Here is a 112,649-nt window from a genome sequence, read left to right on the forward strand (position 1 = left end):
TGGCAGCTGCATGAGCGGGCGCGGAGTTTCTCCTCGTCCTTCACAACGAGATGGCCCCGGCGCACGGCGAGGGTGCCGTCCAGCTTGAACGTGCCGATCACCCGGCTGATGTAGCTGCGCCCCACGCCCAGCATCGCGGCGAGGCGTTCCTGCGTCAGGGGCACTTCCCGCGATCCCGAGCGCTCGATGGCGGCGCCGATCCACTTCGCGGTGCGCTGCTCGATGCTGTGCGCGGCATTGCAGGCCGCGGTCTGGAACATCTGCGCGACGAGGCAATCGGCATAGCGGGCGAACAGGTTCTCCACCGCCCGCGACCTCTCCTTGCAGTCGTCGAGGACGCTCACGGGAATGCAAAGAAGATCGCCCCCGGTCTGGATTGCGATCTTCGCGAAGGCCGGAAGATTGCCCTGGCTCACAATGCCGCCGACGGCTCCTTCCCTCCCCACCAGCAGGGCCTCGATGGCACTTCCGTCGTCGGTGGAAACAAGGAACGAGACGAGCGTGCGGTGGCAGGGGAAATAGACCGTCTGCACGTTCTCGCCCGGATCGTAGAGAACCGTGTTCGAGGCCGACTGCAGGGCGCGGAAATGCGGCCGCATGAGGTCGAGATCCGGCCCTCTCAAAGCGGAGAGGAGGTTGTTGCCGGAGAGGAGCGTGTCGATGAGGGTGGAACTTTCGTAATGCGCAACCATGAAAGCTCACTAATGGACAGACAATCCGTCCGGGATGAGGTATCACTCAATACCCGGACCGGATGGCGGAAGCGCTTCGGCGATTTGCCTCTCCTGCGGGCCGTTTCGCGGCCGCAGAACCCCGGATATCGGTCATGGAACGCTCACACCGGGCGATTGTTCCAGAGAGCTCCCTGCCCGGCCCCAGCGCCAATTGTGGATTGACCGATGGAAGATCTCCTGCGTTCGGCTCCTGCCGACAGTCTCGATTGCTGCCTGGTGGTGGAAGACGATTCGATCATCCGCCTGGACCTCGAGGAGATGCTGCGAAGCTTCGGCCTGCGGCAGGTGCTGGGCGCCTCGAGCGTGGCAGCAGCCCGCCTGATCGCGGAGACGGCCGGCATCCGCTTCGCGGTCCTCGACTACGAGGTGGGACGCTGCAACACGCTGGAAATCGCGGAGACGCTCGCCAGCCGCGGCATTCCGGCAATGTTCCTCACGGGCTACGGGGCCGGGCTCGAACTTCCGGACTCGCTTGCCCATCTGCCGGTTCTGTCGAAGCCCTTCACCGCCGAATTGCTGGCGGAGGCCCTGCTCAGAACACTTCAGCCGGCGAAGCGCGGGCCCAAGACGGAAGGCGCACCCGACCAGGCATGAGCCGGTTCCGGCCACCGTGCGCTTGCTGTAGTGTTCGGGGCCGATGCTTTCGAATCGCGTGGGAGCCACATGCCGGTCTTCGCCGCCAACCTGTCGATGATGTTCAACGAGTGGGAATTCCTCGACCGCTTCAAGGCAGCGGCCGATTCGGGCTTTACCGCCGTCGAGTTCCTGTTCCCCTACGCCTACGCGCCGGATGAAATCGCAAAGAGGCTGGCGGCTGCGGGCCTCACGCAGGCGCTGTTCAACCTGCCGCCGGGCGACTGGGACAAGGGCGAGCGCGGCCTCGCCTGCCTTCAGGGGCGCGAGGAAGAATTCAAGGCATCGGTCCAGAAGGCCCTGCCCTATGCGCGCGCCACCGGAGTCAAGCGACTGCACCTGATGAGCGGCCATGGCGACCGCAGCGATGCCGCCACGCGCGAGAGGTTCGTCTCTGCGCTGCGCCATGCCTGTGCCGCGGCGGCGCCGCTCGGCATCGACATCCTCGTGGAGCCGATCAATGGCCGCGACATGCCTGGCTACTTCATGAACGACTTCGGTTTCGCCGCCTCGCTCGTCCAATCGCTGGCGCTGCCGAACCTCAAGCTCCAGTACGACATCTACCATCGCCAGATCCTGCACGGCGACGTGATGAAGAGCCTCGAGGCGCTGATGCCGATGATCGGCCATGTGCAGACCGCCTCGGTGCCGAAGCGGAACGAGCCGGGCACGGGCGAGCTCGACGACATGCGCATCTTCCGCCACCTCGACGCGCTCGGCTATGCGGGCTTCGTCGGCTGCGAATACCGCCCTGCCGGCCACACGCGCGACGGCCTCTCCTGGATGCAGAACCTCTGAGCGGAGGCGGCGCGCCTCAGGACATGCGGGTGTGAACGGCGGCTGTGGCCACCAGCTCGTCGAGCAGCGACATGGTGGCCACGCCGGAACAGGCGAATGGGTTCAGCGCCGGCTTTTCGTGGTATTTCAGCAAGAGGCCCGGATTGACCTTCGACAGATCGACGTGGCCCATGGTCCAGTTGCAGAACTTGCGCTCGCGGATCTCCTCGAAGACGAGAAGGCGGACATGGGTGTGGCGCCCGTCCCGCACGATGGCGTTGTAGAGCTCGCAGACCTCGTCGCGGCCGCCTTCCAGCACCTGGATGAAGACGTCGCCGCCATAGCAGAGAATTCCGGTGATGCCGTTCGCGGTGTTGTGGGAACGCGACGTCTCGAGGATGTCCTCGACCATCGCGGTGCTCAAGGGACCGGCGGCGCGGCTGGCATAAACGCAGCGGACCATCATCTGTGGTTCAGTCCTTCAGGTTCACGAGAGAGAGGAATTCGCGCCGCAGCGAGGCGTTCTTGAGGAAGGCGCCGCGCATCACGCTGTTCACCATCTTGGTGGCGCTGTCCTTCACGCCGCGCCAGTGCATGCAGAAATGATCGGCCTCCATGACGACAGCCAATCCGTCGGGTGCGACCTTGTTCATCAGAAGATCCGCCACCTGGGCGATCGCCTCTTCCTGGATCTGCGGCCGCGACATGATCCACTCGGCGAGGCGGGAATATTTGGAAAGCCCGATCAGGTTCGAGTGCTCGTTGGGCAGGAGGCCAATCCACAGCCTGCCCATGATGGGGCAAAGGTGATGGCTGCAGGCGCTCCGGACGGTGATAGGGCCCACGATCATCAGCTCGTTCAGATACTCGGCATTGGGAAATTCGGTGACCGGCGGCTCGCCCACATAGCGGCCGCGGAACACCTCGTTCAGATACATCTTGGCGACCCGGCGCGCCGTGTCGCGGGTGTTGTGATCATGGCGGACATCGATGACAAGGCTCTCGAGCACGCCATGCATCTTGGAGGCGACCTCCTCGAGCAGCGCCTCCATCTCGCCCGGCTCGATGAAGGCCGAGATGTTGTCGTTGGCGTGATAGCGCTTGTTCGCCCTCTCGATGCGGGAGCGGATGCGGGCCGAAACCGGGGCGGCCTTGCCGTCTTGCTCGCCTGCAGGGGGTTTGTCCATCGCCATCCGGTCCATCTTTCCGCTCCCTCGACACTAGCAGCGCGATCCCGCGCCGACAACGGGACGGGGTGCATCATTGCAGGGATACGGGAAGCTTGCCAAATCGGACCAGATGGAGGCGTTCCGCCCCGGGAAGGGCGGAACGCCGGTCCTCGTCAGCGTCCTCCTCAGCGGCGGTTGCGGCCGCCGCTGCGCGAGGCGAAGCCGCCCCTCATGTAAAGGGGGCTCGGCAGCATCAGGCCGATCATCGCGCCGATGCCGAGGCCGAGGGCGCCCAGCATGTAGGGGCGTTCGTCGGCGAGGCGCTGGACCATGCGCTGGTCCGGCATGCCGCGGCTGGCGAGCGGGATGGCGCGGCTCGCGCCTTCGGCCGCCCATTCATAGGCGGTGCCGGCGGCCTTGCGGCTGGTCGACAGCAGACGGGACGCGATGCCGCCGCGGGAGCTGCTAGAGCTGCTGCCCGACTTTCCGCTCCTGCTGCGGCGCGAGCTGCTGGCGCTGCTGGCGCTGCTGCTGCGGCGGCTGCCGCTCCGCGCCGAAGCGCTGCTGCTCTTCGAGCGGCCCGCGCCCCTTGCCGACGCGCCGCTGCTCTTCGACTGGCTGCGGCTGGCGCCCGAGCGGCGCGATGCGGCCGTCTTGTTGCGCTTTGCGGACGCGCCGCCGCGCGACTTCCTGCGCGCCGGCTTGCGACCGGCGGTCTTCGCCATGCCCTGGTCCTGGGCCTGGCCGTTGGTCTCCATGGATTTTTCCGCTGTCATTCTTCTTCTCCTTTGCATTTGCTCTGGGTGGTGAGGTCGTTACCGGCCGGCGCCCTGGTCCGCCCAGGAGCCAGCCCATTCCCGCCAGTATGGCAAGACTGAGAAGCTTGTGGCCCGCGACGCGTTCTTTCAGCCGGACGAGCAGCGAGAGGTGCGGATCGACAAGGTTCAGCGCATCCTCGGCGAGGCGAGGCGGGGCGGTTCTTGCGCGCAGGTCCTCCAGCGTGGCGCGGAGCGCAGCCCGGCGGGCGCGGGCTTCCGCGGCAGCTTTCTCGAACGCTGCGTTCATGGCCCTGCATCGCTCGAGCGCCGTGCGAACCAGCGGAAGAAGATGCTCTCGGTGCGCCAGGCGATGGCACTCCGGAGAACCATGAAGCATGCGCCGACGAGCGCGAGCAGCACCGCGCTCACGATGAGCGCAGCAACGCCGGTGTTGCCGACGAGCGGCGCAAGGAAGGCGATGCCGGCCTGGGACAGAACAACGAGAAAGCAGAAGCCGGCGGCGAAGCCGAGCATTGCGAACGCGACGGCGCGGATCGCCTGCGCCTTCAACTCTCCCAGTTCGGTGCGCGCCAGCGTCACCTCAGCCTCGGCCCAGTTCCGGCCGTCGGCCGCGAGCCGCTGCAGCAAAGCCCCGATGTCGGCGCGGTCCACCTCTCGCGTCTCTTCTCGCTGCTTGAGCATTCCGTGGCTCTCCCACTCCTCGTCTTTCGCCACAGGCACGAAGCGGGGTTGTGATCGTCGTGGTTTGCAACGCATGAGGCTGCGCTTGGTTCCGGAGCGCGTGCTGCACCACAAGACGTTGAAAAAAGAAACCCCGCAGAGCGGGGTCAAGGTGCAGGCAGCCTATTGGGGGAGGGAGACACTGCCCGGGGAAAACATCTCTCCGTCACTCGGTGATCTCGATATCGTCCTCTTCGGATGCGGATGGCGCCGCGCGGCCGCGGCGGGCGGCCTGGCGGTTGCGGCGCGAGGACGTGGACGTTCGCATCTGCTGGGCGCGGGACTGCACGATCTGCGTGATGATGAGACCGGCGGCGATGCTGCCTCCGAACGTGACGAGTGGATGACGCCTGGTGAACTCGCGGGCATCGGCGACCATATCCACCAGCTCGCTCTCGACGACGTAATTGGCGAGTTCCTCGAGGCTGTCCGCCGCCGTCTCCGCATATGTACGCATCGTGGGCACGGCGGGCAAAGCATCGCCGAACTGGCGCACCGAGTCGGCCAGGCTCTCGAGCTGGGCGGCGGCATATTCCTTGCGGCTGTTGGCGAGACTCCCTGCCATGGTGAGGAGGTCGTCCATGAAGGCCGGGCTCTCGCGCTCCGATGCCGGCCTGCTGCGCGCGCGGCCGCGCAAGTGAGACACTGTCGCCATCGATATCCTCCCGAAAAACTGCCTGGTGCCGCCGTCCGTCAATAACTGCACGCTGGCGGTTTGGTTCCGGCGAGCGGACGGCCCGGATGCGCCACTTGAGGAACCCCTCAGCCCCGTTCCCGTTCTGCGCGTTGCAGTGGGCGCGGCGGGGCAGCAAGGGGAAGACAATGACGGCGGAAATCATGACCTGCCTCGCCATTCTCGGTGCGGCGGTCGTCCTGTTCTCTTGGGATCGCGTACCCGCCGACGTCGTGGGGCTGGGCGTGCTGCTGGCGGTGATCGCCACCGGCCTCGTGCCGGCCGAGAAGGCGCTCGCGGGCTTCGGCAGCGGCACCGTGGTGATGATCCTGGGCTTCTTCATCATGACCGCCGCTCTCTCCCACACCGGCATCGTCGACACGGTGGGCCAGTGGATCCTCGGCCGTGTGGGCGACAGGCCCTTCCTGATGCTCGGGATCGTCATGGTCGCGGTGTCCTCCCTCTCCGCCTTCATCAGCAACACGGCGGCCACCGCCTTCTTCGTGCCGGTGGTTCTCGGCATGGCGGCGAGGAGCGGCACGAGCCCATCCCGGCTGCTGCTGCCGCTGGCCTTCGCCTCCATCCTGTCAAGCTCCGTTTCCCTCATCAGCACGTCGACGAACATCGTCATCAGCGAGTTGATGGTGCGTGCAGGCGAGCCGCGCATGGGCATGTTCGAGCTCGCACCCGTCGGCATTCCGATCGCGGTGCTGGGCATCGCCTACATGCTGACGCTCGGCCTGAGGCTGATGCCGGACCGGGCGCGCGATGCCGCAGCCCCCGAGGAAGTGGGAAACCGAGACTACGCGGCAGATCTCGTGGTGACGGAGGATTCGCCTCTCGTCGGCACGGCACTGGAGGACTCGCCGGTGGGCAAGGATACAGGCTTCCGGATCATGCGCCTGTTGCGCAACGGCAAGCCCGTGACGGGCAAGGCGACCGCACTCCTCGAGGCGGGAGACGTCATCGTGGTGGAAGGCCGCCGGCGCGATCTCCTGCGGGTGAAGGACATCAGCGGGCTCGACCTCAAGGCCGACCTGCACCTGGCCGACGATGCGGAGGAGGAGAACCCCATCGTCGAAGGCGTGCTCATGCCGGATTCGCCCTTGATCGGCCACACGCTCAAGAGCGCGGAGTTCTACGAGCGCTACGGGCTGAAGGTGCTGGGACTCAACCGGGCCGGCTTCCGCATGCCGCGGCGGCTGAGCCGCACCCGAATGCGGCTGGGCGACGTGCTGCTGCTGCAGGGCCCCCCGGAAGCGGTGAAGGAACTCGAGCGCGGCAACATGTTCAACATCTTCGGCGGCGTCGACACCGAGCGGCTGCGCACCTCGCATGCGGCGCTCGCCATCACCATCTTCGCGGTGGTTCTCCTGGCGATCAGCTTCAATCTCGTGGCGATGCCGGTGGCGGCGCTGGGCGGCGCCTTCCTGATGCTGCTCACGGGATGCATCTCGCCCGAGGAGGCCTACCGCCGCGTCGAGTGGAAGGTGCTCATCCTCATCGGCGCGCTGCTCTCGCTCGGCGTGGCCATGGACCAGACGGGAACGGGCCGCTGGCTCGCCACGCAGCTGATCGCGGTGCTGGGGGGCGAGAGCCCGCTCCTCCTCCTTAGCTGCTTCTTCGTGCTCACCGTGGCGCTGACGCAGCCGATGTCGAACCAGGCCGCGGCGATCGTGGTCGTGCCGATCGCGTTCGAGACGGCGCGGCAGCTCGGCCTCGATCCCAGGAGCTTCGCGATGATGATCGCGATTGCCGCGAGCTGCTCCTATCTCACGCCGCTCGAACCTTCGAGCCTGATGGTTTATGGGCCCGGCAAGTACCGCTTCATGGATTTCGTGAAGGTGGGCTTCCCGCTCACCTTCCTGATCTTCGGCATCGCGCTGCTGCTGGTGCCGGTGTTCTGGCCGCTCGGCGGATGAGCGCAAGAAAAAGGCTCCGCGATGCGATCGCGGAGCCCTGGATTGCAACGATGCTGCCGCGGCTCAGCGCCAGGCGGTGTAGCGGCTGTGGTCGACCGCGTCGTCGCGGTGGGAGCCACCCTTCGTCGCGGCCCACCAGGCAGCGACGGCGCTGATCAGCAGCGAGGCCGCCGTGATGAAGGCCATGAGCACGCCGAGACGCCTCGCCTGGTCCGCCCGGGCCTTCATGGCGGCGAGCGTCGAGTCGAGCCTTTCGGTTGCCTGCTGCTCGGAGAGCCCGGTCGCGGCGGAGATGCGCTGAACGAGATAGGCGCGGTCCTCGCTTTCTGCCGAGGTCACCCGGTTCGAGCTCAGCAGCCGGCCGAGCTCGGCGCGGCTTTCGGCACTCACGGGCCCGGATGCAGGGGCTGGCGCAGCACCCGGGGCGGGTGCCGCCTCGCCGGCAGGAGCTGCCTCGCCGGCAGGTGGTGCCTCGGCAGCGGGCGCGCCGGCGCGGAGGAGACGGTCGACGTAATAGTCGCTCGTCGCCGCGCTCGTGGCCTGCGGGTTCGATGCCGCTCCGGCGGCCACCGTGGCCGCCCCGGTGGTGGCAAGCGAGGCGAGCCATGCCGCCACCAGCGAGCCGATGAGCACGCCCAGCGCCCACACCACGAGGCCGTGCAACCCGTCGCGCATCTCGACCTCGTGACGCTCCGCATCGCCGATCCTGCGGCGCAGGCGGCCGGTCACGTAGCCCCCGCCGAGGGAAGCCGTCACCTGAAGCCACACAAGCCAGAGCCCGATGCCGATGATCACGCCGAGGCCCGGCATGGCCTGGCGATCGGTGAAGGACGTGAGCGACAAGCCGACGGCCGAACCGAAGGCCACGAACATCATCGAGATGGCGGTGGCCACCACTGCGCCGGCGAAGATGGCGCTCCAGTCGGCGTAGCCCGTACCCGCTTCACTCCGCCGAACGATTTCCGTTTCGGCAGTCTTGGCAATGATTGCCATTGGCGCCTCCCCGCCTCAGCTCAGGCCGAGGAGCGAGAGGACGGCCAGGACGACGACCACCAGCCCAACCAGATAGATCACGGAATTCATGGTGTTTCTCCCTTGCAGATACGTGCCGAAGCAACCGGCGGGAGGGGGAAAAGTTCCTGCAGGGAAGGAAGCCGGAGGGCGGATCGGCGTCAACGCCCCTCGCCCTGCGCCTGATCCGGGCCGCCCGCGTCGTCGTCAGGGCAGTGACGCAGCTGCGCAAGAGCCTGCTGGGGGAAGCTCCGCATCAGGCTTCCCATCAGCATCTGCAACTGAAAGGCGCGGGCGGGCACCTCAAGCTCGGTGCCATTGGCGAAGCGCAGCCTCAGCACGGCGGTGACCTCGCCTGCGAGTTCGCGCGCAAGATCAGGGCCGCTGAAATCCGCCGCGGTGAGCAACGGCGAGCGGTAGCTGACGCCGACCAGAAGCGGCGGCAATTTCCTGGCGGTCATGGCCCGCCCTCCTCGTTTTCATCAACGATATGAAGGCGAACGCGGGATTTCCGGCGAATGTTCCCGAAGCGCAAAGGCAATGTCGCGGCAAGCGTGAGGAACTGCGCGCGCATTTCGGCGTTGGCTCCCGCTGAACTGCCACGACCGAACAGAAGAAGGACAGCATCATGAAAATTCGACATATTCTTGCCGGAACGGCCATCGCGTCACTGGCGCTCGTGGGCGGAAGCATCGCTCCGCCAGGGCTTTCATTCGTGCCACAGGCCGAGGCGGCGGTGAGCATCAGCTTCTCAGTCTTCTACGATGAACTCTCCGCCCATGGCAGCTGGGTGAACTACAACGATGCCTACGTGTTCATTCCGGCCAACGTCGGCAGCGACTGGCGTCCCTACACCCTCGGGCACTGGGTCTACACGGACCGCTATGGCTGGACCTGGGTTTCCGACGAGGCCTTCGGCTGGGCCACCTATCATTACGGCCGCTGGGGTTATGCAGAGGACATCGGCTGGTACTGGGTGCCGGGCAAGCGCTGGGCTCCGGCCTGGGTGAGCTGGCGGCGCAGTGCCGACTACGTGGTCTGGGCGCCGCTGCCGCCGGATCGCGACGGGGACGTCGACGTTTCGATTTCGATCTCCGTCGGCGACATTCCGGAATTCTACTGGGTGGCCGTGCCGACCCGGCGCTTCCTCGAACCCGACATCCATGTCGTCGTCATCCGTGACGACCGCGAGATCCGGCAGGTGGTGGAGCGCACGGAGTTCATCGGCGTTCCGAAGATCACCAACAACATCGTGGTGAACAACGTCATCGACGTCGACATCATCGAAAAGGAAACCGGCAAGGATGTGAAGACCGTCGAGGTGCGCGAGACGGATGATCCGCGCCAGGCCCGCGCCAGCGAGGACCAGGTGACGGTGTTCCAGGGCGAGATCGCCGCCGACGAGAAGGCCAAGCCGCCGAAGGTGAGCGAGGTGAGCGAGGTCAAGAAGGTGAAGCGCGGCGGCGCCTCCGAGGATGCGGCTGGAACCAGCACGGAGGAACCGGCTTCGGAAGCGGCGGAGGGCGGCACGACCGAAGCGCCGGCCGATGCAGCCCAGACCGAGGAGCCCGGTGCCCCCGCCGCCGAGGGTCAGACGGACAAGGCTGACAAGGCCGACAAGGCGAAGAAGGCCAAGAACGCTGACGAGGATGCTGCGGACACCGCCACCTCCGACCAGCCGGCCGGCGCGGCTCAGCCCGAAACGGCCGAGCAACCCGCGCCGTCCGAGGATCAGCCCGCTGCGGCCGAGAACCAGGACGATGGCAACCAGGGCCAGGCCAAGAAGAAGGCCGAGGATGCTGCGGAAGAGCCAGAGGATGCGACCGGCTCCACCGCCGCTCCGGAACAGCCCGCTGCCGAGGCCGGAGAGGACTCCGGCAACGCGCAGGGCAAGGCCAAGGGCAAGGCCAAGAAGGATGAGCAGCAGGCCTGCGATCCGGCCACCGACGCCAACTGCGCGCCCGCGCAGTAAACCCCGACACCGCGTGAAACGAGGACCGGCGCCCCAGGGCGCCGGTTCTTCCTTGCTCAGAGCTTCAGTTTCTGGCGTAGGCGAGCCATGTCCTTCCAGGGATCGGGCGTGCTGCCGGAGAGGCGCTCCAGCGCGCGCTTCAGCGTGTAGTGAGAGGCGGAAGGCAGGGCATCGAGCTCGCTCCAGTCGATCGGCATGGCGACCGGCGCTCCCGCGCGGGCGCGGGTCGAATAGGGAGCGACCGCCGTGGCGCCCCGGCCGTTGCGGAGATAGTCGATGAAGATGCGACCTTGCCGGCGGTTCTTCGCCATGGTCGCCACGTAGCGGCCCGGCGCATCGGCCGCCATCTGCTGGGCCACGGCCTTGGTGAAGGCCTTGGCGTTCTCCCAGTCCAGCGCCGGTTCGACCGGCACCGTCACGTGCAGGCCCTTGCCGCCGGACGTCTTGAGGAAAGACCGAAGCCCCAGCCTCTGCAGCCGCTCGCGCATTTCCACGGCGGCGGACTTTATGTCTTCCCAGCCAATTCCCTCTCCCGGGTCGAGGTCGAAGATCAGCCGGTCCGGACGCTCGAGATCGCCGATGCGCGAACCCCACACATGGATCTCGAGCACGTTCGCCTGCACCAGCGCGAGGAGCCCTGAAAGATCCGCCACCGACATCATCGGCTTTTCGTCCCCGGTGTCGGCGAGGCTGATCGACTTGTCGAGGCCCATCCAGGCGTGCTTGGCGAAGAAGCACTTTTCCGAAGCGCCGCCCGGACAGCGCAGCAGGCTCAACACCCTGTTCGCCACGTGGGGCAGGACCCAGCCGGCGATGGCGCTGTAATAATCGCCCAGGTCCTGCTTGGTGACGCCCGCATCCGGCCACAGCACGCGCTCGGGGTGGGTGAAGGCGAATGCCGGTTCGGCCCGGGCCGACGGCGCACGGCGCGCCCGGCTTTCGCGATGCGGGATGTGCCCGGGATCAGGCTCCAGGACCACTTCTGCGGCGGGCTTGTCCTCGCGCAGGCCCACATAGGCGGCCTGGCGCACCAGCCCATCGGCGGTGCGCCCGCGGTACTCGATCTCGGCCACGACCTTCGGGGCGATCCACACCACGTCACGCGCGGCGGGCCGCGAGACGCTGTTGGCGAATTTCGGCTTCTCCGCCGCAAGCGGCTTCAGCAGCTTGAACAGCGAGGCGGATTCTTCCACCGAGTATCCGGTGCCGGCGCGGCCGGCATGCATCAGGCGGCCCTCCTCATAGTAGCCCAGCACGAGAGAGCCCACGGCGTTCTTCCTGTCGCTCGCCGGAAGGAAGCCGACGACGACGAATTCCTGGCGCAGCATGCATTTCGATTTCACCCAGTGCTCGCCGCGGCCGGAGACATAGGGCATGTCGCACTTCTTCGACACGATGCCTTCGAGACCCAAGCGGCAGGCCTGGGCCAGGATGTCCTCGCCGGGCTGGTCGAGGTGATCGTTGTAGCGCAGCGCGAAGTGCTGCGGCGACTGGCTCAGGACCTCGGACAGAAGGCGCTTGCGCTCGGTCAGCGGCGCGCCGCGGATGTCCGCGCCGTCGAGATAGAGAAGGTCGAAGACGTAGAACACGATGCGGTCCTGCCGGCCCGACTTGAGATCCGTTTGGAGGCCGCTGAAGGTGGAATGCCCCTGCTCGTCCTGGACGATGATCTCGCCGTCGATGAGCGCTGCCTTGGCGGCGAGCGTCTTCACCGCGTCAGCGACGGCGGGAAAGCGCTTCGTCCAGTCGAGGCCCTTGCGGGTGAGGAGCTTCACCTTGCCGCCATCGAGCCGCGCCTGGATGCGGTAGCCGTCGTGCTTGATCTCGTGCAGCCAGCCCGAAGCCGTGGGCGGCTCCGCCACGCTCATCGCGAGGCTGGGCTCGACGAAGGCCGGGAGCATGGCCTTGCGCGCGCCCGGGACCTTGGCGACGGCGGAGGGCTTCACCGCGGAGGACCGGGACGCTCTCGCCTTGTGGTCTGCCCTCAGCGTGTTGCTGGTCTCGAGGTCTTCGTTGCTCTTGCCGGAGAGGATTGATGTCATGTGGCGCTCCGTCGGCTCCGTCTCGCCGGCGGCGAGCGCATGCTCGTCGCTGCGCTTGATCAGCAGCCAGTTCTGGCGCGCGGCCTCGTCCTTCAGGCGGACGAGCGACCACGAACCCTTCAGCCGCTCGCCCTCGAGCCGGAAGGTGAGCTTGCCGGCCTTGAGGCCCTCGTGCGGATCACCTTCCGGAATCCAATGGCCCCGGTCCCACACGATCATGGTGCCGCCGCCGTATTCGCCCTTCGGGATCACGCCTTCCCACTCCTTGTAGGCCATGGGGTGATCTTCCGTCTGAACCGCAAGGCGGCGCACGCCGGGGCGGAGGCTCGGGCCGCGCGTGACGGCCCAGCTCTTCAGGACGCCGTCAAGTTCCAGCCGCAGGTCGAAGTGGAGCCGTCGCGCCGCATGTTTCTGGACGACGAAGGAAAGGCGCGAGCGGCGGCGTGCAGCAGGCCCCGGCGCGGGTGCGGGTGCGGGTGCGGGCTCCGCCGTCTTCGAGAAGTCTCGCTTGGCGGAGTAATCGCGCAGCGGCGAGGCGCGCCTGGCGGAACCCTTGCGCAAGGGTTTCTTCGCTGCCCCAGCGGACGTTCCTGCCGGTTTTCTTCCCATGTCTTTGCCTTCACTTGCCCTTGGCGCGCTTGGCGGGTTTGCGCGGCGCCGGCTTGCGCTTGGCGGCGGCCTTGCGGGGCTTGGACCTTTGCGGTTCGGCCTCGGACCGCGCGCCCCTCTTCAAGCTGTCGCGCAGGGCGTCCATGAGGTTGATGACGTTGCCACGCGGCGGCTCCGGCTCAGGCTCGACCGTGATCTTCTCGCCCTTGGCCTTGCGGGCGATCAGCTTGCGCAGCTCGGTTTCGTAGCGGTCCTCGAACTGCTCGGGCCGGAAACGGCCGACCTTGCGCTCGATCAGCTCGGTGGCGAGATCCACCATTTCGTGATCGAGCCGCATGCTTGGCAGGTCCGAGTAGAACTGCGAGCAGGGCTTCACCTCGTTGGCATAACGCAGGCGGATCAGCATCAGCCCCGATTCCAGCGGCATCACGCCGATCAGGTATTCATGGCCCGACGCGGTGAGCTGGCCCAAGCCCATGGTGCCCGTCTTGCGCAGGGCCTCGCGGATGACGAGATAGCCCTCGGCCGCATATTTGTCCGCGGGCGTCACGTAATAGGGTTGCTCGAAGTAGCGCGGATCGACTTCCTCCAGCGGCACGAAACGGGCGAGCTCGATCGTCTTCTTGCTCTCGAGTTTCACCGCGTCGATCTCCTCGGGCTCCATGAGGACGTTCACATCCTTCTCGATCTCGTAGCCGCTGACAATGTCGGCCGGATCGATCTCGCCGACGCCCTCGACGATCTTGGCATAGTGCACGCGCTTGCCGGTCGGCTTGTGGATCTGGTGAAAACTCACGTCCCCCTTCCGGTCCTCGGCATTGAACACCTCGACCGCGATCGATACCAGAGACAGCCTTAGAAATCCCTTCCAGTAAGCTCTCGCGGCCATGCGCTGCTCCCTACACCGGCAGAATGCGGCGCCCGGCAGCCGGTTCCTTTCCTCGCCGATCCGATGGAACCATCGGGTATGGTGGCGGATTTCCCTCCGGACAGGTTCAAATTCAACCGGTACAAAGGAGTATTGCATGGCAACGACCCCCTCCCCGGGGCGGCATGACCCCAGCCGCAACCCTCTTGCGGGCGAGCCGTCCGCCGATCCGACCCCCATGGGTTCAATGCAGGATCCCCTGCCGCCGGTGGACCGCGCCGGCTACCGCACGAGCGACGACAACGACGTGAATCTCCGGGATGACCGGGTGAGCAGCCGGACCACGGCAGGCGCCGGGCGCGGCTTCGCCACGACCTTCATCATCGCCGCAGCCGTTCTGGTGGTGGCCTTCCTGGTTGCCCTCTATTTCGGCTCGAGCGGCACCAACGTGGCCACGAACCCCGCGGATGTCGACGTGCCGGTGGCCGGCAGCACGCCGGACGCCACGGAGAGCACCGGAACCACGGCGAGCGGAAGCGGAACCGCGGGCAGTACCGATCCGAACGCCGTCGACACCACCGGCAGCACCACCACGCCGCCGGCGAGCGGCACGGAGACGGGCACGGGTACGGGCACCACCGCCCCGGCCAATCCCTGACAGCCGCACGATTCCTGACAGCCTTCGGCCTCTCTCCCCCCGCGAGAGAGGCCGAAACGCATCAGGAACCATCGCCACGGCCTTCCGTTGTCCCCGCAAGATACGAGGACACGAGCCATGTGCGACTACAGTCTTGAACAGCAGCAGAACAGGCCCGCAGCGGCGGGCGACCGGCTGGTGACGGCCGCTTTCTCAAGCTCCACCACGCGTGGCTTCTGCGCCGACGGCGAGCCCGACCTGGCCGTCTGCCTCCTGCCGGGCACGGAGATCGCGTTCGACGAACCGGTGCGGTTTTCCGGCCTCTTCAGTTTCCTGCTCCAGGCGCACCAGCATGATTGCCTCCTTGCCCGCTTCCGCCACGTGAACGAGGACAATCCGCTGCTTCATCACGACGCGCTCGAGTTCGCCAATGGCGAGATCGTGCTCCTCACCCATCTGCGCGACGGGCAGCGCGCCACGGTGATCCAGCTTCCCGCCACCGGCGAGGCGCGGAGCGAGCATACCGCGCCTGCCCCGCAGGCCGTCCTCTGAGCGCGGGCGGAACGATGAGCGAAAAGAAGAAGACCCTTCCTCCCCAGGAACAGGAACGCCAGCCAGGGCTCGAATCCGAGATGCGGCCGGCGCCCGACTACCGCCCCCGCTTCAAGGGAGCCGACAAGCTCAAGGGCAAGGTCGCCGTGATCTCGGGCGGCGACAGTGGGATAGGCCGCGCCGTCGCCGTGGGCATGGCGCGCGAGGGCGCAAAGATCTTGATCCTTTATCTGGACGAGCACGAGGACGCGCGCGAGACCCGGCGCCTCGTCGAGGATGAGGGAAGCGAGGCCGAGATCTTCGCGGGCGACATCGGCTCGGAGCAGCTCTGCCGGGAGGCGATCGACCTGGCCATCCGGAAATTCGGCCGCCTCGACATCCTCGTCAACAATGCGGGCGAGCAGCATACGGTGAGCGCGCTGGAGGAGCTGAGCGAAGAGCAGCTTGTACGAACCTTCCGCACCAACGTGTTCAGCATGTTCTTCCTGACCAAGGCGGCGCTGCCCCACATGGAGTGCGGTGCGGCCATCATCAACTGCACATCGATCACGGCCTACAAGGGCCACACGCAGCTCATCGACTATTCGGCCACGAAGGGTGCGATCGTGACGCTGACGCGCACCCTCTCAGAGCTTCTCGCGCCCCGCGGCATCAGGGTGAACGCGGTGGCGCCCGGCCCGATCTGGACACCGCTCATCCCGGCGTCCTTCGATGCCGAAAAGGTTTCGACCCATGGCGGCGACACGCCGCTCGGCAGGCCCGGCCAGCCCAACGAGGTGGCGAGCTGCTTCGTGTTCCTCGCCAGCGAGGAAGCCTCCTACATGAGCGGCCAGGTGCTCCACCCCAACGGCGGCAAGATCGTCGGATCCTGAACGCCGCTCACGAGGAACTTCGCGCGCTGCCCGAGGGTTTTGCCAAGGCAAGACAATGCGCGCCGAGAGGGTTCGAGCCATCATGAACGACGATACGCTGAATGACCGGGGGCCCCCGCGGAACCCGGCCGCCCACCGGAAGGCCGCCAAGGCGGACCCCGCCTCGGGGCGCGCCGGCGGCGACTTCGCCCGCTGGCGGAACGGCCAGGCGAGCGAACTCGAGGAGCAATTCAAGAACTGGCGTCAAGACGAGCGCCGCAAGCACGCCGAGGCCTTCGAGGCCTGGCGTGAGAAACGCAACGCCCACGGACGGGATGATCCAGCCGTGGACCAGAACAAGACAAGGAGAACCAAATGAGCGTGAAGACCCTGAACGACCTGTTCGTGGAGACCCTGAAGGATCTCTACTACGTGGAAAAGAAGCTCGTGAAGCAGCTTCCGAAGATGGCGGAGAAAGCGACCTCGCCCGAACTCAAGCAGGCGATGGAGGATCACCTCTCCGAAACGGAGACGCACGTGGAGCGGCTGGAGCAGGTATTCCAGCTTCTCGACCAGCGCCCCACGGCGAAGACCTGCGAGGCTCTCGAGGGCCTGCTGCGGGAGGCCGAGGAGACGACCTCCGAGATCGACGACGAGCAGACGCTCGATGCCGCCCTGATTTCCTCGGCGCAGACGGTGGAGCATTACGAAATCGCCCGCTACGGCACGCTGGCCTGCTGGGCGGCAGAGATCGGCAACAACGAGGTGGCAGAGCTTCTCGAGCAGACGCTGGAGGAAGAGAAGGCCGCTGACGAGAAGCTCAGCACCATTGCCGAGGACTCGATCAACCAGCGGGCCGCCGCCTGACCTCATCCTCATCCGGAACAGCAGGGGCCGCAGCACCCGGACGGGCGTTGCGGCCCCTGCCCTTCATGCAGCCGCGGCTTGAGGCTTGCGGGACTCCGCGGCTTTGACAGCAGCGGGATTTCACATCCTGGGTCGTTGCCAGCATGCGACGGCAGCCAGGACCGCGCTAAGGCGTGATGTCGAAGTCCACGCGGGCGGGCAGGACGTTCCACGCCAAGCCCGCGCTCGGACCCTGGGCGGCGGCTACTCGTATCCCGTCATCTCGACATAGCCGCGCCCCGGGTGCGAGCCCTCGAGGAAGACCGGGCCTTCCCAGTAGGATACCTGCGTTTCCATCCAGGCCTGCGGGTTGAGCGCCCGGGTGGCGACGTCCAACCCCTTTCCCGGCAGCGCCACGCGCCAGCGGACGGGCACGCGGCGCCCCTGAACCTCGGCCCAGTCGAGCGGCTCCACGCGCATGGCTCCAGGCGCCTGCGGCTCCGGCTTGCCATCGGCGGCGATCCAGGTGGCGGAGGTGAAGCCCTCCCCCGCATCGCGAAGGCGGAAGCCCATCAGCTTCTCGCCCGTGGCGAAATGAAACGAGAACCAGTCCCACCCCGTCTGGCCGGGGCTCAGCGGCTGCGAGGACCATTCATGGTCGTACCAGGCCTGGCCGGTGACGGAGACGTTCCGTCCCGCGACGCGGATCGTTCCCCGCACATCGTAGAAAGGCTGTGAGTAATAGTAGCTGGCCTGCCCTTCGGCGGACTTCACGGAATAACCGGCCTCGCCCTGGAGCACGAGCGGACCCGTCGCGTCGAGGTTCAGATCATAGGAAAAATCCATCGCTTCCGCCGAGACCTCGAGGGCGGAGAGCGGATCGGCACCGGGCCCGGCTCGCGAGATCATCCTCCACGCGTCGATCGTCGCGGCGAAGGGCAAGACGGCAACACCCGCCTGACCGATTCCGCCGCGCGCCAGCCGCTCGGCCGAGTGGTGCGCCTCGGCAGTGGTAAGCGCCGCATGGCCCATCCACAACTGCGGGCTCTCCCAACCCTGCTTCTCCGCCGGGGCAAGCGCGGATCGGAACAGCGTCCACTGGGCGCCGTAATTCTCGCCGTCGGGGCCTTCGAGGTTTGCGGTGAGATACCACCATTCAATGCGGAACTCCGGGTGGGCGCCGTGATCCTGCGGAAAGCGAAGCTCGGTGCCGCGCTGCGGAATCGAGAAGCCCCCGGCATCGCCGCCGAGGCCCGCAAAACCCTGCGCCATGGCAGGGCTTGCCAGAGCCGCGAGAAGAAGAAATGCCTTAGCGTTCATGGGCGAAGACCTTGACAAGCTCGGCGGGCGCGAGCCGCGCGAGGCGGAGGGCGGGCAGGATGGCAGCTCCCGCCGCACTGAGCAGCGCCAGCGCGAACAGCCTCAGCCAGTCTAGCGGAAACAGATGAAGCGGCAGCCGCCATCCGAAGGCCTCGACATTGACGACTGCGAGAAGCAGCCAGGCGAGCGCCAGGCCGGCGGGAACCGCCGCGAGCATGGTGAAGGCGGCGAGCGCAAGGCTGCGCGCGAGCTCGAGAAGCGCGAGCCGTCTCTGCGTGAGGCCCATGGCCCAGACCGGCGCCAGCTGCGCGAAGCGCATGCCCGAAAGGGTGAGAAGGCTCGCGAGGATGGCGATCCCTGCGACACCCAGCGTCAGCACGTTGAGCGCCGCGGTGACGGTGAAGGTGCGGTCGAAGATGCGCAGCGAGAAGGCCTTGATTGCCGCCTGATCGATGACGTTCTCCGCGGGAAGACCGAATGCGGCGCGCAGTTGCCGGGCAAGCGGCCGTGCCTCCTCAGGCGCCACGCGCACGGCGTAGCGCAACCGGCTCGCATCCGGGTAAAGCGTGGTGAGCAGGCTGACACCGATCATGATCTGGCCTTTCGGATTGCCATAGTCCGAAAAGATGCCGACCACCGGAAGGCTGCGCCCTTCTTCGAGGCTCACGCTGTCGCCGAGCGCCAGGGAAACGCGCCGGGAGAGCTGCTCGTTGACCAGAAGCCCTTGCCCCCTGGCGATCAGGTCCCACACGCCGGGCTCCGCTGCCAGCAACGGCCAGTTCTCGCGGTAGGTGGCGTGATCGGCGACGCCGTAGATCTGCACCGGCTGGTCGAAGAGGCGCGTCTCCGCGTTCCAGACGGGGAGCACCGCCTCGCTCCTTCGTTCCAGCCAGGCGCGCACCTTCTCCGATTCCGCGGGTGATCGCGTGGTGACGTAGAGCTCGGAAGCAAGCCGCTGGTCGAGCCAGCCGACGAAGGTGAGGCGGAAGCTTTCCACCATGGTGCCGACGCCGGCATTGGCCGCGAGCGCGAGGAGCAAGGCCATGAGGGCAAGTGAGAGCCCCGGCAGCTGCTGTCGCGTATCCGACCAGAACCACTGCGCCAGGGCACCTCGCGAATGACGCGCGGCAAGCCTCAGGACGGTTGAAAGTGCCGCCGGCAGAAGCATGGCCGCGCCGAGCAGCATGGCACCGAGTGCGGCAAAGCCCATGGCAAGCCCGCTTCCCAATTGCACGAGCGCGGCCGACGCGCCGAGCGATGCGAGGCCGCCGATGGCCTGGAGGCGCAGGGCGCGCTCGGACGCAAGACTCCAGGCGCGTGGCCGTGCAGGCGCCAGGAGCGGCATGCGCGCGATGCGCCAGAGGCGGGAGGCGGCGGAGAAAAGCGTGCCCGCCACGGCGATGCCAAGCCCCAGGAGCCAGACGGAGGGCCGCACAGCCAGGGTCCCAGGCACTTCGGCGCCATAGAGCCCCCGCAGGCTCGCGGCGACGTCCGGCAGCAAGAGCCAGGCGACGCCATAGCCGAGCACCACCCCGGCCAGACCCGCGACAAGGGCAAAGCCCAGAAGTTCGATCAGCAGCAGGACGACCAGCGTGCGGAGCGGCACGCCCACCGCGCGCATGGTGCGGAACACCGGGCGGCGCTGCTCGAAGGCAAGTCCGATTGCCGAATGCACGATGAAGAGCCCCACGGCAAAGGCCAGAAAGCCGAAGGCCGTGAGGTTCAGGTGAAAGCTATCGGTGAGGCGCGAGAGATCGGTGTCGACTGCCGGCGCGCGGCGCACCAGATCGGGAGCAATCTCGTGCAGATCCGGGACCGAACTCAGCTGCTCCGGCCAGAGAAGGAGGCGGGAAATCTGGCCCTCAGCCGCCAGCAGCTTTTGCGCGATGCCAATGTCGGTGAGCGCCGTTCCCGGCGGCAGCGCATCCGACAGGCGGAGCGGCGGCGTCTCCTCGTTGGCGAGCCGGCGTGCCGTTTCGGGCGAGACGACGAGCACACCGGGAGGCGTGATGAAGGCCCCGAGGCCGATTTCCGCGCCGGCGATATCCACCTGCGCGGCTTCAGGGGGCAAGGTCAGCGGATCGATGCCCAGGAGGCGGAACCGCTCGCCGCCGAAGCGCCTCTCGCCCTCGATCACCGGCGAGACCAGCCAGCCAGCCTTGCGGAGTTCGACGAAAATCTTCTCGCCGAAGCGCTGGCCATCCGGCCTCGCGAGGGATTGGAGCCGGTCCTGCCCGACAACGGCGGCGGCGCGGGCATAGCTGGCACGCGCCTCACCGTTGATCGCCTGCACGGCGGACCAGAGGGCCGTGGCGAGCGAGAGCCCGAGAAGCAGCATCGCGCATTGCAGCGCGTGGCGCCTCCAGTAGGAGAGAAGAACGGCGAAGCCCTGCGCCAGCATCAGGTGATCCTGCCGCCCTGGAGGTGCAACCGGCTGCCGAGGCGCGCCGCCAGCCGCGCCGAATGGGTGACCATCAGCAGGGCGGCGCCGGTTTCGCCCTGGAGCGACAGCATGAGATCGAGCACGGCGTCGCCAGTCGCCTCATCGAGATTGCCCGTCGGCTCGTCCGCGAGGATGAGACGCGGTCGCGCCGCCAGTGCCCTGCCGATCGCAACGCGCTGCTGCTGACCGCCGGAGAGCTGTTCCGGATATCGGCTCATGAGCTTGTCGAGGCCGAGCCTCTCCGCCAGGCGCTGCATCCAGTTTGCATCGTGGCGGCCGGCGATGCGGGCCTGGAAGGCGAGGTTCGCCGCCACGTCGAGCGAAGGGATGAGGTTAAACTGCTGGAAGACGAGACCCACCGTTTCGCGCCGCACCTGCGCCAGTTCCGCGTCCGCCAGGCCGGAAATCTCCCTCCCGCCCACGGCGATCCGGCCCGAGTCCGGCCGGTCGAGGGCACCCGCCAGGTGGAGGAGCGTGCTCTTTCCGCTGCCCGACTCGCCGGTGAGCGCCACGCTCTCACCCTCCCCCAGCGCCAGGTTCACGCCGCGCAGCACCTCGAGCCGGCCTTCCCCGGTGGCGTAGGATTTCGTCACGTCCTCAAGCTCGAGCAGCATGCCCTCGTTCCGGTAGCGGGATGTTCCGTCTTTACGCAGGACGGGCGGAAACGGACCGTGGTTCCTTGACGCGGGGAGAGGGCCACCCGCAGGAACGCCAGCGGCACGCTCGGCGTTCAACGCCTGTGCCGCTCTTGGAGACCCGCGCGATGATGCTTCGCCTCCGGACATTCTTCGCCGCCGCATGGCTGATGGCCATCGGCGGGGCATCGCCAGCGCTTGCCGATTATGCCGCCGCGCGAGAGAGGTTCGAATCGCTCCCGGCGCGGCTCCAGACCTCGATCGGTCTGGCCCTGATCGCGACGGGGGATTTCGAGGGACTGATCGAACATGGCTTCACCCGCCGCCTCTATCGTGCGGTGCGCAGCTTCGAACGGCGGGAAGGCCTGAGGGCGGACGGGGTTCTTGCCCAGGACGAGATCGACCACCTCGCCGCCGTGGCCGACCGCTTCTACGAGAGGCTGGGCACCCGTTATTACACCCACGCGACGACGGGCGCGAAACTCCTCGTTCCGCGCCTGCTGTTCGACGAAGAGAAGACGACGGCGGACGGCATGCTCTTCTCGCGCGGCGACGGCATGCTCTCCCTCAGCTTCGTGTCGTTCCCCTCCGACCAGAGAAGCTTCTCGGAACTTTATGCCACCCTCTCCTCCAGCAGCGCCGAGAAGCAGGTCATCTACCGCCGCCGCTTCGAGACGCATTTCGTGGCGACGGGCTTCTTCGCCGGCCGGAAGTTCTACACCTGGATGGCCAGGACCGGCGGAAGCACCACGGGCTTCACCCTGTCATGGAGCGAGCAATGGGAGGAGACGGGACGGAAACTCTCCACCCTGCTCGCCAATTCCTTCATGGCCGACCCTTCCTGATGCTTCCGCCCAGGCGCGCGCTTGGCTATCCTCCACCCGACGAGGACGGAGAACAGACATGCCCGCGGCCCCGGACGAACATGCGCGAATGCCTTTCCAGTTGCCGTTTCCTCAGGATGCGCTGAGCGAAATCGTCATCCCCGACGCCGTGCCGCAGGACGAGAGGCTGTGGGTGCCGCAGGCGGAAAATGTGTGGTTCAGGCCGCTGTGCCTCAACCGCAGCCAGGGCTATTGGATGAACCTGCTCAAGGTGAGGAAGGCCGGCGTGCTGTCGCGCCACCGGCATCCCAACACGGTGCATGGCTTCGTGCTGAAGGGCCGCTGGCGCTACCTCGAACATGACTGGGAGGCCACTGAAGGGAGCTACGTATTCGAGCCGCCCGGCGAGACGCACACGCTGGTGGTGCCCGACGACGTCGAGGAGATGATCACCTATTTCCAGGTCAACGGCATCATGTATTACGTCGACCCTTGGGGGAAGAACCTCGGGTATGAGGATGTCTTCACCAAGATCGACATGTGCCGCGCGCATTTCGAAAAGGTCGGGCTCGGCGCCGACTACGTGACGCGCTTCATCCGCTGAAAGGAGTGCCGGCATGGGGTTCTGGCCCGATGGCTGCTTTGAGGGAAGGAACGTGCTGGTGACCGGCGGCACCTCCGGCATCGGCGCGGCAGTTGCCGCGGCCTTCCTCGCGGAAGGTGCGGAGGTGACGGTGACGGGCGCCACCGCGGCCGAGGCCGAAGAGGCCTCGGGGCGCGCGACGGGCATCCGCGTGGAGGAGTTGGACGTCCGCGACGGCGGAGCCGTCGAGAGGCTGGTCTCCTCCTTTGCACGGCTCGACCACGTGGTGAACTGCGCCGGTGTCATCCGGCGCGGGGCCGAGCACGATCCGCAGGTATTCGCCGACGTCGTCGACGTCAACCTCACCGGGACGATGCGCGTCTGCGCCGCGGCCCGCGGGAAGCTGCGGGAAAGCCGCGGCAGCATCGTCAACACCGCCTCGATGCTGAGCTTCCTCGGCGGCGGACTGGTGCCGGCGTATGCCGCATCGAAAGGCGGTATCGCGCAGCTCACCCGGTCGCTCGCCATTGCCTATGCCGCAGACGGAATACGGGTGAACGCCGTGGCCCCGGGCTGGATCGCAACGCGCCTCACGGAGGCCCTGCAGAAAGACCCCGAGCGGAGCACCGCCATTCTCGCGCGCACGCCTCTCGGGCGCTGGGGCAAGCCTGAGGAGATCGCGGGCGGCGTGCTCTTTCTCGCCTCGCCGATCGCATCCTTCGTCACCGGAACGGTGCTCACCATCGACGGCGGATATCTCTCCGCCTGACCTCAGCGCAGGCGCCGCCCGGCCTCGTCGAGCAGGAGCACGTCGGACGGGGCGATCGCCACCCCCACCTCCTCGCCCTCGCGCCATACGCGATCCTCGATGGTGGCAATGGCCTGCAGCTTCTGCCCCTCGAGATCGATGAAATAGGCGGCGGTGCCGCCGAGATAGGACGCCGATGCCACGCGCGCCCTGTGTTTCAGCTTCTCCGCTGCGCCGAGCTGCACCTTTTGCGCCCTGACGACGGCGGTGACGAATGCCCCTTCACGCGCGCCTTCGGGTGCCACGGCCGCGATGGTCACGCCGTTGTCGAGGCGAACCATCGCCTGGCCGCCGGAGAGCGAGGCGATCTTGCCGGGCAGCAGGTTCGACTGGCCGAGGAAGCTCGCGACGAATTGCGACTCGGGGCGGCGGTAGACTTCCTCGGGCGAACCGACCTGCTCGATCACGCCCTTGTTCATCACCACGATTCGGTCCGACATGGCCAGGGCCTCCTCCTGGTCATGCGTCACGAAGATCGTGGTGATGCCCACCTCGCGCTGGATGATCTTGAGTTCCGTGCGCATCTCCTCGCGCAGGTTGGCATCGAGCGCGGAGAGCGGCTCGTCGAGAAGCAGAACGTCCGGCTCGATCACGATGGCTCGGGCGAGCGCGATGCGCTGCTGCTGGCCGCCCGAGAGTTCGGAAGGCAGCTTCTTCTCGACGCCCGGCAGTCGCACCATGTCGAGCGCGCGCTTCACCTTCTGGGCAATGACCGGCCTTTCGACGTTCCGGTATTTCAATCCGAACGCGATGTTGTCGAAAACCGTCTTGTGCGGGAACAGCGCATAGTTCTGGAAGACGAGTCCGATGTTGCGCCTGTGGATCGGGATGTTGTCGATGCGGCGGCCGGCGACGTCGATTTCGCCGCCCGTCGGCTGGACGAGGCCGGCGATCGAGCGGAGGATCGTCGTCTTGCCGCAGCCCGAGGGGCCGAGCAGCGTCACGAATTCACCTTTGCGGATCGAGAGGCTCACATCCTTCACCGCGACGAAATCGCCATAGGCGAGCGTCACGTTGCGGAGGTCGACGGCGGAGGCTGCGGTCATGATGTCTCGTGCGATGTTCAGAAAGAACCCTTCTCCCATTGCCGCGCAACGGGAGAAGGGACTTGGTGTGATGTCAGCCGCCCTTGGAGATGCGGTCCCACTGCTTGGTCCACTCGTCGAGATTGGTGGACCAGTAGTTCGGGTCGGCGAAGGTGAGCGAGGTCATGGTGCCCGTGGGATCGAATGCCGGGAGCTTCGTGATCTTCTCGGTCATCTTCACCTTGTTGGGGTCGAGCGAAGGCGGATAGTTCTGGCCCTCGGCCACCGCGATTGCGGTTGCCGGCTCGAGCATGAAGTTCACGAGCTCCTCGCATTCGGCCATGGGCGAGCCCTTGAGGATCAGCATGTCCTCCATCCAGGCGTAGGAGCCCGGCGGATCGATGTAACCGATCGGGTGGCCCTGCTGCTGCAGCGCCGCCACGCGGCCCGACCAGGCCTCGGTCACGACGATCTCGCCCTTGGCCAGCAGGTCCATGAGCTCGGCACCCGAGGACCAGTACTTCTTCACCAGGTCGCGGTTCTCGCGCACCTTCGCCCAGACCGCCTCGATATCCTTGATGTCGTTCGGGTTCTGCCCGGCGGCCAGCGCGCCGTACCAGACGCGGGTGACCATGTCGCCATAGCCGCCGATCTTGCCCTGGTACTTGGGATCGACGAGCAGTGCGGCGCCCTTCTCCTTGGCTTCCGCCTCGGAGATCACGGTGGTGTTATAGGCGATCCCCGTGGTGCCGTAGTCGTAGGGCACGCAGGAGAGCTTCGGCGTCATCTTGCGGAACGGCTCGATCATCGCCTGCATGACGAGCTTCATGTTGGGGATGTTGTCTTCGTTGATCTCGCTGGTGAAGCCGCCGTCGACGTAACGCTTGTAGTATTCGACGCCGGAGGAGTGGATGATCTGGTATTCCCCGGGGCTCGCGGTCTTCACCTTGGTGATGATCTCGCTCTCGTCGCCGAAGGTGCCCTGCACCACCTTGATGCCGGTCTTGGCGGTGTAGGGCTGGAAGGCGAACTTGTCGATCGCCTCCTGCACGACGCCGCCCCAGCCGTCAAAGCGGACTTCGGTGACGGCGGCGAGCGCCTGGGGCGTCCAGCGCATGCCGACGCCGGCGGAGGCCGCGGCCGCCGCGGCGAGGCCGAGGAAGGTGCGGCGGTCCATGCCGCCGTTCATGTAGCGCTCGGTGAGGCGCTCCAGGCGTTTCGTGGTCGTGAGTTTCATGGTGTTTCTCCCTGTGTGGTTCAACGCACGCTTCGCGCCAGGTAGCGGGCGAGCCAGCCGCCCAGCAACGGAAGCCCCACGGTTACGACGATCATCAAGGTGCCCAGGGCGTTGATCTCCGGGCTGATGGAGACTTTCAGCATCGACAGGATCTGCGTCGGCATGGTCTCGACGCCCGAGGGGCGCCAGAACATGCTGGCGGTGATGTTGTCGAAGGAAATGGTGAAGACGAGAAGCAGGCTTGCCACGATGGCGGGCATCAGCAGCGGCAGCGTGATCTCGCGGAAGGTGTGGAAGCGGTTGGCGCCGAGCGACATCGCCGCCTCCTCGTAGATGCGCTTGATACCGATGAGACGGGCCTGCACGACGAGCACCACATAGGGCAGCGCCAGCATGATGTGGCCAAGCACCAGTAGCCACAGCGTGCGCGGCTGCTCGGCCCAGCGCATCAGCAGGAGCAGGCCGACGCCGAGCACGGTCTCGGGAACGAGGGCCGGCGCCACCAGGATGGTGTTGACCCATTCCTTGCCGGGAAAATCATAGCGGACGAGTGCCAGCGCCCCGAGGATTCCCAGAACCGAACAGACCACCGCGGTGACGAGGGCCACCCACAGCGAGGTCTGGAAGGCGCGCAGAACGGGCTCGTTGTCCATCAGCTTGTGATACCAGCGGAAGCTGAGCCCGGTCATCGGGAAGCCGCCGAACTGGGAATCGTTGAAGGAGAGAACGACCACCACCAGAATGGGAGCAAACATGAAGATGTAGACGAGCACGGTGAAGGCCTGCACCGCACGCCATCCGAGCCCCTTGTCGACCGCTGCCCCCGTCATCCGCCCAGACCCTTGAAGACGCGCGAGAGGCCCATGTACCGGCTGTAGATCGCGGCGACGGCGCCGAGCAGCACCAGCAGCACGAGGGAGAGCGTCGAGCCCATCGGCCAGTTCAGCTGGCCCATGATGGTGTCGAAGATGATGTTGCCGAACAGCGCGTCACGCGTCGAACCGAGGATTTCGGGCGTGACGTAGCTGCCCGCAGCCAGCACGAAGCACAGGAGAAGTCCGGCCATGAGGCCGGGGAGAGACAAGGGCAACACCACCTCGCGGAACGCCTGCCACGAGGTGCAGCCCAGCGTGCGCGCGGCCGAAATGAGATTGCGGTCAATGCCTTCGATGGCAACGTAAACATTGAGGATCATATAGGGCAGCAGGAAATGGATCATGCCCATGATCACCGATCCTTCGGTGTAGAGCATGCGCAGCGGCTCCGAGATGAGGCCCGCCTTCATCAGCACCACGTTGATCACTCCCTGCTCGCCGAGGATGTGAATCCAGGAGAAGGTGCGGATCGTGAAGCTGATCCAGAAGGGCACGATGAGCAGGAGCAGCAGCAGCCACTTGTGCCGCGTCGCCGACATGGCGATGAAATAGGCGGGCGGATAGCCGAGCAGCGCGCAGAGCAAAGCCGTGATCGCCGCCACTCGCACCGTTTTCCAGAGAAACAGGTGATAGAAGCTGTCGGTGAAGAACTCGCGCCAGTTCGCGGTGGTGAAGACCTCCTTCTCGACGCCGCCGGTGACGAACTCATAAAAGGAGAAGATCGTCATGATGCCGATCGGGACGATCATCAGCACGGTGAGCGTGAGAAGCGCGGGCGCGAGCAGGAGCCAGGGCCGGCGGCGTTCCGCCAGGCTGAGAGCCGATGCGCTCATGGATGTTCTCCGGCAGCTGCAGCGGGGCCCGGAGCGCGGCAATGATCGTCTTTCGTCACGTCAACCCATAACTGTTTGCCGTCATGCTTCCGAGCTTTGCAGCAAAGAGTCAACCCCGCGCATCCGCCGATTTACGCGGGAAGGCCATGCAAGCGGGCCGCGATTGACAAAGGGCGCGGCGCGGCTTCACTTGTGCACTCATGCCGATCACCGATTTCCTCGCGCTCGCTCCTTCCGCGGGGCAGCCTTTCCTCCATCCCTTCGTCAAGATGCAGGGCTTGCGGAACCATTTCGTGTTCTTCGACGCGCGGCGCCGGCCGCTCTCGCTCACACGAGAGAACATCGTGCGCATCTGCGACGTTCACGAGGGCGTCGGCGCCGAGCAGGTCATCGTCATAGAGGCCGCGAGCGCCGAGGCGGCAAGGCAGGGCGCCCTCGCCTTCATGCGGATCTACAATACAGACGGCAGCGAGGCCGAGGCCTGCGGCAATGCCACGCGCTGCATGGCCGAGCTTCTGTTCGACGAGACCGGCCGCGACGAGGTCCTGATCGCCAGCCTCGGCGGCCTGCTGCACTGCCGCAGCGCGGGCTCTCGCGGGGTGAGCGTCACGCTGGGGCCCATCTCGCGGGACTGGCGGCGCATTCCACTGTCGCGCGAAGCCGACACGGCGCATCTGCCAGTGGCGAGCGGGCCGCTGCGGGACGGGATGGCACTGCACATCGGCAACCCGCATGCGGTGTTCTTCGTCGAGGATGCGGAGGCGGTGGATATACCCACCCTCGCACCGGCCATTGCCGGCGATCCCCTCTTTCCGGACAGCGTCAATGTCGGCGTGGCGCAGGTCATCGACGGGCGCACGCTGAAGCTCGCCGTGTGGGAACGCCCCGGCATGCTGACAGAGGCCTGCGGTACCGGAGCCTGTGTGGCGGCCTATGCCGGCAGGCTGCGCGGATTCCTATCGGGCGACCACGTGCGCGTGCAGCTGCCAGGGGGCACGCTCGAGATCGAGCTTCTTCCAGACGGACGGGCCGTGATGACGGGTCCCGTGGCCTTTTGCTGCGCGGGTTACGTCTGAGAGCGCGCTTGCAACAGGAGGAATTGCCGCGTATCCCCTTTACAGGGCAGTAACCGGCATGGTCGTTGATGCCGGGTGGCCCGAGGGGATGGCGTCACGCGCGCGGTTCTTCCCAGGGATTGGGAAGGCTCGCGTTGCCTTGCGCACCTGGCGATTTCGGGGGCGATGGGAGTCGAGACGGTCTCGCCCATGAGCAACAGACCTTCGAGCTTGCACGCAGAGAGTCTCCGCCTGGCCGCGTCAGCCGCCAGGATCGGTTTCTGGAGCTGGAGTCCGCCCAACATCTTCCAGTGGGACGACAGCCTCTATGCGCTGATGGGCCTCGACCCTTCCGAACACCAGCCCTCGCCCGGCACGCTCTTGCCATTCGTTCACCCGGACGACCGGCACATCCTGGAAGCGGGGGGCCGCGCCATCATGGAAGGCGAAGCCTTCAATCCCAAGGACGAGTTCCGCTATGTCGGGCCAGACGGAAAGGTCCGATGGTTCGAAATCCACCGCGCGAGGACGCCCGGGAGCCAGCAGGTGGTGGGTCTCATCCAGGACATCACGGAGCGCAAGCGCGCGCTCGACGCGCTCACTGCGAGCGAGGCGCGACTCGAACTCGCCACCTCGGCGGCGAAAATCGGCATCTGGGACTGGGACCTCCTCGCCCACCGAATGATCTACTGCCCGCGCGCCAAGGCCATCTGCGGTCTTGCCCCGGACCAGGAGGTGACGCCGGAACTCGCGAAGGCCGTGACCCATCCCGACGACCTGCCCGTCACCTGGGCGCAGTTCGGCCGCGCGCTCGATCCCTATGTGAGGGACACGCGGCCCTATGCATACCGTATCGTCCGCCCCGATGGCACTATCAGGCGCGTGACGGCGCATGGCGCGGTGGTGTTCGAGCGGGTGCAGGGCGAAATGAAGGCGGTGCGCTATGCCGGCACCCTTCAGGACGTGACGGAGCACTGGGAGCTCGAGCGCGCCAAGGAGGAAACCCAGACGCGGCTGAAGATCGCCGTCGACGCCGGCCGCATGGCGATCTGGGAGGTCGACATCGCGGCGGACCGGCTGGTGAGCACGCCCGAGCTGAACCGCCTTCTCGGCTTTCCCGAGGGAGCCGAACTCACGCTGGAAGAGCTGCGTGCACGCTATCACCCGGGCGAGCGTGAGCGCATGCACGCCGCCGCCTGCGAGGCCTTGGCGCGCGGAGACCGTTTCTTTGAGTTCGAATTTCGCTATGCGCTGCCCGACGACACGCTGCGCTGGCTGCTGATGCGGGCCGAGATCTCGACCGATGCGGAGGGTGAACCCACCCGCGCCGTTGGCGTGGTCATGGACATCACAGAGCGCAAGCGGATCGAGGACCACATCCGCCTTCTGATGCGGGAGGTGAACCATCGCTCCAAGAATCTCCTTGCCGTGGTGCAGTCCGTCGCCAGCCAGACGGCGAGCCGCGGCGACCCTGCGGACTTCATCCAGCGCTTCGGCGAGAGGCTGCAGGGCCTTTCCGCCAGCCACGATCTGCTGGTGCGGAATTCCTGGCAAGGCGTCGAGATCTCGGAGCTGGTCCGCTCGCAGCTCTCCCATTTCCGCGACCTGATCGGCCGACGGATCAGGCTCGAGGGTCCGGCACTCCACCTCACGGCAACCGCCGCCCAAAGCCTGGGAATGGCCTTCCACGAACTCGCCACCAATGCCGGAAAATACGGTTCGCTCGCCGGAGAGCACGGCATGCTCCTCATCACCTGGAGCGAAAAGATGCACGAGGGGGGAAGGCACCTGTCGATCCGCTGGGAGGAGAGCGGCGGCAGCGCCGTGAAGCCGCCCCGGCGGCGCGGTTTCGGCACGCTGCTCATCACCGATATCACGCGGGCAGCACTCCAGGCCGAGATCAGCCTCGACATGCCGACGGAAGGCCTGCGCTGGCGGCTCCTGGCGCCGGCCGGAACCCTGCTCCAGGCCTGACCGCAGGGGGAACACCGGCAGAATTCATGCGTTCGGAGAGGAGCGTGCTCCGCGTGTCAACCAGACGCGACGGCATGGGGAATGCGAGCGATTTTTCTGGTTTCCCGCCGCAGCCAACGAAACGGCAGACGAGCCTCTGTCCCGTCCGCGGAGTGCGCTTTTCACATGCCGGCCGAGCGCCCCTCCCCCAGTTCCACGGGCTCCGCCACGCCCTGCGTCACGCCGATCACCGCCTTCACCGGCAGATGATCCGATGCGATGCGCGAGAGCGGCGTTTCCACCGCGAACATCTCGTAAACGGTGACATGCCTGTTGGTCAGCACGCGGTCGAGCGGCCAGAGGGGGAAGCGCGAGGGGAAACTCGCAATCGCCATGTCGACGTCGCAGAGATGCGGATCGAATGGCTTTAGCGCCGAGCGCCCGCCCACGCGCCATTCGTTGGTGTCTCCGAGCAGGATCACCGCACGGTCGTCCACGGGGTGTGCCGCACCCAGTATGGCCTCCGCCTGGCGCGCGCGAGAGGAGGCGAGCAACCCCAGATGCGCGCCGATGATGCGGATCGGCAGCCCGGCAAAGTCGAAATCGACGAGAACGGCTCCGCGCGGTTCGAAGCCCGGGAGCGTCATCTTGTTGACGCCCGAGACCTTGCCGCTGCGGTAGAGAATGACGTTGCCATGCCAGCCATGGCTCAGCTTGTGCGAGCCGCCCTGATCCAGCACCGAGCGGTAGCCGCCCTTTTCCTGCAACGCCTTGAGGTTCAGCAAGCCCTTGCGGCTGCCAAACCTCTGGTCGGCCTCCTGCAGGGCGACGATGTCGGCGTCAAGCTCGAGCACCACGCTCAACACCCGGTCGGGGTCGAAGGCACCGTCCGTTCCCACGCATTTGTGAACGTTGTAGGAGGCGACCGAGAGGGTCAGCGACGGGTCATGGCCCTGGTGGGAGGGCTTCTTCTGACCCACCATCGGGCTGCCGCGGCCTGCGTTGCGCGAAAGATTCCGCCGCAGGGCGGGAACGATGTGTTTCATAGTGCATTCAACCTTGTCGCCCTGATCCTGGTCATTCAGCCCGGGTGACTCATGCTTGTTCTTTTGCCAAGGTGCATAGGACGCGCCGCAGGTTCAAGTGTGATTTTACTCGCCAACGTCCGGGACTCGGGATTGTTCTCCTCGCCTTCGACATGGGCCCTGATCGCCGCGCTCGCTCTCATCATCGTGGCGGGCCTCGCGCTTTCCGGCGTCTACGCGTTCGGCAGCGTAGCCCAGCGGCGGCGCGGCCGCGTGACCCTTGCCCTTCCCCTCCAGGAGGACGAGACGCCGCTCGACCGCGCAGTGGCACCCCTTGCCGCCCAGCACCCGGGTGAAAGCGGGCTGATGCTGATGACGTCAAGCCTCCAGGCCTTCCGAGCCCGGCTCGAGACGGCGCGGGCGGCGGGCCGCAGCCTCGATCTCCAGTACTACTATTGGAAGAACGACCTCACGGGGCGCCTCCTGGTCAACGAGGTGGTGGCGGCGGCGCGGCGAGGCGTGCGCGTGCGCCTTCTTCTCGACGACATCAACTCCTTCGGCTTCGACCCCTCGCTTCTCGCCCTCGACAGCCATCCGAACATCGAGGTGCGCCTGTTCAATCCGAGCCGCAGCCGCTCCGATTCCTTTCGCCGCGGGCTTGAACTGACGATCAAGTATTTCACCGCAACGCGCCGCATGCACAACAAGTGCTGGATCGCCGATGGGCGGGTGCTGATTGCCGGCGGGCGCAACGTCGGAGACGAGTATTTCGACGCCTCCCAGGAGGCCAATTTCCAGGACATCGACATTCTCGCCATCGGCGCGTGCGTGGCGGAGGCCGAGCGCATCTTCGACCGCTACTGGAACAGCGAACCGGCACTTCCCATCCGTGCACTGCACCGGATCCGACAGATCCGGCGCCCGCAGTTCCGCAAGCTGGCGCGAAGGCTCGACCGGCACATGCGATCGGCCCGGGCCCGCACCTTCCTCTACCATCTCGACGCCATGTCGAGCCCGCCGGACTATACGGATGCTCAGCGCCTCTTCTGGTCGAAGGGCGTCGAGGTGATCGCCGACCCCCCGGAGAAGGCTTCCGGCCTCGCCCAATCCGAATGGATGGGGGAGCGCATCAACGAGCTTCTCCGCGCCGCGCGGGAGAGCCTGCTGATCAGCTCGCCCTACTTCATCCCCGGAACGGCGGGCGCCAAGACCCTCGCAACGCTGGCTGGCACCAGGCGGCTCATCCGCGTGCTGACGAATTCCCTGGCTGCAACCGATGTCATCGCGGTTCACGGCGCCTATGCCAAATACCGCAAGGCGCTGCTCGCCGCAGGAGTCCAGATCCATGAACTGAAGCCAGAGCCAAGGCGGCACCGGGCTTCGCTCTTCGGATCGCGCACCGCGAGCCTTCACACCAAGGCGTTTCTCATCGACGGCGAGCTGGGCTTCGTCGGCTCCTTCAATCTCGATCCGCGTTCGCTTTCGATCAACACGGAGATGGGTTTGCTCTTCTGCTGCCCGCACATCGTACGGAACCTCAAGCGGGCGTTTGAAATGCAGATGGAGCCGGAGTTCAGTTATCACCTGATCCTGCGCAACGGCCAGCTGGTGTGGAGAGAAGAGATCGACGGCACGCCACGTGAGCACGAGTCGGAGCCGGAAGCCCCGATGCGCCGCCGCGTACCGGCCGCGATCATCGCCTGGCTACCGATCGAGTCGCAGCTCTAGCCTCAGGCAGCCGATGGCGTCGAGAGGAGCCAGAGCCCGAAAGCCGTATAGAGCACCATCGCGGCGGTGAGCGGCAGTTCCAGCCTCAGCATGGCGGGTCTCGCAAGGCTGCTCCCCGCCACCATGGCATGGGCCACGGCGACACCCACGACATGGCCGATGACGATCGCCGCCGTCTGGGCCGAAAACAACGCCAGGGCCCCTGAAGCGGTGTTCTGGAAGGACGCCGTCACGCGAAACTGGCCGAGGCCGAGGAGATCGGCACCACTCGACAGAGGATCGTTGAGCGTCAGGGCGAGGTATTGCAGGTTGACCAGCGTGTCGCCGAGATAATGCGCGAAATGGTAGGCGATCGAGATCGGGATCAGCGAATAGACCAGCCGACCGCAGAGGCCCGGGAGAGTGGAAGGGCGACCTGCCCACAGCCAGCCTGCCGCGACGGCTGCGAGGAACGCGGTCGCGAGCACGAGGAAAGCCCCGATGAGCCCCAGCGTGTTGGGGGCCACGAGATAGGTCCGCCCTGGATGGTCGAGCGGGTTGATACCGATAGAGGACAGCCAGAAAAACGTGTTGGCGAAGCCGTCGAAAGTGATGGAACTCAGGGTGAGCAGCACGAAGAGCACGCCGCTCACCGGCAGGACGGGCAGTTTCAGCAGTCCTGCTCCCGGCCAGCGTAACCCGTCCGGGCCCGAGGGCGCGCAGGCGCCAAGCTGGCGAAGGAACACCGCGAAGGGGTCGGCACGGCCAAGCCACGCTTGCGGGCCGAACAGGAAGACGGCGACGAGCGTAAGGCAAAGATAGAGGCTCACCACGCGCACCAGAACGTCGCGGTCTTCGGGTGCGGGATAGACGAGCTGGAACCAGGCAAAGGCGAAGAAGATGAGACAGGCCGGCCAGTAGGCGGCGCCCAGGGGATAGGCGAGCGGCGGCCGGGAGCTGCCTGCTCCCCGGTTCAGAAGCCCATGCAATCCGGTGAAGGGGTTGATCGACGCCCAGAGATTTCCGAACAGCGGATGGAGCATCACGATCAGCACCCACCACAGCGTCCATACGGTGAGCGGCAGGATGTTCTCTGCCGGATCATTGGGGCCCAGCAGGCCCGCGATGATCACGAAGACCACCACAGCAGCGCTGACGAGGCTTGCCCCGCGGCCATAGCGCAAGGCATCTTCCTCGGCAGCTTCAGGCGCCCCATTCCCCTTGCGGTGGGGAAGCAGGGACACGGCGAGGAAGGAGACGAGCACCGCCAGCGCACCGCCTGCGATCACATAGCCCGTCGGCAGGAGCAGGACGAAGCCTCGACCGGAGGCATGGGCGAAGGCCGGCCCTGCCGCACTCACCAGAAAAAGCGCGGAAAGCACCACACGCCACATTCTCAGATTCCCACGTAGCGGTCGATCATGTGGCGGTCGGCGGCGAGTTCCGCCGGCGTCACCACGCCAGTGATGCGGCCGTTCTCCGCGAAGGCCACGCGGTCCGCCACGGGCAGCACTGCATCGACGCGCTGCTCCACGAGGATCGTCGTCACGCCATGCGACTTCAGATCAAGCACCGATTGGCGGATGCGCGCGATCATCGATGGCATCAGGCCTTCGGTGGGCTCGTCGAGCAAGAGCAGCTTGGGATCGAGGCAGAGTGCCCGCGCCATCGCCAGCATCTGCTGCTCGCCGCCGCTCATCGTGCCGGCGCGCTGGTCGAGGCGCTCCTTCAGCAGCGGAAAGAGCCCGAGCACATGCTCGAGCACGGCGGGCCCCGCGTTCCGAGCCATGAGCCCGACCTTCAGGTTCTCCCTGACGGTGAGGTCCGAGAACAGCCGGCGCCCCTGCGGAACGTAGCCGACGCCATGCCTGGGCACTTCGTGGGGCGGCAGCGCCGTCAGTTCCGTACCGTCGAGCGCGATCGAGCCGCGCCGTGCCTTGACGAGCCCCATGATAGCCTTGAGCGCCGTCGTCTTTCCAGCACCGTTGCGCCCGAGAAGGCAGAGGATCTCGCCGCGCTCGGCCGTGAGGGAGAAGGAGCGCAGCACCTGCGCCTCCCCGTAATAGCAGTCGATCTCCCTGATCTCGAGCATCAGCCGGTTCCCAGATACGCGTCCTGCACGGCATGATTGGCCCTGATTTCAGCCGGGCTCCCTTCCGCCAGGATGCTGCCGCGGTCGAGCACGGTGATGCGGTGCGCCAGTTCCATCACCACCGGCATGTTGTGCTCGATCAGCAGCACCGTCGCCTCGGCGGCGACGTCGCGGACGAGCGCGATGAAGCCCTCGATCTCGGCATCGGAGAGCCCCTGCGTCGGCTCGTCGAGGATCAGCAGCTTGGGGCGCAGCGCCAGCCCCATCGCCACCTCGAGCAGCCGCTGGTGCCCGTAGGAGAGTGTTCCGGCGAGCTGTGCGGCCCGCTCGGCGAGGCCGACGCGCGACAGCTGTTCGAGGCTGGCCTTCCGGCCGGGCTGGTGCGCGGCGAGCGCAACGTTCTCCTCCGCAGTGAGATTGGAATAGATCGAGGTGATCTGGAACGTGTAGGCGATGCCACGCCGCACGCGCCTGAAGGCCGGAAGCGGCGTCACGTCCTCGCCCTCGAAGGCGATCGTTCCGGCGGTCGGCGCAATGCGACCCGAGATCAGGCTGACGAAGGTGGTCTTGCCCGCGCCATTGGGGCCGATCACGGCCCTCACCTCGCCCTTGTCGAGGCGGAAATCCACGTTCGACACCGCCTGGAGGCCGCCGAAGCTGCGTGACAGGCCACGGGTCTCGAGGAGCGGCAGCATCGCGGTCACGGCAGCCATGGCAGGTAGCGCTGGCGGATGCTGCCGAGAATTCCCTTCGGGAAGAACAGCACCAGCAGGATGAGCACGACGCCAACGGCCAGCAGGCTGGCAGTGGTGAAGCCACTGGCGAAATCGACGAGCATGAACATCAGTGCCGTGCCGAGAACCGGGCCGAGAACCGTCGCGGCCCCGCCGAGCAGCGTCCACAGCAGCGGGTGTATCGAGTACTGGATCGAGGCCAGGCTCGAGCCGGCATAGGCGAACATCATCGCATAGGCTGCTCCCGCAAAGCCCGCGAAGGCGCCGGAGAGCACGAAAGCGGCGAGCTTGTAGCGGGCGACGTCGTAGCCGAGCATGGCGGTGCGTCCCTCGTTCTCGCGGATCGCCACCAGCACGTGGCCGACCTTCGAACGCACCACGGCGAGGCTCACGGCGAGCGCGAGGGCGAGAAACGCCAGCGCCAGATTGTAGCGCAGCAGCGGATCGGTGAGGTCGACGTCGAGCCCCAGCACGGAGAACATGCGCGCCGTGTCCGGGATGACGATGCCTTCGTCACCGCGGGTGTAGTCGCCGAAATAGAGCACGGTGAGGAAGGCCGCCTGCGAGAACATGAGCGTCACGATCATGAAGGCGACACCGCTCGCCCGGAGCGCGATGAGCCCGATGGCGAGCGAGACCGCGACCCCGATCAGCACGGCCAGGAGGAACGCCTCCGGCACACCGAGGCCGAAACGCGTCACCCCGAGGGCTGCGGCGTAGAGCCCCGTGGCGAAGAACATGGCGTGACCGAGGCTCAGCAGGCCTGCGTAGCCGAAGAGGATGTTGTAGCCGATGGCATAGATCGCCAGCACCATGATGCGCGTCGCGGTGAGCACCACATAGTCGCTCGCCGCGAATTGCAGGAGGAACAACGCGGCGACGACGGCGCCATGCAGGATGACGATGCGGGCCGTCATGTTGTCTTCGCCCCGTAAAGCCCCTGCGGGCGCACCACCAGCACCAGCGCCACCGCGAGCGTGGCGATGATCGAGGCGAGCGTCGGCGAGAAGAACATCGAGATGATGCCGTCCGCCATGCCGATGATGACCGCCGCGACGACGCTTCCCTTGATCGAGCCGAGCCCCCCGATGATGACCACGATGAAGCTCATCAGCAGCGGATCGAGGCCCATCAGGTAATGCGCCTGCTGGATTGGCACGATGAGGACGGCGGCGACGGCGACGAGCGCTGCGCCCGCGACGAAGACGGCGGAATAGACGGCGTTCACCGGGATGCCGAAGGCCGTTGCCGTCTCGCGGTCGAACTGGGTGACGCGCATCAGGAGGCCGAAGCGCGTCTTCGCCAGCACATACCAGACCGCAAGAAGCAGCGCCGCCGAGGCGACGACGACGAAGAGCTTGTAGCCGGAGAAGCCGAACCACGGGAAAGCGATGCGGTAGCTGAAGGGGGCGGCCACGGGCTTTGCATCCGCGCCGAAGACTGAAAGGGCGAGCTGCTGGATGACGAAGAGCAGGCCGATCGTCGCCACGATGGTGGCCTCCGGGTCATAGCCGATGCGGCGCAGCAGCAGGCGCTCGGTCAGGAAGGCAATCGCTCCGACGGCGAGCGGCGCAACGATCAGTGCCGCGAGGAAGCCGGCGAGCGGCCCGCCCGGCATCATCTTCGCCGTCCACCACGCGAGCATCGCCCCGAGCATGAAGAACTCGCCATGGGCGACATTGACGACGCGCATCACGCCGAAGACGAGCGAGAGTCCGAGCGCCGACAGCGCCAGGACGGCGGCCGCGACCGTGCCCTCGAGAAGGGCGAGCAGGAGGTGTGGAAAAAAGGCCAAGAGGTTACCGGCGCTGTGGAAGGAATGGCCGGGCGCCGCCCGGCCATGACGTTACGAAGCGGACCGGCGCTCAGAGCGCCATCTTGGTATAGTCGGCCTCAGGCTCGTAGAGGCCCTCCTCGATCGTGGTGCGGTAGACCACTTCGCCCACGCCGTTCTTCACCTGCGTGATGTTCTGGTGGCCGAAGCACTGGTGGATCTTGCCGTTGAAGACCTTGTCGCCCTGCGGATGCTCGTTGCCTTCAGCCATGGCGGTGATGGCCTCGGTCGCCTCGATGAGCTTCTGCTTGTCCTGCGGGCCCTGGTAGCCCGCCGCCTCCATCGCCTGCTTCAGCACGTAGAGCGTCTCCCAGCAGCCGAACATGTGCGAAAAGGTAGATATATCGGCGGCATCCGACACGCTGGCGCCGTTGGCGTCCACCCCCACCTTCTCGCGGTAGAAGGTGTCGTGCGGCTTGGGCGAGGCGCCGGCGAAGCGGGGATACGCCTCCCAGAGATAGGAGCCCTCGAGAAACTCGAGGCCGGGGCTCTTGAGATCGACCGCCTCAAGGCTGTCGATGAAGCCGAAGAGCGGCGGGTGCTGGCTGCCGAAATGCTCGCCGAGCTCCTTCACGAAGGTGAGCACGGCCGGGCCCACCATCACGTGGTAGATCACCTCGGTATCCGACGGGATCTGCGGGAAGTAGCGGGTGAAGGAGGATTCCGTGGGCGGGATCGGGATCAGCGCGTTCACCTCGCCGCCCTGCGCCTTGATGGCGGCGGAGAAATAGTCGCGATGGTCGTAGCCGAAGGCGAAGTCGGGGAAGATCATCGTGACCTTCTTGCCGAGGTTCTTGGCGATCCAGGGCGCCAGCGAGATCACCTGGCTCTTCACGTCGGTGATGCCCGGCTGGAAGGTGTAGCGGTTCAGCGTGCCCGAAGCCACGTGGTGACCCTCGGAAACGACATAGTAGGGAAGCTTCAGTTCGCCGGCGCGCGGGGCCGAGCCCATCACCACATGGCTGAACAGCGTGCCGAAGCCCACGTCGCACTTGTGCTGGGTGGCGAATTTCTCGACGACCTCTGCGCCGCGGCCGGGATCCGTTCCATCGTCCTCGGCGATGATCTCGACCTGCCTGCCATTGATGCCGCCCTGCTCGTTGATGAGCTTCACCGCGGCTGTGGTCGTGCGCTCATACCAGCGGCCATAGGCAGCACCGATGCCGGTGCGGTGCACCTGGAAGCCGATGCGGATCGGCTCGGAGGATTGCGCCTGGGCATAGCGCACGAAGCCGGGCCCGACATTGACGCCGCCTACGATCGAGGCGGCAGCGCCGGCGCCCGCCAGCTTCAGGGCACCGCGGCGGGAAATGCGATTCTTCTGGGGTACGACGATTTTCGAGTCCGGCATGGTTTTCCTCCTGGTCTTGTGTGCCCCTGTCATCGGGGCCTGGTCTGCGCCAGGAAGTGATCATAGCAAAAGAAATGCCGCCGGATAGGGGCAGCCGGTTGGCTTCCCGCGCTTCAGGCGATGCGGCCGAGGAGGTCGAGGAGGAGACGCCGCTCGGCGGGCGCAAGCGGCTTCAGGGTCTCGGCGGTGATGGCCTGTGCCGGGACGATCCCGCGTTGAACCAGCTTCAGCCCCTCGGGTGAAATCGAGACGCGGGTCCGGCGGGCGTCATCGGGGTCGGGCGCGGTGGCGATCAGCCCGCGCCTGCCAAGCCTGTCCACCACGCCCTTGATGGTTGCAGCGTCCATCGCCGTCTCGCGCCCCAACAGGTTCTGGGAGGCGCTGCCGAGTTCCGCGAGCTTCACGAGCGCTGCCCATTGGGTGGGGGTAAGGCCCTCCACCATGCCGGAGGCGAAGATCGCAGCATGGCGCTGTCCGGCGCGGCGGAGGTGGAAGCCCACCTGCTCTTCCAGGCGGTAGTCGCCGAGGACGGAGCTTGTCTCTGCCGCCCCGGTGGCCATGGCTCAGCGCTCGACGAAAGCTTTTTCGATGACGTAGCTGCCGGGCTCGCTGCTCGAGCCCTCGTGGAACGACATGCCCTTCAGCAGGGTCGTGATATCGGAGAGAAAAGCCGGGCTGCCGCAGATCATGACGCGGTCCTGCGCCGCGTCGACAGGGGCCAAGCCGAGGTCGGCGGCCATGCGGCCGGAGCCCAGGAGATGGGTGATGCGGCCACGGTTGCGGAATTCCTCGCGCGTCACGGTCGGGTAGTAAAGGAGCTTGGCACGGATCTCCTCGCCGAGCAGTTCATCGTTCGGCAGCACCTTCTCGATCTCGTCAGCATAGGCGAGTTCCGCGGCGAAGCGGCAGCCATGCACCAGCACCACCTTCTCGAAACGCTCGTAGACGGCGGGGTCCTTCGCCAGGCTCATGAAGGGGGCAAGCCCGGTTCCGGTACCGAGGAGATAAAGGTTGCGGCCGGGAAGCAGGTTGTCGATCAGCAGCGTGCCGGTGGGCTTCTTGCCGACCAGGATCTTGTCGCCCGCCTTGATGTGCTGGAGCTTGGAGGTGAGCGGCCCGTCCTGCACCTTGATCGACAGGAATTCGAGCTCGTCCGCATAGTTCGGGCTCACGAGGCTGTAGGCGCGCAGCAGCGGCTTTCCGTTGACCGGGAGGCCGATCATCGTGAACTGCCCGTTCTCGTAGCGGAACGCAGGCGAGCGGGTGGTCTTGAAGCTGAAAAGCCGGTCCGTCCAGTGGTGGACGCTCAGCACTTCTTCCTCGAACAAGGCGCTCATGAGGGCTCCGGATCGCTCTGTAACTGTCTGGGAATTTTGTTTGTGTACAAACAAAAAATATGGGATGATCGTTCCATTGTCAACCGCTATTCCGCAACTGCGATGCTGCACCGCAGCATGACTCCCATGAGCGAACAGCCCGGAAAGATCCGCTGCGACGCCTGCCCCGTCCTCTGCTACATCCGCGAGGGCTTGATGGGCGCCTGCGACCGCTATGCCAACCGCGGCGGGGTGCTGATCCGCGTCGATCCGCATGTCGTGCTGGAACGCACCAGGGAACGCGGCGGTGAACTCGTGCCCTTCCTCCCCTCCTCGCGCGAATGGGACGGCCGCGTGGTACGCGAGCCAGAGACCTTCGTCACGGCGATCGGCGCCGGCACCACCTACCCCGACTACAAGCCCGCACCCTTCATCGTTTCCTCGGAGATCGACGGCGTCGACATGGTCACCGTCGTGACCGAGGGGATCTTCAGCTATTGCGGACTCAAGGTGAAGATCGACACGGACCGGCACCTGGGCCCAGAATGCGCCGCGGTCCGGGTCGATGGCGAGCAGATCGGCCATGTGACGACCGCCGAATACGGATCGCAGATGCTCTCGCTCGGCGGCGTGCGCCATCTCACCGGCGGGTCCAAGAAGGAGGGTCGCGTCACCTGCGAGAGCATGCTGGCCCTCGCCAACTGCAAGCCACTCGAAGTCACGGTGGATGGCGGCGCAACACTGGTGATCGAGGCCGGCAAGGCCCCCATCATCAACGGCACGCGGGAAGAGCGCATGCGGGTGGGCTGCGGCTCGGCCACCATCGGCATGTTCGCCAATCAGTGGATGGGCCTCGTCGACGACGTCGTGGTGGTCGACGACCACATCACCGGTGTGCTCTCAGAGCACCAGGCCGGCAAGTTCCTGGGCGTGCCGGACACCGGCATCAAGATGAAGGGTCACCGCTCGACGCCGGGGCGCTACTTCAAGGTCGCCCAGCCCGGCACCGGCTGGGGCGGCACCGACCTCATCGATCCCCTCACCATCCTCAAGCCCTTTGACCCGAAGGAGGCCTGGCCGGGCCTCCGCCTGCTGATGGTTTCGACCACCGGTGAGCACTCTTCCTATTACGAGCTCGACGAGACGCTTGTCCCCGTCGAGAAGGAGCTGCCCCCGGCTCTCCGGCTCTCGGTGAACCGCATCCAGGAGAATTGCGAGCCCGCCCTGGCGAGCGTGCTGTTCATGGCGGGCGCGGGCGGCTCGCTGCGCGCCGGCGTCACCGAGAACCCGGTGCGGCTCACCCATTCGGTGAAGCACGCCGTCACCCGCGTCACGGCGGGAGGTGCTCCTTGCTACGTCTGGCCCGGCGGCGGCATCACCTACATGGTCGACGTGACGGCGCTTCCTGAAAACGCTTTCGGCTCCGTGCCGACGCCCGCCCTGGTCGCTCCCATCGAGTTCACCATGCGCAAGGAGGATTACGCGGCACTCGGCGGCCACATGGACCAGGTGCGCAGCCTCGTCGACGTGCTGGGCGATGCCGGCAAGAAGCGGATCCCGGCGGGTTGAGGCGCCACGGCGAGAGCCGACTGGAGGATCGTTGCATCGACGCGGGACAGGCTGGGCGAAAGCCCGGCGCGGCACCCGACCGAACGCACGCGTTACTGGACGGACTGGTACGGCCCCACCCTGCACCGCATGGCCTGAGGCCAGCAAACTGTCGAGAACTGGCGCTTTCCGGGTAAGACGGTGCTGGTGGGCACATACGCGCCGACGGAGACCGAACTTCGCGCCATCCTTTATTGCGTCAAGCCGGACGGCAGCCGACGCGTTACCGCCCCAGGCTTTGCCTCGTGCAGCGGCCCCGCCTTCTCGCCCGACGGTCTCACCATGTATTTCAGCGACTCAGCCGGCCTCGCCTATGAGGTCGCGCCGGAGTGCCCGCGCATCTCGAACCATCGCCTTTCTTGCCGTGTTCGGACCGAAGGAAGGCCTGCCAGACGGAGCACCCGCGCAATGTGACATGGCTCTCCGCCTTGCGGTTCACTCCGCCGCGTCGAGCCGTTGCGCGCTGCGGCCCAGGCCCTCGGCAACCCTCCGGCCGTAGTCCGGGTCGGCCTTGGTGAAGTGTTCGATCATCTTCGTCTGGATGACCTCGGCACACTGGGAGAGCGCGGCCACGAGATTGGCGATCAGTTCCTCGCGCTCCCCATGCTCGAAGCTGCGATAGCGTTCGCCGGCTTGCTTGAAGTCGTTGGTGCGCGCGATCTTCTGCCGCCCGATCTCGCCCTGCCAGAAGCTGCGGGGGCCGGGGCCCGCCCGCTCCTGCTCGCGAAGCCCCTGGAAGTTCGACGGCTCGTAGTTGATGTGTGGGTCCGCCCCCTGCTCCGCGCCGTCAACGTGATAGCTCATCTGGCCTCCGCGCTGGTTGGTCGCGAAGGGGCAGCGCGGCGCGTTGATCGGAAGCTGCAGGTAGTTCGGCCCGACGCGGTAGCGCTGCGTGTCCGAATAGGCAAAGGTGCGGCCCTGCAGCAGCTTGTCCTCGGAGAAATCGATCCCGTCCACCAGCACGCCGGTGCCGAAGGCCACCTGCTCCACCTCATTGTGATAATCCACCGGATTGCGGTTCAGCTGGATGTGGCCGACGCGGCGCATCGGGAACTGGTCTTCGGGCCAAAGCTTCGTCACGTCGAGGGGGTCCCAGTCGAGCTCAGGATGCTCGTGGTCCTCCATGATCTGGATGAACATGTCCCACTCGGGAAACTCACCGCGGGCAATTGCATCGTAAAGGTCGCCCGTGGCGTGGTTGAAATCCTTTGCCTGGATGCGCTCCGCCTCTTGCTGGGTGAGGTTGCGCACGCCCAGGCGCGGCTGGAAGTGGAACTTGCACAGCACCGTCCCGCCCTCGTCATTGACGAGCTTGTAGGTGTTGACGCCCGAACCCTGCATTTCACGGTAATTGGCGGGGATGCCCCAGGGCGAAAACAGCCAAGTCACCATGTGGGTGGCTTCAGGCGACATCGACACGAAATCGAAGAAGCGGTTCATGTCCTGCCGGTTGTGCACAGGGTCCGGCTTGAAGGCGTGCACCATGTCCGGAAACTTGATGGGATCGCGGATGAAGAAGACCTTGAGATTGTTGCCCACGAGGTCCCAGTTGCCGGCCTCGGTATAGAACTTGATGGCGAAGCCGCGTGGATCGCGCAGCGTCTCGGGCGAGTGCCCGCCGTGGATCACGGTCGAGAAGCGCAGGAAGATGGGCGTCTGCGTTCCCGCCCGGAAGACCTTGGCACGGCTGAACCTCTCGATGGGTTCGTCGCCAAGTTTCCCTGTCGGCACGAAGATGCCGTGTGCTGCCGCGCCGCGGGCATGCACCACCCGCTCCGGAATGCGCTCGCGGTCGAAATGGGTCATCTTCTCGAGGAAATGATAGTCCTCGAGAACCAGCGGGCCGCGCTCCCCGATCGAGCGGGTGTTCTGGTTGTCATAGACGGGATGGCCCTGCCGCGTGGTGAGGCCGATGGTCCTTTTCTTCCCTGGCATGGTGTCTCTCCCTGGCGCGATTGCGAGTGGCACAACGGCGCGGCAGCCCCAAAGGTTCGAGGGCCCTGTCGGAACTCCCGGGCAGGGCGGAACATTATGGCAACAACAAAGGGAGACGATGATGACAGATGAGAACCGCGTGAAGCCCTCCAATCCCAAGGCCGACATGGCCGCCCCCGGCAACATGACCAAGGACCCGGAGGACTGGGTCACGGGCGATGAGCCCATGACGGGGGCTCAGGCCTCCTACCTCAAGACACTGTGCGAGGAGACCGGGGAAGAGTTCGACCCGTCCCTCACCAAGGCGCAGGCCTCGGAGCGGATCGACGCACTGCGCGACAAGGACCCACGGCTCAACCCCGGAAAGGAGAAGAAGGGCCGCCGCTGAGCGGCCTCTTCTGCATTCCAGTCGGCCGGACTTGCCAAGCCTGGGGATCGGTGCAATGCGGGTTTCTCCAACAGCGAGTGCCCGAAATGCTGACGACGATCCCCGGTTTGCTGGACGCGGTGCGCAGCCGCTTCGCCCATGTCGATACCTGCCCCTTCGAGGGCCCGCGCGTGTTCTTCGAGAATGCCGGGGGCGCGCTCACGCTGAAATCCGTCGTCGAAACTTCGGGGCTCTACGCCTCCTATCCGGATAACCAGGGGCGCGACAATCCGGCTTCCAGGGCCCTGATGGCGGCGATCGACAGGGGCAAGGCCGACATGCGGCTGTTCTTCAACGTGAAGGAGGGCCAGGTCTTCGTCGGCGAGAGCGGCACCGAGGTGCTGTTCCGCCTGATCCGCACTGCAGCGGTGGGTGCTGCTCCCGGTGGCATCATGCTCTCGACCACGCTCGAGCACCCGGCCTCCCGCAGTGCCATGGCGCGCTGGGCGGAGGTAACGGGGCGGCCTCACGTTCTCACTCCCCACGACGATGCCACCGGCAGGGTGGACGTCGAGGCCTACCGCCGCTTCATCACGCCGGAGGTGCGGGTTGCCACCATCGTCCACACCTCGCCCGTCACCGGCATGGCGGTGGACGTGGCATCGATTGCAGCCGCCATCCGCAGCGCCGCGCCGGACTGCTTCATCGTGGTCGACGGCATCCAGCATGCAAGCCACGGCGCCGTGGACATTTCATCCTACCCGATCGACGGCTATGCCATCTCGCCCTACAAGGTGTTCTCGCGCCACGGCTATGGCGTGGGCTGGGCTTCGGACCGGCTTACCGCTTTGCCAAAGGAAACCGTCATGGGCGGGTCGCCCGTGAACTGGGAGATGGGAACACGCGATGCCGGGAGCTATGCCACCTTCTCGGACATCGTCGACTATCTCGAATGGCTCGGCGGCCATTTCACTGACGAGACCGACCGCCGCCCAAGGCTCGAAGCCGCCGCCCGCGCCATCCACGATCACGAACAGGCGCTAGGCCACGCCATGATCGAGGGCACCGGCAATCTGCGCGGGCTTGCCCATGTTCCGGGCCTCCACATCATCGGCGGCGCGGATATGACCCATCGCGAGGGCGTCGTTTCGGTGGTGCTCGACGGCGTGAAGAGCGAGGAGGTCGTCGCCTTCCTGAACGCCCGCGGTGTTCGCACCCACACCCGCAAGGACGATCACTACAGCGGCAACGTCCTGAAGCCCCTGGGGCTGAAGGACTGCGTCCGCGTCTCCTACAGCCACTACAACACGCTGGCCGAGGTGGCGCAGTTCCTCACCGCCATCAACGAGTTCGCAGAGGGTGACCGCGCCGCGGCGATGAGCTAGGCTTCTCTCGAAAACAGCCGGGGCGGAGACCAGCACATGATCGACTTTCCCATCACAGACACCCACGTCCACCTGCTCGATACGCAGAAGTTCAAGTACAGCTGGGCGGCGGGTGCGCCGAAGCTGGCGCGCGACTGGACGGCGGATGATCTCGCCGCGCGCGCGAGGCCCTACGCCATCGAGAACATCGTCTTCGTCGAGGTCGACGTGGACATGCCGCAGTACCTCGAGGAAGGTGTGTGGGTGCAATCGCTTGCAGACAGCGACCCGCGCCTGAAGGGCTGTGTTGCCTGCCTCCCGCTCGAAAAGGGCCCGTCGATCGAGCCGGAGATGGCGCGGCTCGCGGAACTCCCCGTCATGCGGGGCATCCGCCGCCTGATCCAGAACAAGTCCGATCCCGAGTTCGTGCTTCAGCCCCGCTTCATCGCGGCAACGAAATTGCTCCCGAAATACAAGTTTTCCTTCGACATCTGCATCTATCATCACCAGTTCGGCAACGTGCTGCGCTACGTGCGGCAATGCCCGGAGGTATCGTTCATCCTCGACCATATCGGCAAGCCCGGCATCCGGGACGGGCTCACCGAACCGTGGAAGACGCACCTCCGCGAGATGGCGTCGCTGCCCAACGTGATGTGCAAGCTATCGGGCGTCACCACCGAGGCGGACCACGCCAACTGGACGCGCGAACAGCTGCGCCCCTACATCGACCATGTGATCGATTGCTTCGGCTTCGACCGCATCATGTACGGCGGCGATTGGCCGGTCTCCGAGCTCGCCGGGAAATACACCGACTGGCTCGAGGTTCTGGACTGGGCCACTGCCGGCTGCACGGCGGAAGAAAAGCGCAAGCTCTTCCGCGACAACGGCATTCGCGCGTACCGGCTATGATCTAAGAAGCAAGGCGGACCGGTGGGTTCCACGTTGCGGGTCTTGCTCTAGGCGGGAAACACGGCTTTCGCATCGCGCAAGAAGAGCGCCCTGAGCTTGTCCCAGAAATCGCCGCCCAGCATCACCAGCCCGACCAGGACCAGCATGTCGCTGATTACGCCATCGCGAACGGTGTTGCGGCCGATGGAGGGGGCAAATTCGGCGACATAGGGCGCTACCCAGGCAAGGACGATCGGCACAACGAGGAACAACAGTCCCACTCGGTAGCGCAGGGGACTTACTTCGTCTGGGAAGGCAAGGCGCCGCACCGTGCCGAAGACGAGAGCCTTGAGCTGATCGAAGCCGGCGCGGCCGAGAAACGCCGCGCTTGCAATCACCAGAACCTTGTTGAGCACGAAATTCACTGCGCCAATCGCGCTGACGGCGGCCGGGCTGGCACCAATGCCCATCGCTGCCAGCGTGATGAGGTGAACCGCGAAGGCGGCGATGAAGGATGCAATACCGAGCACGAACCGCCAGCGATAGGGCGTGCCATCAACGGCGGTCTGTGTCATCTTGAGCCCCCGGATTGTTGGCCGACCCCTGCATGTTGACGACGTGAACGCTGGGCGAGCATGGCCTGGCGCATACGAGGCGGCGCCTACTTACTCGCCGTCTGCTTGCCGGTGCAGACGGGGGGCAGATCCCTGTCGCCGAACCAGATCTCGAAGGTGTTGGGCCGCACCTTCTTGGCGCCCGACCAGCGGTTGGTCAGGTTCACGACCTCGATCTCGAAGCCGAGGCTCCGCAGCCAGCTCGCGATCGCCTCGGCCTTGGCGACATCCTCGTCCTTCATGGCGCGAATTTCGTTCACCTTGCCGTCCCACTTGGCGAGCGAGATCGAAGGCACGGTGATCATCGCCTCGTCATTGTCCTTCAGCGACATCAGGAGCTTCGAGAAGCACGCACGCTGCTTCTCGTCCATGACGTTGACGAAGATGCGCGAGGGAAGCCGCGCAACCGCCTCGGTGAAGACGGCCTGTACGCTCTGGTTGGCCTCCGCAGCCTTGGTGAGCGCGCGCTCCATGGCCGAGAGAAGCTGCGGATCCGAGGCGTTGTTGGCGTATTCGAGCTGGGCGGCGACGAATTCCACCGGCACCTTGTCGTTCTTCAGGAGATACTCGAACATGGCGATGCCGTATTTCTGACGCTCCGGCTTCGCGTCGCTGACGAGGTCGATCATCGTCTTGAGATCGTTCACGTTCTGCTGCCAGCGCGTGTAGTAGAGGCCCGTGCCCGCGATGGTGAGCGGGATCATGATGCTCGCCGTCATCTGGATGATGATGTCGCGCCAGGCCTTGACGCGTTCGGTCTTTTCAGATGCCATGTCCGTCATCCCCCGTGGTCACGCCGCCTCACACCAGCAGATTGCAGCAAAAGCGTGACGGAGCCCCTGCGCCGACAAGGGCCCCGGGAGAGTCGTTTACACCGTTTGCGGGCGCATGTCCTTGGGATCGATGCCCGCAACCTGCACCGGCTTCTTCATGGCGTCACGGCGGAACGGCTCGCCCAGCTCCTGGTTGATCATCGCCTCGATCAGCGTGGTCTTCCCGTTCTTCATCTGGTCGTCGATGGCCTTGGCGAGCGCATCGCGGAGCTCGTCCATGGTGCGGGCGACGACACCCTGCAGGCCGCAGGCCCTGGCAATCCCGGCGTAGGAAACGTCGGTGTCCAGCTCGGTTCCGACGAAATTGTCGTCGTACCACAGCGTCGAATTGCGCTTCTCCGCACCCCACTGGTAGTTGCGGAAAACCACCATGGTGATGGCGGGCCATTCCTTCCGGCCGATGGCGGTGAGTTCGGTCACCGCGATACCGAAGGCGCCGTCACCCGCGAAGCCGACGACGGGCGTGTCCGGACAGCCGATCTTGGCCCCGACGATCGAGGGAAGACCATAGCCGCACGGGCCGAAGAGGCCGGGAGCAAGGTATTTCCGGCCCTGCTCGAAGGTCGGGTAGGCGTTGCCGATGGCGCAATTGTTGCCGATGTCGGAAGAGATGATGGCCTCCTTCGGCAGCGCCGCCTGGATGGCGCGCCAGGCCATGCGGGGGCTCATCCATTCGGGCTTGGCCTTGCGGGCGCGCTCGTTCCAGGTGGTGCCGGGATCGTCCTCCTCGTGGTCCATGGAGGAAAGCTGCTGTGCCCAGCGCGATTTCGTGGTGGCAATCAGGTTCTTGCGCTCCTCTCGGCCCTGGTCGCCTGCGGAGGGCGAGAGCTTCGAGAGAATGGCTTCGGCCACCTTCCTGGCGTCGCCCGCAATGCCCACCGCCACCTTCTTGGTGAGGCCGATGCGGTTGGGATTGATGTCCACCTGGATGACCCTGGCCTCCTTCGGCCAGTAGTCGAGGCCGTAACCGGGAAGCGTGGAAAAGGGGTTGAGGCGGGTTCCCAGCGCCAGCACGACGTCCGCCTGCTTGATGAGCTCCATGGCGGCTCTTGAGCCGTTGTAGCCCAGGGGACCGGCAAAGAGCGGATGCGAGCCCGGGAAGGCATCATTGTGCTGGTAGCCCACGCAGACCGGGGCCGAGAGGCGCTCGGCGAGCGCCTTCGCCGCGGGGATGGCACCGCCCAGCACCACGCCGGCGCCGTTGAGGATCACCGGAAACTTCGCGTCCGAGAGGAGCTTCGCCGCGGCGGCGATCGCCTCCTCGCCGCCCGCGGGGCGCTCGAAACCCACCACCGCCGGGAGTTCGATGTCGATCACTTGCGTCCAGAAGTCGCGCGGCATGTTGATCTGTGCGGGGGCCGAGAGGCGCTTTGCATTCATGATGACGCGGTTCAGCACCTCGGCGACGCGGGAGGCATCGCGCACCTCTTCCTGATAGGCCACCATGTCCTTGAAGAGAGCCATCTGCTCGACTTCCTGGAAGCCGCCTTGGCCGATGGTGCGGTTGGCCGCCTGCGGTGTCACCAGCAGCAGCGGCGTGTGGTTCCAGTAGGCCGTCTTGACGGCGGTGACGAAGTTGGTGATGCCAGGTCCGTTCTGGGCGATCATCATGCACATCTTGCCGGAGGCGCGGGTGTAGCCGTCGGCCATCATGCCGCCAGAGCCTTCGTGCGCGCAGTCCCAGAAGGTGATGCCGGCGCGGGGAAAGAGATCCGAGATCGGCATGAAGGCAGAACCGATGATGCCGAAGGCGTGCTCGATGCCGTGCATCTGGAGAACCTTGACGAAGGCCTCTTCCGTGGTCATGCGCATGAGTTGTGTTTTCCTTGCGAAATGTTGCCGTTTTGTTGCCCGTGCTTGTAGCCTGTGCATGCGTCGGTTGCTAGAACCAGCTACAGCCCAACCGCCGTCCCAGGTCCCTCCCCTCCGGCTCTTGCCCTTGCCCTGCAGCCTGACGTAGAGGGGTGGTTGAACCACAGGAGTTGACCCATGACATCCCCCTTCCGCGCCGGTCTCATCGCCCTGGCCTTGCTCATCGTTGCACCCGTCCAGGCGCTGGCCGATGCCCGCCAGGACGGCATGGCTGCCTTCCGCGGCGAAGACTATGCCAAGGCGCTTGAACTGCTCATGCCTTATGCCAAGCAGGGGGACGCCGAGGCCGCCCTGCTCATCGCCGAGATGTACGGCCCGCGGAGCTGGGGCCAGAAGGGCGAGAACCGCAACGGCGTGGAGCAGGACAACGCGCAGGCCATCCACTGGTGGGGCGAAGCGGCGAAGCTCGGCAATGCCGAGGCGCAGCTGAAGCTCGGCTGGTGGCTGATGAAGGGCCGGGACGTGGTGAAGCAAGACGAGGCGGCGGGCATGAACTGGCTGCTGATGGCGGCGAATCAGGGCGAGCCGCAGGCCCAGTACGAGGTGGGGCTCGGCTACTGGAAGGGCCGCGGCGTGAAGCCGGACCCCATCGCCGCCTACATGTGGCTCGACCTTTGTTCGGCCGAGCCCGGCTTCGACAATGCCGCCGCCTACCGCGACGAGCTGGCGAAAACGATGTCGACTCAGCAGGTGGAGCAGGCCAAGCTCATGGTTCAGGCCTTCGCGCCGAAGCGGTAGCCGGGTCTAACATAGCGGCGGGACTTTGCACCCAATGCGTGTGCACTGGGTGACCGTTCTGTGCCCTTCTTGCAACAACGAATTGCTATGTTTGAATTTGAACGTCTGCTGGATTGACCTTGAAGGGTACTCGGCTCATGGTTGTGGCTCGTAAGTAAACGTTTGCAGGTGAAATGATGTTCAGACCTCTCCTCCTCGCCGCCGGTTCCATGGCTCTCCTGGCTTCGGCCGCCTCCGCCGCGGATCTGATGCCGGCCCCGGTTTCTAGCGGCAACTTCTATGTGGGCGCCTTCGGCGGCGCGACGTGGTTCACGGAGAACGGCGCCGATTTCACCATCGCCGATGACTTTCCCGACATAGATTATGCGGGTGAGTCCGGTGAAGTATCTCTGGATACCGACACTGGTTTCTTGGTGGGCGGCGTGCTCGGCTATCGTTGGGGCGATTCCGGTCTCCGTTCAGAGCTCGAGGTGTCTTACTCCCAGGCAAATCTGGACGGGTTTGATATTGATTTCGACGACTCCGGCATTCCCGATCTTGATGGCGATGACGTCGACTTTGATGGGGACGTTTCCGTCACCTACATCATGGGTAACCTGTGGTATGATTTTGGTGGCATGATGGATATGGGCGGCATCTCGCCCTATATCGGCGGCGGCCTCGGTGTTGGCTTCGCCAACTACGACGTCGACGCGATCGAAGGTGTCGACGTCGATGCCGACGGTAGCGAAACGGGCTTTGCCTATCAGCTGGGCGGCGGACTTCTGTGGAACGTGAGCGACTCGTTTGCGCTCGACCTCGGCTACCGCTGGCGTGGTGTGACGCTGGCCGACTACGAGGACGATCTCAACTCCCACAACGTGCTGCTGGGCGTGACGGTCGGTTTCTGATCCACCCAATTCGTGCTTCAGAATGCGGGCGCCGGTTTCCACGACCGGCGCCCGTTTCTTTTGCAGCGGGTTATTAGTCGGGGTTGGGGTTCAGCCGAGCCTTTCTGGAACAGTGTGACTTGAGGCCGCCGCATGCGAAGCAGTGGATTGCGCCGGCTCCAAGCAGACTGGACTGTGCCGAACGCGGGCGCAGGAAGACAATCGTAGCAGCTTGTGGTATCCCGGACTCGTCTCGGAGGTATGTCCCGGTTGCGGTCACTGTGCCATGAATTCTGACCCTCTTTCCCCTGAACTGGCTCTGCGGGTTGCGGTCGAAGGTGCCTTGTATTTGGCGAGAAGCCTCGACGCGCAGGGGAGATTTCAATACTGGCGGCCCGCGAGCAACTTGCCATCGATTCCCGATGTCTATGAGAGCAACCGACATTTCCTAGCGGCAACAGCGCTTTACGACATGGGAAAACTTGTGCAGTCGAGCCAGTTGCTCGAAGCAGGTCATAGAGCTCTCAGCTACGGCGTCGCAACTTTCGTGAAACCATTCCAAGATGTCGCCTGCGTGATCAGCAGTAGAGAAATCGTGCTTGGAGGAGCAGGCCTCGCCATCTCGGCCATGGCCGCCGCGCCGGATCACCCCGATGCCGAACAGCACAAGCAGATTGCTCAGTCTCTCGGAAAATACATCCTGTCGCAAGCGCGTGGCGATGGCGATTTCGTACACGTGCGTGGTTATCCGATTTCAGCCGAGATGCCCGTCACTTCCCGTCTGTTCTCATGGCAGGCGTTGCTTGGGCTCGTGAGCCTGTCTCAGTTTGTGGCACAGCCATCCTGGGGGGAATTCGCCGCCTCGTCTGCCAAACTGCTTTCCCGCAGTAAGCCCGCCCCCAACCTTCACAGCTATTATGCTCTCTACTTGATAAGCCGGTTACCCGGGCTGCTCGATGACCCGTCGGTGCACAAGCTGTCAGACGGAATTATCCGTGATCTCCTCAAGCCCACTGGCGGGGATGGGCCAGTTCCCGGGCGAAAGTGGCTGGTGACGACGCTGGCCTGCGGATGCGAGGGGCTTCTGGCCTGGCTGCGCGGCACGAATGACGGTGGAGATGTCGGCCGCCGTGCCGTCGAGAGGCGGGTCGAGAGCAACCTGATTTCGCTACTCAAACTCCGTAATGGCGACGGTAGTTTTGTCAGTGATCCCGGAAGGACGGATGTGCGGATCGATTATGTCCAGCATTCTGTCTTCGCCTTCGCTGCATATTACATGTTTCGTCTAGCTACGGATCAGTCAGACGCCAGCGCAGCAACGCAAAACAAAAGGGGCCCCTAGGGCCCCTTCCGATCGGATCACGAAGGTCTTAGTTGATTAGAAACGATAAGCGATCGTAGCCCGGATGGCGTGGATCACGGGATCAAACTCGCCGCCGATCCTGCCCGAACTCGAACCGCGTTCCCTGAAGTCGACACCATTGTCGTATTCAAAGGAATCGCTGGAGGAATCCGACCACTCGAGGGTCTCGTAATTCGCATAACGATACTCGAGCTTCAGGGAGACATTGTCAGTCAGCAGCTGTTCCATGCCAGCGCCCAGGAACCAGCCGTTCAGCCATTCATCAGTCGATGCCTTACCATCTGCTCCGCCGCTGAAGTACGTTTCCTCGAAGCCGAATCCACCTTTGGTCTCTGCACTAAACTTGGCCTGAGTGAAGCCGCCGAGACCGTAGATGAGCGTGCTTTCGGTCGCCAGGAAACCACCCCTGAGGCCAATGCCCCAGCTGTTTTCCATCTTGACTTCCGTTTCCGCTCCAGCTCCACCACTTGCGATGTCTACGCACTCATAGCCATCGAGATCAGGATCGCCGTAGCAGCCATCCGCATCATCATATGCCTGGGTATACCCCTGAGTGCCCGAGAAACCACCCGCAGCAGAATTGCTCGCCTTCAGACTGGCGAGGTCGAAGTTGCCGACGATGCCGAATACGAAACTATCCATCTGGTAGTCGGCGCCAAGCTCGACCGTACCGAAGATGCCGCCTTTGCCGATGTCGGCCGACTGGTCGAACCCGCCAATTACATCGTAGAGATATTCTTCGAGCAACACCTCGGTGACATCGTTTCCATCTACGATCGGATCAAGGCGGTAATCCTGGTTCTCATAATACTCTTCAAAGCTGCCGCCCGCTTTCAGATCGCCAGACATCAGCAATCCGCCGCCGCCAACACCGATGTAAAATCCGGTCCAGTCACGTGCCGGCGGCGCAATATCCGCAGCCTGAACGGCCGAAGCCGCACCCAGCAGCATGGTTGAGGCAAAAAGGCCGGAAGCAACTACCTTGAGCATCAAAACCCCCATCTCGGTTATTGGTTGAGTCCCGCAAACGATTGTACACTTGTACGACTATGAGCGCGTGATTAGAATATCGGCTTTCAGAAATTGTCGAACTGTGGCTCAATTAGCACAGCCCAGAGTAGCGGATCGCAATCTTCAAGCGTGTTTTCCTCTGTTTCGGGTGTTTCGTCTGGTTGCTGCATTTTTGCGTCGCGGCGCCAGGCTGTCCCTGCCCTTCTGACGGGCTCAGCCGAGTCGGCCGGTCTGGAACAGCGTGACCTTGAGGCCGCCGTGCAACACTGGCGAGCCGGGCGGCGCAAAGGGCAGGCCCGTGGCGCGGGCGAGCGCGTGATCCATGGTGATGAGGCCCACCCGCCAGCCGGTGAAGCGTTCGAGCAAGGTATTGCCGAGGGCGCCGTAGAGGGCGAAGAGCGGCGCCCTGTCGCCGATGCGCGCGCCATAGGGCGGGTTGACAATGACGAGGCTCGGCGGGCCCTCCGGCGGCTCTAGGTCGCTCACCGCATGCTGGCGGAACGTCGTCCAGCCGGAGACACCGGCACGCTCGGCGTTCTCGCCCGCCATGCGGACGGCACCCGCGTCCCGGTCGCTGCCGAAGCAGGTGAAGGGTGGCTTCGCGACGATACGGTTGTATCCAGTCTACGCAGGTCCGCACACGGGCTTACAGCAGGGCTCGAATGCAAAGAATTGTGAGCTTATTAAGTATTCGCTAATATGCATGGTCTCTCTGCAACGCAGGAGATCAGTCATGAGCACCGAATTCGGCACGGCCGAAACTCCCGCTTTCCCCGCGGCCCGTCATACGCGGGACAAGCGCTATCTCTTCGGTCCGATCGCCGATTTTCTCTGTCTCGGCGGCAGTTCCCTGCTGATCCTGCCGCTGCTGCTGTTGGTGCCGGTGGAGCCCTACAGAGCGCAGCTCGCCTGGGTCATGCTGCTCATGGCGCATTTCATCAACCATCCGCATTTCGCCCACTCCTACCAGCTCTTCTACAGGAACTTCCGGACCAAGGCCTTCACCAACGAGCTCGGATCGGGGATGCGAGCGCGCTACATCCTGTCAGGCATTGTAGTGCCGCTGTTCCTGCTGGCCTTTTTCCTCTACTGTCTCCTCAGCGGCGATGCGCAGCTTCTCGGTTACGGCGGAAACATAATGGCGCTGTTCGTGGGCTGGCACTACGTGAAGCAGGGCTACGGCATGCTGATGCTCGATGCCGTGTTGAAGCGGAAGTTCTTCGACGAGCGGCAGAAAAAAGCACTCCTCGTGAACAGCTACGCGGTGTGGATCGCGGCCTGGCTGGGAGCCAATGATTACGTGGCGACGCAGCACCTCTTCGAGCTACAGTATTACTCCTTCGATATTCCCGATCCACTGGTGCAGATCGCCAGGGGCACGGCAGTGGCGACCAGCCTGTGGGCCGCTTGGGCGATCTTCACGCACCGGCGTGCGAGGGGATCACTGCTGGTGAACGGTATCATGGCCTATGTGGTGAGCCTCTATGCCTGGCTGCTGTTCGTGCGCATCAACCCGCTGTGGCTGCTCGTGGTGCCGGCGCTCCACTCGCTGCAGTATCTCGTGGTGGTCTGGCGCTTCGAGCTCAACTACGAAAGCGAGCAACTCGGCAAGGAAGATTTCCGGGCAAACTCACTGGTGAGGCGCTACTTCGGCAACAATTTCGCCGCGCACCTCGCGCTGTTTGGTTTTGCCGGGATCGTCTTGGGCTTCATCGCCTTCTGGGGGCTCCCTGTGGCGCTCGGTGCCGTTGTGCCCTACGACCGGGAAATTTTCGGCGGCACTCTCTTCCTGTTCATGGCGTGGATCTTCATAAACGTGCATCACTATTTTCTCGACAACGTGATGTGGCGGCGCGAGAACACGGACACCAAGCGCTTTCTGTTCAGCTAGGTCTGCGGCCGGTCTGGAAAAGCGTCACCTTGAGGCCGCCGTGGAGCACGGGAGGGTCCGGCGGCGCGAAGGGCAGGCCCGTGGCGCGGGCGAGCGCGTGGTCCATGGTGATGAGGCCCACCCGCCAGCCAGCGAAGCGTTCAAGCAGGGTCTTGCCGAGCGCGCCGTAGAGGGCGAAGAGTGGCGCCCTGTCGCCTATGCGCGCGCCATAGGGCGGATTGACGATGACGAGGCCCGCGGGGCCCGCCGGCGGCACGAGGTCGCTCACCGCCTGGTGGCGGAACGCCGTCCAGCCAGCGACGCCGGCGCGCGCCGCGTTCTCGCCCGCCATGCGCACGGCGCCCGCATCCCGGTCGCTGCCGAAGCAGGTGAAGGGTGGCGCAGATGGCGGAGCGGCTTGCCGCATCTTTTCCCACCGCGCGACATCGAAGGTGGCGAGCTGCTCGAAAGCGAATTGGCGGGAGCGGCCCGGCTTGAGGCCCGCCGCCATCTCCGCCGCCTCGATCACGAAGGTGCCGGAGCCGCACATCGGATCCACCACCGGCTCGGTGCCGCGGTAGCCGCAGGCCATGAGGAAGAGCGCGGCCAGCGTCTCGCGCATCGGCGCCTTGCCGACCGCCACCTTGTGGCCCCGCTTGTGGAGCGCCTCGCCCGAGCTGTCGATGCTGAGGGTGCAGAGATCGTCCTCGATGCGCGCCTTGACGACGATATCGGCACCGGTCTTCACCGGCGCGCCCAGTTCCTCGGCAATCGCCTTGGCGATGCGCTGCGCGGCGGCCTCCGAGTGGTAGATGCGCGAGCGCGTGCAGCTCGCCTCCACCGTGACCGGCACATCCTTCCTCAGGACGTCGCCCCAGGGGAACTTCCGCGCCCGCTTGTCGAGCTGGGCGAGGTGCAGCGCCCGGAAGGCGCCGATACGGGCGAGCACCCTCCCCGCCCCCCGGAGTTCGAGATTGGCCCGCCACACCTCCGGCCAGCCGCCTCTGATCGAGACGCCGCCCGGCACGAGGCGCGGCTTGCGGAAGCCCAACGCCTCAGCCTCAGCCCGCAGAACGGGCTCGAGTCCGGGCGTGGCCACGAGGAAGACTTCGAAGTCGGAGGGTGAGGTCATGAGCCCCCGCTTATCGCTTCCAGCGGGAACCTGCGACTGTTTTTGGGGTGGCCGGGGGACAGGTGGGCGCAATGCGTGTGAGCGCTTCAATTTGCCAACCCGCAATCTAACGTTATGTCTCTAACAAATGACAGCTAAAAGTAGTGCGGTCAGCTGGTGCAGCTCTCGTTGGGCTTCAGCTTGCGGGGGCTGATGGTGATCTGTCCGCCGCGGCAGGTGAGGAGGACTGCGCCGTTGGCGGTGCAGATGCGGGCCATGGTGATGAGCTTGCTGTCGGAGAGAACTTGTAGGCTGTCGCTCGGGGCGCCAACGTCGCCTAGCATGGTCTCCGCGAGTGCCAGGCACTGGTCCGAATCGCCGTCGAGCGAGACGGTCTGGAAATTGCCGATCTCGAGCTGGCCCGTCCGGGGATTCTTCGACAGCACCGGGCTCATCGCCTGCGGACCGTCCGCCTCTGGGCCGTATTCGTAGGAGGCCGCTTCCACGACGAGACCTCCATCTGCCGCGACGCCTGGCGCGCCTGGCTCTTCCACGGCAATCGCCGGCGCCTGGCTGCTCGAGGGAACGACACTCATCTGGAGCGGGCCCTTCAGCTGCCGCTGAGGTCCCTTGGTGAGGAGCTCATTGTCCTGCCGCTGCAGGCGGGAGAGGGCGAGCGGGTCCGCCACCTTCTGGGAGACAGAGGCGGGCGCAACGGCGGCGGCATGCTCGAGGAGGGTCTTGCGAATGGTGTCGAAATTCCAGCCGAGAAAGAAGACGCCGGCCAGCACAAGGTTCGAGACCCCGCTCCAGAGGATGATGTCGCCGATGTTCCGCGTCGACCTGCTCATGGCACTTCCTTCGGGGCTCTCCTGCGTCTCCTAGAGGTCTACTCGCTTGACCGACTTCTCCGTCTCCCCAAGCAGCTGCAGATTGTTGGCGATGTAGGGATTGTCCGGCTCGAGTTCATAGGCCTTCAGGAAGAAGCGCCGCGCGCTGGCGAGATCGCCCCGCAGGAGCTGCGAGTAGCCCGCGTTGTTGAGGATGGTGGCGTTCTTGGAGCCGAGCTGCAGCACCTTCTCGTAGGCCTTGTCGGCCAAGTCGAAGCGGCGCAGCTGATCGTAGCTCGCGGCCAGCCCAAGCCACGCCTCGGGGTCCTTCGGCGTCACCTCCACGGCCTTGCGGAAGCTCTGCTCGGCGAGGCCGAAATTGTTGTTGCGGAAGTAGATCTTGCCGCGGCGGACATACTCGTCGCTGGGGTAGAAGCGCGGATCCTCCAGCGTCATCCCCGACTCCTGCAGCAGCCTGTTCTCCGTCGACTTGCAGGCAGCCAGACCCGCGCAGACGAGAAGCAAGGCGCAACAGCGCAGGGCTGAATGTGTAAACGCCTCGAACTTCATCATGAGCCCACCCCTATATCCCCAAAGCCCGGAAGAGTTTCATGGCCACCGGCATGAGCGTGATGCCGAGGATGACCGGAAAGATGAAAAGTGCAAGCGGCAAGACGAGCTTCACCGGCAGCGCGTGGGCTTTTTCTTCTGCCCGCGCCAACCGCTTCGCCCGCATCTCGTCGCTATAGACACGCAGGGATTGAACGAGGCTCGTGCCCAGTTCCTCCGACTGCTGAATGAGTGTCGCGAAGGACTTCGCCTCGGGTATGCCGAGGCGAAGAGCAAGGTTCTCCAGCGCCTCACGCGTGGACTTGCCGGCCCTGAGCTCCAGCGACATGAAGCCGAGATTGCGGGCCAGGGAGGGATAGTCGGCCGCCATGTCGCGGCTGATGCGGTCCATCGCGCTCTCGACGCCGATGCCGGCCTCGACGCAGATCACGAGGAGGTCGAGGAAGTCCGGAAAGCCCTGCCGGTGCTCCTCGAACAGCTTGTCGCGGCGGACACTCACGATGGAGCGGGGAAGGATGTATCCCATGAAGGTCATGGCGACACTCGCCGCGGCGCCCATGACCCAGGAGTGATCGGGGAACATCCGCCCGTAGAGCAGCGCCGTCGCCATGCCGAGCACCACGGCGACACCGAGGCGGATCGCCTGGAACCACATCAGCGCCGGCGTGCCGTAGTAGCCGGCCGAGTTGAGAAAACGCATCAACTCCGTCTTCTTGTCCTCGTCGGTGGGCACGAGACCCTTCAGGAAGTCAGGCTCCGTACCGCGGATCAAGGTGGCGCCTTCGCCCGCGGCGCTCCGTACCCCGGTCTCTCCGGCCGTGGCGCGGCGGCGGACGTCCGACCAGGTGGCGGTGACGCTGCTGACCGCGATCGTCACGAAGGCGACAGCGAGAAACACCGCGACATAGGCGATGAGGTCGCCGCGCGCTGCTATAAGTGAGGTCAGCTGCTCCACCATCGCCTCAGAACTTGAAGTTGATCATCTTGTACATCATGAAGTCACCCACCAGCGACCACAACACCAGCCCCACCATGACGACCTGGAAAAACGGCTCGTGCCACACGTCGCTGTAGTAACGCGGGTTCTGCGCGTAGATGGCGCCGGCAATCAGCCACGGCAGCAGGGTGAGACCGTAGGCGGAGTAGCGGCCCTCGGCGGATATCGCCCGCACCTTGCGCCGCAGCTGGAACCTCTCGCGCAGCACCTTCGAGAGATTGTCGAGCACCTCGCTCAAGTTGCCGCCCGACGTTGACTGGAGCGATACGGCGGTGACGAGCAGCGACAGGTCCGGCACGCCGACGCGAGCGGCGAGGTTCTGGAGCGCGCGCGGCATGTCGAGGCCATAGGTGATCTCGTCGACCGTGATGCCGAATTCGCTGCCGACGGGATCGGCCATCTCCCTCCCGACCAGCGCCATGGCCGTCTGCACCGGATGTCCGCTGCGGAGGCTGCGGACGACGACGTCCAAGGCATCGGGGAGCTGACTGGTGAACTCGCGCTGCCGGCGGCTGCGGACGATCCTCACGAACTGGATGGGCACAAGAGCTCCGAAAACACCGCCGAGCGCCAGGCAGGCGATATCCGGAAGAGACGTCAACAGCATGAAGACTGCCGTGAGCCCCAAGCTGGAAAAAATCAGGATGAACACAAAGCGCGTCAAGGTGGTCCGAAGACCAGACTGCACGATGAGCTTCCTCAGGCCGCCCATCACCTTGACATCGCGGTCAAAGATGCCCCGCTCAGCCTTGATGCGCAGAAGCGCCTGCTCGCCGCTCAAACCCTCGTCGCGCGCCTTGAGCCTGCGGTTGACGCTTCTCCGGCTCTGCAGCGGCGCAATGACCCCCAAGTAAATGCCTTGGACGAGGAATATGACAGCCAGAGCGGCGGTCACGTAGAAGGCGCTGCGAATCAGGAACTCGCTGTCCATCTCACTGCACCTTCGACGGATCGAAATAGCTCGCGGGGATGGTGATGCCGCGGGTGGCGAGATCCGCCAGGAAGCGCGGCCTCACACCCGTCGCCTGGAAATTGCCCTGGATTGTACCATCCTCCAGCGTTGCCACGCGGTTGAAGCGGAAGATCTCCTGCATCTGGATGACGTCGCCCTCGATGCCAGTGATTTCGCTGACACTCACCACACGGCGCTTGCCGTCGCTCAGGCGCTGCAGCTGAATAACCAAGCGGATGGCGGAGGCGATTTGCGAGCGGATGCTCAGCACAGTCATCGGGTACCCAGCCATGCCCACCATCTGCTCAAGGCGCGAGAGCGCATCGCGGGTCGAGTTGGCATGAACGGTGGTCATCGAGCCCTCATGACCGGTGTTCATCGCCTGCAGCATGTCGAAGGCCTCCTCGCCGCGGCACTCGCCGACGATGATGCGGTCGGGCCGCATACGAAGCGCGTTCTTGACGAGCTCGCGCTGCCGGATCTCGCCCTTGCCTTCGATGCTCGGCGGGCGCGTTTCCATGCGGCCAACGTGCGGCTGCTGCAGCTGAAGCTCGGCGGCGTCCTCGATGGTGATCAGGCGCTCGGCGGGGCTGATGTATGTGGAGAGCGCGTTAAGCATGGTCGTCTTGCCGGAGCCTGTGCCGCCCGAAACGAGGATGGTGACGCGGCCCTGCACCGCCGCCGACATCAGCGACGCCATCTCGCGTGATAGTGAGCCGATCTCGACAAGCTTCTCCATTGAAAAGGGCCGCTTAGAGAACTTGCGGATCGAGACGAGCGGTCCATCGACGGCGATAGGCTTGATGGCGACGTTGACACGGGAGCCGTCGAGCAGGCGCGCGTCGCACATCGGCTGGCTCTCGTCCACCCGGCGGCCCACGGTGGAAACGATCTTGTTTATGATGCGCAGGAGGTGCGCTTCGTCCTTGAAGCGGGCGTCCGAGAGCTCGAGAACGCCGCGGCGTTCAACGTAGATCTGCTTGTGGGTGTTGATGAGGATGTCGTTGACCGTCTCGTCCTTGAGCAGGGGTTCGATGGGGCCGAGGCCGGTCATCTCGTTGAGGATGTCGTCAACGAAGGTCTCGAGCTCGCTGGCGTTGAGCACGAGCCGTTCATTGGCGACGTGCTGCGCGACCAGCTCGTGAATCTGCGGCCTGAGCTCCTTGATCGGAAGCTTCTCAACGGTGGCGAGGTTGATCTCGTCGATGATACGGCCGTGGATGCGGAGCTTGGCCTCGAGCAGCCGCTCCTTCAGAAGGGCAGCCTCCGCGTCGGCAAGCTGAGCGGCAGCCTGCTGGGCTGCTGCCTTGCCTTGCTGTTCCGGTTTCGTATCCTGCGTCTGCGGAGCGGTCTTCCTGAGCAGCGAGAAACGGCCCATCGCCATGTTCAGTACCCCACGATCTTGGAGAGGTCAGAGATGAAGGAGCTGCGCGACTTGATGTCCGTCACCGGAATGCCACGGTCGATCGCCTCCCTCACCAGTCGCTCGTCCGCCGAGACATAACCCGCGAGGTCGCTTCCGATGAGCTCCTTCACCTCGCTGTTCGACAGGCCGGTGCCGAAGATCGAACGGCTGTGCTTGTTGACGATCACCTTGGGCCTCACCTCGCCTGCATATTGGGCGACGATGTCGTTCACCATGCGGCGCGCGGAACGCAGGCCCGGAACGGAAAAATCGGTGACGACGAAGACGTCCGAGGAGCCGAGCATGACGCCGTCCGACCAGCTCTCGGTGTGACGCGGCAGGTCGACGACCAGCGTCTCGTATTTCTGGGAGGCCAGATCGAGCGTGCGAGTGATGACCTCGGCTGCGAAATCGAAGGTCTCGCCGAACTTGCGGCGGGCCGAGAGAACGGAAAGGCCCTGGCTGTGCGTCGCCGTCATGATGTCGAGCATGTGCGGATCGAGACGGGACGGATCGGCGATGATCTCGTCCAGCTTCCAGGCAGGCTGAAGGTCGAGATACTCGGCGCAGGCGCCAGTGGTGAGATCGAGATCGACGATGCAGGTCGAGGGCGCCGGGGCCTTGCTCTTGCGGGCAGCAAGGAGAGCAGCATGAAGGGCGAGAGAGGTGGCGCCGACACCACCCCGCGCACCCATGAAGGTGAGGCACTTCACCTCCTGACGGCTGGCGCCCTGCTGGGTGATGACCCGCGCGCAAGCGGCAATCAACTCGCCGGGGCTCAGCGGCGTCTTGATCCAGTCCGAGACGCGGAGCCTCAGGAACCAGCGCACCAGTTCGTCATCGACGGCGGGCGAGAGCACGATCACCGGCAGCTGCGGCGGGCGCTGCATCATGAAGCGCTCGAACTCGCGCATCGAGGCCTCGCTCGAGGCATCGAGATCGTAGACGAAGACGCTGAGCCCCCCGGCATCGAAGCCGGCCGCGACCTTGTCGCTCCTGATGAGGCGCAGGTCCACGCCTTCGCGCGTCGACACGAATTCCTTGAGCTGGCGGCCGATATCGGCGTCCTGGGTGACGAAGCCGATGTCGAGGATGCGGTTCGCCTTGCGGACGGAGCGGCTGAAGATCTGCAGCATGTTCAGCTTGTCCACGTGGTGTTCAGATCCTCGCCCGTCACGGTCGTGGCGAAGCTCGGCATGGGGATGGCATTCACGGGCAGGAAAGCGCCCATCAAGATGAAATCAATCTGTACGTCTCGGAGGCTCACCGTGATTGTGGGTACCGGGCCAACCGGTCGTCCCGCGTAACCAAGCCCGGTGTGTTCGTACCGCACGCGCACCTTGTCTATGCCAGTTACCTTTGAAGAGAGATTGCACATGCCGATGTTGCGCGGAGTCGAATTGATATTGCACGCTGTTCTCACAGAAACGGTTGACCCATTGATCGTGACCGTGCTGCACGTCTCGCCTACGTCACAGCGACCGAACACTATCAGCCGAAGCGCGTTTGCGTCACAGCCATCCTCTAGATCCGATGTGCAGGTATAATCAAAAGCCAACGGCGGCAGCGGATCGCCTGGGAGTACAGTAGAGCTGAGTCCTGTGAATTTGCGGAAGTCGGGAACGGCGGGCTCGGAGACCGCAGCAAGACGGGCGCCGTACTGGACAGCTTTGGTGGCCGCATTCCACTGGTAGTAGGCATAGCTGAATTCGATAATGCCGAAGAGGATCACGAAGAAAGTCAGAACGACCGCCGTAAACTCGATCAGCACAGCGCCGCCTTCATCGTTCCAGAAGTTTCTCCGTTCAGCGGACACCGATCACCCTCTCCTGATGAGACACCGTAAGCGTTGGAGACGAGAGGCCAAAATATCCCAGAAATCCCAAGGACTGGTAAGGAACGGTAGCCGTGACGGTCACCGCCTTGATGCTTTCCCCCCCGCGGTAGTAGTGGCTAGTATTATCAAAGCTGTCGCAGGTAATGCTAATGGTAGAACCAGTTGTCCATACGTTGTTGTCTGCTCCACTGCGCTGGGCGATGGCTTGAATTTTCGCCCACAATGCGGTGTCTGTGCAGACGTCACCAGTTAGGCCCGCGGCAAAGCGAGCCGCATCTCGGACACCGTTGGTGACTAGATGATACTTGTAGTAGAGATTGCCAAACTCAAGCGTTCCAAGTCCGATCGCCAACAACACGGGCAGCACCACGGCGAGTTCGATGAGTGTAGCCCCTGCGTCGTCTGAGACCCATCTGCGTGACAACGTCTCACTCTTGTTTCGCATGCGCCTTGTCATCGGTAGAGCTGAACAATATCGCGTGCCACATTGTCGGCGCTTCCGGGCTGGTCAATCCCAACCATTTCGGCCCAAACGTCTCCATCTGCCACTGTTTCATCTGACTTGCGATCAGGATCTTTGCCATTGTTCGCGGCATTGGCGCTTTGCACTGGTTCGGTAATGAAGAATTTTGCAAAGGCCACAACTGGCAGCTTGTTGCTGCTACCGCCCTTGATGGGTCCGTAGGCAGAGCTTGCATTCAGTGCTTGGCAATTAAGGATTGCTGCATGAAAAATACGTCTATCTGGAGTATTGCTGAGTTTGCTTTGGTCTCCATTCCAGCAACGAGGATTTCCGTATTCGCCCCCGTTAGGTGCGCCGTTAGAGTCATTTTTTACAAGAGTCGCTTCGCTTTTCAGTTCATACTGGTAAACTTCATATCGTGTTGCGTCGCTCGGCAGATCAGATGGCCAGGAAGCTTGATTGTGCGCCCGCTTCCAATATGTTGCTCGGTCCCAGCTACCGTCGCCCATCCTCCCCCCCATGTAGGGACAGGAACTGCTGGCAAAACAGGTATCTCGAGACAGCTTTGAAAAATTGGGGTCGTCAACGCCGTTTCCGTCATCTGGATTGCAGGCAGAGCCCTTGCCGCCGTCGTTCCAAACTCCTTTTCGGACGTTCTTCGCTGGGCGATAATCGGTATGAGACTTTTTTCCGTTCAGTTTACCTTCATAGAGGTCAAACCTCACGTTAAAACCTGTGCGTATTGCTGTTATTGCGCCAGTTCTAAGTTCTACGCCGCTGGCGAGAAAGCACGCCTTTGGAGAGACCACGGCTACATTGTCTCTTAGCGTATCTGCGCCCGGATTAGCGCTCGTGCCTGCGGGAATGAGAAACCCAAAATTGCCGGGAAAATACTGAGCGTTATTGCCGCCAGTCTGTTTCATATTGATTAATCTTCCGAGACGTCCGTTCTCCCGGTTAAAATGCTTCATTAATTCCGTTGCCTCTGTGATGTTAGTGTTTCCGGACTCTTCGTACGGATTACAAATAAACATCGTTGTAAAATCACACACCGCCGCCTGGAAACCGGCGACGGCCTCCGCACTGGTGCTCGTGGTGTTCGAAAGGGCGCCGATGAAGCTGGCCGGGAAGATCGTGTCGTAATTCTTTGGATCGACGATCACCTGCACGAAGCGGGCTGCAATCGAGGAGGTTTCGATTTCCGCGGCCGTGCCACGCGGGAGGCAGGTGGCGGGGTCAATGGGCGTCGCATCGCTCGCCGGAAGCGCCGAGAGATAGCAGGTCTCGACATCGTCCCAACCGACATCAGCGGCGGACGAGGTGAACAGCGCCTTGTTCCGGGTGATGAAGGTGTTCATCGCGGATTCCGAGCGCGTGATGGCGTCTGGACGCCTGTCGAGTTCCGCCGCACCCGCCAGCGCCAAAGCGTCCGATCCATGCTGGAGGGAAGACTGGAGCGTGGTGAAACGACCAACATCCACGGCCAGAAGCGCGAAGCCCACGATGACCGGGAGCAACAAGGTGACGTAGATCAGCACCATGCCTGACTGGTCGGCATGGAGCGAAGTCTTCACGGCGATCCTCCCGGTCCTCCCCTTCCCGTCCTGCATGAAACGCACCTCACATCAATTCGAGCCGCCGCCACCGACATTGATGACGGTGGTGGGGCTGGCCTGATTGCCGCCTTCGTAGCGGTTGAACATCTGCTCCAGCGCGCCGATGCCCTGGCGCGATGGCGTCTTGATGTTCGTGTCGTTCACATAGGAGGGCCAGGGTGTGGGATGCTGGATCGCCAGGTTGGCGCGGTTGGCGTCGCCGAGACCGATGGTGACGGAGTCGCTCCGCCCCAGGTAGTTGTAGTTGTAATCCTCCGCGAAGGCCGCAGAGGTGAAGCCTCCGAGGGCCAGCACTGCGAGGATGAGGCTATTTCTGCGGAGCGCCATAATTCACCTGCGGAAGATCGATGATGTGGCCGTAAACGCCGTTGTATTTCACGTCGAGGCTCTTCTTGGACACCTCCTGCTTGCCGAGCAGGAAGAATTCCGGCTCGTTGGAGGAGACCATCTCGTCGAGCGGAGTCTCGAGCTGCTGCTTCGTGCCCACCGGCCTGACGAGGCGCGGCGTGACGATGATGACGAGGTCCGACTCCTTCTTCTGGAAGGCAGATGAGCGGAACAGCGTGCCGATCACCGGGATATCTCCCGCCCAGGGCACCTGGCTCGCCGTCTTGGCGTTGAGGCTCTGCAGCAGGCCGGCGATGGCGAAGCTCTGGCCGTCGCGCAGTTCGACGCTCGTCTTGGCGCGGCGCGTGACGAAACCCGGGTTGCCATCGATGTTGATCGAGGGGTCGATCTCGGAGACCTCCGGCGCGATGAGGAGATTGATGAGACCGTCATCGAGTACTGTCGGTGTAAAGTCGAGCTTCACGCCGAATTCCTTGTAGTCGACGCTGCAGTCGCGATCAGCCAGCGTGCCCTGGCAGGTCTGCACGGGAACCTCGCCGCCAGCGTGGAAGTTGGCCGACTCGCCCGACAGCGCCGTGAGGTTCGGCTCCGCCAGGCGGCGGGCCATGTTGCGCTGCTCCAGAGCCGAGATCAGCAGATCGGGCGAGGTACCGTTGTCGAGAATATTGGCGATGATGGTACCGAAGGGAAGCACGCCCGAGAGCCCGCCCGCCACGGCGCCGAGCTGGGCCACGGTGCTGACGGCGCTCTCTTCTCCGCCATTCGAGCCCTTTTGTTCCTTCACCCACTTGTTGACCCCGACGCCCTGGGCGAAGCCATTGCCGTCATTCGTGAGATTCCAGTTGAAGCCCAGCTCCTTGCCGGCGGAGCGGGCGACCTCCACCATGCGAACTTCGAGGTTCACCTGCTGCATGGAGGCGATCGACATTCCGTTCGTGACGTTGTCGCCCGCGAAATCACCCGCGATGGCCATGGCCTTGGCAGCGGCGGGGGCACTCGGCACCATGCCCTCGATCAGGACGCGGCCGTTGATGCTGCGCACCTTGAGCGACGCGCCGGGAATGCTCTGCTTCAGGGCCTCGCGAAGACCCGACAGATCATGCGTCACCTCGATGTCGATCACGGCGACGAGCTGCTTCTGATCATCGAACAACGTGACGTTAGTAGTGCCGAGCTTGCGGCCCAGCACATACATGGTGCGGTCGCTCAGGGGATTGACGTCAGCCGTCTCGGGATCACCCACCACGATCTCGGCGAAGGGAACGTTGACCCTGAGCGTCTCGGAGCGGCCGGTCACCACCTGCATGCGCCCCACACGGTCATCCGCGGAGATCTTGACGACCTTGGCGGCCGCCTCCGCGCGGGGCTGCCAGGAGAGGATGGCCGAAGCTGCAAGGAGGGCGAAAACCGCCCCCGTCCCAATTCTCCGCAGGGCACCGAGGCCGCTGTTCTCTTCGCTGGCTTTCATCACTCGCTCGGTCATTGGGGGTTCGCATCCAGGGGAACGGTGTAGTCGGCGCTATCGAGGCCGCGGTAAATTCTGACCTGCGCGGTGGTGGGCAGCAATTCCTCGCTGGGCGCCGCCTCGAGCGCGACATTCCGGGATTCGCCTACCATCTGCCGCAGCCGGTTCTCAAATTCAGCGAGGCGAGAGCGCAGAGCCTCTTCGCCCTGGCCGGTCGCGGAGCTCGCCTCGCGGATCGCCGCCTCGAGTTCGGCAAGCCTGCTGCGCAGCGTCTCCTCGCCCTCACCCGTGGCCTTGGCCGTCATCTGCACGGTGTTCTCGAGCGCCGCGAGCCTCTGGAGCAGCGTTCCCTCGAGACCTTTCACCTTCTGGTCGAGCGCGGCCTGAGCTTCTGCCTGAGCATCGAAGGCAGCCTGGTAGACGGAGGGGTTGGAGACGAGCTCCTGCTCCACGATACGCTGCGGCGGCGCCTGATCGAGCGAGCCTGCGGCGCGGAGCGTCAGCGTGAGGGCGCCGGTTGACTGCGCCAGGGACACCTTCTGTGCATCGGTGGGTGTCAGTTCCAGCGTGGCGACGCGGGCGACCTGTGGATCGGACTTCTTTTCGTCGGCCACCTGATCGATGGCGAGAACCCGCACGTTCTGAAGCAGGATGTCGATCGTGGCATCGCCCTCCTCGCGGGTGTAGAGCACGTCCACCCTGTCTCCCGGCAGGACGAAGCCTGCGACGCCGGAATAGTCGTTCACGCGCACGGTGACGGCGCGCATTCCCTCATTCACGAGGGCCGAGAGACTGGCGCGGGCGCCGGGGCCGGAAATCTTCCAGGCGAGAACGGGCTCGTTGGGGCCAATGGGCGAGAGCACCACGCGGCGGCCTTCCTTGTTGATGTCCGCGACCTTTGCGAAGGCGCCTTGCGGCACGGAATCCTTGGGCCAGGGAATTTCCCGCAGCAACTCGGGGTTCAACGGCTCGCCGAATTTCAGGTCCTGCGTGGCGACAACGATGGTGGACGTTTCCACCTTCGCCGGCTGCGGCGTTACGGCAACCACAGCCGCCCTCTGCTGCTGCACATCGAGCCAAATCTTGGCGATGAAAACGGCAATGCCCCCGAAGACGAGGGCAATCAGGAGCGTTACCAAGGTGCCGCGGCGTATTGCTATCACGAGTTCCGATCCTGAATTCTATCGTTTAAGGCACTGCGGCCTGCCGCTGCTATGCGGCAGGCCACAATGGCGCATTTACGGTGTGGCCGGCGGAGGAGTACAGGCAACACCACCAGCGGAACCCAGCGTGCTGCAGAGCGCGCTCCAGGTGCCGCTCGCCCACGTTCCGACCGACACAAGAATTCCAATACCAACGGCAAGGATGACACCCAGCAGCGCTGTATATTCGATAAAGGAGGCCCCGCTTTCGTCCTTATGAAGAGCGAGGAAGAAAGACACAATCGTTTTCATGGCTACAATCCCTGTCTGTTTCCAGTTACTAACACGGGAACTTCGCGCTCCCGGGAGACCCCCTCCCTATCTACAGGGGCTTGTTCCGCCACCTGAATGCTTCGGGTTTCTACCTAGCGATTAACTTAGCATTAGGTAGTTCCACTGTCCAACTGGCACACCCTAGTATTGCCTCCGAACTGCGGTTCAATCGAAGTAAACACAATGTCAAAAAGAGGGCGCTGTTTCACAATCGACTACAACTACCCTTCAGGTCGGCCTGCAACTCAATTTCCTGGGCAAGATAAAGACATCTTTCGGCTATGGTAAATCCGTCCCAATACTTCAACTTTGTCGAAGAATTCTGAGGCATTCGCGCAATTTTTAGTAATGTTTTCTTTCCGTCAGCAGAGGGCGCAAATCGGCCAAAAAAGTGGCGAGAATACCACAGGCGGCTTTCCGTAACGGCAAGCACACCTGAGTCGCTTGGGATTCTGCTTTTGCCACGTGTAAACGATTACTGTGTCAGTAGAAGGTAACGGCGCGCTCGGGCGCGACAGGTTCAGGAGGCAAGATGCTGCATCTGACGCAGTGGGTCATTCCCTTCGGCTTCGCATTCCTGGTGGTCCATGGTGCGCTGAGCGATCTTACGCGCTTCCGCATCCCCAACTGGGTGTCCTACGCGCTGGTGCTGCTCTTCGGGGTTCACGCATTTTTGGGCTGGCTCGACACCCCCTACCTCCCCAGCCTGGAGTTGCGGCTTCCCCCCCTCGTCTTCAACTTCAGCACTGCGCTGATCGTCTTCGTGGTCTCCGCCGTCTTCTGGAAGCTCCGCTACATCGGCGGCGGCGACGTGAAATACCTCACTGCCACATCGCTGTGGATGGGACCGGCTGCGGCCCTCCCCTTCATCATTCTGCTCACGGGGCTGGCCATCGGCTTCGTGCTAGTCCTCAAGCTGCTCGGCACCTGGGGCTTTCTGGTGCAAGGCGCGCGCCTGCCGATGTTCGCCAAGCAACTCTTCGCCAAGCTGCAGGTGAATGAACTCCCATATGGCTTTCCCATCGGGATGGCAGCACTCATCATGATCCCCAAGATCTTCGGCTTCTAGCAAAGCAGGTCTTCACCTTGGATACGCTGACGACTGATCGAAACAACGACCGAACCACGGATCACGCGCGAATTGTCCTCGGCTGTCTGGTGGCACTCTATAGCGCCCTGGGGACCATCGCCATTCGCGAAACGGTCCTCCGGGAGCCCGACCTCTGGTGGCACATCAAGACCGGTGAGTGGATGTGGGAACATGGAGCCTTCCCTACCACCGACCCGTTTTCCTTCACCTTCGCCGACCAGCCATGGATCGCCAAGGAGTGGCTCTCGCAGGTCATCTACTTCGCGGTTCACAGCCTTGCCGGGTGGAACGGCGTGATGGTGCTCGCCGCCGCATCCGTCGCGCTGGCAGCAGCAGCACTCTACAAGTTTCTTTCAGAAGACTTGCGGCCAATCCTTGCGGGGTGCGTGACACTGGTTGCCCTGCTGCTCGCCAGCCCTGCTATGAGCGCAAGGCCTCACCTGCTGACAATGGTGCTGGTGGTCATCTGGACGCACCAACTTTTTGCAGCATCGCAGCGGCGGGAGGCGCCCGCCTTCGGCTGGCTCCTGTTGCTTCTCCTGTGGGCCAACCTGCACGCCGCCTTCACTTTTGGCTTCGTCATCGCCCTCTTCGCCTTCCTCGACTTCTTGGAGCGGACGCGACTTACACGTCGAGAAATGCTCCTCAGATGGGTCGCCTTCTTGGCGTTGTGCCCGACAGTGACACTCCTCAATCCCTATTCATATCAGGCCATTCTCATCACTTGGAGCGTCGTTGGACCAAATGAGGCGGTTCCGCTGATCGGCGAATGGCAACCCTTCAACGCGCAGTCACTCATGGTGCATGAGTTCGCGTTGCTGGGGCTGGTCTTTATGTCCCTCGTGTCCGGATTTCGCCTGGGTATCGCGCGCGCGCTCTTCATCGCGGTGATGCTGCACCTGTTTCTGACCCACTTGCGATACGCCTACATCATGTTTCCAACCCTACCGATCGTCGTCGCGCCTGCAATTGCGGCGCAGTTTCCGCGGCTCTCGGCGGCCCACTGGCGGGCGCAACCGCGTGACAGACTCGAGCACATGGCGAGCTGGCACTTCAAGTCGATCATCGCGGGCCTGGCGGCGCTGCTCGCGGTGATGGCCGCTCTACAGGCCTTCGTTCTCCCGACCGCACCGCCTGAGTCAATTGCGGCCACCACCGCCTTAGCCTACGTGAAATCGAAGAAGGTGTCCGGCAACGTGATGAATGCCTATAATTACGGCGGCGCCTTGATCTACAACGGCATTCCGACTTTTATCGACGGCCGCGCGGACCAGTTGTTCCTCGGGGGGTTCACCAAACAGTTTGCATACGGCCCCGACAACGAAGCGGACATGATAGAAGCCCTGCGGAAATACAATATCCGTTGGACGCTCCTGTACCCAGACGATCCCCGGACTGCATTGCTCGACAAACTGCCTGGGTGGAAACGTGCCTTCGAGGACAAGTTCACGGTTATTCATCGCCGCGTGGAAGATCTGACGCAATGAATGACGCGTGGGCGGACGGCTCTTCCCGCGTTCTACCGCCGAGAGGACAGTTCCTTGTTTCGGCTTGCGCACATTGACCTGCGGCTCATTCTCCGCTACTGCGCAGCCGGCGCACTCAACACCGTTATTGGCTTCGGCGTCATCGTTATAGCAATGGCCGGTCTTGCTATGGCGCCCGCAGCGGCAAACGTCGTGGGCTTCCTTATCGGCTACGTGACAGGCTATATGCTGCACCGGAATTTCACATTCCGCAGCAAGGTTGGCCACGGAAAGGGACTGGCGGCCTTTATGGGCGTGACGATTACCGGATATGCCGCCAACATGACCATCTTGTTGAGCCTGATTGCGCTTGGCGTAAACGACTATGTGGCACAAGCGTTGGCGGTTATCACTTACGTGATGCTCACCTTCCTAATGAGCAAGCGATATGTGTTCGGCGGGGATGTCTGATCAGTGCTCTTGATCAATCCGAATGGAGCACACGCCGGTTAGGCATGTCGTCGGCCGACCGATGCCGAGTTTCGCTAAGGGAGAGAAGAATGCGAGGAGTAAGCGAGAGCAGCCCGACACCGAGCTATAAGCACGCCGACACGCGACCGACAATCGCAATCATCGTGCCCGTCTACAATGAAGAACATTCCATTGCTGCCTTCATCCACGCCGTGGAGCTTGTCCTGAGGAGCAGCACCGAGAATTACGCCATACTATTTGTCGATGACGGCAGTCAGGACGGAACTATCGCAGAAATCAGGAAACTAGAGGCGCAGGGAACACCCGTGAGCGTTCTTAGGCTGAGCCGCAATTTCGGGAAGGAAGCGGCGCTCACGGCGGGCCTGGACGCCGCGGATGCCGAGGCAGTGATCATCATGGATGTCGATCTGCAGGACCCGCCACATCTTATCCCGGAATTCGTGCGGCAGTGGAAACGCGGCTATCATGTCGTGTACGGCGCACGCCGCTCCCGGAAAGGCGATGGACTTTTCAAGCGCTTGACAGCGTTCTTGTTCTACAGCGTCTTCAATGCATTCTCGGCCACAAGCATACCCGTCGATGCCGGTGACTTCCGCTTGATGGACCGGCACGTTGTCGAGGCGGTGAGAAGGCTTCCGGAGCGTGAGCGCTTCATGAAGGGATTGTTTGCCTGGGTGGGGTTTCGCCATATTGGCATCCCGTATGATCGCGAACAACGTGCTCGCGGCAAGTCCACATGGAGTTACTGGCGGCTTTTCCGGTTTGCGATGGATGGGCTCACGAGCTTCAGTTCTCTACCGTTGACGATATGGACCGCAATCGGCCTGACATTCTCATTCATAGCGGCACTGTGGGGAATTTTTATCCTCGCACGGACGCTCGTCTTCGGGATCGACGTGCCGGGTTACGCGTCAACGCTGGTCGTCATATTGTTCCTCGGAGGCATCCAGCTCCTTGGCCTTGGACTTATCGGAGAGTACCTCAGCCGAGTATACAGAGAGGTGAAACGCCGTCCGATCTATATTATCGACGAGAGTGATTTCAAGCCTCCTCCCGACGAGACGAAGGGCGGGAATGCTGTGACACGTTAATCAGCGGGTTCTAGAATGTCGAACATTCCATCTCGCGCGGTGTCTGCATCGGCGGTGCACTGCAGGAAAATTCTCAGGAGAAAGTATTGGATCTAAAGGAAGAAGCCTTCCTCGGAGTCTCCGCAGATAGGCACTGGTACTACGTTTCCAAGGCGCTGATGATTGAAGCGCATATTGCGGACCGTGCTCGAAGTATTCTCGACGTCGGTGCGGGGTCAGGCTGGTTCAGTCGTCGGCTCCTTAAGCGTGACCTCGCTGATCGGGCTATCTGTGTCGATCCCGGCTATCAGGAAGACAGGGACGAGTTGGTTGAGGGTCGGAGCCTGTTATATCGGAGGGCTTGGGAGCAAAACGATGCCGATCTCGTTCTACTCATGGATGTGCTCGAGCACGTCGATGACGATGTCGCATTGCTATCGGGCTATGTGAAGACAGCTAGACCTGGAACACGCTTTCTGATCACCGTTCCGGCATTTGAGTTTCTGTGGAGCGCCCATGACGAGTATCTCGGTCACCGCAGACGGTACTCACGCTCGCAGGTGCGAGAGCTGGTAAGTTCATCGGGTCTTTCGGAGGTCAGTTCACACTACTACTTCGCCACTATACTGCCGCCTGTCGCGGCAGTCCGCTTGGCTCGCCGATTTGTAAGGCCTGACCGATCTGACATGAAACCCTTGCCAGGGTGGATGAACGCCGCACTTGCTCTGCTTCTCTCTTTCGAGCGCACGTGGATGCGTGCCAACCGCGTGGCCGGTCTCACGGTCGTGTGTCTATGCGAAAAGCGGTTGTGATCGACTACGGGGCCTCCGCTACCTGAGATCGATCGTGACATCGCTGATGCGGCCCTGGAACGGGAAGGGAGACTTGTACTCATCCGAGACGGGGGAGACGGTATCCATGCCGACGTCGAAGGGTTCGACCCCGTAGCGGAATGGCACTGTCTTCTCGACACGGCCCGTGGCGACTTCCCTGCCGTTAATGAGCAGTTTCACATCCGCGGCGGCGTTGGGCGCCGGGCTCACCGGCGTGAACTCCACCGTTATCTTGGATTTACCAGGGGTGAGGGTCTCGGAGGAGCGGATCGCCGTGTGCTCCACGTCGAAGTAGTTGTAGTGGAATGTCGGCTTTCCGTCCTTCACGTAGAGGGACCAGCCGGAGATGATGCCGCCGATGGCAGCAAGCACGCCGTCATTTCCCTCGTCCGTGACATCCACTTCGGCCGTCACACTGAACGGCACGCGGTGGGTGTTGAGGAAGGCACCCTCGCCAATGCCTGTCACGCCAGGACCGTAGCTGAAGGACTTAATTCCCGCCAGGGGGTTGGGCCTGAGGGTCATGTCGAAGCGCGCGGCGAGCCGGTCATCCAAGGGAAGGACATTGTACTTTCTGGCCTCGACCTGGAAGGCCCCCTGCAGCTCCTTCAGCTTCTCTGGATGTTGGGGCGCGAGGTCATCAGCCTGGGTGAAGTCCTTCTCCAGATCGTAGAGCTCCCACTTGTCATCGGCGAAAGCGCCTGTCGTGCCGCCAGTATCCCAAGGCAGGCGACCGTGCCGCGCGGAGGCGATCCAGCCATCCTTGTAGATCGCGCGGTTGCCGAGCATCTCGAAGTACTGAACCGTGCGGCGTGACTTCGCCTTCTCGTCATCGAAGGAATAGAGCATGCTCACGCCTTCGATGGCCTTCTGCGCCACGCCGTTGACCATCTTGGGCTCGGGGATACCTGCAGCCTCCAAGACGGTCGGCGCGATGTCGATCACGTGATGGAACTGCGTGCGCATGCCGTTCTTCGCGGCAATTCCCTTCGGCCAGTGAACGACCAGCCCGTTGCGGGTGCCGCCGAAGTGCGAAGCGATCTGTTTCGCCCACTGGAAGGGCGTGTTCACTGCCCACGCCCAACCTACCGGCACGTGCGGATCTGTCGTGGGGCCGCCAATCTCTTCGAACTTGGCCTTGAGACTCTGCAGTCCGAGCTGCGTGCCATTGACAGCCGCGACTTCGCTGATGGTCCCTTCGAGACCGCCCTCGGCGGAGGCGCCGTTATCACCCACCACGTAGAAGATGATGGTGTTGTCGATCTCTCCCGATTTCTCGAGGGCGGAGATGACGCGCCCCACTTGCTCGTCGGTGTGGTCGAGGTAGCCGGAGTAGTTCTCCATCAGGCGAAGGTAGATCTTCTTCGCATCCTCCGGCTGATCGCCCCAGGCGGGGATCTCCGCTGGCCGGGGCGTGAGCTTCGCAGTCTGAGGGACGATCCCCATAGACTGCTGGCGCGCGAACGTCTCCTCCCGATACCTGTCCCAGCCCTCGTCGAACTTGCCCTTGTACTTCTCGATGTAGGCCTTGGGAGTGTGGTGTGGCGCGTGGACGGCGCCGGTGGAGAAGTAAAGCAGCCAGGGTTTTTTCGGCGCCGTGGCGTTGACCTGATTGAGCCAGCTGATGGCTTCATCAGCGAGATCGTTGGTAAGATGATAGCCTTGTTCCGGTGAGTAGGGCTGGGGCACAGGTGACGTATTGCGGTAGAGCGTCGGATAGAACTGATGGTTCTCGCCGTTCATGAAGCCGTAGAAGTAATCAAATCCCCAAGTCCTGCCGGTGGGCCAGCGGTCGAACGGCCCGGCCGGACTGATCTCGGTGTCAGGGGTATTGTGCCACTTGCCGAAGGCGGCGGTCGTGTAGCCATTCTGACGAAGGATTTCCGGCAGGGCCGCAGTTGTGTTCGGCACGATGCCGGTATAGCCGGGGAATCCAGTGCCCATTTCGATGACAACCCCGGTGCCGACACTGTGGTGATTGCGGCCCGTGAGCAGCGCGGCGCGCGTGGGAGAGCAGAGCGCCGTCGTGTGGAACATGGTGTAGCGCAGACCATCCTCCGCGAGCTTCTCCATGGTGGGCGTGCTGACTGAGCCACCGAAGGCGCTTGCGTGCCCGAAACCCGTGTCGTCGAGGAGGATGATCAAGACATTCGGCGCACCTTCCGGCGCAACGACAGGCATTGGGAAGTCTGGTTCGGAGTCCTTTACTGTCTCGCCCATCACACCCCTAAAGGCTGGCTCTGTGATCGGGAGGACTGTGCGGTCGATCTCCTCGGCAGCTTCAGCGGGAGCGACGGGAAATGTGGCGAGGAGAAGTACGGCCATTGCTTTCAGGGATATCACTCGCGCAATCATATTCCCGCCCTCCTCGTCCGTGAAAATTGAGCGTGTCCGGAAGCAACCCGAAGCCGGTTCGATCGCCAATCGCATGGGGAAGCTGGTCGATGTTGATCAGCGAGATGCGCATCATGCAGACCAGTGCCTCGCAATACGAAAAGCGCCTCCACGGCCTTGCTTCCTTTCTGCTCAAAAATAAACTGAAAATCTAACGTGTTCAGGCACCCCTGCCTTGATCGACATCAACCAACTCCGCTTGATGCCGGTGAACCTGCCCCCGATTTGGCGACGAGTACGACTATCCCGCGAAACGGGGCTGGCGAAAGTTTGACGGCACCAGTAACTCGCCAGTTGCTGTGGCACGTTGCAAATGTGAGGAAGCACCGTTCGCTCCGCTTCAGCTTTGCAGCAGGCGAGGAGGCAAAAGTATAGCTCGCTTGACGAATTTGGATCCCTTGGGCTCACTTGAGGCCGGTGATCCGCAGAGGAGTGAGAGCAATGAGCACGCTGTCCAAACTGGCGCTCGGCATGATGGGGCGCCTCCGGGCCGAGCCAGCCAAGGGCACCGCCACACCGCATACTGCCTTGCCGCCACCGCAAGTGACTGGCGGCATGCCGCTCCTCGATGCCATCTCCGCGCGGCGCTCGGGGAGGGAGTTCAGCGAGCGGCGCCTGTCTTCAGAAGCTTTGTCGAACCTGCTCTGGGCCGCCTGGGGAACGAACCGCCCGGACGGCCATCGCACGGCGCCTTCCGCTCTCAACGCGCAGGAGATCGACCTCTATGTGGCCCTTCCGGAGGGTGCCTACCTCTACGACCACGCGAGCCACGCCTTGAACCTAGTAGCCGGGCAGGATGTCAGACGGGTGACCGGCTATCAGGACTTCGTCGACGAGGCGCCTCTTGACCTCATCTTCGTCGCCAACCATCGCCGCATGGGCATGGTCCCGGCCGAAAACCGGCCGCTCTTTGCCGCCACCTGTGCCGGCGCCATCGCGCAGAACGTCTATCTGTTCGCAGCCAGCGCCGGCCTATCGACCGTGATCCGGGCTTGGATCGATCGCCGTGCCATCGCCGATGCACTCGGCCTCGATCATGACCAGCAGGTCCTCCTCTCACAAACCGTGGGTTATAGGAAGTGAAGACACCGTCTCACCTCAGCTTTCCGTCCTCTAGGGACGGCAAAGTGTTGCCTGCAGGCTAGCCTGAGCATCGCTCCCGCCTAAGTGGTGGTGGTGGGCAATGCTATGTGGTGCTAAGTCTTTCTGGCCGGGGAGCGGCAACGACAGACGCATTACCGCTGCCAGGAAGGGTTCTCGCTAACAACACTCGTTATAGACTCGGTCCGAATGCGATGCCGCTAGGTCTCAGTTGACTCTGTGCGCCCGGAAGTTGCCCTCTCTCAGGAGGTCTTCATGGCTTCGAACGCCAATCCCGTGCCGGACATCAGAAGTCTCGCCGCCGTTATCGCCACAGCGGCGATCATTGGCGTCGGAAACTCCATGCAGCCGCCCCTGATCTCCATTCGGCTCGAGGAGGCGGGCCTTTCCACGGGCTGGAATGGCCTTCTGGCAGCCATGCCGTCGATGGCAATCCTCGCTGTCGGCGCCTGCTTTCCCATCGCCCTCAAGCGACACGGTCCACTGTTCACATTCTATGCCTGCACAGCGCTGGCAATATTGTGCCTGCTGATCTTCCCGTTCACTGATAGCTACTGGATCTGGGCGTTGCTGCGCCTGGTGATGGGCGCCACGCTCGGATTGCAGTGGGTGATAAGTGAGTCCTGGATCAACAGCCTTGCAGCGGGTCCGCGCCACGGCACCATCCTCGGTCTCTATGTTGCCGTGTTCAGCGCAGGGCTTGCCGTCGGTCCATTCCTGTTGAGCCTGATTGGCACAACTGGCTACTTAAGTTTCGTTGTTTGCGCCGGGATCTACGCCGTCTGTGGGCTTCCGCTGCCGCTGGCTCAGAAGATGAAGAAGCTGCCGGATCACCAGAGGCCCCTACCCTTGGGTACCGTGCTTCGCCTGGCACCGGCGGAGAACATCGGCAGCTTTGTCAATGGCGCAACGTGGGGCTCACTTCTGGCCCTCTTTCCACTCTATGCCATGCATCTGGGCCGCGGGTCGGATGACGCACTGAGATTCGTGACCGCGATGTGCGTGGGCAGCCTGATCTCTCAGCCGCTGATCGGCCGTGCAATCGACCGCCTTTCCCCCCGCCGCGTGCTGATGGCGACGGGGATGGTTCAAATCCTGATCTCCCTAGTCTTGGCGACCGCCGTCGTGTCCAACTTAGGGGCATGGCCGCTTCTGCTGGCATGGGGGGCATCCATTGGCGGTATCTACACCGCGAGCCTGACCGGTCTCGGGACCCGCTTTCCGGAAGCTGATCTCCCCGCCGCCAGCACCGCCTTCACCATGGTTTGGGAAGCAGGAGCACTGGCCGGCCCACTGTTCATCGGCGTGGCGATGTTAGGATGGGACCCTCACGGGCTCGCTGTGATTACGGGGCTCTTGGGCGCGGTTCTCTCGCTAGCCTGCCTTCGCCCCGGCAAGGTAACGGCGACGGTGGAGGACATCTCGAACCAGTAATTTTCCATGCCGCCCTCTCGCGTGATGCAGTGAGCCGGTTTAGGAGGGGCGCGTGGTGAGCCTCTGGGGCCAGTGCCGATACTCTACCGGGGCCCGGTTGCGGCCGCATATCAGGCAGGGCTTGGAGGCCACGAAGGCGAGGTGGCCCAAGTCACGGATGCGGCGGGGCACCGAGAGGGCGAGCGCGGCCTTGTCGATGCGCTGCGAACCCTCCCGGGACAGCCCCTCCGCCCCGGTTGCCCATTTCAAGCGCCCCCCAGAACAAGGCGTAGGATCGCGTCCGGCCCGCCTCTAGGCCGGGCATGGATTTCCGCGACAGGTGTGGCCATAATCGTGGGAGGATGAGGACAATTCGATGCGACCGCGTCCGTCGGGGAAGCAGTCACTGCCAAGGCCTCCAAGCGTCGAGGGCGCTGAGATCATGCCCCCTCTTGCAAGAGTTCTCGCAATTTGCGCCGTGGTTTCGATGATGGTGAGCAGCCTCCACTTCCGGCGCGAGAACCCGGTAGATGATCTGGATTGGGCATTTTCCTTCATGGTGCTTGGCGCCACATCCCTGGGTGCCGCACTTATTCTTGCACGCGGCACTGCCGCAATGCCGGCCCTGCCGCTGCCGGCCGTCAATCCACTGAACCTTGGCCGTATACAGTGGTTGCCCGCCGCAGGCGGCGTATTGCTGCTGAGCCTCGTGAGCGAAGTGAACGGCATGGTCTTGCAGGTCGAGGTGTTTAACGCCGTGCCGGCTCACCTGCAGTTTACCTTGTTTGCGTCAGGGCTGGCACTCGTCGCGTGGGGTTTTGGCGGTGGTCTCGACTTGCGCGGCCTGACGCGCCTTCGGGATGCCCTCTGGTCCCTTGAGGGATTGTGCTTGTTCCTCATTCTTCTGCTGGCGTTCTTGCTACGTACATGGCAGCTCGAGACGAGTGTCCGGGGGCTCATCGACGAGACGCATTGGGTGGATGCAATCCAGGCAGTCGAGGATCGACCTGTGCTGAAACTGTTCTCGCAAATGAGCGGTCTCAGCCCCTACTCGTGGCTCTATCCGTACTGGCAGACCCATATCGGCGGCTACTTCGGGCACAACTTCACGGGATTGCGGATCACCAGCGCATTCGCCGGAACGCTGACAGTGGCGGCGCTATGGGGTTTGGCCCGGATCCTGATGGATCGCCAGGCCGCACTCATCGGTGCGCTCGTGCTGGCCACCTTCCCGCCGCATGTTCATTTCAGCAGACTGGCGCTAGCCGGCATCGCCGATCCTGTTTTCGGAACCTTGATGCTACTCTTCATGGCGCTCGCTATCCGGTATAATAACCGCAACGCGTGGGCACTCGCGGGAGTGGCCGTGGGTCTCACCCAGTACTTTTACGATGCCGGGCGCCTGTTCTATCCGGCGCTTGCGGCCGCGTGGTGGCTCATGCTTGCGTTTGCCGAATACTCCGCAGCGCGCATGATGTTCAGGACCCAGCTGCGCGGAGTGCTGATCATGGCCGTGGTTGCATTACTTGCGGCGATGCCCTTCCTGTACACCACAGCCGCCCAGGGAAAAGCCCTGTTCGGACGGATGGGCGAATCGGGATTAGGAGCCGACTACTGGCTCGGACTCCTGGCGGACGGCTTTGGCGGGCCGGAGATTGCGCAGGCAATGCGAAGGCTGAGCCAGCCCTTTCTGTTTTATATTCGTCTTCCCGAGATCGACGGGAACTACTACGGCGGGCAGCAGGGGCTCGTGATCACTTCGCTGGTTGGAGTCTTCCTGCTGGGCGCGTTCTATTTGGTGTTGCGCTGGAGAAACCCCGCCTCGCTATTTGTACTGTGGATCACTGCTGCCGCACTGGCGAACGGCTTGCTAGTACGCGATTCGATGGTTGCGACCCGGCATATCATCGTCCTCCCCGCCCTCGCAATGTCGATCGCGAGTGGGGTTCGTTATATTCTGCCGCTGATCTTCCCTAATTCTGGAACTCGCACAGGCATCTTGCTGCGGGGTGGGCTCACCGCGGGGCTGGCAGCGGCGATTGGGCTGATGCAAGTCAGCTACTACTTCGGGCCCCACCTTCAGCAGTTCAACATTCAGTTCCGTGCCTTTCAGCCCTTCGGCGACGGTGTCGATGCTGCACTGCGTGCAGCGAAACTCCCACCGAACACCCAGACCTATCTCGTCGGAACTCCGAAGCACGAGGTTCATGTTCCGCGTGCTTTCCTCGGCTATCTGCTTCGCAACAATCTACATCCACTGGTGAGCCTGTCCGCTGAAGAAGTGACAGTTGGCTTTCTGCAAAGCCTGCCGGGTGACCGCCCCTACGCGTTCTTCGTCGATATCAATCAACTGCAAATCGTTGACTTGCTGAGGGATCATTTTCCGCAGCTGCAGAATGCGCGCTACACTGAAAGTGACGTCCCTCTAGATGAACAGTATGTACTGTTCTTTGCACCTCAGGTCCGACTGTACGACGGGCCTCTTGATCAATAGGTACCCGTTGCCGCCCGTGCTGTGAGGGTCGTACTTCTCACAGTTCAGCAGCTCACACCGGCTCTGCCGCGTCGATCCTCCTCCTCCGCGATCCCCACAGCTCCGCCGCCACCTTCAGCGCGTCAATGCCGCGGGCGGCCCACCAGGCGCGCTCGTCGCCATGCTGGTGGAGTTCCCGGTGGTGGTTTGAGCAGAGGGGAACGGTGAACTCGTCAGAGACCTTGCGGCCCAGGGCGGTCGGCTGGGCGAACTTGAGGTGATGCGCGTGGGCGCGGTTCCTGCCGCAGATCAGGCAGGGCTTCGAGGCGACGAAGGCGAGGTGGCCGAGGTCGCGCATGCGGCGGGGCTCCGAGAGGGTGAGTTCGGCCTTGTCGATGCGCTGTGAGCACTCTTGGGAGAGCCTCTCGGCCTCCTCGAGGGGCTTGATCTCGGGCCACGCCGGCGTGTCGGTCACGGCCTCCTTGGCCTCCGTCGCAGATGCGACCTCCGCTGAGACGGTCTCAGCGGTTGCGAGGCGTGGCTCGCTCGGGGGAGCTAGGCCCGCCTCCGGCAGGACATCTGGCCTGGGGTCGGCCACAGGGACGGCGGTCGGCATCTTCTGCGGCAGCGGCTGCGCCTCCTCAGCCACGACCTTCACTGGAGCGACTTCCCTCGCCGGCGGCGGGCCTTCTGAGCTGGGAGCCTTGCCACGCGGCTCCAGCGTTCCGCCGTAGAGGGAGAGCCCGAAGGCATTGCCGAAGGTCATCAGCGCCCGCTTGGTGGCATCGGTCTCGGCCGCCTTGGCGGCAAACTCGTGCGCCTGGCCGGGGGTGGTGGCGTTGGACTCGCCGGCCCCACTCCCCTCCCTGACGATCACCGCCTCCCCTGCCCGCACCCGGATACGAACCTTGATGACGTAGGCGGCACAGTAGCGGCCCGCGACCTGCTTGGTCCACACGCAGTTGCTGGAGATGGTCTCCCGGTCCCAGCCGTCGAAGCCGAAGATACGGTTCGCCTCGGCCAGGACATGCCAGCCCTCCAGATAGGACAGCGAGAGCCCCTCGGCCTCCCTGGTCCTGACATGCTGGGGTTTGAGCTTCGATCGGAGCTTTCGGACTTGCGAGGCGGTGAAAGTCATGGCTACTTCGTCCGGATGGCGAGGGACACCTTGGAATTCGAGAACGTGGCGCCGGGAACGGGCGAGCCTGCCTTGAGGGCGTCGAGGATCCCCTTGCGGTCGAGCTTGGGGGCCTGGGGGATCCAGAACTGCTCCGGGATCTCCGCCTCGTTGACCACCGCCACCCCGGGCGGCGAGACCCGCAGCGAGACAGTGAAGTCGGGCGCCAGGATCTTCTCGATGCCGGCATCCTCCATCACCGCCTGGGCCACCTCGCGCTTCTTGGCAGAGGCCAGCTCGATCCGCTCCAGGCGCTCGCGCATCACGGCAAGCCGCGCCCGGAGGCCATCGGCGAGGGCCTCCTCCTCCAGCGCGGCGCGGATGACCTCGCCGATCGCCTCGTTCAGGTCAGTCGCGCCCTCCAGCGTGTCGAGCAGCGTCGTCTCGTCGATCTCCGGGTCGGCCTCGAGCAGGCGGCGGCGCAGTTCGGTGAAGCGGTTGTATTCGCGGACGAGTACCAATCCGTTGTTCAATCGACCCTCCGTTGTGCATAATAACCTCTCTATTGTGCATATTGCGCAGCAAATGCGGCGTAATTGTGATTACTGGTAGTCAGATTCGCGCCGCCAGAGGGCTCTTGAACTGGTCGGCAGCTGAAACAGCCGAGAGAAGTGGGATCGCCCGGAATACTATCCAGCGCCTCGAGGGCTTTGACGACATCCCGCCCAGCCGAACTCAGTCTCTTACCGAGCTACGGCGGGTCTTCGAGGAAGCCGGCATCGAATTCATCGGCAGCCCTGGTGATGGACCGGGCGTGAGGCTTTGGAAGTAGTAGAGCTGCGGAGACCAGGTGCCCTCAAGGCGTGGCGCCAATTCTCTCTTCTTAAACGAATGAGGAGAGTGAGGATGACTGGGCGGCGCTGGGCATCTCTGCACCCTGAGATTCGGATTGATCCAGTCTTCGGGATTTCGGGAACACCATTCCGGCAGAGCGGCTACCGATGCGCCAAGACAGTTGCCCCCGAGGCGTGAAGACGGTTAACTGCTTGTTAAGATTGCGCAAAACTACGCCATGCTCAAGTGGCTCGACGCCTGGAGCTCTCGTCGGTCTGTCAATAAGATAGTCTTTGCGTTTGGCTTTTCCACGCTCGGTCCATAATCTCCAGGTCTGGAAGAATGTACCAAATGCTTGAATTTTAACCGATAAAGCAGTCCGCGGAGGTGCTCGTACCTCACGAATTCTTGTCCAGGCAGTGTCGGCCGTTACAGTTCAGTACATGTGCCCCCTCCGCGCGCGTCCGGTTGTATTGAGCGAGCTGCCTGCGCTAGGGTCCGTCACCGCTTGCAAGGGGACAGGGCAATGCGCAGAGCAGGACAGGTTCTCGTCTTTTTTCTTGCCGTTTTCGGGATTTTCTTTTCGGGATCTGCGGGCTCCGCGGAGGTGTCAAGGCTTAGCAACCGAACTCTCGACGTGCTCGTCGGGTTCTCGAACACCGGTGGCGGAGCAAATTTCTGGCGCGTGTTTTCCGATGCACTCAAGCGGCATTTGCCGGAAACAACCATACGCGCGCGTTTCGATGACACGCTGAGCGGAGCCCAGGTGACCAGTGATCTCTTCGCACTGCCGGCGGGGTCACTCGCGGTTGCCTTCGTCCGGCCTCCCGACGTCGCATTCGCGCAGAGTCACAAGCGCGAGGGCGTCGCTTACGATCTGAGAAAGGCGCAGTGGATTGCCGGTGTCGAGAAGGAGCCGTTCATCATGGTGGCCCGGCGGAGCCTGCCCGTCGAACCGAATGCGTTGCGGGCGTCCGCGAAACAACCCATACTTCCGGTAAGTGACATGCTAACGACACAGGCGACGGCGGGCGTCCTACTCAACGCGGTCACCGGCATTCCGGCGAAGATCGTGGTGGGCTTCAAGAACTCCGAACGCCTCAAGGCCGTACTTGTTGGCGATGCGGACTTCTACACCGCCGCGGTTGACGCAGAACTGGTGCCCCTCCTTAAATCCGGCGACGTGCAATCCCTCTACATGATCGTGGGCGAGACGTTTCCTCCTGAGGTGAATCCTGGCCGGACGCTCGAAGCATTCCTGCTCCCGGATGTACCGCCGGCTGTCGTCGATTTCATAAGAGCGGCGCGTGGCATGGGCCGCGCCTTCATGGCTGCGCCCTCGCTCCCGCAGGAGGATGTTTCTGCACTGCGGGCAGCTTTCACAGCCACCCTCGCCGACCCCGCGTTTCTCGCGGAGGCCAAGGCCATGGGCGTTCCGGTGACGATGGTCGAACATTCTTCCGCGGAGGAGCAGGTCAGGCGGCTGCTGCCCGATGATCCTGCCATCCAGGCAAAGATCGACAACGCCTATGCCTGCGGCCTCGCCATGTCAGAGGGCTCGCAGAGGGCATGCAAGTTCTGAGGATCTTGCCTTGCTCCCGGTCAGGGAGCGAACGCCGATGAGATCACCATGATCGAGATGCTGCCAAGCGACTATGTCGAGTTGCTACTGCCGCTTCTGCTGGGCACGGGGACCGGCTTCATTGTGGGGCTCGTGCCCGGGATCGGCGGGCGCATTGGCATTCTGCTCTGCCTACCGTTCGCCACCGTGTTCGGGCCGCTCGGAGGTGCCGTTTTCCTGTTCTCCATGCACGCGGTGGTGCACACCTCGTCCTCCATTCCCACCATCGCCTTCGGGCTGCCGACGAGCGGCGCCGATGCTGCCACCGTCTTGGACGGCTACCCACTGGCGCGGCGCGGCGCGGCTGGTGCGGCCTTGGGCGCCAGCCTCTCTGCGTCGGTCCTTGGCGGCGTTATCGGAGCTCTGGCCTTTCTCGCCTGCATCCCCGTCGCCCGGGCTCTAATGGCATGGTTGGGGCCACCGGAATTTCTGCTCCTCTCCCTCGCCGGCCTTTTTATGATTCCCCTGCTTTCGGGCAATCTCGTCACCGGCGCCGCCTCGGCTGCCCTTGGGCTGCTGGCGGCGTCTGTCGGGCTGGACGTACTCACCGGCACGAGCCGATTCACCTTCGGCTACCCGCAATTGCTCGGCGGGCTTGATCTCGCGGCGGTGATCGGGGGTCTGTTCGTCGTACCAGAAATGCTGGCACGCTGGCATCATGCCGAGAAGGCGAACCGCATCGCGCTGGCAACGACGATCCACGATGTGATGTCCGGCCTGTGGGCCACCTTCTGGCACCTCCGCCTCGTCGCTGTCTCATCCTTCTACGGCATCGTCGTGGGCATTATGCCAGGCCTCGGCGCCAGTGTCAGCGTCTGGATGTCCTACAGCTACGCCACGCGCCATGTGAAGTCGGACGTCCCCTACGGGGAAGGCGCCATCCCCGGCGTAATTGCGCCCGAGACGGCGAACAACGCTAAGGAGGGCGGCGCCATGGTGCCCACCCTCTTCTTCGGCATTCCCGGAAGCTCGAGCATGGCCGTGATGCTGGGAGCGCTCACCGTGGTCGGCCAGCCCGTGGGGCCGCAGCTCCTCACGTCCGACATCGCAACCTCCTTCACGCTCGCAGCAACCATTCTCCTTGCCAATCTCGTTGCCATCCCGATGTTCTTCGCCGTCGTGCCTAGTCTCGTCAGGCTGGCGGCGCTGCGCCGCGACTACTTGGTGCCGGTCGCGATATCGCTCTCGCTCTTCGCGGCTCTCTACCAGGACCTCCATGTCCTCACCCTGGTGCAGTTTGCCCTCGGCGGGGCTCTCGGGCTGCTGCTCCAGATGTTCGGGTGGTCGCGTGCGGCATTCCTCCTCGGCTTCATCATGGGCCCCCTCGCGGAGACGTCCTACATCCAATCGTCGCAGATCTGGGGGTGGTGGATGTTCGCCAGGCCTGCCTTCCTTGTCATGCTCCTGGGCTTCGGTTTCGCGGTGGCCCGCGCCATGCTCAGCAGGCCGCGGCACGCGCGGAAGGGCCTCGCGCCGCAGGATGGTTGGCTCGCCCTGCTTCTCCTGCCACTCTTCGTAGCCGGCGTGGCGGGCGCCCTCCGGCTTCCCGGCAACGCCTCGCAGGTGCCTCTCATGGTGTCAGCCTTCGGGCTTGCTGCAACCGCCTTCATCGCGCTGTCTTCGGCGTTTCGAAAGTCCCTACGGCCGCGGCAACTCCAGCGCTTCAACCATCTCCCGCTCATGGTGCTCTATTGCGTCGGCGTGCCAGTGCTGGGTCTTCCCGCAGCATCGGCGATCTTCACGGCCACCATCATGCGCGACGCCAAGGCTGCGTGGGCGACCGCACTCTGCTGGGGAATCGCGGTGTCGCTCTTCCAACTCGCCTTCCTCTCCCTGGTGGCGGACCTCAGCTTCGAGTCGCTGATCACCGGATGGCTGCTCGCGGGCCGTTTCTAGGGCTTTATGCGCCCGGGCCTGCTCCCGCCAGGACAAGAAAGCGGGGCGAGGGTCTGCGCCACGGCGCATCAGCCACGCCCTCGCTCGCCGGCTCCGCCAAAGCTCTCACCCGGATCTCTCGGTATCCGGCCCTCAGAAGATTGTCTTCGATTTGCGTGACGGATGTGAAGGCCGAGAGGCGGCGCGCCCGCGCTGCGCTGCCCGCGGCCGCGGCAAGGCGTTTCGCGAAGCGTTCTTCCTCTTCAGGCAGCGGAATACCTCTCAAGCGCAGGGCCTCCGTCACCCGGCGTGCGGCCTCCGTGCCGTCAATGGCGCCGCCGCCGGTCGCCTCCGCTGCCGCTAGCCGCTGGAAGATAACGAGCCGGCCCTGTGGGCTCAGGGCCAGTCGCAACGAGGCGAGCGCCGCGTGGCGCTTGGAGTCATCAAGAAAGCTCAGGAAATTATGGAAGAGCACGACGTCGAAGGGGCCGTATCCAGCTGCCTGCTCGATATCGACGCGCCCGACCGTGAGGGGAAGGGCGTGATCGGCCGCGAAACTCTCACACAGCGCAAGCGGTGTTTGGCAGACATCGACCAACGTGATGCGTCCTCGCCGGTCAGGCAGTGCATTCGCAACGGCCACCACCTGGCCGGTGTCTGCGGACCCAGCGATCAGAACGCTCACAGATCCGGAAAGGCCCTCGAGACACTCACGCAGATGCGGAATGTCGGCAGGCGCCCCCTTGCGGAGGCCGGCGGCCCGAACATAGCTCCAGGTCGCGTGGTAGTCGCGGCATTCCCCGCATGAGGCCAAGGCGAGGCGAAAACTCTGCGCCGCCAGTGCCGGCAAGTCCTCGTCGATCATCCTACAGGTCCCCTGAGGCAGGCGGCGTCCCGCAGCGATGGACAGCTGAAGGCCGGATAGCTATTACTTTCTATTCTACTAGGACATCCCGTTCAACTCAGCCGGACGAGAGCTCGTCGTCAGCGCCTCAGCACACGATGCCGATAAATCTAACGCTCATCCATCCCACTGGCCAATTCGACGTGGCAGATCTTGCAGACATCTCGAAGATCATTCGCCAACGGGATGCCTCCATCGCCATCAACATCGTGACCCCGCGGGATACCGCTGACGCCGTACCCAAGGAGAGATGGCAATTCAAGTCTATAACCGTCGCCTTCTGTCGGTCCCGACGTTTCGTTCCTCCCCGGGGCCCCATCTTCGAGTGTCGGGCCATCCCGAAACTCGAGCAGTACGGCCGCTTCCTGGCGGGCGGGATCGCAACGCCGAGGACGGAACGTTTCGTCGTCGGAAGGGCCTACGATCCCGAACTCTGGTCGCCTTACGTGATCCTGAAGCCGCTCCCCCTTGACGTAACGTCGCGTGCTGGGAGCGCGAAACTCTACAGGACGGCGAGGTTGGCGACGGTGAATCCCGCCAGCCTGACGCCGGAGCATCCGCTCAGCAGCGGCCCGGCGCTGGTTCAGGAGTTCATCGACACCGGCTTCCATCCCTACAAGTGGCGCGTACTCTCGTTCCTGGGAGAGCCTCTCTATTGCTCGATCACCAGAAGCGCCGTTCCCCGTGCCCCGCTCGATGCCGACGATGAAACCCTCGAGGCCTCCATCGTGGACGCCAAGAACGAGGCGTCGAAGGCTGCCGACACGGAGGGGCAGCGGAATGCGCTGGTGCTCGACCAGGCGGTCCTGGCCTTCGCCCGGTCTATTCACCGGCTTTTTCCCCGCCGGACACTGCTCGGGATCGACATTCTGAAGAGGGTGCCGGATGGCAAGCTGTTCGCGATCGAAGTCAACGCAGGCGGCAATGTGTGGCACTTCTCCTCACCCAAGCAGGGACACCGCAAGAGGCTTGGAGGCAAGTCCGCGATGATTGCCCAGCTCGATGCCTGGAACGTCGCCGCCACGCGTCTGATCGACCTCGCCCGCGGCGAGGCCAGCTAGGATCGGAGCCACCTTCCTCCAGCCCCTCTTTTCTCGCCTGCAAGACGCGCGAGAGGATTAATGCCGTGACGTCTGGAGATGTACCCCGGGACTAAACTCGTTCTAGAAAGGTCACACCATTCGATTGGCCGGAGGGGACATCTGTGCGCCCTTACCCCGCCAGAATTGAGTTGCTAGTGAGTAGAGTCCCCTGCCCCAGCACACTGGGCCAAGCCAGTTAGTAATCACGGCGCCACTCGGCTGCCTCCAATCTTCCTGACTGAAGGGAGAGGGTGGCTTGCGACGCCGAAAGCCGTCCCCGCCTTCAGCGACACCCCGACGATCTCCGTCAGAAAACCCCCGGGTTAAGAGCACCGAGGGATTGAGCGGATCAACGGAAGGTCAATGACAGAAACCATTGACCATTAAACGCGGGTGCAGGCATGCAACTTATTACGCTAAAGAAAACGTGTGGAACCGGCTCTGCTATCAGAAGACGATAAGGACCTTGAGGGTTTGGTCAGCCCCTCAGGGCAGCAATTCTCGAAACTTAGTTCCGGCCACGGCTCCGTTTGTTTTCTGCACTTCGTCATTGCTAAATTCCTAATTTTAAGTTAATTCTAGATTAGCCACATTCCGGGAGGTTAGTTATGCCCGATGCTGTGCTTTACTGTTCCCTGCTCTCGTGCCGAGTACCTTCCTTTGGAAGAGCCTGAGGGGGTGATGGGTGAGTGGAGGCGACGCACTCCAGCCGTCCCCCATTAACAATCGCGGCATTTTCCATTCTCTCAACTGGTGATCGGAACCGGTCGCCAAAGCGTGACGTGTTCTGAGCGGGAGCCCCGCGGCGGAATCGGCGATGTTGCTGGCTCCGCCCCGAAGTATTCCCTCACGCGCGTTTGTGATCAGCGGGAGTTCAAGCCATGACCGTGACAATTTCCACTGCGGGTGACCTCAGGCTCGACCAGACATCTGGCATTCAGTCGGGCGGCACACCAGACAAAGACGATATCGCGCTCACGAGTAATCTCAGTGCCCTTCCCGATCCTTTCGAAGCCTTTCTCGAGTCGCTGTCCCCCTCCCTGACAACAGATCAGCTCGCCAACGCGACCACCTATGGCGGAGCGATGGAGGATCCCAATGCGGGATATTTTATCAATGTCACGACCGACGGCGAGCCGGTCGATGATCTGTTCTTCAGCAAGAGCGACGGCACCCTCTTCAATGGCGAGATCGCGACCTACACTGACAGCAGCGACGTCACCCACAACATCACCGTCGCCGGAAGCACCGACCCGATCTATCTCTATTCCTTCATGGGCGGTGATGTCCTGATTGGTTCGACCGAGGCACCGGCCGGTGTCGACATTGCCGATCCTGCGACGCTGGACGCCAGCCAGATCGTCTTTGCGTATTATCTGGCAGAGAACGACACCCACACCGGTGCCGACGCCTGGGGGATCACCTTCTATCCCCTTGAGCACTTTGTGGACGGCAGCAGCGGAGATGCCCTCGACGACGCCATCGATCTCGGGGACTTCCTGAACGTCACCGCGACTGGCGAAGTCTCCTTCGAGTTCGACAACCTGCGTTCTGGCAAGTTCTTGTGGGTCGCGCTCGGCACCGAGAGTGCCGGCCTGCTCCTCACGGGACGCGACCTGAACGTCCAGTCCGGCGGGAACAAGGACGGCCAGCGGGTAAGTGGCACCAACGACCCGAGCGACGCGGTGAACACGAGCCAGGGCGGCATCGGAGCCACGACTGGCATCAACAATCAGATGTACACGCCCGGCAGCGTAGGCGTCATCACCTTCGTGGCTGGGCTTGATGTGCTCTCCTCCGGAACGGGAGAAGCATCAGGAGACAACGTCAAGGACATCACCTACGACGACTTCATAAATGTGAGCACGGCCGGCGTCTTCATATCGCAGACGCAAGGCAACGGAACCGTGAACATGACGGTCAGCCTCCACGAGGCAGATGCGGACAACAATCCCGCCAATGGGCTCCAGGCAGAGACGAGCTTCGCCTATATCGGCGCTGAAGGCGGCAACAACAACACCAGTGGCGCATTTCAGGATGATGATCCCGTCAACGTTGCCTCGGTTGATGTCTATATCGGGAACAAGGATACCGGAACGCTCGTGGGCACGTGGGATTCCGTCAACAGTGGCACCACGATCAATGGTGTCACCGTCACGATCAGCAACAACCAGGCCACGTTCACCGGCCTCAGCGCCGGCATGGAAGTCTATCTCAGCTCTGGCAGCGGGGAGACCTTCAACAGGCTGCAAGTCGCGGCAGACCCCGGCACAACCTCCTTCGACATCGGCCGCGTGGACCTCGACCAGGCGGCGACGGATGTTCAGAACATCGGCGGCAGCGTTCTCATCCACGACGATCCGCCCACCATCACGGTGGATGACGCCAGTGGTGACTTCGACGCCGGCGTCCTAGGAAACTGGAACCATGATCCGGGCACCGACACCTTCGCCTCGCTGAGCGTGACACTCGACACCTATGCCATCGGCGACGGGAGCCCGGTGACGGCGGACGTCTCGCTCGGCACCAAGACGGCGACGGAAGGCGGCAACTACGTCTTCGAGGGGTCGATCACCGCCGACTTTACTCCCAACGACGGGATCAACAATCCGCAGACCATCGACTTTGTCCTGACGATGGATCCCGACGAGCCGGAAACCTATGACCTTCAACTGGAGACGCCGCCATCGACAATCACCAAATTCGACACCTCGCAAGGATCGCTGCCGGCCGGGGGACCAGACGCCGTGCAGACACTCGGCTTCGCGCCGACGGGACACACCAATGACGTGATCTTCTTCGGTGTCGTGGCAACTGCGCCGTCCGAGAACGGAACGACGGCCAGCGACCCTGATTCGATAGAAGAGTTGGTGAATACTAACCCCACGGAGGCTTTTCTCGAATCTCTGAACGTCCCAACGCTGATCAATGCCGGGGCTCAGATGAATGTGTCGACGTCGGGTATTGGTATCAACAACAACAATCTCAATGGTGCGGACGAGGGCACCGGCTCCGGAGCCTTCGCCGGCACCTCGATCACCTCCGGCGATCAGAGCTTCGTGGTCAACCCGGAACAGGATGTCGACACCGTCAGGGTCTACATCGACAACGCTGTCGGCGGATACACTCCGACGACGGAAGACCTCTATTACGTGATTTACTATACCGATGGGACTGTAAGCGGCCCGCTTGAGGTCACGGCTGCCATGCTCAGCCCCGTTCCGAAGCAGGATCCGCTCGGTCTGTGGCCGGACGCCGCACAGGGAGGAAAATATTTCGACATCGAGAGCGGCGACAAGCAGATCGAGGCGGTCCAGCTCACGATGGGGTTGGGCGTGGTCAAGATCCCGGTGATCGAGTTCATCGTCGAGACAGATTTCAACCCCTCCCCGCTGACCTTGAACTTCACGGCCGAACTCTTCGATGACGACGGCGACAGCAGTTCGGACTCCTTCTCGATCGATCTTGTGGACTCCACTGTCTGACCCGACCTTGTGGGCCCGCATCGGCGGCGGGCCCGCTCTTGCCTCTTCCATTCGCTCACTGCAGTGGAGCCACACGCAATGCCCCGCAGGCCAAGCAATCAACTCTCGACGGTTACGGCTGCCCTGAGACGACAGTTGCCGCTGCTGGTCACGCTCAGCTGCCTTCTCAACCTGCTCCTCCTCGTGTCGGCCATCTACATGCTTCAGATCTATGACCGCGTGCTCTCGACGGGATCTCTCGACACGCTGCTCTGGTTGACCGTGATCGCACTCTTCGCGATTGTGATCTACGGCATGCTTGAACAGTCGAGGCGGATGATCCTGAGCCGCGCGGCTGGCTGGATCGATCGGGAGCTGAGTGTCCCGATGCTCAGGCGCTCAATGGAGGCGCGCCTGGCGGGGGAGGACGGCCACACCGGCATGCGGGACGTCGGTGATCTCCGAAGGTTCCATGGCGAAGCAGCGCTTGCCTTCCTGGACACGCCGTGGAGTGTGATCTTCCTGGCATTCATGTGGGTTCTCCACCCAGCGATGGGTCTGGTGGGAACGATCGGGGCCATCTTCCTCCTGGCGCTGACCATTGCCAATGATCTGCTCACGCGCCGACGGCAGAGGGAAGTCGAGGCGGAAACACGCGAGAGTCACGAGCATGCCGTTCGCTTCGTCGAGGCTGGAGAAACGATCGGCCCGCTCGGCATGACCGGTCAAGTGTTCCGGAACTGGCGGCAGAGACACGACGCCGTCAGCGCCGAGCAGCAACTGCTCCAGGACCGGACAACCACAATCCTCTCCCTTTCGCGCAGCATCCGCATCGGCCTTCAGGTGGCGGTCCTGGGAGCCGGCGCGTATTACGTGCTTGCGGGAGAAATGACCGCAGGGGCGATGATCGCCAGCTCGATCGTGATGGGACGAGCACTGTCCCCGATAGAGCGGGCGACCGGCGCATGGCGGGCCTTCGTGGCAGCGAGGGGTGCGCACGCGCGTCTGCAATCGCTGTTCTCGCGCAGGGAGGGCAATGACGGTGGGCGGGTGGTGCTGCCTCGCCCCCGGGGCCGGTTCGCATGCGAAGATGTGTTCTACATTCCTCCTGGCAGCCGTGAGCCGATCCTTCACGGCGTCGATTTCGCTCTCGAGGCCGGCGACAATTGTGCCGTGGTCGGCCCTTCGGGTTCCGGAAAGTCCACGCTGTGCCGCCTGGCGATCGGCGCCTGGAAACCCGCCAAAGGGCATGTGAGGCTGGATGGAGCAGATGTCTCGAGCTGGGATCCGGATGAGCTCGGCCCCCACATCGGATATCTCCCCCAGCAAATCGAGTTCCTTCCGGGCACGGTGGCGCAGAACATTGCACGATTTCGGAAAATCGATGGTGACCAGCTTGTCCGGGCTGCGGAACTTGCCGGCGTGCACCAGCTGATCCTCGAGCTGCCGTATGGTTATGAAACCGAGATTGCTCTTCACTCGCAGAAGATTTCTCTGGGGCAGCGCCAGCGGCTGGCGCTCGCCCGAGCGCTCTATGGTGATCCTGCATTCGTCGTTCTGGACGAGCCCAACGCAAACATGGACGAGGCCGGAGACCGGGCACTCATCACCGCCCTGACCACCCTGAAGCATCTCTCCGTTACCGTTCTGATTGTGTCTCACCGGATCTCGGTCCTGAAGTACGCCGACAAGATCCTGGCGCTACAGAACGGAGCAGTCGCTGCATTCGCGCCGCGCGATCAGATCCTCCGTCCCGTGCAGTCCGCTTCTCCTGGTGCGCTGCCGGCCCATGGCCCTGCTAAAACCGAGCCGCAACTTGCCGGTGCCGACAACCATCTATCCGCCGCAGAGTAGAACCATGTCGATCGACAGCGTTGCTCTGAAGGATATGTTGGAGTGGTTGAAGGCAAAAGCCTTCGACGCCGGAGTTGCTGTGCTGGAAGGCTATTCCGCCTTCGCCGGGCTAGTTCGTGATCACCTCGCCGACAGCGGCCTCGTGCTGGGCGAGACGGCTGTCGACTTCGTGATCGGCGTCGCGCTGCTGCTGATGCTCTGGGGGTCCGTCCGCCTGATCCGCGTCCTGAGGTCGGATCGCTCCGGACCTCACCATGAGTCACTACACGAGGCGACGCTCTATCCCCGCTGGCTTGGACTTGCCGCTGCGGTGCTGTTCATGGCAGTGCTGGGCGCCTGGTCGGCACTGGCGCCACTCGCAAGCGCCTCTCTGGCGCTCGGCGTCATCAGTCCCGATGGGTACCGGAAGACGATCCAGCATCTCGAAGGTGGCATCATCCGGACGATCCATGTGCGGGAGGGAGACGTGGTCAAGTCGGGTTCGCCCTTGATCGTGCTCGACGATACGCAAGCGAAGGCCCTCGATGCCGCGCTGCGCGAGCGGCTCCTGCATCTCTCGGCGATGGAGGCGCGGCTCGAGGCGGAGCGAACCGATGCGCCGGCCGTTTCCTTCCCAGCCCTTCACGCCTTTGGCAGTTCTCAGGCTTTGCAACAGGTATTGGCGAGCCAGCGGCAGCTGTTCTCGAGCAGGCGTGCGGCCTACGAAGGGCGAACTCAGGTTCTCGAAGCCCGCATCCGCCAGCTGGACGAGAGGAACATTGGCCTGAGAGAGATGATCTCCGCGGAAGAGGAACAGATATCTCTGATCGAGGAGGAAATCGAAAGTGCGCAGCATCTCCTGAAGACCGGGCTTGAGCGAAAGCCGCGGGTGCTGGCGCTTCGCCGCGCACGCGCGGACGTCGTTGCGCTGCGGGCGTCGAACCGGGCGAAGATTGCCGAGAACGAACAGGCGATCGGTGAAACACGACTGCAACTGCTGGCGATCGGCGAGGAGCGGCAGGAGAAGATCGGCGCGGAACTCGCCGAAGTGCGCCGGACCATCGCCGAGCTCAAGGGGCAATTGCCCTCGCGCGAGGACATCTTGCAACGAACCGTGATCCGCGCGCCCATCGACGGCACCGTCATGAACCTGCGCGTCAACACCGAAACCGGTGTGGTGGCCCCGGGTCAACCACTGCTCGACATCGTTCCCGACAAGGGCAAGCTGATCATCGACGCTCGCGTGCGGCCCACCGACGTCGATCGCATAAAGCCCAGCATGTCGGCGCGGGTCGTTTTGACAGCCTACCGGCAACGGAATCTTCCGCTGATCCATGGCAGGCTGCGTTCGATTTCGGCAGACGCGCTCAGCGATGAGCGGACTGGAGCATCGTATTTCTTGGCAAAGGTAGAGGTCCTTCCTGAAGACCTGAAGGGCCTGGGGGATGTCAAGCTCGTGCCGGGAATGCCTGCCGAAGTCATGCTCATGGACGGAGAACAGACACTCTTCGCGTATCTGGCGGATCCGATCCTCGAGAGCGCGAGGCGCGGGCTGCGCGAGAAGTAATTCTTCAGCCACGTCTGGAGATCACCTCATTACGCCGATCCGAAGCCCGCCCGCCGGGACGCTCCTTCACGTTCCTCACGCGAGGTCTCATGCACCTCCCCTCCAGGCAGTCACCGGCATCGTGGGGGCCAAACCCCGAGCAGCTTCCCAGCCAAAACCGCTTGCAGCGCGACATCAGAAAACATAATGCTTGCGGTTACAGTTCGTCACCGAGAACAGTGACATGCGGGTCGGCAAGCCAGGACGGGCGCAGATCCATACATGCGTCACCTAATGGGAGCCGGGGTCTGCCGCGAGCATCGTGTGCGCTGCGACGCCGGCCGGCAGCCCGCCCCGCAGCAGATATAAGTCGAACCTCGATGGAGTGTGCCGTGATGCAGAAGATCCAGAGCCAGGGCGTCCACCACATCACGCTGACCGGCGCCGACCGGCAGACGTCGATCGATTTCTGGGAAGGCGTGCTCGGCATGCCCTTCGTGTTTGAACAGCCCAATCTCGACAAGGCGTCCGAGAGCCACCTCTACTTCGATCCGGGCGACGGACGGCTGATCACCATCTTCACCGATGAGGAGCGCAGGGCCGATCCACGGCGCACGCCTACGGAGCCGGGCTGCGTGCACCACATCGCCTTCTCACTGTCGCGGGCGAGTTTCAGCCAGGCGATCGATCGGCTCAACGCGCGCGGCATCAAGCACACCGGCGTCAAGGACCGTGGCATCTTTGATTCAATCTACTTCACGGACCCGCTGGGGCTGCTCATCGAGCTCGCCACATACAAGTTCGAACCACCCACCGGCTTCACCCATGTCGAGGTCATCCACGAGGCTCACAAGCTGCGGGTGGCACGAGGTGACTACAATATCCAGGAAGCCCATTTGGCCGACGCCATCGAGATGATGGTTGAGCGGCGCAACGGTTCGCTCTCGGCAGACCGTTCACCTCGGAACCCCTACAAGTGACTCTTTCGAACTATCATGACGGCCGTCTCAAACCAGAGGAGAAATACATGACCGCTATGACGCTTCACATCCTGAAACCCAGCGTCAACAACATGGCGGTGCGCGTATTCGTACGCGCCGCGAAGCTAAACTTCGTTGAGGACGATGCCTGGGGCAAGACCCGCTCTCCGGAGTTCCTCAAGAAGAACCCGGCCCACATGACGCCAATGCTCGAGGGCGCCGGGCTGCCCAGGGGCGCCCTGTGGGAAAGCTGTGCGATCATGGCCTATCTGGCCAACGCCAACAATCTCGCCAAGTTCTATCCGGCGGAGCCCGCCAGGCGCGCAATGATCGACAGCGCCATGTTCTACATCATCGGCACGCTCTACCCGCTGGTGGCGCGCGCCACCTATCCGGCCCTCGGCTTTCCGCAATATCCGGGCGAGGTCGGCGCGACGAGCCTCGAGCAGTCGCACAAGGACGAGGCGCAGAAGGCGGCTACCGAGGCGATTGCCGAACCTCTGGAGGCGATCCGCCAGTTCTTCATTGGTGCGCATCCCTTCATCGGCGGGGCTAGCCCGTCCATTGCCGACATTCGCCTGGCAGCCACGCTCGAGTTCCTGAACGCCATCGACTACAAGCTCCCGGCGTGGGCTTCCCAATACATGGCTGACATGGAATCGGCACTGGGTGCGGCCTATTCGGAGCCCGCAGCCGACGTGCGGGGATATATCGCCTACGTGAAGGCGCAAAAGAAATAGCAAGTTGGGTTATCGCACGAGAGGGCCTGCGGCATCGGCCGCAAACCGCCGGTGCACCCGCCCGAGACCTTGCGTCTCGCGGTGGTCAGCTGCAAAAAATCAGGTGAAGAAGGAAGGCGGCGTGGAACCGAGAGTGGGGGGCTCAACCTCCCCCCTTCCGGTCCTCCCCGAGGAGACGAACGGACAGCAGAATCAGCACCAGCGACACCGCGACGATCACGCTGCCGATGGCGTTGATTTCCGGCGTGATGCCTTTGCGTAGCGTGGAGTAGATGTACATGGGCAGCGTGTTCTCGCGGCCCGTCAGGAAGAAGGTGACCGGGATCTCGTCGAAGGAGAGGGTGAAGCAGATGAGAGCCGAACCGATGAGGGCGGAGCGGATGTTGGGCAGGACCACATAGAGAAAGGTCTGCCAGGGCCGCGCGCCGAGATCGCTCGATGCCTCCTCGATCCGGCGGTTAACGCGCAGAAGCCGCGCGTAGACCTGCGTCACCACCACGGAAATGAGCGCTGTCGCGTGTCCAAGGATCACTGTCTGCAGGCTCAGGTTCATGCCCATCATGCGGAACAGGTTCAGCATGGAGATGCCGGTGATGATACCTGGAAGCACGAGCGGCAGCACCACCAGCCTGCGGAAGAGCGTCTTGCCGGGAAACTCGGTGCGGTCGATTGCGAAGGCCGCCGCCGTGCCGACGACGAGGGTCAGCGCCGTGGCGACGACGCCCACATATAGCGAGTTCGCCGCGGCGCGCAGCATGTCCTCGTTGCTGAAGGCCTTACGGTACCAGTCGAGGGTGAAGCTTCGCAACGGCAAGGTCGTGACGATGTTGTCATTGAAGCTGAAGACCACCAGCACCGCCACCGGGAGGTAAAGTGCCAAGAGCACGACGGCCGTGAAGAGCTTCAGCGCGAGGCCCACGCCATCGGGCCTGCGCCGCCGCTGCCGCGGTGCGGCTTCCACGTGGCGATGTCCGGGTGCAAGACTGTGGTCCATGGCTCTACCCGAGATCAAGACGGCCGGCGCGCTCGAAGCGGTCGCTGAGCGCGATCACGGCAAGCACGATCGCCAGGATTGCCATCGAGATGGCCGAACCCAGCGGCCAATTGAGCGCGGAACCGAACTGCGACTGCACGATGTTGGCGATCATGAATCCGTCGGGGCCGCCCACCAGGAAGGGCGCAATGAAGTCGCCGAAGGAGAGGCAGAAGGTGAAGGTGATGCCGGCCACGATCCCCGGCATCGACAGGGGCAGCGTCACCTTGAGGAAGGTCCAGAAGCGTCCCACGCCGAGATCGTGCGAGGCCTCGACGAGGCTGCGGGGGATCTTCTCCAGCGCCGTGTAGATCGGCATGAACATGAAGGGGATGAAAATGTGGACCAGCGTGATGATGATGGCGAGTTGGCTGTAAAGGAAAAGGTCGGTCGGCGCGTCCAGTATGCCAGCCCAGACGAGGAACGAATTGAGCACGCCCTGCGACCCGAGGATGGTCTTCCAGGTGTAGGCGCGTAGCAGGTAGGAGACCCAGAGAGGCACGATGATCGCCATGTAGAGAGCCAGGCGCAGCCTCGACGATTTCACCTTGAACACCAGGCAGTAGGCGACGGGGTAGGCCAGGGCCAGCGCCACGCAGGCGACCGTCAGGGCGATCTTGAAGGTTCGCAGGAACACCTGGCGGTACTGCACGTCCTCGATCAGGGCGAGGTAGTTGCCGAACTGGAAGTCGGGAACGAAGATCGGGAACTTCTTGGTGTAGAAGCTGTAGGTCAGCATGATCGCGTAAGGGACGAACATGAAGATGATCGTCCACGCGATCGGCAGAGAGGCGAGGCCGAACTTGAACAGGCGCTGCCGCGCGTGCGCCCTCATGGCGTGCTCCGCCCCGGAAATGCGATGACGCTGCGAGTGTCCATGGTGACGGCACAGGTGGCACCCGGAGGAAGCAGGACATCCAGATCGGCGCGCGAGGAAAGCTGCGTATCGACGAGAAACGGCGAGGCTCTGCCGACGTCGACACTGGTTCGCACCGAACTGCCATGGAAATGGTGCTCGATGATCCGTCCGCGCAGCGCCCCCTCTGGCACCAGCTCGTCCGCGGCAAGCTTCCGCACCGATGATTTCTCGGGCCGCACGGCCAGCAGCGCCGGGTCACCCGCCGCCAAGCCTCGTCCCGCCTGCGGGATGCCAATCACCGTCTCACCGAGCTTCACGGTGATGATGCCGCCCCGGACAGCAACCACATCAGCGGCGAGCAGGTTGGAGGTGCCGAGAAAGCTCGCCACGTAGGGATTGGCGGGGTTGTTGTAGAGTTCGGCGGGGGAACCGTCCTGAACCACACGCCCCTGCTCCATGATCAGAACGCGGTCCGACATCACCATGGCCTCCGTCTGGTCATGCGTGACCAGGAGGAAAGTGATGCCGAGGCGGCGGTGCAGATGCCGAAGCTCCACCTGCATACTTTCGCGCAGCTTGGCGTCGAGTGCGGAGAGCGGTTCGTCGAGGAGAAGCACCTGCGGCCGGCGGACGATGGCGCGGGCAAGGGCCACGCGCTGTCGCTGCCCGCCGGAGAGCTCGGACGGCCTCGCGGCCGCCTTCTCGGTGAGCCCCACCATCTTCAGGGCCTCGCTGACGCGGAGGGCAATCTCGGCCTTCGGCAAACCCGCCACCCACATGCCGTAGCCAACGTTGCGCTCGACGTTCATGTGGGGAAACAGCGCGTAGTCCTGGAAGACAGTGTTTACCGGCCGGCGGTAGGGCGGCGCCTCGGTCACGTCTTCGCCGTTGACCCGGATGGTCCCCTGATCCGGGTATTCGAAGCCGGCGATGAGGCGGAGCGTGGTGGTCTTGCCGCAGCCGGAGGGGCCGAGAAGCGTGACGAATTCTCCCGCGCCGACCACGAGCGAAATATCGTCGACGGCCTTCCCGACCTTGGGAAACGACTTCGTCAGCCGCTCCAGTTCGATGCTGCTCATTGGTGAAACTGCGCGCCGGCCGGACGACCGGCGCGCCTCTCCTCAGGGTGCCGCCTTCACCGCATTCCAGGTGTTCGTGTATTCCTCGATGCGGGCCGGCAACTGCCACATGTGCAGCTTGCTGACAAAGTCCGGGTCGTCCTGGTGCTTCGCCGTGAATTCTTCTGGCGTCATGCAGGTCTTGGCGGCGACCGGGTTGGTGGCCGAATAGCCGGTGACGGTGGAAACACCGCACTGCCCCTTCGCCGACATCATGTAGTTGATGTACTTGTAGGCGCAGTCGATGTTGGGCGAGCCCTTGGCGATCATCCAGTTGTCGCTCCAGCCGTCAGCGCCTTCCTTGGGCGTGAACTCCTTCACCGGAATGTTCTGCTTCGCCAGCTCGTTCAGCATGAGCCCGCCCCAGGTGTAGGAGATCCACACTTCGTCGGAAGCGAAGAGGTTCACCACCTCGCCCGCGGTGCTCCAGTACTTGCGCACCAGCGGCTTCTGCTCGATCAGCTTCGCCTTGACCTGCTCAAGCTCCTCGTCCGTCATGTTGAACGGGTCCTTCATGCCGAGCATGCGCGCCGTGTTGTAGAGCATGCTCTTGTCGTCCCACATGCCGATCTTGCCCTTGAACTGTGGGTCCCACAGAGCAGCGATCGACGTGGGCTCGGTCTGGATCTTGTCGGTACGGTAGAGGAAGGGATTGGCGCCCCAGGTGAAGGGAATGCCGTAAACCTGCCCATCGGCGTTGAGGGCCGCAACTGTGCGGAACGCCTCGTAAATGTTGTTGTATTCAGGGATCTTGGAGACGTCGATCGGCTCGACGAAGCCGGCCTGCAAGAGGACGCCCGCGGCGTCGGTGGAGACCGAGAGCAAGTCATAAACCCCACCGCCCGCCGCGAGCTTGGGTGCGAAGTCATCATTCGAGCCGACATAGGTCGCCTGCACCTTGCAGGAGCTTTCGGCCTCGAAGTCCTTCACGAAGCTCGGGTCGGCGTAGCCTTCCCACACCAGCAGGCTGAGTTCGCCTTCCGCTAAAGCAGGGTTTGCCGTCGCCACGGCGCAGCCCAGAGCCGCGCCCATCAAGAGCAGCAGGGAGCGAAGCCGGTATGATGCCTTCACCTTCATGACGTCCTCCGTCAGTTGTCTTTTGTCGATTGCCATCTGGAGCTTCTTGCGGCTCCTCACATTTTTGAGCCTAGCCCGATTGGCCCTGCTTGGAAAGCGGGCAGGGCGAGGTTTCGCCCCGATCGCTTACCGACGGCGGCCTCGAATATGGGGTGCGGGTTTGATCTGCCTCAAGATACACCAAGCCGGGCCAAGTACCGCTCCCTCAATCTGCGCACGTTGAGCGTCTTCAGGGGGGCCATAGGCTTATCAAGGCTGTCTTCCAAACTTCCTTGCCCCATCAGCTCCGCACGGGTATCGATTGCGGTATCCACGCGAAGCTGCGGTTTGACGGTGGAGAGCGATTTGGCCCTGCGCACACAGATTATCACCTCATCCCTCGAGGTGAGCTGCGCCGACAGCCGGTTTCTGAGTGCACTCTCGCGATACTTCAATAACGCCAACCATCGCGTTGCCCCCGAAAATCACATCGCGCTCACCGTGGGGTTCGATGGTGGCGTCTATAGACTTCCAGGCGGCAGCAAGGAGATTTCGCCCGAGATTGCTGCGGAGGCAGCATGGGAGGAGCTAGCCTCGCGGCTCCAGGCTGCGCTCGCGAGCTGGCTGCAGATCCGCGGGCTCTGCCTCGACGGAGAGGGGCGTCGTATTCTGGTCCTGGGGGAGGATGGCGAAGTTCTCCGGTCACTCGCCGTGCACTGCCTGTCGCAGGACCTCGACGTGTCGTCCGCCACCGGCGTGAGCCTCAGGAGCGGCCTCTCCATACCCTATGCTCTTCCGATCGAGGTGAGCGAAAACGCCCTCGCGAGGCTCAGGCAGGCGACGGGCCGTGACCCCAGCGCTCTGAAAATGCATGATGAAATGGGCTCCGTCCGCTGCCTGGTCACCCCAGCCGATTTCGGACGGAAGTGGATTGCCGCGGAGGCGCGTATCGATGAAATCCTCCTCCTGACGTGGAACCCGGGTGGCTGGTCGGGTTTCGGGAGGCGGAGAAATCCGTGGCTTCTCGAGCACGTTCTGAACGCTTGTCATATCCCAGCAGGGGCAGACAGCTCTGCGAAGCTGCGCCTCGTCGCCGAGGCGCGGCGCCTGGCGGCGTCCACTCCCGCAACCGATCTACACCTCGGACACCTCGAGGATGCGCCGCCCCTCCTGGCCGGCTGCCTTGGCTGTCAGTGAAGCGCGTAACCGATCTCGATGTCCTGCGCCGCTGACGGCTGAAGCCCCATGGCGCGAGCCATGATGCCGACGTCCTCGGTTTCGCTCTCGCGCGCGCGGCAGACCGCGGACGACGTGGACGGTGCCCTTCTGCACCCAAACACTCGCGTCAAGGCATGGGCAGCAAGAGAACGCTGTGCTATGCCCATGATTGGGTCGATCAGGAGCTTTCGCCCTTGCCGGCGTGGAGTGGCCGATAGTTTCTTTGCCAGCCCTTCAGGATGGACGTTGCGCTGGACGTATTATGCCCACGAGGCGTGAGGGACCCCGGATCGCGCTCGAACGTCAGCACGAGATCCTGCTCGCGCGTATTGCTGGCGCGACTTCGCCAGTAATCTGGCGAGTGGCTGTCGAAGCACCTGTTGATGACCCGGTCTTCGCCGAGAAGAAGTTTGACGTGCTGGCCGTCGCGCATCAGCCACCAGCACACAGGTTGAGGACGTCCGCTCCGCAGGAGGTTGCCGGGGAGGAGTTCCACAAGCTCGGCACCAACCGTGACCGTCTCCAGCCGGAAGAAACGCTGTGCGAGCAACTGGCTCTCAAGATCCCGCATCTCGCGATCGTAGGGCGGCGGCGCGAAGACGCGCCCGTTCCACGCCGACCTCAACTCCTGGAGATAGCCGAGGCATCTCTCCTCTTCAAGAAAGCCCTGGATGAGTGGGTTCTCGCCGTGAAGCTTCCACTTCCGAAGGCTGCGATGCTGGAACATGCGTCGGCCATCGGGGTGGTGCTGGCAGAGGCATCCATAGAGACGCCTGACCGAATGAGCCACGAGATGGAAAGGCGCGCCGAGCGCAAGCCACGCCAAGAGAAACGTATCCTTGTCGCCGTAGATGTGTCGGTAGATGATGCGGGCGTGACGGTTCAGGAACCAGCTCAGCGCGAGAGCCGGAAAATGCCTTTCGCGGTCAATGACCATCTGGCCACTCTCAAAGGAGGGCATCTGTCTGAAATTGACTGCGCACAGCTCCCATATTCGGGAGGAGGCGGAAATCGAGAGGAGGTCTGGCCAGAATATGGAGCCTTCCCTGCGGAAGGCCTCGTGCTCCAATAATTCAGCAGGATCGATCAGTGGAACATTATCGGCGTCGAGCAGGACCACCTGCCGGAATCTACAATGGAGGAGCGCGAAGGACTTGAGCTCGAAGCCGCCAAGTTCGACGTCGCCTTCTTCCTGATGCGCGAGTGCGAGAGCATCGACGCACTCGACCTGCTGATCGGCCATGAGTGCGATCATTGCAGGTGACATCTCCTCGGGGCCGATGTGCCAGATCTGGATCGGAAGCGTTGTCTTGAGATAGTCGCGCAACATGCGCACGGCAACCCATGCACAGGTAAACATGCGTGCTCCTCCGGCGGGGATTATGATACCCCGCGGTCGAAGCCCTCCAGTCTCTTGGTTTAATCCCCGCGCCCGCTCCGCGGCGGCGCGAAAGGCCGCCCCGAAGGCTGCCTCCTCGGCCAGCAGCGCCTCCTGTGGCCCTGCCGAGGTCATCATATCTTCCGGATGAGACCGGAGGCCGCGAGCTCCCTGAGGCAGCCGATGACATCCCCGACCGGCGCGTCCTCGAGTGCATACTCCTCCCTCAGGATCGTCGCCACGCCGCGAGCGTCGTGGGCGCCGTCGCAGAGCAGGTAGACCGCACCGGCGACAGGGTTGAGGAAATGAACCTCCTTACCGTCTGCGCCCGTCACTGCGAGGCCGTCCGGGATGTCGGTGCACGACATGCCGTCGGTCTTTTGGAAGATATCAGTCTCACCGATCGTCATGGCTGAAGCCCCTTCTGCAACCCCTCGAACATGGTAGACCACGCGTCTTCGACACGCACGCTACTGAAGTCTGCGGCCACGGCGTGGCGTCCGAGCCTACCTAGCCTTTGCGCCTCCTGTGGGTTTTCAAGAAGGCGCCGGCAGGCTCCCGCAAAGTGGCGCGCACTCGTTGCCGTCATGCCCCAGAAGCGACCCTGTTTCCAGAGACCTTTCGCCGCCTCGGGGGTGGCGACCACGGGAACGCCATGTGCACCCGCCTCCAGGATTTTGAGCCGGGTTCCGCCCCCTGAACGCATCGGCGCAATGGCAAGCGCGGCGTGCCGGTAGGCGCAGGCCAGACGCTCTACGTAGCCGAGGAACTCGACCCGGCCCGGCCTTGCCCATGCGAGGAGCTGCGGCGGAGGTGCCCGCCCCGCGACGAGGAGCCGAGCTTTGGGCAGCCGGGGAAGGACGGAGGTGACGAACCACAGGAGGCCGTCGACGTTTGGCTCGTAACGGAGAGAGCCCACGAAGAGAATGTCCTTGCGGTGTCCACCGGGCGTGATGCTGGCGAGTGTTGGCACATCGACACCATTCGGCAGGGCCTGCAGCGGCAGCCCGGGATGCCTCCCGAGGAACCCCGGAATATCCTCGGCATTTGCGAGGGTCACGCAACCGAAGTTCTTCAGCCTAAGCGCGATCAGGCGGTCGAATGCAAGAGCCTCCAGACGAGCCCACCGCGCCGCCTCCGGGCATCTCCTGGCCTCCAGAACGGCCGCGGAGGAGAGGAAGGAGGATGCATCGTCCTCATCCAGGTCGATCGATCTCGTCGTTGCGTGCGGAAGGAGATCGAGGGCGGGAAGGAGATAGCTCCTGAAGACGTGGATGTGGGTGGCGCCATGGTGCTGCACGCGCTCGGCGACCCGCTGCACCACGCTCCCCGACAATGCCGCGACCAGTGACGGCTTGCCGTAGCGCTCGAAGTGGAGGAGGCGCTCCTGGGGGTCGACCAAAGATGCGATAAGCCTGAAGTAGTGGTCCACCTCACCTACGCAGGCGACCCGCTCTAGTCCAGAGCCCGGAAATGCCGCAGCGAAACTGCCGCCTGTCTGGCCCGTTTCGATGAGGGGGATCAGGAGGGTCTTGACGTCGAAGACGCGCATCATGCCCGCGAGCTGGCTTCCGGCCCGCATCGCCAAGCCCATGCCCGATCGGGATGGGAGCACGGGCGTCAGAAAGACCGCCCTTGGCATCGTCTTGCACCTGCCTGTTTCCACCATGGTGTGTGTCAGCGCGCCTCCGCCCTCGTCTTCTTCACGAGAACCTCGGCAGCGACATCGAAGGAGGAGAAATGTCTCTTGAGCTTTTCCGTATTGTCATGCGTGCGCCACGGAGCCGTCCTCGGTGATGAGAAGTGCCACACATTCCCGCCCGCATTCACTTCGATTGCGTAAAGCCTGCCCGTTCCCGCCTCGCGGATGATGTCGCATCCGAGGATCGGATGCCGTGGGAAGGCTTCAGCCATGCGCGAGGCGAACGCCATGATCTCGGGATCGTCGCATTTCTTGTTGTGGCCCCTATCCGACTCGGCTGTCATCGCCTCGATGACGGCGTCGGAAGCATCGAGACTGGGACGCTGACTGGGGCTCCGCGAGATGGAGCCCAAGAGGACGGCACCGAACAGGGTGAGGCAACGGTAGGAGGTGAGGTTCTCGCCGCTGTCGATCCACTGCTGCAGAAGCATCAGCAGGTGGCGGCTGGGATGGGCCGCCGGCAGGCTCCGTTCTGAGAGAGACGCCGTGCGAAAGACTTGAAGGTAGCGCCCGTTAGACGTCAGGTCGGGGTCGGAGGGCTTCATGATCACGAAGGGCCCCCACTGCTCCGGATCGAGTGCCATTCCGTGCCGGAAAGGCTCCGTGTGGGGCGTCTCGATCCCTATGGCGCGGAACCTCCTGAATTGCTCAAGCTTGGAAACGAAACGGTTCTCGTAGACGGGCCCTCTCGGGGGGATGAAGCGTCGCACCGACCCGAAGCTCACCGTCAGCGTGGGTCTCAGCCAGTCATGCGCGGAAATGATCTGGGCGTCCTGACTGGGCAGGACGCCGAATACCTTTATCTCCGGCGCAATGCGGGAGATCCTTGCGGATATCGCGTCAATGTCGGCGGAGGAGAGTTTACTTGGCTGGTGGACAAAGACGAGATTGAGCGTCTTGCCCCGGTCTGTTCTGCTCGGAGGGGGAGGAGCCATTGACCGCTCTGGCGTCAAGCCGGTGCGGATGCAGGCGGATGACGTTCCGCTCCTTGCCGCAGGAGCGCCCCGGCGGCGGCGAGATCGCCCAGCTTGACCAGAGCCGCTGCCTTCAGCTCGCGGGCGGCGCTGCCGAAGATCCGCCTGTCGAAGGCCATGGCGCCTGGCGGCAAGTGGTCAGGATCAATGGCCAGGAGTTCATCGAGCAGCGCTATGGCTGTCCTTGCCTCTCCCCGCCCAAGAAGCCATCGCGCCTTGAGAAAACGTATTGCGTAATCTTCTGGAAAACGCCGCAGCGCGTCCTCGATCACTTCCGAGGGATCGCGCCCGCTATCGATGCGCAGCCTCACCACTGCCTGGGCAATGAGGTTCACGTCTGCCGCCTCCCTCTCGCTCGCGCAGTTGCCCGCGACGCGCAGTCCTTTCTCTCCGGTTTCGAGAGCGTCTTCAGCGCGGCCGAGAGCGGCATAGGTTTCCGCCAGATGGTACCAGTAGTAGGGCCTCGAGGGCGTGGTGTAGATGCTGTCGAGCAGCAGCGGCAGGTTCCTCGGATGCTTGTGCGACTGCTCGCCGTCGTAGCCATAGTGATCGATCGAGACATCCGCCCTGCCGATCGTGAGGCCATGGAGCTCGGCGAAGGCGGTGAGCGACCTGAGGTGGCTTTCGTGGATCTTGCCTTCGAAGAATATGGATGGATGGCGGCGGAACAGCCGGTGCTCCCAGTACGAGGTATATCCTGATTTGGGCCGGAACTTCACCATTGCGCCTGCCCAATCGGGTCGCGACAGCTGAACGGAGAGTGTCACGCCTGGCTCGAGCCGCAGGCACTCATCGGCGTCGATGTAGAGGATCCAGTCTCCGGAGCAGGCCGCGAGAGACATGTTGCGGGCATCGGCAAAGCTGCCGGTCCAGTCGACATGCAGGAGACGGGCACCCGCCAGTCGCGCAATCTCCGCCGTGCGGTCACTCGAGCCAGTATCGACGACCACCACCTCGTCGACATGTCCGCGCAATGATGCAAGGCATGAATACAAAAAGCGCTCCTCATTCTTGACGATGAGAGAAGCGCTTACACGTGTCATGGCCGAAGCCCGAGGAGCCTCGGGGGTCGAGGCCCAGATATCACTAGAACTGGGTTGTGTTGCCCGCAAGCGCGAGCGGACCAGACTTTCCTACTGACTCCAGCTTGAGGCTCGAAACCGATGGAGCCTGGTAGCCGCCCTTGGCAATCTGTGCGAGTATGGCTTTCTGAACGGCAGGGGTGCAAGACGTCTGAAGCATGATCATATCTCCTGAGGGGTCTTGTTATGGTCAATGGCATCCGGCTTTGTCAAGATCAGCGCGCAGCCACACGCGCCGGCGAAGCCAAATAGCGATGTCGCCCCGGCTGGTGTCGGTTTCCGGCGAGGACAGGACACCGGAAAGATGAGAGTGTCGTACATCTTTTGGGAGCCCTGGTTCCGAGGCCAGCGGCCTCACCTCGACCTCCAGGGACGGGCCAATGTCGTTCTTGGCTTTTCTGGCATCTTCGATGCCGACGTGGTCGTTGTACACGCCCCAAGCCTCCTCGACAGTGGGCAGCGGCAAAACCTCGAGAAGTTGCGCCGCAATTCCCGGCCGGGCCAGGTCTGGATCCTGGTGAGCCAGGAGAGCTCTGCCAACTACCCCGATCAGTTCGAGCCGAGCTTCGCGTCCCTCTTTGACGGGGAGATGTCCCACCGCCAGACGGCAGACGTCTGGATTCCCTACCTGGGTGTCAGCATCATTAAAGGTTGCGGCGAGATGGAGACAGGAGGAAGAGACGAGCTCTGCTGCGCATTTATCTCCAGCGGCGTCAACAAGAGTGGACGCGAGGCGTACCTCGCAGAACTCATGAAGCACATCGAAATCGCCTCCTACGGCCGTTATCAGAACAACAGACGCCTACCCGGCGACACGGGACGCGACACCAAGCTCAGGCTGATGAAGAGCTTCACGTACGCAATTGCCTTCGAGAATTCGCTGGAGGAAGACTACGTGACCGAGAAGTTCTTCGATCCGATCAGTGTCGGAACCATACCTGTGTATCTCGGCGCTCCCAACGCCGGGGAGTTCTATCCGGGAGACGAGTGCTGCATTGATGCGAGTGACCATCCGGACCCTAGGAGAATGGCACAGATGATGCTCCAGAGCGACGCCCGAGACTTTCATCGGTGGAGAGGAAAGCCATTGCGGCAATCATTCGTGAAGAAGCTAGAAAGACTTTCCATTCCTTTTCACGAGCGATTTATCGCCGCTGTGGAAACCCTCCTCGATAGCAAAAGATAGGTCAAACACGCTCAATGTCCGTGAGCAAAGTCACGCCCAGAGGAGTGCCGCGTTCGCGGTGCCAAGGCGTGACCATTACGCGTACCCGTGCCGACGTCCACGTCATCGAGATCGTGTGATCAGGCCGCATGCGTGAAGTTCTGTGAGGCATGCCAGCACATCATCTATCGGCGCCTCATCGAGTGAGAACTCTTCCTTGAGGATGGAGGCGATGCTGCGGGCATCATGTGCGCCGTTGCAAAGCAACAGGATTACGCTCGCGACAGGATTGAGGAAGTGCCCCCACTCTCCATCGCTGTGATGAATGGCGAGCCCATCGGGGGTATCAGTCAAGAACAGACCAGCCACTCTTACAGGCATATCTGACTCGGTCATTATCACTCATTGTCTCGAGCGGTAAGGCATACACTTTCATTGTCCTGGGCGCCGCAAGAGATGTCCATAAGTTTCTGCTCAGCCAATTGCGGCGTAGACCTCGCTCAGCTCGAGCTGGGAGCCGAGATCGAAGAATGCAAGCGGCTGATGCTCGGATGTGACTGCCAGAACGGAATGCCCGGGCGCAATATCCAAACCCTTAATGCCGCCCTCCTCTGCATTGTAGCGCCCACGCAGGAATACCTCGTCAGACATAACGCGATGCGACAGGCTGGGAAAGCACACGCCACGCCAGCACTCCTCGGGTTTCCGATAAATGTGAACAAGAGGCGCGCCGGCATCGGCAACCACGAGATGGCAGCCGTCTGCTGTGAACCGCAGCCCGTGCGGATACTGAAGTCCCCGAAGGATTGCCTGGGGTTCACTCTCGGGACCAAGCTCTGCATCGAGAGCGAAGACGAAGACCGACCGCCTGTCATGATTGCTGATCGCAAGCCAGCGCCGGTCGGGGCTGATTGCCACGCCGTCGGGCGTCTCGAGATCCCGTTGCAGGAGCACCTGACTGCCGCTCGTGCTGCCATCGGCGTGGAGGGTGTGCCGAGTGACCGTGTTGGCGTAGTTGTTGCAGAAGATCAAGGTGTGGCGGCCAGGCGCCTCTGTAATCGCGGCCACTGATCCGGGCGTGTAGAGTCCGGTCGTTGCATCGGCTGGAATTGTAAAAGAGGGAAGAACGGTGTGGGTACGGGGGGTTTCCTCCAAGGGAGGAAGGTTAAGGATAGGAGCTGCACCAAGGCGGTTTGCCACGATGATCCTGTCCTCATCCAGAAAATCTACTCCGTGCGGATTTCGAAGGACTGGGGAGCTGATTTCCGCAGCGCGCAGAAAGGTGATGAGATGTCCGCTCGAGAAATCTACTTCGAAAACAGCAATCCGGTTGCGTCCGAAAGCCGCCACCGCCAGCCGCCTCCCGGAAGGGGAGAAACGGATATCCTCCGTCCGGCCAAGGTTCGAGATCATGGCGCGGGTCGATGCGTTGGCGCCTACTTCCATTTCGTCACAGGATAAAGACCGCTGCTTGCTTGGTCAACGCTTTGGCACTTGCATCCCCTCGCCCACCTCGTGTAGGGCCGGCGCCTGCCGGCTGCCGCAAGGTCTCGGATGAGTTCACCGTTCCCCTCTGCTCAGACCACCACCGGGAGTTCCACCGGCGCGGGAACGCCTGGTCGGCAGCGTCGATGCGCTCGTAGTCGGGCCGCCTCAGAGCCTTCGTGCGCCGAGAGAGGGCGCGCCTCTTGTACTCGCTAAGCCACTCCAATGTTTTCGGTGGATAGTAGAGCACCACCAGGAGTGCCCTCGCGCCATCGCGGGCCTCGTCCGGCTTCCTAACCTTCCCCTACCTCAGTCCGTGAGCACGCCGCCTCGTCCAATCTCGATGTCGGACTGGGCACTGTTCTTGGTGATGTTGTACTTCTCGACCACCGAAATTCCCACGTCATAGGCATTGGCCTGCTCGAACACGGGCGAGGCGCTATTGAACAGGTTCACCTGCACGCCAGCCTCATGATCGAGCGCGACGGTGCCGCGCGACGGCTGCCATGAGCCTTGCGTCTGGAAACTTGGCTGAACGGGGTCGACGCCCTCTCCGTTAATCTTGACCTTGAAGTCGACCCTGCCATCCCCCTGGACAACGAAATCAAGAGAGCCCCACGGCGTGAGGATCGACAGGCCAGGATCAAGACCCGGTATCAGAATTCCGAACTTCGGGATCTTCGCAGAGCAGTCGAAGAATCGCGGGAATGCCTTTCCCTCCCTGCAGCCCGACTGGGCGGAGGCCTCCGACATCTTGCAGGTCACGAGATCGATCTGGCCGATGATGCTCTTCGGGCACTTGTTGTCGCAATCAAAGTTCACCTCACACAATGCGGGCTCCGAAATCACCAGCGGCAGATCGCTGAGAAGGCCGCCTGAGGCGCGGGACGTAACGAGAGTCGGATGAGCGCTATTCAGTTGAAACGCCGCTTCCAGGAACTTCTGCGCAGCGGACGTTTCACCGATGAGCTTCAAGGCCTCAGCCAGCCGAACATAATAGATCGAGCTCCGGGGGTTACCCTGCGTTGCCTCATAGATAAGAAACGCACCTTCCTCGATCTTCGCCCGGTCTTCCCTATGGCGTCCGAGGGCAGTCAGGGCACCGCCGAGGTTATTGGCAATAGGAGGCGAACTCGGATTAAGCCGACGAGCCTCTCGTTGCAGCTCAACGATGCTCTCCAGGAGTTGCTCGTCAGGCTTTGCGCCCCTCTCCAAGCTGGCGCCTTCGGCGAGAAGCACACCCAACGATGACCATGATGCCGCCGAGGTCGGATCCCGTTCGATGGAAGACGCATATAGCCAGGCCGCCATGGAGAAATGCCGGCTCAGCGTAAGGCCATGGGCGAGCGCTTCAAGGTCGCCAGCGGTCCGGCTGCCGTCGTCTACCTCCTTGAGGGCGGCGAGGCTCTCAGCACCAAGCTGGCGTGTAATATCGGCCTTTATTCTGGTGACGACAGTGAAGGGATCTGCCCACGCCCGCGGTAGCGCCACGGTCAGCAGCACGAGCAGCAACGCAGCAAGGCGGACAATGCTAAACATGCCGGCCCTCCATTTCGAGAAAATGTAAACCTGCACTCCTCTCTCAGCAAATCAAATTGCGGCCTGGCAGATGGGTCGGTCCGAACTCCACTACCCTTCGTTGAGAGCGGGTCCGGATGGTGGGTTAGGTGCAGGGGCGGCGCGCATGACACGCCTCGACTACCTGATCATCGAAGAGTGCCGTAGGAAGAGTCGGGCTTCTGAGCCCCGCGAGGGCCTCGCGTAGGGCGCCTGCCGACTGCAGCAGCGGCGGAGAGATACGGTGTAACTGGCACGTGCGAAGTCGTCGAACGCAGCCCACATATCTCCGTTGCAGCGGAACTGCCGCCATTATTTCACTCACCGAATAACTGGCTCGCCCAGCTGAGGATGGCCCTGGTTACGCCTCACCGACTAGTTCAACTGGACGCTTGCGGAGCTGCTAAGTCGTCTTCCAGAATGTCATCAAACATCGGCGGCTCCTCCTCGGCCTCCTGCTTTGGCTCAACCATGATCAGTCCTACCACAATCAAGGCCAATGCTGCCCATGTGAGCATGGGTATGGACTCGCCCAGCAGCATGATGCTCCAGCCGATACCCGCAGCGGTGACAGCGTAGGCATTCTGACTGGCGAAAACGGCCCCTGTCGTCGAGATGAGGAGCATGAACAGCAGCATTGCGAGATTGGCTGCGCCCGCCATCAATACGACAATTATACCAAGGCGGCTTGCCAGGAGATCAACTGGAATGAAGTCATCAGTTACGACCGCCACCGGCACAAGCATGACAACCGACACTGCCAGACTGATCCCGAACAGGGCAACACTGTCAATTGTCTGAGGTTTGCGTTCAGCGAGGTATAAATCTTCAGCCGCATAGGTGATCGG

The 112,649-nt window shown here is 63.5% G+C and carries 107 protein-coding genes (2 of these 107 cut by a window edge); 43 read left to right on the forward strand and 64 right to left on the reverse strand.

Annotation, left to right across the window (positions count from 1 at the left end; all coding sequences use genetic code 11):
* On the reverse strand, window positions 1-692 hold the 5' portion of the coding sequence (locus ACK4HL_RS03325) for a Crp/Fnr family transcriptional regulator (RefSeq protein WP_409756617.1). 58 nt of this gene lie to the left of the window's left edge; only the first 692 of its 750 coding nucleotides appear in the window; its start codon is at window positions 690-692; the stop codon falls past the left edge of the window.
* 207 nt (window positions 693-899) lie between these two features.
* Here ACK4HL_RS03325 and ACK4HL_RS03330 point away from each other — a divergent pair, with 207 nt between their 5' ends.
* A complete protein-coding gene (locus ACK4HL_RS03330; RefSeq protein ID WP_409756618.1) occupies window positions 900-1,328 on the forward strand; it encodes a response regulator in 429 nt (142 codons plus the stop codon).
* A 69-nt stretch (window positions 1,329-1,397) separates the two neighbouring features.
* Window positions 1,398-2,165, forward strand: a complete 768-nt coding sequence (otnI, locus tag ACK4HL_RS03335) for a 2-oxo-tetronate isomerase (RefSeq protein WP_409756619.1) — start codon at window positions 1,398-1,400, stop codon at window positions 2,163-2,165.
* 16 nt (window positions 2,166-2,181) lie between these two features.
* Here otnI and ACK4HL_RS03340 read toward each other — a convergent pair whose 3' ends face one another.
* The 5 genes from ACK4HL_RS03340 to ACK4HL_RS03360 all read right to left on the reverse strand — a co-directional run bounded on the left by ACK4HL_RS03340 (window position 2,182) and on the right by ACK4HL_RS03360 (window position 5,467).
* Window positions 2,182-2,610 (reverse strand): BLUF domain-containing protein, encoded by a 429-nt coding sequence (locus ACK4HL_RS03340; RefSeq protein ID WP_409756620.1) that lies wholly within the window; start codon window positions 2,608-2,610, stop codon window positions 2,182-2,184.
* Window positions 2,611-2,617: 7 nt separating this feature from the next.
* Window positions 2,618-3,346: a GTP cyclohydrolase I gene (gene folE, locus ACK4HL_RS03345; RefSeq protein ID WP_409756621.1), complete on the reverse strand. Its 729-nt coding sequence runs from the start codon at window positions 3,344-3,346 to the stop codon at window positions 2,618-2,620.
* Between the two features lie 152 nt (window positions 3,347-3,498).
* On the reverse strand, window positions 3,499-4,089 hold the full coding sequence (locus tag ACK4HL_RS03350) for a hypothetical protein (RefSeq protein ID WP_409756622.1): 591 nt from the start codon (window positions 4,087-4,089) through the stop codon (window positions 3,499-3,501).
* Window positions 4,090-4,374: 285 nt separating this feature from the next.
* A complete protein-coding gene (locus ACK4HL_RS03355) occupies window positions 4,375-4,773 on the reverse strand; it encodes a phage holin family protein (protein ID WP_409756623.1) in 399 nt (132 codons plus the stop codon).
* A gap of 205 nt (window positions 4,774-4,978) precedes the next feature.
* Window positions 4,979-5,467 carry a hypothetical protein gene (locus ACK4HL_RS03360; protein WP_409756624.1) on the reverse strand — a complete coding sequence of 163 codons (489 nt, stop codon included), beginning with the start codon at window positions 5,465-5,467 and terminating at the stop codon, window positions 4,979-4,981.
* A gap of 167 nt (window positions 5,468-5,634) precedes the next feature.
* Between ACK4HL_RS03360 and ACK4HL_RS03365 the strand changes: the two genes are divergently transcribed.
* Complete coding sequence (locus tag ACK4HL_RS03365; RefSeq protein ID WP_409756625.1) at window positions 5,635-7,407, forward strand: SLC13 family permease; 1,773 nt, start codon at window positions 5,635-5,637, stop codon at window positions 7,405-7,407.
* Window positions 7,408-7,470: 63 nt separating this feature from the next.
* Here the strand turns inward: ACK4HL_RS03365 and ACK4HL_RS03370 are convergent, their stop codons facing one another.
* Window positions 7,471-8,400: a hypothetical protein gene (locus ACK4HL_RS03370; RefSeq protein WP_409756626.1), complete on the reverse strand. Its 930-nt coding sequence runs from the start codon at window positions 8,398-8,400 to the stop codon at window positions 7,471-7,473.
* A gap of 179 nt (window positions 8,401-8,579) precedes the next feature.
* Complete coding sequence (locus tag ACK4HL_RS03375; protein WP_409756627.1) at window positions 8,580-8,879, reverse strand: hypothetical protein; 300 nt, start codon at window positions 8,877-8,879, stop codon at window positions 8,580-8,582.
* 167 nt (window positions 8,880-9,046) lie between these two features.
* Between ACK4HL_RS03375 and ACK4HL_RS03380 the strand changes: the two genes are divergently transcribed.
* Window positions 9,047-10,390, forward strand: a complete 1,344-nt coding sequence (locus tag ACK4HL_RS03380; RefSeq protein WP_409756628.1) for a DUF6600 domain-containing protein — start codon at window positions 9,047-9,049, stop codon at window positions 10,388-10,390.
* A 56-nt stretch (window positions 10,391-10,446) separates the two neighbouring features.
* Here ACK4HL_RS03380 and ligD read toward each other — a convergent pair whose 3' ends face one another.
* Both ligD and ACK4HL_RS03390 read right to left on the reverse strand, forming a co-directional pair.
* Window positions 10,447-12,993 carry a DNA ligase D gene (gene ligD, locus ACK4HL_RS03385; protein WP_409756629.1) on the reverse strand — a complete coding sequence of 849 codons (2,547 nt, stop codon included), beginning with the start codon at window positions 12,991-12,993 and terminating at the stop codon, window positions 10,447-10,449.
* A 58-nt stretch (window positions 12,994-13,051) separates the two neighbouring features.
* Window positions 13,052-13,930, reverse strand: a complete 879-nt coding sequence (locus ACK4HL_RS03390) for a Ku protein (protein ID WP_409756630.1) — start codon at window positions 13,928-13,930, stop codon at window positions 13,052-13,054.
* Window positions 13,931-14,066: 136 nt separating this feature from the next.
* On the opposite strand from ACK4HL_RS03390, the gene ACK4HL_RS03395 reads away from it, so the two are divergent.
* The 5 genes from ACK4HL_RS03395 (at window position 14,067) to ACK4HL_RS03415 (ending at window position 16,816) form a co-directional block, all read left to right on the forward strand.
* A complete protein-coding gene (locus ACK4HL_RS03395) occupies window positions 14,067-14,567 on the forward strand; it encodes a hypothetical protein (RefSeq protein ID WP_409756631.1) in 501 nt (166 codons plus the stop codon).
* Window positions 14,568-14,684: 117 nt separating this feature from the next.
* Window positions 14,685-15,098, forward strand: coding sequence for a hypothetical protein (locus tag ACK4HL_RS03400; protein ID WP_409756632.1), 414 nt, complete (start codon window positions 14,685-14,687; stop codon window positions 15,096-15,098).
* Window positions 15,099-15,112: 14 nt separating this feature from the next.
* Window positions 15,113-15,970: an SDR family oxidoreductase gene (locus ACK4HL_RS03405; RefSeq protein WP_409756633.1), complete on the forward strand. Its 858-nt coding sequence runs from the start codon at window positions 15,113-15,115 to the stop codon at window positions 15,968-15,970.
* An 82-nt stretch (window positions 15,971-16,052) separates the two neighbouring features.
* Entirely contained in the window at window positions 16,053-16,328 is a 276-nt protein-coding gene (locus tag ACK4HL_RS03410; RefSeq protein WP_409756634.1) for a hypothetical protein, read from the forward strand.
* Entirely contained in the window at window positions 16,325-16,816 is a 492-nt protein-coding gene (locus tag ACK4HL_RS03415; protein WP_409756635.1) for a ferritin-like domain-containing protein, read from the forward strand. The genes ACK4HL_RS03410 and ACK4HL_RS03415 overlap by 4 nt, the downstream gene beginning before the upstream one ends.
* 243 nt (window positions 16,817-17,059) lie before the next feature.
* On the opposite strand, the gene ACK4HL_RS03420 is transcribed toward ACK4HL_RS03415, so the two are convergent.
* Genes ACK4HL_RS03420 through ACK4HL_RS03430 form a run of 3 tightly spaced genes read right to left on the reverse strand, consistent with a single transcriptional unit; the run spans window position 17,060 to window position 21,172 of the window.
* Complete coding sequence (locus ACK4HL_RS03420; RefSeq protein WP_409756636.1) at window positions 17,060-18,115, reverse strand: lipocalin-like domain-containing protein; 1,056 nt, start codon at window positions 18,113-18,115, stop codon at window positions 17,060-17,062.
* A complete protein-coding gene (locus ACK4HL_RS03425) occupies window positions 18,105-20,516 on the reverse strand; it encodes an FtsX-like permease family protein (protein WP_409756637.1) in 2,412 nt (803 codons plus the stop codon). Before ACK4HL_RS03425 ends, ACK4HL_RS03420 begins: the two co-directional genes overlap by 11 nt.
* Complete coding sequence (locus ACK4HL_RS03430) at window positions 20,516-21,172, reverse strand: ABC transporter ATP-binding protein (RefSeq protein ID WP_409756638.1); 657 nt, start codon at window positions 21,170-21,172, stop codon at window positions 20,516-20,518. The genes ACK4HL_RS03425 and ACK4HL_RS03430 overlap by 1 nt, the downstream gene beginning before the upstream one ends.
* Window positions 21,173-21,321: 149 nt before the next feature.
* Here ACK4HL_RS03430 and ACK4HL_RS03435 point away from each other — a divergent pair, with 149 nt between their 5' ends.
* From ACK4HL_RS03435 to ACK4HL_RS03445, 3 genes are read left to right on the forward strand one after another with little or no spacing between them, the layout of a single operon-like run.
* On the forward strand, window positions 21,322-22,038 hold the full coding sequence (locus tag ACK4HL_RS03435) for a hypothetical protein (RefSeq protein ID WP_409756639.1): 717 nt from the start codon (window positions 21,322-21,324) through the stop codon (window positions 22,036-22,038).
* Between the two features lie 58 nt (window positions 22,039-22,096).
* Window positions 22,097-22,621, forward strand: a complete 525-nt coding sequence (locus ACK4HL_RS03440) for a 2,4'-dihydroxyacetophenone dioxygenase family protein (protein ID WP_409756640.1) — start codon at window positions 22,097-22,099, stop codon at window positions 22,619-22,621.
* A 13-nt stretch (window positions 22,622-22,634) separates the two neighbouring features.
* The gene (locus tag ACK4HL_RS03445) at window positions 22,635-23,369 is read left to right on the forward strand and encodes an SDR family NAD(P)-dependent oxidoreductase (RefSeq protein WP_409756641.1); all 735 of its coding nucleotides are present in this window, start codon (window positions 22,635-22,637) and stop codon (window positions 23,367-23,369) included.
* A gap of 2 nt (window positions 23,370-23,371) precedes the next feature.
* Here the strand turns inward: ACK4HL_RS03445 and ACK4HL_RS03450 are convergent, their stop codons facing one another.
* The 4 genes from ACK4HL_RS03450 to ACK4HL_RS03465 form a co-directional block, all read right to left on the reverse strand.
* Window positions 23,372-24,454 carry an ABC transporter ATP-binding protein gene (locus ACK4HL_RS03450; protein ID WP_409756642.1) on the reverse strand — a complete coding sequence of 361 codons (1,083 nt, stop codon included), beginning with the start codon at window positions 24,452-24,454 and terminating at the stop codon, window positions 23,372-23,374.
* Window positions 24,455-24,527: 73 nt separating this feature from the next.
* On the reverse strand, window positions 24,528-25,670 hold the full coding sequence (locus tag ACK4HL_RS03455) for an extracellular solute-binding protein (RefSeq protein ID WP_409756643.1): 1,143 nt from the start codon (window positions 25,668-25,670) through the stop codon (window positions 24,528-24,530).
* A gap of 20 nt (window positions 25,671-25,690) precedes the next feature.
* A complete protein-coding gene (locus ACK4HL_RS03460) occupies window positions 25,691-26,500 on the reverse strand; it encodes an ABC transporter permease (protein WP_409756644.1) in 810 nt (269 codons plus the stop codon).
* Window positions 26,497-27,378, reverse strand: coding sequence for an ABC transporter permease (locus ACK4HL_RS03465; protein ID WP_409756645.1), 882 nt, complete (start codon window positions 27,376-27,378; stop codon window positions 26,497-26,499). Before ACK4HL_RS03465 ends, ACK4HL_RS03460 begins: the two co-directional genes overlap by 4 nt.
* A gap of 200 nt (window positions 27,379-27,578) precedes the next feature.
* On the opposite strand from ACK4HL_RS03465, the gene dapF reads away from it, so the two are divergent.
* Complete coding sequence (gene dapF / locus ACK4HL_RS03470; RefSeq protein WP_409756646.1) at window positions 27,579-28,454, forward strand: diaminopimelate epimerase; 876 nt, start codon at window positions 27,579-27,581, stop codon at window positions 28,452-28,454.
* Window positions 28,455-28,664: 210 nt separating this feature from the next.
* On the forward strand, window positions 28,665-30,407 hold the full coding sequence (locus tag ACK4HL_RS03475; protein WP_409756647.1) for a PAS domain-containing protein: 1,743 nt from the start codon (window positions 28,665-28,667) through the stop codon (window positions 30,405-30,407).
* Between the two features lie 161 nt (window positions 30,408-30,568).
* Here ACK4HL_RS03475 and ACK4HL_RS03480 read toward each other — a convergent pair whose 3' ends face one another.
* Window positions 30,569-31,432, reverse strand: a complete 864-nt coding sequence (locus ACK4HL_RS03480; RefSeq protein WP_409756648.1) for an endonuclease/exonuclease/phosphatase family protein — start codon at window positions 31,430-31,432, stop codon at window positions 30,569-30,571.
* 99 nt (window positions 31,433-31,531) lie between these two features.
* On the opposite strand from ACK4HL_RS03480, the gene ACK4HL_RS03485 reads away from it, so the two are divergent.
* Window positions 31,532-33,139 (forward strand): phospholipase D family protein, encoded by a 1,608-nt coding sequence (locus tag ACK4HL_RS03485; RefSeq protein ID WP_409756649.1) that lies wholly within the window; start codon window positions 31,532-31,534, stop codon window positions 33,137-33,139.
* 2 nt (window positions 33,140-33,141) lie between these two features.
* Here the strand turns inward: ACK4HL_RS03485 and ACK4HL_RS03490 are convergent, their stop codons facing one another.
* From ACK4HL_RS03490 to ACK4HL_RS03525, 8 genes are all read right to left on the reverse strand, one after another.
* Window positions 33,142-34,512 (reverse strand): hypothetical protein, encoded by a 1,371-nt coding sequence (locus ACK4HL_RS03490; protein WP_409756650.1) that lies wholly within the window; start codon window positions 34,510-34,512, stop codon window positions 33,142-33,144.
* A 2-nt stretch (window positions 34,513-34,514) separates the two neighbouring features.
* Entirely contained in the window at window positions 34,515-35,210 is a 696-nt protein-coding gene (locus ACK4HL_RS03495; protein WP_409756651.1) for an ABC transporter ATP-binding protein, read from the reverse strand.
* Window positions 35,210-35,905, reverse strand: coding sequence for an ABC transporter ATP-binding protein (locus tag ACK4HL_RS03500; RefSeq protein WP_409756747.1), 696 nt, complete (start codon window positions 35,903-35,905; stop codon window positions 35,210-35,212). The genes ACK4HL_RS03495 and ACK4HL_RS03500 overlap by 1 nt, the downstream gene beginning before the upstream one ends.
* 5 nt (window positions 35,906-35,910) lie before the next feature.
* Entirely contained in the window at window positions 35,911-36,861 is a 951-nt protein-coding gene (locus ACK4HL_RS03505) for a branched-chain amino acid ABC transporter permease (RefSeq protein ID WP_409756652.1), read from the reverse strand.
* Window positions 36,858-37,739: a branched-chain amino acid ABC transporter permease gene (locus ACK4HL_RS03510; RefSeq protein ID WP_409756653.1), complete on the reverse strand. Its 882-nt coding sequence runs from the start codon at window positions 37,737-37,739 to the stop codon at window positions 36,858-36,860. Before ACK4HL_RS03510 ends, ACK4HL_RS03505 begins: the two co-directional genes overlap by 4 nt.
* Window positions 37,740-37,809: 70 nt before the next feature.
* Window positions 37,810-39,129 carry an ABC transporter substrate-binding protein gene (locus ACK4HL_RS03515; protein ID WP_409756654.1) on the reverse strand — a complete coding sequence of 440 codons (1,320 nt, stop codon included), beginning with the start codon at window positions 39,127-39,129 and terminating at the stop codon, window positions 37,810-37,812.
* Between the two features lie 113 nt (window positions 39,130-39,242).
* Window positions 39,243-39,689 carry a MarR family winged helix-turn-helix transcriptional regulator gene (locus tag ACK4HL_RS03520; RefSeq protein ID WP_409756655.1) on the reverse strand — a complete coding sequence of 149 codons (447 nt, stop codon included), beginning with the start codon at window positions 39,687-39,689 and terminating at the stop codon, window positions 39,243-39,245.
* A gap of 3 nt (window positions 39,690-39,692) precedes the next feature.
* Window positions 39,693-40,466 carry a ferredoxin--NADP reductase gene (locus tag ACK4HL_RS03525; RefSeq protein ID WP_409756656.1) on the reverse strand — a complete coding sequence of 258 codons (774 nt, stop codon included), beginning with the start codon at window positions 40,464-40,466 and terminating at the stop codon, window positions 39,693-39,695.
* A gap of 126 nt (window positions 40,467-40,592) precedes the next feature.
* On the opposite strand from ACK4HL_RS03525, the gene ACK4HL_RS03530 reads away from it, so the two are divergent.
* Both ACK4HL_RS03530 and ACK4HL_RS03535 read left to right on the forward strand, forming a co-directional pair.
* Complete coding sequence (locus tag ACK4HL_RS03530; protein ID WP_409756657.1) at window positions 40,593-42,014, forward strand: 6-hydroxynicotinate reductase; 1,422 nt, start codon at window positions 40,593-40,595, stop codon at window positions 42,012-42,014.
* A 186-nt stretch (window positions 42,015-42,200) separates the two neighbouring features.
* Window positions 42,201-42,467 carry an SMP-30/gluconolactonase/LRE family protein gene (locus ACK4HL_RS03535; RefSeq protein ID WP_409756658.1) on the forward strand — a complete coding sequence of 89 codons (267 nt, stop codon included), beginning with the start codon at window positions 42,201-42,203 and terminating at the stop codon, window positions 42,465-42,467.
* 21 nt (window positions 42,468-42,488) lie between these two features.
* On the opposite strand, the gene ACK4HL_RS03540 is transcribed toward ACK4HL_RS03535, so the two are convergent.
* Window positions 42,489-43,988 carry a catalase gene (locus ACK4HL_RS03540; RefSeq protein ID WP_409756659.1) on the reverse strand — a complete coding sequence of 500 codons (1,500 nt, stop codon included), beginning with the start codon at window positions 43,986-43,988 and terminating at the stop codon, window positions 42,489-42,491.
* Between the two features lie 121 nt (window positions 43,989-44,109).
* Between ACK4HL_RS03540 and ACK4HL_RS03545 the strand changes: the two genes are divergently transcribed.
* From ACK4HL_RS03545 to ACK4HL_RS03555, 3 genes are all read left to right on the forward strand, one after another.
* Entirely contained in the window at window positions 44,110-44,376 is a 267-nt protein-coding gene (locus ACK4HL_RS03545; RefSeq protein WP_409756660.1) for a DUF3072 domain-containing protein, read from the forward strand.
* An 86-nt stretch (window positions 44,377-44,462) separates the two neighbouring features.
* Complete coding sequence (locus tag ACK4HL_RS03550; protein ID WP_409756661.1) at window positions 44,463-45,740, forward strand: aminotransferase class V-fold PLP-dependent enzyme; 1,278 nt, start codon at window positions 44,463-44,465, stop codon at window positions 45,738-45,740.
* Between the two features lie 36 nt (window positions 45,741-45,776).
* Window positions 45,777-46,628 (forward strand): amidohydrolase family protein, encoded by an 852-nt coding sequence (locus ACK4HL_RS03555; protein ID WP_409756662.1) that lies wholly within the window; start codon window positions 45,777-45,779, stop codon window positions 46,626-46,628.
* 47 nt (window positions 46,629-46,675) lie between these two features.
* On the opposite strand, the gene ACK4HL_RS03560 is transcribed toward ACK4HL_RS03555, so the two are convergent.
* The 3 genes from ACK4HL_RS03560 to xsc form a co-directional block, all read right to left on the reverse strand.
* A complete protein-coding gene (locus tag ACK4HL_RS03560; protein WP_409756663.1) occupies window positions 46,676-47,182 on the reverse strand; it encodes a hypothetical protein in 507 nt (168 codons plus the stop codon).
* Window positions 47,183-47,268: 86 nt separating this feature from the next.
* On the reverse strand, window positions 47,269-47,994 hold the full coding sequence (locus tag ACK4HL_RS03565; RefSeq protein WP_409756664.1) for a hypothetical protein: 726 nt from the start codon (window positions 47,992-47,994) through the stop codon (window positions 47,269-47,271).
* Between the two features lie 96 nt (window positions 47,995-48,090).
* Window positions 48,091-49,866: a sulfoacetaldehyde acetyltransferase gene (xsc, locus tag ACK4HL_RS03570; RefSeq protein WP_409756665.1), complete on the reverse strand. Its 1,776-nt coding sequence runs from the start codon at window positions 49,864-49,866 to the stop codon at window positions 48,091-48,093.
* Window positions 49,867-50,043: 177 nt separating this feature from the next.
* Here xsc and ACK4HL_RS03575 point away from each other — a divergent pair, with 177 nt between their 5' ends.
* The 3 genes from ACK4HL_RS03575 to ACK4HL_RS03585 all read left to right on the forward strand — a co-directional run bounded on the left by ACK4HL_RS03575 (window position 50,044) and on the right by ACK4HL_RS03585 (window position 52,875).
* Window positions 50,044-50,664: a tetratricopeptide repeat protein gene (locus tag ACK4HL_RS03575; RefSeq protein WP_409756666.1), complete on the forward strand. Its 621-nt coding sequence runs from the start codon at window positions 50,044-50,046 to the stop codon at window positions 50,662-50,664.
* A 176-nt stretch (window positions 50,665-50,840) separates the two neighbouring features.
* The gene (locus ACK4HL_RS03580) at window positions 50,841-51,554 is read left to right on the forward strand and encodes an outer membrane protein (protein ID WP_409756667.1); all 714 of its coding nucleotides are present in this window, start codon (window positions 50,841-50,843) and stop codon (window positions 51,552-51,554) included.
* A 265-nt stretch (window positions 51,555-51,819) separates the two neighbouring features.
* Complete coding sequence (locus ACK4HL_RS03585; protein WP_409756668.1) at window positions 51,820-52,875, forward strand: hypothetical protein; 1,056 nt, start codon at window positions 51,820-51,822, stop codon at window positions 52,873-52,875.
* Window positions 52,876-52,911: 36 nt separating this feature from the next.
* Here ACK4HL_RS03585 and ACK4HL_RS03590 read toward each other — a convergent pair whose 3' ends face one another.
* Both ACK4HL_RS03590 and ACK4HL_RS03595 read right to left on the reverse strand, forming a co-directional pair.
* A complete protein-coding gene (locus ACK4HL_RS03590; protein WP_409756669.1) occupies window positions 52,912-53,886 on the reverse strand; it encodes an outer membrane protein in 975 nt (324 codons plus the stop codon).
* Window positions 53,887-54,120: 234 nt separating this feature from the next.
* Window positions 54,121-54,516 (reverse strand): hypothetical protein, encoded by a 396-nt coding sequence (locus ACK4HL_RS03595; RefSeq protein WP_409756748.1) that lies wholly within the window; start codon window positions 54,514-54,516, stop codon window positions 54,121-54,123.
* Window positions 54,517-54,640: 124 nt separating this feature from the next.
* Here ACK4HL_RS03595 and ACK4HL_RS03600 point away from each other — a divergent pair, with 124 nt between their 5' ends.
* Window positions 54,641-55,798, forward strand: a complete 1,158-nt coding sequence (locus tag ACK4HL_RS03600; RefSeq protein ID WP_409756670.1) for a hypothetical protein — start codon at window positions 54,641-54,643, stop codon at window positions 55,796-55,798.
* Here the strand turns inward: ACK4HL_RS03600 and ACK4HL_RS03605 are convergent.
* From ACK4HL_RS03605 to ACK4HL_RS03670, 14 genes are all read right to left on the reverse strand, one after another.
* Complete coding sequence (locus ACK4HL_RS03605; protein WP_409756671.1) at window positions 55,791-56,909, reverse strand: class I SAM-dependent RNA methyltransferase; 1,119 nt, start codon at window positions 56,907-56,909, stop codon at window positions 55,791-55,793. The two genes, ACK4HL_RS03600 and ACK4HL_RS03605, sit on opposite strands and share 8 nt — an antisense overlap.
* 149 nt (window positions 56,910-57,058) lie before the next feature.
* Window positions 57,059-57,739 carry a hypothetical protein gene (locus ACK4HL_RS03610; protein WP_409756672.1) on the reverse strand — a complete coding sequence of 227 codons (681 nt, stop codon included), beginning with the start codon at window positions 57,737-57,739 and terminating at the stop codon, window positions 57,059-57,061.
* 30 nt (window positions 57,740-57,769) lie between these two features.
* A complete protein-coding gene (locus ACK4HL_RS03615; RefSeq protein WP_409756673.1) occupies window positions 57,770-58,291 on the reverse strand; it encodes a tetratricopeptide repeat protein in 522 nt (173 codons plus the stop codon).
* Between the two features lie 10 nt (window positions 58,292-58,301).
* Window positions 58,302-59,246 (reverse strand): type II secretion system F family protein, encoded by a 945-nt coding sequence (locus ACK4HL_RS03620; RefSeq protein WP_409756674.1) that lies wholly within the window; start codon window positions 59,244-59,246, stop codon window positions 58,302-58,304.
* Window positions 59,247-59,250: 4 nt separating this feature from the next.
* A complete protein-coding gene (locus ACK4HL_RS03625; protein ID WP_409756675.1) occupies window positions 59,251-60,216 on the reverse strand; it encodes a type II secretion system F family protein in 966 nt (321 codons plus the stop codon).
* A gap of 1 nt (window position 60,217) precedes the next feature.
* A complete protein-coding gene (locus ACK4HL_RS03630) occupies window positions 60,218-61,621 on the reverse strand; it encodes a CpaF family protein (RefSeq protein WP_409756676.1) in 1,404 nt (467 codons plus the stop codon).
* A 2-nt stretch (window positions 61,622-61,623) separates the two neighbouring features.
* Entirely contained in the window at window positions 61,624-62,793 is a 1,170-nt protein-coding gene (locus ACK4HL_RS03635) for a CpaE family protein (RefSeq protein WP_409756677.1), read from the reverse strand.
* A complete protein-coding gene (locus ACK4HL_RS03640) occupies window positions 62,781-63,458 on the reverse strand; it encodes a TadE/TadG family type IV pilus assembly protein (RefSeq protein ID WP_409756678.1) in 678 nt (225 codons plus the stop codon). The genes ACK4HL_RS03635 and ACK4HL_RS03640 overlap by 13 nt, the downstream gene beginning before the upstream one ends.
* On the reverse strand, window positions 63,448-63,924 hold the full coding sequence (locus ACK4HL_RS03645; RefSeq protein ID WP_409756679.1) for a TadE/TadG family type IV pilus assembly protein: 477 nt from the start codon (window positions 63,922-63,924) through the stop codon (window positions 63,448-63,450). Before ACK4HL_RS03645 ends, ACK4HL_RS03640 begins: the two co-directional genes overlap by 11 nt.
* Window positions 63,925-63,932: 8 nt before the next feature.
* A complete protein-coding gene (locus tag ACK4HL_RS03650; RefSeq protein WP_409756680.1) occupies window positions 63,933-65,516 on the reverse strand; it encodes a pilus assembly protein TadG-related protein in 1,584 nt (527 codons plus the stop codon).
* Between the two features lie 51 nt (window positions 65,517-65,567).
* Window positions 65,568-65,885 (reverse strand): hypothetical protein, encoded by a 318-nt coding sequence (locus tag ACK4HL_RS03655; RefSeq protein WP_409756681.1) that lies wholly within the window; start codon window positions 65,883-65,885, stop codon window positions 65,568-65,570.
* On the reverse strand, window positions 65,866-67,374 hold the full coding sequence (locus ACK4HL_RS03660; protein WP_409756682.1) for a type II and III secretion system protein family protein: 1,509 nt from the start codon (window positions 67,372-67,374) through the stop codon (window positions 65,866-65,868). Before ACK4HL_RS03660 ends, ACK4HL_RS03655 begins: the two co-directional genes overlap by 20 nt.
* 11 nt (window positions 67,375-67,385) lie before the next feature.
* Entirely contained in the window at window positions 67,386-68,534 is a 1,149-nt protein-coding gene (cpaB, locus tag ACK4HL_RS03665; protein ID WP_409756683.1) for a Flp pilus assembly protein CpaB, read from the reverse strand.
* 75 nt (window positions 68,535-68,609) lie between these two features.
* Complete coding sequence (locus ACK4HL_RS03670; protein ID WP_409756684.1) at window positions 68,610-68,825, reverse strand: Flp family type IVb pilin; 216 nt, start codon at window positions 68,823-68,825, stop codon at window positions 68,610-68,612.
* Window positions 68,826-69,378: 553 nt separating this feature from the next.
* On the opposite strand from ACK4HL_RS03670, the gene ACK4HL_RS03675 reads away from it, so the two are divergent.
* The 5 genes from ACK4HL_RS03675 (at window position 69,379) to ACK4HL_RS03695 (ending at window position 73,776) form a co-directional block, all read left to right on the forward strand.
* A complete protein-coding gene (locus tag ACK4HL_RS03675; protein ID WP_409756685.1) occupies window positions 69,379-69,915 on the forward strand; it encodes a prepilin peptidase in 537 nt (178 codons plus the stop codon).
* A gap of 17 nt (window positions 69,916-69,932) precedes the next feature.
* A complete protein-coding gene (locus ACK4HL_RS03680; RefSeq protein ID WP_409756686.1) occupies window positions 69,933-71,423 on the forward strand; it encodes a hypothetical protein in 1,491 nt (496 codons plus the stop codon).
* A 54-nt stretch (window positions 71,424-71,477) separates the two neighbouring features.
* Window positions 71,478-71,873, forward strand: coding sequence for a GtrA family protein (locus ACK4HL_RS03685; RefSeq protein ID WP_409756687.1), 396 nt, complete (start codon window positions 71,478-71,480; stop codon window positions 71,871-71,873).
* Between the two features lie 164 nt (window positions 71,874-72,037).
* Complete coding sequence (locus ACK4HL_RS03690; protein WP_409756688.1) at window positions 72,038-72,985, forward strand: glycosyltransferase family 2 protein; 948 nt, start codon at window positions 72,038-72,040, stop codon at window positions 72,983-72,985.
* Window positions 72,986-73,071: 86 nt separating this feature from the next.
* On the forward strand, window positions 73,072-73,776 hold the full coding sequence (locus ACK4HL_RS03695) for a class I SAM-dependent methyltransferase (RefSeq protein ID WP_409756689.1): 705 nt from the start codon (window positions 73,072-73,074) through the stop codon (window positions 73,774-73,776).
* An 18-nt stretch (window positions 73,777-73,794) separates the two neighbouring features.
* On the opposite strand, the gene ACK4HL_RS03700 is transcribed toward ACK4HL_RS03695, so the two are convergent.
* The gene (locus ACK4HL_RS03700; RefSeq protein WP_409756690.1) at window positions 73,795-76,227 is read right to left on the reverse strand and encodes an arylsulfatase; all 2,433 of its coding nucleotides are present in this window, start codon (window positions 76,225-76,227) and stop codon (window positions 73,795-73,797) included.
* Window positions 76,228-76,632: 405 nt separating this feature from the next.
* Between ACK4HL_RS03700 and ACK4HL_RS03705 the strand changes: the two genes are divergently transcribed.
* A complete protein-coding gene (locus ACK4HL_RS03705) occupies window positions 76,633-77,274 on the forward strand; it encodes a SagB/ThcOx family dehydrogenase (protein WP_409756691.1) in 642 nt (213 codons plus the stop codon).
* Between the two features lie 273 nt (window positions 77,275-77,547).
* Complete coding sequence (locus ACK4HL_RS03710; protein ID WP_409756692.1) at window positions 77,548-78,726, forward strand: MFS transporter; 1,179 nt, start codon at window positions 77,548-77,550, stop codon at window positions 78,724-78,726.
* Window positions 78,727-78,765: 39 nt separating this feature from the next.
* On the opposite strand, the gene ACK4HL_RS03715 is transcribed toward ACK4HL_RS03710, so the two are convergent.
* On the reverse strand, window positions 78,766-78,975 hold the full coding sequence (locus tag ACK4HL_RS03715; RefSeq protein WP_409756693.1) for a hypothetical protein: 210 nt from the start codon (window positions 78,973-78,975) through the stop codon (window positions 78,766-78,768).
* Window positions 78,976-79,192: 217 nt separating this feature from the next.
* Here ACK4HL_RS03715 and ACK4HL_RS03720 point away from each other — a divergent pair, with 217 nt between their 5' ends.
* Window positions 79,193-81,199, forward strand: coding sequence for a glycosyltransferase family 39 protein (locus tag ACK4HL_RS03720; protein WP_409756749.1), 2,007 nt, complete (start codon window positions 79,193-79,195; stop codon window positions 81,197-81,199).
* A 52-nt stretch (window positions 81,200-81,251) separates the two neighbouring features.
* Here ACK4HL_RS03720 and ACK4HL_RS03725 read toward each other — a convergent pair whose 3' ends face one another.
* Both ACK4HL_RS03725 and ACK4HL_RS03730 read right to left on the reverse strand, forming a co-directional pair.
* On the reverse strand, window positions 81,252-82,316 hold the full coding sequence (locus ACK4HL_RS03725) for a Rad52/Rad22 family DNA repair protein (RefSeq protein ID WP_409756694.1): 1,065 nt from the start codon (window positions 82,314-82,316) through the stop codon (window positions 81,252-81,254).
* Between the two features lie 2 nt (window positions 82,317-82,318).
* Window positions 82,319-82,828, reverse strand: a complete 510-nt coding sequence (locus tag ACK4HL_RS03730) for a siphovirus Gp157 family protein (protein WP_409756695.1) — start codon at window positions 82,826-82,828, stop codon at window positions 82,319-82,321.
* A gap of 65 nt (window positions 82,829-82,893) precedes the next feature.
* On the opposite strand from ACK4HL_RS03730, the gene ACK4HL_RS03735 reads away from it, so the two are divergent.
* The 3 genes from ACK4HL_RS03735 to ACK4HL_RS03745 all read left to right on the forward strand — a co-directional run bounded on the left by ACK4HL_RS03735 (window position 82,894) and on the right by ACK4HL_RS03745 (window position 86,646).
* Entirely contained in the window at window positions 82,894-83,127 is a 234-nt protein-coding gene (locus ACK4HL_RS03735; RefSeq protein WP_409756750.1) for a helix-turn-helix domain-containing protein, read from the forward strand.
* 510 nt (window positions 83,128-83,637) lie between these two features.
* Window positions 83,638-84,711: a hypothetical protein gene (locus ACK4HL_RS03740; protein WP_409756696.1), complete on the forward strand. Its 1,074-nt coding sequence runs from the start codon at window positions 83,638-83,640 to the stop codon at window positions 84,709-84,711.
* 48 nt (window positions 84,712-84,759) lie between these two features.
* Window positions 84,760-86,646, forward strand: a complete 1,887-nt coding sequence (locus ACK4HL_RS03745) for a tripartite tricarboxylate transporter permease (protein ID WP_409756697.1) — start codon at window positions 84,760-84,762, stop codon at window positions 86,644-86,646.
* A 4-nt stretch (window positions 86,647-86,650) separates the two neighbouring features.
* Here ACK4HL_RS03745 and ACK4HL_RS03750 read toward each other — a convergent pair whose 3' ends face one another.
* Window positions 86,651-87,490 carry a methyltransferase domain-containing protein gene (locus ACK4HL_RS03750; protein ID WP_409756698.1) on the reverse strand — a complete coding sequence of 280 codons (840 nt, stop codon included), beginning with the start codon at window positions 87,488-87,490 and terminating at the stop codon, window positions 86,651-86,653.
* Between the two features lie 182 nt (window positions 87,491-87,672).
* Here ACK4HL_RS03750 and ACK4HL_RS03755 point away from each other — a divergent pair, with 182 nt between their 5' ends.
* From ACK4HL_RS03755 to ACK4HL_RS03780, 6 genes are all read left to right on the forward strand, one after another.
* Window positions 87,673-88,590 carry a hypothetical protein gene (locus ACK4HL_RS03755; RefSeq protein ID WP_409756699.1) on the forward strand — a complete coding sequence of 306 codons (918 nt, stop codon included), beginning with the start codon at window positions 87,673-87,675 and terminating at the stop codon, window positions 88,588-88,590.
* Between the two features lie 902 nt (window positions 88,591-89,492).
* Complete coding sequence (locus tag ACK4HL_RS03760; RefSeq protein ID WP_409756700.1) at window positions 89,493-92,096, forward strand: hypothetical protein; 2,604 nt, start codon at window positions 89,493-89,495, stop codon at window positions 92,094-92,096.
* A gap of 78 nt (window positions 92,097-92,174) precedes the next feature.
* Window positions 92,175-93,929: a type I secretion system permease/ATPase gene (locus ACK4HL_RS03765; RefSeq protein WP_409756701.1), complete on the forward strand. Its 1,755-nt coding sequence runs from the start codon at window positions 92,175-92,177 to the stop codon at window positions 93,927-93,929.
* A 4-nt stretch (window positions 93,930-93,933) separates the two neighbouring features.
* On the forward strand, window positions 93,934-95,475 hold the full coding sequence (locus ACK4HL_RS03770) for an HlyD family type I secretion periplasmic adaptor subunit (RefSeq protein ID WP_409756702.1): 1,542 nt from the start codon (window positions 93,934-93,936) through the stop codon (window positions 95,473-95,475).
* 374 nt (window positions 95,476-95,849) lie between these two features.
* Window positions 95,850-96,434 (forward strand): VOC family protein, encoded by a 585-nt coding sequence (locus ACK4HL_RS03775; protein ID WP_409756703.1) that lies wholly within the window; start codon window positions 95,850-95,852, stop codon window positions 96,432-96,434.
* 47 nt (window positions 96,435-96,481) lie between these two features.
* The gene (locus tag ACK4HL_RS03780; protein WP_409756704.1) at window positions 96,482-97,174 is read left to right on the forward strand and encodes a glutathione S-transferase family protein; all 693 of its coding nucleotides are present in this window, start codon (window positions 96,482-96,484) and stop codon (window positions 97,172-97,174) included.
* Window positions 97,175-97,316: 142 nt separating this feature from the next.
* Here the strand turns inward: ACK4HL_RS03780 and ACK4HL_RS03785 are convergent, their stop codons facing one another.
* The 4 genes from ACK4HL_RS03785 to ACK4HL_RS03800 are packed head-to-tail and all read right to left on the reverse strand — an operon-like array spanning window position 97,317 to window position 101,297.
* Window positions 97,317-98,168 carry an ABC transporter permease gene (locus ACK4HL_RS03785; protein WP_409756705.1) on the reverse strand — a complete coding sequence of 284 codons (852 nt, stop codon included), beginning with the start codon at window positions 98,166-98,168 and terminating at the stop codon, window positions 97,317-97,319.
* A gap of 4 nt (window positions 98,169-98,172) precedes the next feature.
* Window positions 98,173-99,042 (reverse strand): ABC transporter permease, encoded by an 870-nt coding sequence (locus ACK4HL_RS03790; RefSeq protein ID WP_409756706.1) that lies wholly within the window; start codon window positions 99,040-99,042, stop codon window positions 98,173-98,175.
* The gene (locus ACK4HL_RS03795) at window positions 99,039-100,145 is read right to left on the reverse strand and encodes an ABC transporter ATP-binding protein (protein ID WP_409756707.1); all 1,107 of its coding nucleotides are present in this window, start codon (window positions 100,143-100,145) and stop codon (window positions 99,039-99,041) included. The genes ACK4HL_RS03790 and ACK4HL_RS03795 overlap by 4 nt, the downstream gene beginning before the upstream one ends.
* Before the next feature lie 42 nt (window positions 100,146-100,187).
* Window positions 100,188-101,297: an ABC transporter substrate-binding protein gene (locus ACK4HL_RS03800; protein ID WP_409756708.1), complete on the reverse strand. Its 1,110-nt coding sequence runs from the start codon at window positions 101,295-101,297 to the stop codon at window positions 100,188-100,190.
* Between the two features lie 309 nt (window positions 101,298-101,606).
* Here ACK4HL_RS03800 and ACK4HL_RS03805 point away from each other — a divergent pair, with 309 nt between their 5' ends.
* Complete coding sequence (locus ACK4HL_RS03805; protein WP_409756709.1) at window positions 101,607-102,437, forward strand: hypothetical protein; 831 nt, start codon at window positions 101,607-101,609, stop codon at window positions 102,435-102,437.
* Between the two features lie 199 nt (window positions 102,438-102,636).
* Here ACK4HL_RS03805 and ACK4HL_RS03810 read toward each other — a convergent pair whose 3' ends face one another.
* Genes ACK4HL_RS03810 through ACK4HL_RS03830 form a run of 5 tightly spaced genes read right to left on the reverse strand, consistent with a single transcriptional unit; the run spans window position 102,637 to window position 107,555 of the window.
* Entirely contained in the window at window positions 102,637-103,974 is a 1,338-nt protein-coding gene (locus ACK4HL_RS03810) for a hypothetical protein (RefSeq protein ID WP_409756710.1), read from the reverse strand.
* Window positions 103,971-104,246: a PqqD family protein gene (locus tag ACK4HL_RS03815; RefSeq protein WP_409756711.1), complete on the reverse strand. Its 276-nt coding sequence runs from the start codon at window positions 104,244-104,246 to the stop codon at window positions 103,971-103,973. The genes ACK4HL_RS03810 and ACK4HL_RS03815 overlap by 4 nt, the downstream gene beginning before the upstream one ends.
* Window positions 104,243-105,478, reverse strand: coding sequence for a glycosyltransferase family 4 protein (locus tag ACK4HL_RS03820; RefSeq protein WP_409756712.1), 1,236 nt, complete (start codon window positions 105,476-105,478; stop codon window positions 104,243-104,245). The genes ACK4HL_RS03815 and ACK4HL_RS03820 overlap by 4 nt, the downstream gene beginning before the upstream one ends.
* 35 nt (window positions 105,479-105,513) lie before the next feature.
* Window positions 105,514-106,473, reverse strand: a complete 960-nt coding sequence (locus tag ACK4HL_RS03825; RefSeq protein ID WP_409756713.1) for a hypothetical protein — start codon at window positions 106,471-106,473, stop codon at window positions 105,514-105,516.
* Between the two features lie 14 nt (window positions 106,474-106,487).
* On the reverse strand, window positions 106,488-107,555 hold the full coding sequence (locus tag ACK4HL_RS03830; protein ID WP_409756714.1) for a glycosyltransferase: 1,068 nt from the start codon (window positions 107,553-107,555) through the stop codon (window positions 106,488-106,490).
* Window positions 107,556-107,898: 343 nt separating this feature from the next.
* Here ACK4HL_RS03830 and ACK4HL_RS03835 point away from each other — a divergent pair, with 343 nt between their 5' ends.
* Window positions 107,899-108,780 carry a glycosyltransferase family 10 domain-containing protein gene (locus ACK4HL_RS03835; protein ID WP_409756715.1) on the forward strand — a complete coding sequence of 294 codons (882 nt, stop codon included), beginning with the start codon at window positions 107,899-107,901 and terminating at the stop codon, window positions 108,778-108,780.
* A gap of 102 nt (window positions 108,781-108,882) precedes the next feature.
* Here the strand turns inward: ACK4HL_RS03835 and ACK4HL_RS03840 are convergent, their stop codons facing one another.
* The 4 genes from ACK4HL_RS03840 to ACK4HL_RS03855 form a co-directional block, all read right to left on the reverse strand.
* Window positions 108,883-109,155 (reverse strand): PqqD family protein, encoded by a 273-nt coding sequence (locus tag ACK4HL_RS03840; protein WP_409756716.1) that lies wholly within the window; start codon window positions 109,153-109,155, stop codon window positions 108,883-108,885.
* Window positions 109,156-109,233: 78 nt separating this feature from the next.
* The gene (locus tag ACK4HL_RS03845) at window positions 109,234-110,172 is read right to left on the reverse strand and encodes a hypothetical protein (protein WP_409756717.1); all 939 of its coding nucleotides are present in this window, start codon (window positions 110,170-110,172) and stop codon (window positions 109,234-109,236) included.
* A 381-nt stretch (window positions 110,173-110,553) separates the two neighbouring features.
* Window positions 110,554-111,783 carry a tetratricopeptide repeat protein gene (locus ACK4HL_RS03850; protein ID WP_409756718.1) on the reverse strand — a complete coding sequence of 410 codons (1,230 nt, stop codon included), beginning with the start codon at window positions 111,781-111,783 and terminating at the stop codon, window positions 110,554-110,556.
* Between the two features lie 398 nt (window positions 111,784-112,181).
* On the reverse strand, window positions 112,182-112,649 hold the end of the coding sequence (locus ACK4HL_RS03855; RefSeq protein WP_409756751.1) for a response regulator. Its footprint extends 1,068 nt past the window's final position; only the last 468 of its 1,536 coding nucleotides appear in the window; its start codon lies beyond the right edge, outside the window — the gene reads right to left on this strand; the stop codon is at window positions 112,182-112,184.

The organism is Aestuariivirga sp., from assembly GCF_046294715.1.
In the GTDB taxonomy this organism is placed as follows: domain Bacteria; phylum Pseudomonadota; class Alphaproteobacteria; order Rhizobiales; family Aestuariivirgaceae; genus Aestuariivirga.

Excerpts from the sequence above, each read along its gene's own strand:
- ACK4HL_RS03330 (WP_409756618.1), top strand. The coding sequence starts at position 900 with ATGGAAGATCTCCTGCGTTCGGCTCCTGCCGACAGTCTCGATTGCTGC.
- otnI (WP_409756619.1), top strand. The coding sequence starts at position 1,398 with ATGCCGGTCTTCGCCGCCAACCTGTCGATGATGTTCAACGAGTGGGAA.
- ACK4HL_RS03340 (WP_409756620.1), bottom strand. The coding sequence starts at position 2,610 with ATGATGGTCCGCTGCGTTTATGCCAGCCGCGCCGCCGGTCCCTTGAGC.
- folE (WP_409756621.1), bottom strand. The coding sequence starts at position 3,346 with ATGGACCGGATGGCGATGGACAAACCCCCTGCAGGCGAGCAAGACGGC.
- ACK4HL_RS03350 (WP_409756622.1), bottom strand. The coding sequence starts at position 4,089 with ATGACAGCGGAAAAATCCATGGAGACCAACGGCCAGGCCCAGGACCAG.
- ACK4HL_RS03355 (WP_409756623.1), bottom strand. The coding sequence starts at position 4,773 with ATGCTCAAGCAGCGAGAAGAGACGCGAGAGGTGGACCGCGCCGACATC.
- ACK4HL_RS03360 (WP_409756624.1), bottom strand. The coding sequence starts at position 5,467 with ATGGCGACAGTGTCTCACTTGCGCGGCCGCGCGCGCAGCAGGCCGGCA.
- ACK4HL_RS03365 (WP_409756625.1), top strand. The coding sequence starts at position 5,635 with ATGACGGCGGAAATCATGACCTGCCTCGCCATTCTCGGTGCGGCGGTC.
- ACK4HL_RS03370 (WP_409756626.1), bottom strand. The coding sequence starts at position 8,400 with ATGGCAATCATTGCCAAGACTGCCGAAACGGAAATCGTTCGGCGGAGT.
- ACK4HL_RS03375 (WP_409756627.1), bottom strand. The coding sequence starts at position 8,879 with ATGACCGCCAGGAAATTGCCGCCGCTTCTGGTCGGCGTCAGCTACCGC.
- ACK4HL_RS03380 (WP_409756628.1), top strand. The coding sequence starts at position 9,047 with ATGAAAATTCGACATATTCTTGCCGGAACGGCCATCGCGTCACTGGCG.
- ACK4HL_RS03390 (WP_409756630.1), bottom strand. The coding sequence starts at position 13,930 with ATGGCCGCGAGAGCTTACTGGAAGGGATTTCTAAGGCTGTCTCTGGTA.
- ACK4HL_RS03395 (WP_409756631.1), top strand. The coding sequence starts at position 14,067 with ATGGCAACGACCCCCTCCCCGGGGCGGCATGACCCCAGCCGCAACCCT.
- ACK4HL_RS03400 (WP_409756632.1), top strand. The coding sequence starts at position 14,685 with ATGTGCGACTACAGTCTTGAACAGCAGCAGAACAGGCCCGCAGCGGCG.
- ACK4HL_RS03405 (WP_409756633.1), top strand. The coding sequence starts at position 15,113 with ATGAGCGAAAAGAAGAAGACCCTTCCTCCCCAGGAACAGGAACGCCAG.
- ACK4HL_RS03410 (WP_409756634.1), top strand. The coding sequence starts at position 16,053 with ATGAACGACGATACGCTGAATGACCGGGGGCCCCCGCGGAACCCGGCC.
- ACK4HL_RS03415 (WP_409756635.1), top strand. The coding sequence starts at position 16,325 with ATGAGCGTGAAGACCCTGAACGACCTGTTCGTGGAGACCCTGAAGGAT.
- ACK4HL_RS03420 (WP_409756636.1), bottom strand. The coding sequence starts at position 18,115 with ATGAACGCTAAGGCATTTCTTCTTCTCGCGGCTCTGGCAAGCCCTGCC.
- ACK4HL_RS03425 (WP_409756637.1), bottom strand. The coding sequence starts at position 20,516 with ATGCTGGCGCAGGGCTTCGCCGTTCTTCTCTCCTACTGGAGGCGCCAC.
- ACK4HL_RS03430 (WP_409756638.1), bottom strand. The coding sequence starts at position 21,172 with ATGCTGCTCGAGCTTGAGGACGTGACGAAATCCTACGCCACCGGGGAA.
- ACK4HL_RS03435 (WP_409756639.1), top strand. The coding sequence starts at position 21,322 with ATGATGCTTCGCCTCCGGACATTCTTCGCCGCCGCATGGCTGATGGCC.
- ACK4HL_RS03440 (WP_409756640.1), top strand. The coding sequence starts at position 22,097 with ATGCCCGCGGCCCCGGACGAACATGCGCGAATGCCTTTCCAGTTGCCG.
- ACK4HL_RS03445 (WP_409756641.1), top strand. The coding sequence starts at position 22,635 with ATGGGGTTCTGGCCCGATGGCTGCTTTGAGGGAAGGAACGTGCTGGTG.
- ACK4HL_RS03450 (WP_409756642.1), bottom strand. The coding sequence starts at position 24,454 with ATGACCGCAGCCTCCGCCGTCGACCTCCGCAACGTGACGCTCGCCTAT.
- ACK4HL_RS03455 (WP_409756643.1), bottom strand. The coding sequence starts at position 25,670 with ATGAAACTCACGACCACGAAACGCCTGGAGCGCCTCACCGAGCGCTAC.
- ACK4HL_RS03460 (WP_409756644.1), bottom strand. The coding sequence starts at position 26,500 with ATGACGGGGGCAGCGGTCGACAAGGGGCTCGGATGGCGTGCGGTGCAG.
- ACK4HL_RS03465 (WP_409756645.1), bottom strand. The coding sequence starts at position 27,378 with ATGAGCGCATCGGCTCTCAGCCTGGCGGAACGCCGCCGGCCCTGGCTC.
- dapF (WP_409756646.1), top strand. The coding sequence starts at position 27,579 with ATGCCGATCACCGATTTCCTCGCGCTCGCTCCTTCCGCGGGGCAGCCT.
- ACK4HL_RS03480 (WP_409756648.1), bottom strand. The coding sequence starts at position 31,432 with ATGAAACACATCGTTCCCGCCCTGCGGCGGAATCTTTCGCGCAACGCA.
- ACK4HL_RS03490 (WP_409756650.1), bottom strand. The coding sequence starts at position 34,512 with ATGTGGCGTGTGGTGCTTTCCGCGCTTTTTCTGGTGAGTGCGGCAGGG.
- ACK4HL_RS03495 (WP_409756651.1), bottom strand. The coding sequence starts at position 35,210 with ATGCTCGAGATCAGGGAGATCGACTGCTATTACGGGGAGGCGCAGGTG.
- ACK4HL_RS03500 (WP_409756747.1), bottom strand. The coding sequence starts at position 35,905 with ATGCTGCCGCTCCTCGAGACCCGTGGCCTGTCACGCAGCTTCGGCGGC.
- ACK4HL_RS03505 (WP_409756652.1), bottom strand. The coding sequence starts at position 36,861 with ATGACGGCCCGCATCGTCATCCTGCATGGCGCCGTCGTCGCCGCGTTG.
- ACK4HL_RS03515 (WP_409756654.1), bottom strand. The coding sequence starts at position 39,129 with ATGCCGGACTCGAAAATCGTCGTACCCCAGAAGAATCGCATTTCCCGC.
- ACK4HL_RS03520 (WP_409756655.1), bottom strand. The coding sequence starts at position 39,689 with ATGGCCACCGGGGCGGCAGAGACAAGCTCCGTCCTCGGCGACTACCGC.
- ACK4HL_RS03525 (WP_409756656.1), bottom strand. The coding sequence starts at position 40,466 with ATGAGCGCCTTGTTCGAGGAAGAAGTGCTGAGCGTCCACCACTGGACG.
- ACK4HL_RS03530 (WP_409756657.1), top strand. The coding sequence starts at position 40,593 with ATGAGCGAACAGCCCGGAAAGATCCGCTGCGACGCCTGCCCCGTCCTC.
- ACK4HL_RS03540 (WP_409756659.1), bottom strand. The coding sequence starts at position 43,988 with ATGCCAGGGAAGAAAAGGACCATCGGCCTCACCACGCGGCAGGGCCAT.
- ACK4HL_RS03545 (WP_409756660.1), top strand. The coding sequence starts at position 44,110 with ATGACAGATGAGAACCGCGTGAAGCCCTCCAATCCCAAGGCCGACATG.
- ACK4HL_RS03550 (WP_409756661.1), top strand. The coding sequence starts at position 44,463 with ATGCTGACGACGATCCCCGGTTTGCTGGACGCGGTGCGCAGCCGCTTC.
- ACK4HL_RS03555 (WP_409756662.1), top strand. The coding sequence starts at position 45,777 with ATGATCGACTTTCCCATCACAGACACCCACGTCCACCTGCTCGATACG.
- ACK4HL_RS03560 (WP_409756663.1), bottom strand. The coding sequence starts at position 47,182 with ATGACACAGACCGCCGTTGATGGCACGCCCTATCGCTGGCGGTTCGTG.
- ACK4HL_RS03565 (WP_409756664.1), bottom strand. The coding sequence starts at position 47,994 with ATGGCATCTGAAAAGACCGAACGCGTCAAGGCCTGGCGCGACATCATC.
- xsc (WP_409756665.1), bottom strand. The coding sequence starts at position 49,866 with ATGCGCATGACCACGGAAGAGGCCTTCGTCAAGGTTCTCCAGATGCAC.
- ACK4HL_RS03575 (WP_409756666.1), top strand. The coding sequence starts at position 50,044 with ATGACATCCCCCTTCCGCGCCGGTCTCATCGCCCTGGCCTTGCTCATC.
- ACK4HL_RS03580 (WP_409756667.1), top strand. The coding sequence starts at position 50,841 with ATGTTCAGACCTCTCCTCCTCGCCGCCGGTTCCATGGCTCTCCTGGCT.
- ACK4HL_RS03585 (WP_409756668.1), top strand. The coding sequence starts at position 51,820 with ATGAATTCTGACCCTCTTTCCCCTGAACTGGCTCTGCGGGTTGCGGTC.
- ACK4HL_RS03590 (WP_409756669.1), bottom strand. The coding sequence starts at position 53,886 with ATGCTCAAGGTAGTTGCTTCCGGCCTTTTTGCCTCAACCATGCTGCTG.
- ACK4HL_RS03600 (WP_409756670.1), top strand. The coding sequence starts at position 54,641 with ATGAGCACCGAATTCGGCACGGCCGAAACTCCCGCTTTCCCCGCGGCC.
- ACK4HL_RS03605 (WP_409756671.1), bottom strand. The coding sequence starts at position 56,909 with ATGACCTCACCCTCCGACTTCGAAGTCTTCCTCGTGGCCACGCCCGGA.
- ACK4HL_RS03610 (WP_409756672.1), bottom strand. The coding sequence starts at position 57,739 with ATGAGCAGGTCGACGCGGAACATCGGCGACATCATCCTCTGGAGCGGG.
- ACK4HL_RS03615 (WP_409756673.1), bottom strand. The coding sequence starts at position 58,291 with ATGATGAAGTTCGAGGCGTTTACACATTCAGCCCTGCGCTGTTGCGCC.
- ACK4HL_RS03620 (WP_409756674.1), bottom strand. The coding sequence starts at position 59,246 with ATGGTGGAGCAGCTGACCTCACTTATAGCAGCGCGCGGCGACCTCATC.
- ACK4HL_RS03625 (WP_409756675.1), bottom strand. The coding sequence starts at position 60,216 with ATGGACAGCGAGTTCCTGATTCGCAGCGCCTTCTACGTGACCGCCGCT.
- ACK4HL_RS03630 (WP_409756676.1), bottom strand. The coding sequence starts at position 61,621 with ATGGCGATGGGCCGTTTCTCGCTGCTCAGGAAGACCGCTCCGCAGACG.
- ACK4HL_RS03645 (WP_409756679.1), bottom strand. The coding sequence starts at position 63,924 with ATGCGAAACAAGAGTGAGACGTTGTCACGCAGATGGGTCTCAGACGAC.
- ACK4HL_RS03655 (WP_409756681.1), bottom strand. The coding sequence starts at position 65,885 with ATGGCGCTCCGCAGAAATAGCCTCATCCTCGCAGTGCTGGCCCTCGGA.
- ACK4HL_RS03660 (WP_409756682.1), bottom strand. The coding sequence starts at position 67,374 with ATGAAAGCCAGCGAAGAGAACAGCGGCCTCGGTGCCCTGCGGAGAATT.
- ACK4HL_RS03670 (WP_409756684.1), bottom strand. The coding sequence starts at position 68,825 with ATGAAAACGATTGTGTCTTTCTTCCTCGCTCTTCATAAGGACGAAAGC.
- ACK4HL_RS03675 (WP_409756685.1), top strand. The coding sequence starts at position 69,379 with ATGCTGCATCTGACGCAGTGGGTCATTCCCTTCGGCTTCGCATTCCTG.
- ACK4HL_RS03700 (WP_409756690.1), bottom strand. The coding sequence starts at position 76,227 with ATGCGATTGGCGATCGAACCGGCTTCGGGTTGCTTCCGGACACGCTCA.
- ACK4HL_RS03705 (WP_409756691.1), top strand. The coding sequence starts at position 76,633 with ATGAGCACGCTGTCCAAACTGGCGCTCGGCATGATGGGGCGCCTCCGG.
- ACK4HL_RS03710 (WP_409756692.1), top strand. The coding sequence starts at position 77,548 with ATGGCTTCGAACGCCAATCCCGTGCCGGACATCAGAAGTCTCGCCGCC.
- ACK4HL_RS03720 (WP_409756749.1), top strand. The coding sequence starts at position 79,193 with ATGATGGTGAGCAGCCTCCACTTCCGGCGCGAGAACCCGGTAGATGAT.
- ACK4HL_RS03725 (WP_409756694.1), bottom strand. The coding sequence starts at position 82,316 with ATGACTTTCACCGCCTCGCAAGTCCGAAAGCTCCGATCGAAGCTCAAA.
- ACK4HL_RS03745 (WP_409756697.1), top strand. The coding sequence starts at position 84,760 with ATGATCGAGATGCTGCCAAGCGACTATGTCGAGTTGCTACTGCCGCTT.
- ACK4HL_RS03750 (WP_409756698.1), bottom strand. The coding sequence starts at position 87,490 with ATGATCGACGAGGACTTGCCGGCACTGGCGGCGCAGAGTTTTCGCCTC.
- ACK4HL_RS03760 (WP_409756700.1), top strand. The coding sequence starts at position 89,493 with ATGACCGTGACAATTTCCACTGCGGGTGACCTCAGGCTCGACCAGACA.
- ACK4HL_RS03765 (WP_409756701.1), top strand. The coding sequence starts at position 92,175 with ATGCCCCGCAGGCCAAGCAATCAACTCTCGACGGTTACGGCTGCCCTG.
- ACK4HL_RS03770 (WP_409756702.1), top strand. The coding sequence starts at position 93,934 with ATGTCGATCGACAGCGTTGCTCTGAAGGATATGTTGGAGTGGTTGAAG.
- ACK4HL_RS03775 (WP_409756703.1), top strand. The coding sequence starts at position 95,850 with ATGCAGAAGATCCAGAGCCAGGGCGTCCACCACATCACGCTGACCGGC.
- ACK4HL_RS03780 (WP_409756704.1), top strand. The coding sequence starts at position 96,482 with ATGACCGCTATGACGCTTCACATCCTGAAACCCAGCGTCAACAACATG.
- ACK4HL_RS03785 (WP_409756705.1), bottom strand. The coding sequence starts at position 98,168 with ATGGACCACAGTCTTGCACCCGGACATCGCCACGTGGAAGCCGCACCG.
- ACK4HL_RS03790 (WP_409756706.1), bottom strand. The coding sequence starts at position 99,042 with ATGAGGGCGCACGCGCGGCAGCGCCTGTTCAAGTTCGGCCTCGCCTCT.
- ACK4HL_RS03795 (WP_409756707.1), bottom strand. The coding sequence starts at position 100,145 with ATGAGCAGCATCGAACTGGAGCGGCTGACGAAGTCGTTTCCCAAGGTC.
- ACK4HL_RS03800 (WP_409756708.1), bottom strand. The coding sequence starts at position 101,297 with ATGGCAATCGACAAAAGACAACTGACGGAGGACGTCATGAAGGTGAAG.
- ACK4HL_RS03810 (WP_409756710.1), bottom strand. The coding sequence starts at position 103,974 with ATGATGACCTCGGCAGGGCCACAGGAGGCGCTGCTGGCCGAGGAGGCA.
- ACK4HL_RS03815 (WP_409756711.1), bottom strand. The coding sequence starts at position 104,246 with ATGACGATCGGTGAGACTGATATCTTCCAAAAGACCGACGGCATGTCG.
- ACK4HL_RS03820 (WP_409756712.1), bottom strand. The coding sequence starts at position 105,478 with ATGCCAAGGGCGGTCTTTCTGACGCCCGTGCTCCCATCCCGATCGGGC.
- ACK4HL_RS03825 (WP_409756713.1), bottom strand. The coding sequence starts at position 106,473 with ATGGCTCCTCCCCCTCCGAGCAGAACAGACCGGGGCAAGACGCTCAAT.
- ACK4HL_RS03830 (WP_409756714.1), bottom strand. The coding sequence starts at position 107,555 with ATGACACGTGTAAGCGCTTCTCTCATCGTCAAGAATGAGGAGCGCTTT.
- ACK4HL_RS03835 (WP_409756715.1), top strand. The coding sequence starts at position 107,899 with ATGAGAGTGTCGTACATCTTTTGGGAGCCCTGGTTCCGAGGCCAGCGG.
- ACK4HL_RS03840 (WP_409756716.1), bottom strand. The coding sequence starts at position 109,155 with ATGACCGAGTCAGATATGCCTGTAAGAGTGGCTGGTCTGTTCTTGACT.
- ACK4HL_RS03845 (WP_409756717.1), bottom strand. The coding sequence starts at position 110,172 with ATGATCTCGAACCTTGGCCGGACGGAGGATATCCGTTTCTCCCCTTCC.
- ACK4HL_RS03850 (WP_409756718.1), bottom strand. The coding sequence starts at position 111,783 with ATGTTTAGCATTGTCCGCCTTGCTGCGTTGCTGCTCGTGCTGCTGACC.